Here is a 114,491-nt window from a genome sequence, read left to right as displayed (position 1 = left end):
GCCATGGCGCGGGTGATGGCCTGGCGGATCCACCAGGTGGCGTAGGTGGAGAACTTGTAGCCCTTGGTGTAGTCGAACTTCTCGACGGCGCGGATGAGGCCGAGGTTGCCTTCCTGGATGAGGTCGAGGAAGGCCATGCCACGGCCGGTGTACCGCTTGGCGATGCTCACCACGAGGCGCAGGTTCGCCTCCAGCAGGTGGTTCTTGGCGGCCCGACCCTGCCGCGCGACCACGTCCAGGTCGGCGTGCAGGTCGGCCGAGAGCGGAGTGCAGGTGGACAGCTTCTCCTCGGCGAACAACCCGGCTTCGATCCGCTTCGCCAGGTCCACCTCTTCGGCCGCCGTGAGCAGCTTGGTCCGGCCGATCCCGTTGAGGTACGCGCGAACCAGGTCGGTGGAGACGCCACGCTCGTCGGTGGCGTCCAGGTCGGTAAGGGTGTCGACGCCGTGCTCCGCCTCGGTGCCGGCGCGCATCCGGTGCTCCATCATCTGCAGGGCCATCTCTGTCTCTCCCCGTGTCCACGTCCGTGCCGTGTCGCCCCGGCCCATGTGGCAGCCGGTGACACACAGCTTGGCGGGTGAGGCGTAAAACGGGAGTGAGGCGATCGGAGAACCGACAGTGACCGTTCCGTTACCCCCTCCTTGCGGGCGGGTGTGCTGGTTCGGCAGATGCGACTTGGCGGTGCCGGTTACCGTGCCAGCGGTCGGCCGTCGGGCCGACGCAACCCCGCACCCCGGGTGCCCGGGGTCGGGCGACCAAGCGACGGAGGCAATGGTGGTCTTCAAGCGGCTCATGCAGGCGATGGGAGTCGGCGGCCCGTCCGTGGAGACGGTGCTGACGAACCCGAACTGCCGGCCGGGCGGCGAGCTCACGGGCAGCATCGCGGTGACCGGAGGCGAGCACGGGGTGGACATCTCGTACGTGGCTCTGGGGTTGATGACCCGGGTCGAGGTGGAGAGCGGCGACAACGAGTACAACACGAATCAGGAGTTCCACCGGCAGCAGGTGACCGGCCCGTTCCGTCTGGAGGCCGGGCAGCGCTACGACGTACCGTTCCGGTTCTCGGTACCCTGGGAGACCCCGGTCACCCAGCTCTACGGGCAGCACCTGCACGGGATGACGATGGGGCTGCGTACCGAGCTGGAGGTGGCCCGCGCGCTCGACAAGGGTGACCTGGACCCGGTGGCGGTGCACCCGCTGCCGGCGCAGGAGAAGCTGCTGGAGGCGTTGCTGCGGCTCGGTTTCCGGTTCGCCCGGGCCGACGTCGAGCGGGGGCACATCTACGGCGTGCACCAGACGCTGCCGTTCTACCAGGAGATCGAGTTCTACCCCGCGCCGCAGTACGCGGGTGCGATGAAGCAACTGGAGGTCACCTTCGTCGCCGATCCCCGGCAGATGCAGGTGGTGCTGGAGCTGGACAAGCGCGGTGGCCTGCTGACCGAGGGCCGGGACGTCTTCGGTCGGTTCACCGTCGACTACGCCACGATGGACCGTACGGACTGGGCGGCGCAGCTCGACGGCTGGCTGCGGCAGTCCCTGCAACGTCGGGGACTCTTCGGCTGACCGGTGACCACGAGGTGGGCGGGCGTCGTGATCCGGGCCCGCCCACCTCGTGAGGCGTCACAGGTCGAGGAGGATGGTGCGCGGCCCGACGTTGACGCTCTCCACCAGCATGTGCGCTCGGAAACGGCCGGTGGCGACCGTCGCGCCGCGTTGGCGCAGCGCCTCGACCACCGCGTCGACCAGCGGCTCGGCCACCTCGGCGGGAGCCGCCGCGGTCCAGCTCGGACGGCGTCCCTTGCGGGCGTCGCCGTAGAGCGTGAACTGGCTGACCACCAGGATCGGCGCGCCGACGTCGGCGGCGGACCGCTCGTCGTCCAGGATGCGCAGCTCGTACACCTTGCGGGCCATCGTCCGGGCGGTCTCGGTGGTGTCCGTGTGCGTCACCCCGACCAGCACCAGCAACCCGTCGTCGATCGCGCCGACCACCTCGCCGTCCACGGTGACGGCGGCCCGTCCGACGGTCTGCACCACCGCCCGCATCAGGACCGCACCGGCTCGATGAAGCCGCGCTCGACCAGGTGCGCCACGATCGGTCCGGCCGCCTCGGCGAGCTCGTCCGGTGTGACGTCGTGCGCGACGGCGAGCAGCGCGATCTGGTCGCGCAGCGGCAGGCGTCCGTCGGCGCCACCCACCAGCGCGAGTACCAGTGGATCGATCTCCTCGGTCCAGCGAAGCCCGTGCGGCATGGTGAGGACCTGTCGGTCGACGCCCCAGCCGTCCGCGCCCATGGTCGCCTCCTGCCGCAGCTGGAGCCCGTCGGCGGCCCGGTAGCGGGCGTCCAGCAGCCCGTCGTCGCCTTGCTGGCGCAGCCAGTCCTGCCGGTCGAACCAGGTCGCGACCCGGTCGCCCATCGGGGCCTGGACCCGTTGCCGCAGGTCCTCCACCCGCAGCACCGGGTCGTCGTGTCCGCCCCGGCGCAGCGAGACGACGCCGAAGCCGATCGCCTCCACCTTGTGGGCGTCGAACCAGTCCAGCCAGTCGGCCATCCGCTGCGGGTCGGCCGCCTCGCCGACGTCGGTGAGCCAGAGGTTGACGTACGCCATCGGGTCGGCGACCTCGCGCTGGATCACCCAGGCGTCCAGACCGGTCCCGGCGAACCAGCCGGCCACCCGCTCGCCCCAGTCCTCCCCGGCGACGTGCACCCAGTTCGCCAGGTACTGCATGGTGCCGCCCTCGGTGAGCAGGCCGTCGGCGGCGGCGGCCAGTTCGGCGCCGATCGCGTCACCGACCCGCCCGGAGTCGCGGTAGACGTGCGTGGTGGTGCCCGGCCCGACCACGAAGGGCGGGTTGCTGACCACCAGGTCGAAGCGCCGTCCGGCGACGGGCTGCACCATGTCGCCGCGCAGCAGCTCCCACTGCTGGCCGTTGAGCGCGGCCGTGGTGGCGGCGAACCGCAGCGCCCGCCGGGAGACGTCGGTGGCGGTCACCTGCCGGGCGTGCGTACTCAGGTGCAGGGCCTGCACGCCGGAGCCGGTGCCCAGGTCGAGCGCGCTCTGCACCGGCTGCCGGACGGCCGCGCCGATCATCGTCTGGGTCGCCCCGCCGATGCCCAGCACGTGCTCGGCGTGCAGGGGCCGACCGGGACGGGCGCTGGCCGGCACGTCGGCCAGCACCCACCAGTCGTCGCCGTACGGTTCGAGGTCCAGCCCCATCCGCAGCCCGTCGCCGTACCGTTCGACGAGTCCGGCGGCGAGCGCCTCGTCGATCGACAGCGGCGCGAGCGCGGCGGCGACGGCGGCCTCCGGCTCGGTCTGCTCGCAGATGAAGACCCGGATCAGGGTGGCGAGCGGGTCACCGTCGGCGGTGGCGCGCAGCGCGGCCCGGAAGTCGTTGCGGGCCACCCCGCCGGTGGCCTGCGGGCCGAGCCGGGTGGCGATGCCGTTGGCGGTGAAGGCGGCTCGCGTCAACGCGGTCCGCAGCGCCTCGACGCCGGCGGGGGAGAGCAGCATGTCGTGTCCGTCCACACCGCCATCCTGCCTGGTGACGACGGGGAGGGAAGCGGGTGCCCGTGACAATCTCAATCAATCGACGAACATCTCTGTCATATTCATCGATCTAACGCTAGCATCTCCTCCATTCGAGTCCATGGGATGCGCCGTCCGGCCATGACCCGGTCGGCCGTTCCGGTTAGGGAGGCAGACGATGTCCTCAGGGTCCATCGCGCGACGGCACGTCATCCGGGCGCTCGCCGTCGTCGCCACCGCGGCGGCCGTATCAGCGGCCAGCACCACCGCGGCGGTCGCCGCACCCACCGGCGAGATCCGCGGCGCCGGCGCCGCGAACGCCGTCAGCGGCAGCTACCTCGTCGTCCTGCGCTCCGACGCGGTCGGCGCCGCCGGTTCGTCGGCGGCTCGCACCGCAGTGCCGGACCGGGCCACCGCCCTGGTCCAGCGGTACGGGGGCAGCGTCTCCGACACCTACTCCGCCGCGCTGACCGGCTTCGCCGCCAAGATGACCGCGAAGCAGGCGGCCCGGCTCGCCGCCAACTCGGCCGTCGCGTACGTCGAGCAGGACCAGGCGTTCACCGTCCAGGCCACCCAGACCAACCCCACCTGGGGCCTGGACCGTATCGACCAGCGGAACCGCCCGCTGAGCGGCACCTACACCTACCCGAACACGGCCTCGAACGTCCGGGCCTACATCATCGACACCGGCATCCGCACCACGCACAACGAGTTCGGCGGCCGGGCCACCTGGGGCACCAACACGGTCGACAGCAACAACACCGACTGCAACGGCCACGGCACCCACGTCGCCGGGACCGTCGGCGGCGCGACGTACGGCGTGGCCAAGTCCGTCCGCCTGGTCGCGGTGAAGGTGCTCAACTGCTCCGGCGGCGGCACCACCGCCAGCGTGGTCAACGGCGTCAACTGGGTGACCGCCAACGCGGTGAAGCCGGCCGTGGCGAACATGAGCCTCGGCGGCGGGGCCAGCAGCACGATCGACAACGCGGTGGCCAACTCGATCGCCTCCGGCATCAGCTACGCGGTGGCGGCCGGTAACTCCAACGCCAACGCCTGCAACTACTCGCCGGCGCGTACCTCGACCGCCATCACCGTCGGCTCGACGACCAGCACCGACGCCCGGTCGTCCTTCTCGAACTACGGCTCCTGCGTGCACATCTTCGCGCCCGGGTCGAGCGTGCTGTCCGCGTACCACACCAGCAACACCGCGACCAACACGCTGAACGGCACCTCGATGGCCTCCCCGCACGTGGCCGGCGCCGCCGCGCTCGTGCTCTCGGCCAACCCGTCCTACACCCCGGCCCAGGTCAAGAACTACCTGACCAGCAACGCCACCACCGGCGTGGTGACCAGCCCGGGCAGCGGCTCGCCGAACCGCCTGCTGTTCGTGGTCAACTGACCCTGACGCACACCGGCCCGGCGGACGGCACCACCGTCCGCCGGGCCCCCGCATGAGCAGGCAAAGCCAGGCCGACCGTCGGCGGCGGACCGGGCCGACTCACCGCCGGCCGAGGTCAGGCGGCGAGGTCGACCGGCACCCGGCGGTCGGTGTCCACCGGGAAGACCCGCGCCGCGCCGTCCACCCGTACCCCGACCTCGCCGTCCATCGGTACGGCGGCGCCGTCGAGCACCCGGGCGGTGATCGCCGTACCGTCGCCCAGCCGCAGACCGACGAGCGCGTCGTGGCCGTGGAAGTCGTGCCGCAGCACGGTGCCGGTGACTCCGCCCGCTCCGGCGGCCAGCCGGATCTGCTCCGGCCGCAGCAGCACGGTGACCGGCCCGTCGGCCACCGCACCGGCGACCGGTAGCATCCCCAACGCGGTCCGGGCGGTCCCGCTCTCGACGATCGCCGGCAGCAGCACCGCGTCACCGACGAAACCGGCCACCCAGGGATCGGCCGGCTCCCGATAGACCGTGGTCGGCGCGGCGGCCTGCACCACCCGCCCGTCGCGCAGCACCACCACCTTGTCGGCCACCGACAGCGCCTCACCCTGATCGTGGGTGACCAGCACACCGGTCGCCCCGTCGGCACGCAGCGCCTCGCGTACGTCGTGCCGCAGCCCGGCGCGCAGCCCCGCGTCCAAGGCGCTGAACGGCTCGTCCAGCAGCACCACCGACGGCCGGGGCGCGAGCGCACGGGCCACCGCGACCCGCTGCTGCTGCCCGCCGGAGAGCTGGTGCGGCATCCGGTCGCCGTACCCGGCCAGCCCGACCAGCGCCAGCACCTCCTCGACCCGGTCGGTCCGTCGGGTGGCCCGGTCCAGCCCGTAGCCGACGTTCTCGGCGACCCGCAGATGCGGGAAGAGAGCACCCTCCTGGGGCACCACCGCGATGCGGCGGCGGTGCGCCGGCAGGTGCCGACCGCCGCCCGCGACCACCGCGCCGTCGATGCGGATCTCGCCGCCGTCGAGCCGCTCGAAGCCGGCCAGACAGCGCAGCAACGTGGTCTTGCCGCAGCCGGACGGCCCGAGCACCGCGGTCAACTGCCCGGACGGCACGCTGAGGTCGGCGCCGGCCAACGCGGTGACCCGCCCGTACCGCTTCACCACACCGTCGAGCACGACCTCACTCATGCCACCCCTCCACTTCGTTGCGTGGTGGCATGGGCTGCTGAGCTGCTGATTCGTTCGCTGCGCTCACTCATGCCACCCCTCCACTCTCGTTGCCTGCGTTCTTCGTTCATGTGCCGCTTTCCCGGTCGAGCAGGCCGCTGCGGGCGACCAGCAGCCAGGTGGGTACCGCCGAGATCAGCACCAGCAGCGCGGCGTAGGGGGCCGCCGCCGCGTAGGCGCCGACGGCCGTACTCGTCCACAGCTCGGTGGCGAGGGTGTCCGTGCCGGTGGGGCGCAGCAGCAGGGTGGCCGGGAGTTCCTTCATGCCGGTGAGGAAGACCAGCGCGGCCCCGGCGCCGATGCCCGGCAGGGTGAGCGGCAGGGTCACCGTGCGCAGCACGGTCCAGGGGCCACGGCCGAGCGACCGGGCCACCTCCTCCAGACCGGCGGGGGACTGGGCGGCCGCGCCGGCCACCGCGCCGACCGCCAGCGGCAGGAAGAGCGTCGCGTACGCCAGGGCGAGCAGCCACCGGGTCTGATAGAGCGGGTACGCCACGTTGATGCCGAAGAAGATCAGCGAGAGTCCGATCACCACGCCGGGCAGGGCGTGGGCCAGGTACGCCAGCCGGTCCAGCACGGTGGTCAGCGGACCCGGCGCCCGCGCGACGAGCAGCCCCAGCGGCAGCGCCAACAGCATGGTGAGCGCGGCGCCGGCCAGCGAGACGGTCAGCGAGTTCCCGGCGGCGGTGAGCACCTCGGGCAGGGCGCCCGGGCGGGACACCCCGGCGGCGAGCCGCCGCCCGAGGCTGACCGCCGGGACGCCGAGCGCCAGCGCGGCGACGCCGGTCAGCACGGCGATGGCCGGCCAGCGGGCCGACCCGAGCGCCAGCCGGGGTGCGGGACGGCGGGTGCCGCCGAGCCGCGCGTACCGGGCCCCCCGGCGACGGGTGGCGGTCTCGCCGGTCAGCAGCACCACCGTGAGCACCACCAGCACGCTGGAGAGCACCAGCGCGCCGGTCCGGTCGAAGCCGAGGTCGAAGGCGACGAAGATGGCCCGGGTGAAGGTGTCGGCGCGCAGGATGGAGACCGCGCCGAAGTCGGAGAGCACGTAGAGGGCGACCAGCAGCGCACCGGCGGCGGTGGCCGGGCGGATCTGCCGCAGCGTCACCGCGGTGAAGGTCTGCCACCCGCTGCGCCCGAGCGACCGGGACACCTCCTCCTGCGCCGGGTCCGCGCCGCGCAGCGCCGCCGCGACCGGCAGCAGCACGTACGGATAGGAGCAGAGGGTGAGCACCAGCGCCGCCGGCCAGAACCCCTCCAGCCGGGGCAGCGCGGAGACCCAGGCGAAGGCGGCGATGTAGGTGGGTACGGCCAGCGGCAACGCCGCCAGCACGGCGAAGGCCCGGCGGCCGGGCAGATCGGTCCGGGTGACCAGGAACGCGGTGCCCACGCCGAGCAGGACGCACGCCGTGGTGACCACGGCGGCCAGTGCGAGGCTGCGCAGGGCGAGCAGCGCGACCCGTTCGGTCCACAGCTCGGCGACGACCGCGTCCCAGCCCGCCTCGGCGGTGCGTACCCCGAGGTAGGCCAGCGGGATCAGGGCGACGGCCACCGCGGCGGTCGAGGCCGCGAGCAACGCCGGCCGTGGCGCGAGTCGCCGCATCCCGCCGGGTACGCCGGACAGGACCGACCCGGATCGGGACGGCCCTGCGACGGAGGGTGGTGCGGTCAGGGCACCAGGCCCGAGTTCTTGATCATGGTGACGGTGGCGTCGAGGGTGTCCAGGTCGTTCAGGTCGATCTGCGGCACCGCCAGCTCGGACAGGGCCGGCACGTACGCCGGGGACGGCACGCCGTCGATCACCGGGTACTCGTAGGTCTGCTCGGCGAAGAACGTCTGGGCCTCGGTGCCGAGCAGGAAGTCCACGAACTTCTGCACGTCGGCGTTCTCGGCGGCCCGCTTGAGCACGCCGACGCCCGCGACGTTCACCAGCGCACCGGTGTCACCGCCGGAGAAGAAGTGCAGCTTGACCTTGAGCGCGTCCGGCGTGGTGCCCTGCTCCTTGGCGATCTCACCGAGGTAGTAGTGGTTGACCAGGCCGGCCGGGATCGTGCCCGCGCCGACGTCTTCGAGGATCTTGCCGTTGCCGTCGCGGATCTGCGGGTCGTTGGCCTTGAGGCCGCTGAGGAACTGCTCGGCCTTGGCGTCGTCGTGCTGCACCCGGATGGCGGTGACGAACGCCTGGAACGAGGCGTTGGTCGGGGCGACGCCGACCTTGCCCTTCCAGGCCGGGCCGGTCAGGTCGAACACCGAGGCGGGCAGCTCCTCGGCCTTCACCAGGTCGGCGTTGTACGCCAACACCCGGGCGCGGGCGCTCACGCCGACCCACTGGCCGTTGCCGGCGCGGTAGGACGCCGGCACCTTCGCCGTGGTCTCCTCGGCGAGCGTGGTGAACATGCCCTGCTTGGCCACGGTGCCCAGCGCACCCGCGTCCTGCGCGAAGAACACGTCGGCGGGGGACCGGTCGCCCTCCTCGACGAGCTGGGCGGCGAGCTGCGCGGTGTTCGCGTACCGGGCGTTGACGGTGATGCCGGTCTGCTCGGTGAACTTGTCCAGCAGCGGCTTGACGAGCTGCTCGTTGCGTCCGCTGTAGACGGTGATCGACTTGTCGGTCGACTGGCCCGAGTCTGCCGCCGCGTCCTCCTCACCTGATCCGCAGGCGGCCAGCCCGACGGTGAGCAAGCTGGCGGCGAGCAACGCGCCGGTGGTACGGCGGGTGAGAAGCACGATGAACCCTTTCCTCTGCGGCCCGGGACGACCGAGCGCCGAAGTTAGCACAGCCTAACCTAATCCGGAATCAAGCTGAGTGTTGGATCACCTGCCGCCGACCGGGGCGGGCAAGATGAGGGGCATGACACTCGCACTGCCCATCGACCCGGAGGCGAACCGGCTGCTCACGCAGAGTCCGCTGGCGCTGCTGACGGGGATGGTTCTCGACCAACAGATCTCGATGGAGAAGGCGTTCTCCTCGCCGTACGTGCTGGCCCAGCGGCTCGGTCACGACCTGGACGCCCGGGAACTCGCCGAGTACGACCCGGAGGCGCTGGTGGCCCTCTTCGCCCAGCCGCCGGCACTGCACCGGTTCCCGAAGGCGATGGCGGCCCGTGTGCAGGAGGTCTGCCGGACGCTGGTCGACCGGTACGACGGCGACGCCGCCCGGCTCTGGGCCGACCCCGCCGACGGTGCGGAACTGCTCGCGCGGATCACCGCCCTGCCAGGGTTCGGCCGACAGAAGGGGCAGATCTTCCTCGCCCTGCTCGGCAAGCGGTTCGGCGTACGGCCGCCGGGCTGGCAGGAGGCGGCCGGCGGCTACGGCGAGCCGGAGGTCCACCGGTCGGTGGCCGACGTCACCGACGCCGAGTCGTTGCGCCTGGTCCGGGAGTACAAGCAGCAGCAGAAGGCGGCGGCGAAGGCGAAGGCCGCCGGGGGCTGAGCGGTCCGGCGAGGCGATGGCCCGAGGAACGTCGTCGTGGGCCCGGTCGAGGTGACAGGATGGGAGCGACCCCTCGAGGAGGTACACGGTGAAGCATCAGGCGTACCGGCCGATCCTCATCACCGACGCCTCGCGCAGCCAGGATGACCAGCTCACCAGCCGGCAGCGGCGGTACGTCGCGATGATGGGCGTCCGGGTGGCGTGCGTGATCGCCGGCGCGATCCTGGTCGGCACGCGGGCGCCCCTGCTCTGGCTCTGGCTGCCGCTGGTGGCGCTGGGCATGATCGTCGTCCCGTGGCTCGCGGTGCTGCTGGCCAACGACCGGCCGCCGAAGGAACAGCACCGGCTGATCGGCCGGTCGGCACGGCGGCAGCAGCAGGAGACCCCGCCGATGAGCCTCACCGCCGAGGAACGGCCGCACAAGGTCATCGACGCCGAGCCCTGACGCAGTCCCACCCGGGCAGCACGGGAGTGGCCCGGCCCGGGCAGGACTGGTCGTCGTGAGCGGTTCAGCCGACCGGCCGGGCACCCACCTGGGAGACCGCCGCCGCGCCGAGGTCGGTGGCCCGGTTCAGGGCGGCCTCCGGAGTCGCCCCGGTCAGCCAGGCGGCGAGCAGCCCGGCCGCGAAGGCGTCACCCGCTCCCGTCACGTCCACCACCGCCACCCGGCGGGCCGGTGAGGTGACGAGCGTGCCGGTCCGTTCCACCCAGGTGGCGCCCGCCCCACCGCGCTTGACCACCACCCGTCGGGCAGTGGCGGCCAGCGCCCGCCCCTGGGCCGCCGGATCCAGTCCGCCGGCCAGCACCGTCGCCTCGTCGGTGTTCACCAGCAGCAGGTCGACCCCGCGTACCCAGGACAGGAAGGCCGCCGCACCGACGGCCCGCAGCGGCGCCGCGGAGGCCGCGTCCACGCTTGTGGTGAGGCCGCGTTCGCGGGCGGCGGCCAGCGCGTGCCGACCCGCCGGTCGGGACTCCGGGTCCAGCAGCGTGTACCCGGACAGGTGCAGGTGGCTCGCCTCCGGCGCCTCGGCCAGCGCCGCGTCGACCTGCTCGGGGCGCAGCCCCACGTTCGCCCCGCGCTCGGTGACCATGGTGCGTTCGTCCCCACCGGCCAGCACGATCACCGTGCCGGTGCCCATCCCGGTCACCGTCCGCACCGCGCAGTCGACGCCCACGGCGGTCAGCTCCGCGATCCGGTCCCGACCGGCGGTGTCGTCGCCGACGGCGCCGACCAGCGTCACCGGCACGCTCTGCGTGGTCAGCCAGGCGGCGGTGTTCGCGGCCTGCCCGCCGCCGGTGAACCGGATCGACGCGGGCGTGTCCGTGCCCCGCGCCAGCGGGGCGGTCAGCACCGCCACCACGTCGGTGATCACGTCACCGACGACCAGCACCCGGCCGGCGGCGCTGCCGCGGCGCGCTCCGGTGCCGGTCCGTACGCCGGATCCGCTCACGCCGTGGCGCTGTCGCGCCGGGTGGCGGCGGCCACCGCGATCCGGGCGGCGAGATCGGCGTTACGCAGGATGATCCGGACGTTGACCGCCAGGCTGGCGCCTTCCGTGGCGGAGTGGAAGTGGGAGAGCAGGTACGGGGTGACCGCCTTGCCGCTCACCCCGTCGCGCTCCAGCCGGGCCAGTCCCTCGGCGAGGGTCCGGTCGTGCAGGTCCGGGTCGAGTTGCTCGTCGACCGGCAGCGGGTTGGCGACGACCAGACCACCGTGGTGCACGCCGTGCGCCTCGCGGGCGGCCAGTGCGTCCGCGATCAGCTCCGGCGAGTCGACCGACCAGTCCAGGTCGAAGCCGCTGTCGGTGATGAAGAAGCCCGGGAATCGGCGGGTGCGGTAGCCGACCACGGCCACCCCGAGGGTCTCCAGGCGCTCCAGCGTCGCCCCGACGTCGAGGATCGACTTGACCCCGGCACAGACCACCGCGATCGGCGTCCGGGCCAGGGTGACCAGGTCGGCGGACTCGTCGAAGGTCTGCGCGGCCTCCCGGTGCACCCCGCCCAGGCCGCCGGTGGCGAACACGCCGATGCCGGCCCGAGCCGCCACCGCGCTGGTCGCGGCCACGGTGGTGGCACCGTCCGCGCCGGTCGCGGCGGCCACCGCGAGATCGCGTACGGAGAGTTTGGTCACGTCCTCGGCGGTGGCCAGCCGGGTCAGCTCGGCGTCGTCGAGGCCCACCACGAGTTCGCCGGAGACCATCCCGATGGTGGCCGGGACCGCTCCCGCGTCCCGGACGGCCTGTTCGATCTCTCGGGCCACCCGAAGGTTGTCCGGCCGGGGCAGACCGTGCGAGACGATGGTGCTCTCCAGGGCGACCACAGGACGCCGCTCGCGCAGCGCCTGGGCCACCTCGGTGCCGTGGCGAAGGTGAAAGTCGGTCACAGTCGCCCACGGTACTGCCGCCGCCTCGGTCACCTCAGGTGGACCGGGGCCACAGTGACCTGCCAGACTTGTCGGTTGGAGGTGCAGACGTGAGCACTGAGGTCCTCGAGCGTCCGGAGCTGAAGGACGCCGACACCGGTCCGGAGATGTTCCACTACGTCCGGAAGGAAAAGATTGCCGAGAGTGCCGTCATGGGCACCTTCGTCGTGGCGCTGTGCGGAGAGACCTTCCCGGTGACGAAGACCCCCAAGAAGGGTTCGCCGGTCTGCCCCAAGTGCAAGGAGATCTACGACTCGTACCGCGAGTGACCCCGGGCCGACCGCCCGTACGCCCGCGTAACCTGCGGCGGTGACCACCTCCACCGCCCTGCTCCTGGCCGACCTGGCTGGGGTCGCGGTCTTCGCCGCCTCGGGAGCCTCTGCGGCGGTCGCCAAGCGACTCGACCTGTTCGGCGTGGTCTTCGTCGGTTTCGTCGCCGCCCTCGGCGGCGGGATCTTCCGTGACCTGGTCATCAACGAGGCACCGCCGCTGGCCTTCGGCGACTGGCGGTACGCGACCACGGCCGCGCTGACCGCCGGGGCGATCTTCTGGCTGCACCCGCAGTTCGCCCGGCTGCGTACCACCGTTCTGGTGCTGGACGCGGCCGGGCTCGGCCTGTTCACCGTCGTCGGCACCCTCAAGGCGCTCGAAGCCGGCGTGCCGGCCGTCGGCGCCTGCCTGATCGGGATGCTCACCGCGATCGGCGGCGGCCTGGTCCGCGACCTGCTCACCGGCGAGATTCCGGTGGTGCTGCGGCGGGAGATCTACGCGCTCGCGGCACTCGTCGGCGCGATCGTGGTCGCGGTCCTGTACGGCCTCGACCGCACCGGCCCGGCCCCGCTCACCGCCGCGGCGGGGCTGGCCTTCGGCATCCGTCTGGTGGCGCTGCGGCGACGGTGGTCGGCGCCGGTGGCGACACTGCGCCCGCCCCGCACCGGGGCGTCCGGGCCACCTCCGGAGTGACCGCCGCCCCTCCGGCCGCCCCGGGTGGCGGGGGGCGGCGTCGCGTCGCGGACGCGGTGCGGCAGCCGACGTGGCGTGCGACCTGCACGGTGGCCGTCGCGGCCGGGTAGTGGCGAAGGGCACCGGACGGCCGGTGTGGCGTCGCGTGGGGCCGGTCGCCGGTCCTGGTTATGCTGAGTCGGCCTTCGCGGCTTCTTCTGCGCGGAGGCGTTTTCGTGGGGCGACTACCGCGCCCCCGGCCCGGGTCCGCCGACCTACGGTCGGGACACTGCGGTCGGAGAGGAGCGAGCCGTGGCACCCCGGACGCCGGCGCTCGAGACGTTCCCGCCCCTACGGGCCTGGCAACGCAAGGCGATGGTGGAGTACCTGCGCCGTCGCAGCGAGGACTTCACCGCGGTCGCCACCCCCGGCGCCGGTAAGACCACCTTCGCCCTGCGGATCGCCGCCGAACTCCTCGCGGACGGCACCGTCGAGGCGGTGACCGTGGTGGCGCCGACCGAGCATCTGAAGACCCAGTGGGCGGACGCGGCGGCCCGGATCGGCATCCATCTCGACGCCGCGTTCCGTAACGCCGACCTGCACTCGTCGACGGACTTCCACGGTGCGGTGATCACCTACGCGCAGGTGGGTATGGCGCCGCACGTGCACCGGCGGCGCACCATGACCCGGCGCACCCTGGTCATCCTCGACGAGATCCACCACGCCGGCGACTCCCGCACCTGGGGCGACGGGGTGAAGGCCGCCTTCGAGCCCGCCGTACGCCGGCTGATGCTGACCGGTACGCCGTTCCGCTCCGACGACAATCCGATCCCGTTCGTCGAGTACGAGCGGGGCGGGGACGGGCTGCTGCGGTCCCGGGCCGACTCGGTGTACGGCTACAGCGACGCCCTGCGCGACGGTGTGGTGCGGCCGGTGCTGTTCCTGGCGTACTCCGGGGAGACCCGGTGGCGTACCAACGCCGGGGAGGAGCTGTCGGCCCGGCTGGGCGAGCCGATGACCCAGGATCTGATCGCCCAGGCCTGGCGTACCGCCCTGGACCCGGCCGGCGACTGGATGCCGCAGGTGCTGCGGGCCGCCGACGCCCGACTGACCGTGCTGCGCGAGGCGGGCATGCCCGACGCGGCGGGTCTGGTGATCGCCACCGACCAGCAGTCCGCCCGCTCGTACGCCAAGCTCATCGAGCAGGTCACCGGGGAGAAGGCGGCCGTCGTACTCTCCGACGACGTGGGCGCTTCGGCCCGGATCGCGACGTTCGCGGCGTCCGAGCAACGCTGGATGGTCGCGGTGCGGATGGTCTCCGAAGGGGTCGACATCCCCCGGCTGGCCGTCGGTGTCTACGCGACCAGTGCCAGCACCCCGCTGTACTTCGCGCAGGCGATCGGGCGGTTCGTCCGGGCCCGTCGCCCGGGGGAGACCGCCTCGGTGTTCCTGCCCAGCGTCCCGCACCTGCTCGGGCTGGCCAGCGAGATGGAGGCCGAGCGGGACCACGTGCTCGGCAAGCCGAAGGACCGCGAGGGCTTCGACGACGACCTGCTGGAGCGGGCCCAGCGCGACGACCAGGCCAGCGGCGAGCTGGAGAAGCGGTTCGCCGCGCTGTCCGCCACCGCCGAACTGGATCAGGTGATCTTCGACGGCGCCTCGTTCGGCACCGCCGCCCAGGCCGGCACCCCCGAGGAGGAGGAGTACCTGGGCCTGCCCGGGCTGCTCACCTCGGAGCAGGTGGCGGAGCTGCTGTCCAAGCGGCAGTCCGCGCAACTGGCGGCCCGCAAGCGCCGCGCCACCGAGCGACCGGCCGAACCGGCGGCACCGCCCGCGCCGGCACCGATGAACGCCGCACAGCGCCGAGTCGCGCTACGTCGTCAGCTCAACGCCCTGGTGGCCGCCCAGCACCACCGCACCGGCCAACCGCACGGAAAGATCCACGCCGAGCTCCGTCGCCTCTGCGGTGGCCCGCCCAGCGCCCAGGCCACCATCGAACAGCTCGAAGAGCGCATAGCCACCGTCCAGACCCTCTAACCCCACCCACCCCACCCCCGCCCACCCACCCCACCCTGACGCCCCGCCCACGCGGATGATCAAGAGGTTTGCGTCGGGGCGAGTCCGCGATCGTGGCCCAAACCTCTTGATCACCCGCGTCAGGGGGGCCTGGGTAGACGGAGCCGGCCGGAGGCCCTTGCGGGGCCTCCGGCCGGCGGTGTGTCTTGTGGGTTCTAGTTGGCCATCAGGTCGGCGCCGCGCCAAGTGAACTCCGGGTCCGTCGCGAACCGTACGGTGATCTTCACGAGATCTTCCGCGTACTTGTTGGCGTGGTGCCCACAGAACACCAGCTCACTGCCACCCGAGAGGGTGATCCGGAGCTTGCCGGCGGCATTGCAGCGGTCGCACCGTTCATCGGCGGCCGGGGGGCTCACCGTCTCGGGCGGCGGCGTGAGGGTCGGGGTCATCGCCTTCCTCCTCTGGTCGTCACCGATGAACACTCTCTTCGGTCTTGGTCACCTATCGTGCAACACCCTTGCAGGGCCTCGCCTTCCCTGTGTGCCCGCGGGGGACCGAGGTCACACCTGGCACGGACAGTGTGCCGTGCACCCAGGGTGCCACGTCAACGATCACATTCGTGCAACCACCTGATCACCATCCGGCGTTGACGCCTGGTGGTCAAAACGACACGATCAGTTGACGCGAGCTGATCAGTCGAGATAATCCCGGAGTACCTGGGAACGCGACGGGTGCCGCAGCTTGGACATCGTCTTGGACTCGATCTGCCGGATCCGTTCCCGGGTCACCCCGTAGACCTGCCCGATCTCGTCCAGCGTGCGCGGCTGGCCGTCGGTCAGGCCGAAGCGCAGGCGGACCACGCCCGCCTCCCGCTCGGACAGCGTCTGGAGCACCTGCTGGAGCTGGTCCTGCAGCAGCGAGAAGGACACCGCGTCGACCGCGACGACCGCCTCCGAGTCCTCGATGAAGTCACCGAGCTGGCTGTCGCCCTCGTCGCCGATGGTCTGGTCGAGCGAGATGGGCTCCCGGGCGTACTGCTGGATCTCCAGCACCTTCTCCGGTGTGATGTCCATCTCCTTGGCCAGTTCCTCCGGAGTGGGCTCACGACCCAGGTCCTGGAGCAGCTCGCGCTGTATCCGGCCCAGCTTGTTGATCACCTCGACCATGTGCACCGGGATGCGGATGGTGCGGGCCTGGTCGGCCATGGCGCGGGTGATGGCCTGGCGGATCCACCAGGTGGCGTAGGTGGAGAACTTGTAGCCCTTGGTGTAGTCGAACTTCTCGACGGCGCGGATGAGGCCGAGGTTGCCTTCCTGGATGAGGTCGAGGAAGGCCATGCCACGGCCCGTGTACCGCTTGGCGAGCGAGACGACCAGGCGGAGGTTGGCCTCCAGCAGGTGGTTCTTGGCGCGCTCGCCGTCGCGGGAGATCCAGAGCAGGTCGCGCTGCATCTCGCGGACGAGCTTCTCCTCGCCCTCGTCGGCCGCGCGCAGCCGCTCGGCGGCGTAGAGCCCGGCCTCGATCCGCTTGGCCAGCTCCACCTCCTGCTCGGCGTTGAGCAGCGGCACCTTGCCGATCTGCTTGAGGTACGCCCGGACGGAGTCGGCCGAGGCGGTCAGCTCGGCGTCGCGGCGCGCCTGCTTGAGCGCCTCGGACTCCTCGTCGTCCCACTCGAAGTCGTTGTCGGTGGCCGAGCTCGCCGCGTCGGCCTCGGCGGCCCGGGTCAGCTCGGCCGGCTCCTCGACCACCACGTCCTCGATCTCGGCGGCGAGCTCCTCGGGGTCGACCTCACCCTCGGCGCCCTCGCCCTTGCCGGCGGCCTTGGCCGGCTTGGCGCCGGTGGCGGCGGCCACCGTCGCCTTGGTGGCCCGGGTGGACTTCTTGGCGGGCACGACGGCCTTGGCCACGTCGGCGGTGGTGCCGGCGGCCTTGCGCGCGGTCGCCTTGCGGGGTGCCGGAGCCGGCGCCTCGTCGGACGAGGCCGCCTGCTTCGGGGCGGGCGGCGCCGCCTTCTTGGTGGTCTTGGCGGTGGTGGCCCGGGAGGCGGGAGTCGCGGAGCGGGCGGCGGCGACCCGGCGGCGGGTGCTGGCCGAACCGTCGACCACCACGGTCACCCCGGCCTCGGAGAGCGCCCGCAGGATCTTCTTGGCCTGGGCCGGAGTCACCTCGGCGGACTCGACGGTGCGCGCGAGCTGGGCCGACGTGAGCTGGCCGCCGGCGCTCTGCGCGTGGGCGATCAGGGTGTCGGTGAGCGAGCGAACGTCGGCGCCGGTCTGGCGGGGTTCTGTCACGAATGACCTTCCGGAGGCGAAGAGCGAGCACGGCCGGGATCGTCCGGCGCAGCGTGGGGCACCACGCCGGGCGATGTGGTTGAGGAACCCCCGTGTCCCCGGCCGACCGGTCGTCCGGTCGCCCGTGGCGGTGGGCAGGGGTGAATTGTAACGCCGTCTGCGGCGATCATCCTGCGCCGCACGGCTGACCGGCGGTCGAGACCGCCGATTCGGTGCACATCTGGACTTTGTAAGGATGATACCCGCGCAGGACTCGGAAACCCGGCCGTGCGGGAAGGGGACGGACGATGGACCGCTCGACGCCGCAGCCAGGGCAGTTGTTGGAGATCGCGATCGAGGTAGCGCGGGAGGCAGCGGCCACCGCGTACCGGATGAGGGTCGAGGGCGTCTCCGTGGCGGCCACCAAGAGCACCGCCACCGACGTGGTGACCGCGGCCGACCGGGCGGTGGAGCGCCAGATCGTCGACGCGCTGCGCCTGCGACGTCCGGACGACGCGGTGCTGGGCGAGGAGTACGGCGCGACGGAGCGCGGCACGGCCGCACCGGCGCGAGTGCGGTGGATCGTGGATCCGATCGACGGCACGGTCAACTACCTGTACGGACTGGCCCACTGCGCGGTGTCGATCGCCGCAGAGGTGGACGGCGAGGTCGTGGCGGGGGTGGTGCGCAACATCCACACCGGCGAGGAGTGGACCGCGACGGCCGGCGGCGGTGCCTGGCGGGACGGCCGGCGGCTGCGCGGCTCCACCGAGACCGACCTCGGGCAGACGCTCGTGATCACCGGCTTCGGCTACGACCCGGCCCGACGTGCCCACCAGGCCCGGGTGGTGACCGAGTTGATCGCGCACGTCCGGGACATCCGTCGACTCGGCGCCGCCGCCGTCGACCTCTGCCTGGTCGCCGAGGGGCGGGCCGACGCGTTCTACGAGAAGGGCCTGGCGGACTGGGACCGGGCGGCCGGCGGGCTGGTGGCCACCGAGGCCGGCCTGCGGATCGGCGGGATCGACGGGCAGGGCCCCGGGCCGGACATGGTCATCGCCGCGCCGCCGGAGCTGTTCGCGCCCCTGCACGACCGGCTGGCCGCGCTGGACGCCTCCGGCGGCCCGTGATCGTCCGGCCGGGTGAGCCGAAGTCGGGACGCTCGGCCGATCAGATTCGGCCCGCCCGGCTCGTCCGGTCCACCCGGTCGGACCGATCCGTCGGTCAGTCCTCTATCGGCATCGGGCAGGTGCCCGGCGGGGCCACCGGCGAACCGAGGTCGCCGAGGGACTGGTTGACCTCGGTGGTGGTCGCCAGTTGCCGGAAGCCGTTGCCGAGGATCACGTCCACCACGTCGTCCTCGCGCTTGGCGTCGTACTCGTACTCGGCGTTGTTCAGGAAGTACGCCCGCAGCAGGTGGGCGGAGCCGACGCCCTTCGGGCCGTACCGCAGCACCGCCACGTCGTCGACCTGCTTCTTCTGGTTGCCTTCCTTCTGGACCTGGAAGTCGCGGTTGCGGAACTCGTCGCCCACGCTGCTGGCCAACCCGGGGCGGTCGGTGGCGTTCAACACTTTGATCTTGACGTCCTTGCGCTCACGCAACGTCACGTCGGCGCGGGGCCAGTCCTCCGGGCAACCCTGGGCGGAGCCCGCGTTACCCTGGGTGTCCTTGACGAGGGCGACGACCACGAAGACCAGGGCGACCACCGCCAGCATGCCGACGACAACGAGTGCTCGCACTCGCGCAAAGCTCATCAGGGCGCTCCCGGGCGATGGATGGGTGGCAGCGGCCGTCGGCGTGGGGGCCGTCCCGCCGGCCGCCGGGTACGCCGCTGAGGTTAACGGTTGTCCGACCGTCGCGTGGAAACAGTCCGACATACCGGCGCGCCACCCTGGAACCGGGTACTACTACCCCTATCTTCGTGTCGCCTGAGTCACATTGGGAACAACTTCCCGTGCAGGGGCGTACATCTCAGCCACGAGGGCGGTATACATGCCTCGCCCAAGGGGGGGTAGGTTCCGCGCTCGTCGGGGAGATCCTCTGGCGGTCTGGCCCACGCAGTCGTCGGGTCGGGTGGCCGACACTTGCGGTGGCCGGCCAGCGGAACCGAAACAGCGTCGTCCGGCGTTACAACCGGAAGCGACAACATCGAAATGGGAGAGTGAAACCGATGGCCACCGACTACGACGCCCCGCGCCGCGACGAGGTCGACCTCGGCGAGGACAGCCTCGAAGAGCTCAAGGCCCGGCGCGTCGACTCACAGTCGGGTGCCGTGGACGTCGACGAGGCGGAGGTGGCGGAGAGCTTTGAGCTGCCCGGCGCCGACCTCGCCGACGAGGAGCTCACGGTCAAGGTGCTACCGATGCAGCAGGACGAGTTCCGCTGTGCCCGGTGTTTCCTGGTGCACCACCGCAGCCAGCTTGCGGTCGAGCGCAACGGCGAGTTGATCTGCCGTGAGTGTGTCTGACCGACGGCCCGACACCACCACCACAGCGGCGGCTCCGGCACGGAGCCGCCGCTACCCGGCTCGGCGAGCGGCGACGCCCGAGACCTGATTCACTCGTGAGGTGACGTGCCACGTGGTGGCCGTCAGCCGGGGGAGGTCAGGCATGGGCGCGCGGCGACGGTCGAGTCATCGGTCCCGTACCGCGGTGTCGCGTGGCGGCACGGAGGGCAGCGGAGTGGCGGCATGAGCGAGCCGAACGCGAACGGGCGGGACGTGAACGGGCGGGACGCGGACGAGCAGAGTACGGACCAGCGGGGCACGGACGAACTGGGCGCGACGGTGGTCGCGCTGACCGCCGACGACGTCGAGCCGGCGAAACGCCGCCAGTTGCTCGGGCGGCTGGTGGGGCAGGCCCGGGCCCGGGGCATCGGTGACCTGTTCAAGCCGAAGGCCGCCGTGCGCTGGATGGTCGACACCGTCGCCGAGATCGCCCCGCACGTACCGATCCGGGATCTGGCCACCCTGCGCCGACACTTCCCGGGCCTGGACGACGAGCAGTTGGCCGACCGGCTGGTGCGTAACGCGTCCCGGGCGACGGCGGGGATCGGCGCGGCCGGCGGCGGCGCCTCCGCGGTGCAGTGGACGGTCACCCCGAGCCTGCTGTCCGCGCCGGTGCTGCTGGCCGCCGAGACGGTCACCGTGGTGGCGATCGAGCTGAAGCTGACCGGCGAGCTGCACGAGATCTACGGCGTGCCGCTGCCCAGCGGCGGCACCGAACGCACCGTCGCCCTGGTGCAGGCGTGGGCCAACCGGCGCGGGGTCAACCCGATGATGCCGGGCGTGGGGGTGGGCGCCGTGCTCGGCACCGCCGCCCGCCACGAGCTGCGGGACACCCTGCTCAAGCGGTTCGGTCGCAACCTGACCACGCTCGGGCCCTTCCTGACCGGCGCGGCGGTGGCGAGTTTCCTGAACCGGCGGGCCACCCGGGCGCTCGCCGACGAGCTCCGCACCGACCTGCGCCGCCAGCGGCGGACGCTGCCCGATGGGCCGCCCGCGCCCGGTGGCCCGCCCGCGTTGCCCGCTTCCTGACCGACCGCCCCGCGCGACGGCTGAGCCCCGGAACAGCGTCGGCAGCGGCCCTGAAAGCGTCGAGGAGGCCCGAGCGCGCCCGGGGTGGGGTGGGAGTCAGCGTGCCGCGTCGCGGGCGGCCAGGAGCGCCTCGGCGAGTTCGACCGGGCGTCGGGAACTGACCACCCAGAACGGGGTGGGATCGTCCGGGTCGTCGAGGACCACTTGGACCGCGCCGGAGATCCACGGCCGCTGCACCACGAAGGCCAGCGGGTCGGCGGCGACACCGAGCACCTCACGCCGCCCGTCGGCGTCCAACGCGACGGCGTCGGCGACGAAGCGCACCGGCAGTCGGGCGTCGTCGACCTGAAGCTCCCCGCCGGTCACCGCGACCCGGATCCGGCCCAGCCACGCCATGGTCGCCAGCGCGAGCGGGACGAGCACCGCGAACGGCAGCCAGGCGCGTACGCCGGCCGCGCCCATCCAGACCTCCACCGAGAGCAGCGCGGCGACCGCGATCCCGGCCGGCCACAGCCACCAGGGCAGACGGAGCCGTTCGGCGTACGTCGGGATCGCCGTGGTGCGGGAGGGGGACGGTGACGTGCTCACTCGTGCCAGGGTACGGCGCGCGGCGGGCCGGGTACCGGGCAGGATGGCAGGGTCACCCCCAGCGGAACGGACGAAAGAGGTAGACCGTGACCGACCTGGTGCCCGTGCCGGTACGGCAACTCGACCCCGAGCTGCCGCTGCCGGCGTACTCGCATCCCGGTGACGCCGGTGCCGACCTGGTGGCCGCCGCCGACGTCGAGTTGCCGCCCGGCGGCCGGGCGTTGGTGCCGACCGGCGTGGCGATCGCGTTGCCCGAGGGGTACGTGGGCCTGGTCCACCCCCGATCGGGGCTCGCGGCCAGACTCGGCGTGACGGTGCTCAACGCGCCCGGTACGGTCGACGCCGGCTACCGGGGTGAGATCCTGGTCAACCTGATCAACCATGATCGGGCCGCACCGGTGAAGATCTCGCGGGGCGACCGGATCGCGCAACTCGTTGTGCAGCGGGTGGAACGGGCGGCCTTCCGGCCGGTGGCCGAGCTGCCCGCGTCCGGACGCGGGACCGGCGGGCACGGCTCCACCGGCGGACACGTCGGGCTGGTGCCGCCGCCGGCCACGGACGGCGTGGACGGAAGAGATGGCACGGTGAGTGCGAACAGCGGAGGGTGGACGCAGTGATCTTCTCCCGAAAGCGGGCCGCGGGACGGCACGCCCGTGACGAGCGAGCCACGGACGCGCTCCAGACGGTCGACGGCGCCGAGTCGGCGCCGGCGGCACCGGCGCGCGGGCCGTACGACGTCTCCGAGGCGCCGGACGGGGTGCAGCGACTCGACCTGGGCAGCCTGCAGATCCCAGCGATCCCCGAGGTCGAGGTGCGGGTACAGGCCGACCCGCAGGGGGTGATCCAGCAGGTGGTGCTGGTGCACGGGCCGAGCGCCCTGCAACTCGGCGTCTTCGCCGCGCCGCGCTCGGAGGGGATCTGGGAGGAAGTGCGCGAGGAGATCCGCAAGTCGTTGTTCAACGACGGCGCGGCCGCCCAGGAGGTCGTCGGCGAGTACGGCACCGAGCTGCACGCCCGGGTGCGTACCGAGGACGGGCTGACCGACCTGCGGTTCGTCGGTGTCGACGGGCCGCGGTGGATGGTCCGGGCGGTGTACCAGGGCGCGGCGGCCACCGACCCGGACGCCGCCGGTCCGCTGGCCGACTGCCTCAACGGCCTGGTCGTCGACCGGGGACAGGAGGCCAAGCCGGTGCGGGAACCGCTGCCGCTGCGCCTGCCCCGCGAGGCGGCCGATCAGGTCGAGGCCGGTGCCGAGACGGCGCCGGCACCCGGTACGCGCTGAGCCAGGCTCCGGCGAACGCGCCGCAACGGCCCGGACCGGCGTACGCTGGCGTGAACCGTTCCGGCGCCGCCGGGAGCACGGCGGGTGCCGGAGACGTCCCGGCCGGCGTGGATGGGGTGACGCGGAGGTCATGGGCACCGGCGAGGGTCGGGGTTCGCTGCGGCGGATGCTGCGACGGCTCACCGCCAGCGAGGCCGAGATCGAGGCCCAGCAGTTGCAGCGGGACAGCGCCCGGTGCGGCGGTGTCCCGGCGGCGCAGTGTGCCCGGGGCCAGGTGGCGTCGGTCACCGGCCGCCTGCGTACGGTGGTCTACACGCCGCGCACCAACCAGCCGGCGCTGGAGGCCGACCTCTACGACGGCAGTGACGTCGTGACGCTGGTCTGGCTGGGGCAGCGACGCATCACCGGCATCGAACCCGGGCGACACCTGACCGCGAAGGGGCGGATCGCGGTGCGGGACGACCGCAAGGTGATCTACAACCCGTACTACGAGTTGGAGCCGTCGACGTGACTGCGCGGGCGCGGCGGATGAAAGGCGGGCGATGACCACCGGACAGCACCCGGCCACCCAGCCGGAGACCGAGCCGACCGACGAGGAGCGGCTGCCGACCGTCGCCGAGCAGATGGCCGACCAACTCGGCGGATGGCGGGGGCTGGTCGAGTCCAGCATCCCGGTGGTCGTCTTCGTGGTGGTCAACATCCTCGGCGAACTGCGTCCCGCGGTGATCGCGTCGGTGGGTGTGGCGGTCCTGATCGGCGTGCTGCGGCTGGCCCAGCGCCGGCCGGTGCGCCACGCGGTCAACGGGCTGTTCGGCATCGGCATCGGTGCCGCCATCGCCTGGCGGACCGGCGAGGCCCGCGACTTCTATCTGCCCGGCATCCTCTACGGCATCGGCTACGGAGTGGCGCTGCTGGTCTCGGCGGTGATCCGGCAACCCCTGGTCGGCTGGCTGTGGTCGGTGCTGGTGGCCAAGGGCAGCTCCGAGTGGCGCGACGACCCGAAGCTGGTGCGTACCTTCACCGGCCTGACCGTGCTGTGGGGCGTGGTCTGGCTGGCCAAGGTCGGCGTGCAGGCCGGGCTCTACCTGGCGCAGCAGGACACCGCGCTGGGCGTGGCCCGGCTCGCGTTGGGCTACCCGCCGTACGTGCTGCTGTTGCTGATCACGGTCTGGACCGTCCGGCGGGTCATGCGGGAGTCGGAGCCGGAGCCGACGCCGCTGCCGAGCTGACCCGGGCGGCGGCTCAGCGCGACTCCCGGGTGCGCTCGACGCTGTCCGGGCCGAGGATCACCGCGCGTACCGCGTCCTCCATCTCGGCGGTGCACACGAAGATCAGCTCGTCGCCGGCCTCGACCGGGTCGTCGGGGCTGGGCACCAGGACCCGCTTGCCGCGCAGGATGGCCACCAGCGCGGCGTCCCGGGGCAGCGGCACCGCCCGCAGCGGCTGCCCGACGTAGGGCGCGGTCGGCGGCAGCGTGATCTCGACGAGGTTGGCCTCACCCTGCCGGAAGGTCATCAGGCGGACCAGGTCACCGACGGTCACCGCCTCCTCGACCAGGGCGGCCATCACGCGCGGCTTGCTGACCGCCACGTCCACGCCCCACTGCTCGGTGAAGAGCCACTCGTTCTCGGCCCGGTTGACGCGGGCGACCACCCGGGGCACCGCGAACTCGGTCTTGGCCAGCAGTGAGACCACGAGGTTGGCCTTGTCGTCGCCGGTGGCGGCGACCACCACGTCACAACCGGCGAGGTCGGCCTGCTCCAGGCTGGTCAGCTCGCAGGCGTCGGCCAGTACCCACTGCGCGTCCGGGACCCGCTCCGGCCGCAGCTTCCGCCGCTGCCGCTCGATGAGCATCACCTGGTGGCCGTTCTCGATCAGCTCCTGGGCGATCGAGCGGCCCACGTTGCCGGCACCGGCGATGGCGACCCGCATGTCACTGTCCCCCTTCCGGCGCCGCCGCCGTGGCGGTGACCGTGGCCACCATGTCGTCGGTGACCAGCATGAAGACCTGATCGCCCTCCTGCACCACGCTGGAACCGGTGGACAGCGTGCCGATGCCGAAGCGGATCAGGTACGCCACCCGGGCCCCGGTGGCCTCCTCCAGCGCCCGGACCGGCCGACCGATCCAATCCTCGTGCACCGGCACCTCGATGATCGAGACCGTGCTGGTCGGGTCGCGGAAGATCTCCACGTTGCCCTCCGGCAGCAGGTGCCGCAGCATCCGGTCGGCGGTCCAGCGGACGGTGGCCACGGTGGGGATGCCGAGGCGCTCGAAGACCTGGGCGCGACGCTGGTCGTAGATGCGGGCCGCCACCCGGGACACGCCGAACGTCTCGCGGGCCAGCCGGGCCGAGATGATGTTGGAGTTGTCGCCGCTGGAGACGGCGGCGAAGGCGTCGGCCCGTTCGATGCCGGCCTCGCGCAGCACGTCGCCGTCGAAACCGGCCCCGGTGACCGTGATCCCGGCGAAGTCCGGCCCCAGTCGGCGGAACGCCTCGGCGTCGTGGTCGATCACCGCCACCGAGTGCCCCCGGGCTTCGAGGCTGTGCGCCAGGGTCGACCCGACCCGGCCACACCCCATGATCACGATATGCACGCTTCCTCCCACGGTGCGTACCGCCGCGCCTCGTCGCCTGCGAGCCTGCCACGTCGGCGTCGCGGACGGGGACCGACGGTACTCCGGCCTCGGGAGCGGCTGCGGGCGACCACCGCGCGTCCCGGGCGACAGCGGTCGTACGCTTGGCGGTTGTGGCCCGATCCACCTCCCTGTTGAAGCGGCTGCTCGTCGGTCGACCGTTCCGGTCCGACCGCCTCAAGCACACCCTCCTACCGAAGCGCATCGCCCTGCCCGTCTTCGCCTCGGACGCGCTGTCCAGCGTGGCGTACGCGCCGGACGAGATCCTTCTGATGCTCTCCATCGCGGGGGCCTCGGCCTTCGTGTTCTCGCCGTGGGTGGCCCTCGGCGTCGTCGTGGTGATGCTGACCGTGGTGGCCAGCTACCGGCAGAACGTGCACGCCTACCCCTCGGGCGGCGGCGACTACGAGGTGGCCACGGTCAACCTCGGCCGACGGGCCGGGGTCGGGGTGGCCAGCGCCCTGCTGGTCGACTACGTGCTGACGGTCGCCGTGTCGGTCTCCTCCGGGGTGGCCAACCTCGGCTCGGTGATTCCCTTCGTGGCGACCCACAAGGTGCTGATCGCGGTCTGCGCGGTGGTCCTGCTCACCGCGGTCAACCTGCGGGGGCTCAAGGAGGCGGGCAGCGCGTTCGCCATCCCCACCTACGGCTTCATGATCGTCATCATCGGCATGATCCTCACCGGGCTGGTCCGCATCGTGGTGCTCGGTGAGGACCTGCGCGCACCCAGCGCCGACCTGGTCATCGCCGCCGAGTGGCACGACACCACCGGCTGGGCGATGGCCTTCCTGCTGCTGCGCAGCTTCTCGTCCGGGTGCGCCGCGCTCACCGGCGTCGAGGCGATCTCCAACGGGGTGCCGGCGTTCAAGGCGCCCAAGAGCCGCAACGCCGCCACCACGCTGCTGATGCTCGGCCTGGTCGCGGTGACCATGCTGGTCGGCATCGTCTGGTTGGCCCGGCTCACCGGGTTGCAGTTCGTCGAGGACCCGGGCCACCAGATCGTCGGGGGTCCGGACGGGTACGTGCAGAAGACCGTCACCGCGCAGCTCGCCGAGACCATCTTCGGATCCGGTTCGATCCTGCTGTTCCTGGTGGTCGGGGTGACCGCCACGATCCTGTTCGTGGCCGCGAACACCGCCTTCACCGGCTTCCCGGTGCTCGGCTCGATCCTGGCCCAGGACCGCTACCTGCCCCGGCAACTGCACACCCGGGGCGACCGGCTGGCCTTCTCCAACGGCATCCTGTTCCTGGCCGCCTTCGCGATCGTGCTGATCGTCGGCTTCCAGGCCGAGGTGACCAAGCTCATCCAGCTCTACATCGTCGGGGTCTTCGTCTCGTTCACGCTCTCCCAGGCCGGCATGATCCGGCACTGGAACCGGCTGCTGCGCACCGAACGCGATCCCCGGGTGCGGTCCCGGATGGTCCGTTCCCGGGCGATCAACACCTTCGGCATGGCGATGACCGGAACGGTGCTGGTCATCGTGCTGATCACCAAGTTCCTGCTGGGCGCCTGGATCGCGATCGTCGCGATGGGCGTGATCTATCTGCTGATGCTGGCCATCCGCCGGCACTACGACCGGGTCGCGGTGGAACTGACCCCGGACGACGGTCGCCCGGTGCTGCCCGCCCGTAACCACGCGATCGTGCTGGTCAGCAAACTGCACCAGCCGACGCTGCGGGCGGTCGCGTACGCGCAGGCCACCCGGCCGGACACGCTGACCGCGGTGACCGTCAACGTGGACGACACCGACACCCGGCAGTTGCAGGCGGACTGGGAGCGGAGGGAGGTGCCGATCACGCTGACCGTGATCGACTCGCCGTACCGGGAGATCACCCGGCCGATCCTGAACTACGTGGCGGGGGTCCGCCGCGAGTCACCGCGCGACGTGGTCACGGTCTTCATCCCCGAGTACGTGGTCGGCCGCTGGTGGGAGAACCTGTTGCACAACCAGAGCGCGCTGCGGCTCAAGGGCCGCCTGCTCTTCGAACCGGGAGTGATGGTGACCAGTGTGCCGTGGCAGCTCGCCTCGACCGCCGGCAAGGACCTGGACCGGATGGACGCCACGCTGAGCCGGGGACCGGCCCGGGGGCCTCGGGTGACGCCGCGCAGCACGCTGCCGCCGCACGTCCCGCCGGCCGGCTCGGTGGCGTCCCGCGACGGCGAGACGCCGGGCGGTGAGTCGCGATGAGCGGTCCGGTCGGCGGCGGGCTGGAGGAGGCCCAGCGGGTCGAGCTGACCGTCGCGGCGGTCGCCCCCGGTGGCCACTGCGTGGCCCGGGTCGACGGGCAGGTGGTCTTCGTCCGGCACGCGCTGCCCGGCGAACGGGTGGTGGCCGAGGTCACCGAGGTGCACCGGGGATTCGTCCGGGCCGACGCGGTGACCGTGCTGGAGCCCGCCGCGCAGCGGGTCACCCCGCCCTGCCCGTACGCCCGGCCGGGCCAGTGCGGCGGGTGCGACCTGCAACACGTCGCCCCGCAGGCCCAACTCGGCTGGAAGACCACGGTCGTCCGCGAGCAACTCGTCCGGATCGGCGGCCTCGACGAGGCCGCCTGCGACGCGCTGGGCGTCCGGGTCGAGGCGCTACCCGGCGGGCCGCTGGGCTGGCGCTCCCGGGTCCGCTACGCGGTCGACGCGGCGGGCCGGGCCGGGCTGCTCAAACACCGCTCGCACGAGGTGGTGCCGATCGACCGCTGCCTGATCGCCCACCCGGCCGTGCAGGACCTGCCGGTGCTCACCTCCGCCGGTACGCGGTGGCCGGACGACGAGGCGGTGGAGACGGTCGCGTCCACCGGCGGGGACGTGACGGTGACCGCCGTCGCGGCCGGGCGTACCCGGATCGTCAGCGGCCCGGAGCAGGTGCGCGAGCGGGCCGCGGGCCGGGAGTGGGCGCTGCCCGCCTCGTCCTTCTGGCAGGTGCACCCGGCGGCGGCGGACACGCTTGTCGACGCGGTGCTGGAGCTGACCGACCCGCAGCCGGGCGAGACCGCCTGGGACCTCTACGGCGGGGCCGGACTCTTCGCCGCCGCGCTGGCCGAACGGGTCGGCGAGTCGGGCCGGGTCACGCTGGTCGAGGCGGCCGGCGACGGTGCCACGGCGGCCCGGGAGAACCTGCGCGACCTGCCCCGGGTGGAGGTGGTGGCGGCCCGGGTGGAGACCGCGCTGGCCCGCCGCCGGATCACCGGCCCGGTCGACGTGGTGGTGCTCGATCCGCCTCGGTCGGGCGCCGGTGCCCGGGTGGTGCGCGACGTGGTCGCCGCCGGGCCGCGTGCCGTCGCCTACGTGGCCTGCGACCCGGCCGCGTTCGCCCGGGACCTGCGGGTCTTCACCGGGCTGGGCTGGCGGTTGGCGGCGCTGCGCGGCTACGACCTCTTCCCGATGACCCAGCACGTGGAGCTGGTCGGGCTGCTGGTCCCCGACCTCGCCGGGCAGACCGCCTAGCCTGGGCCGGTGAAGATCGTCGGGCTGATGTCGGGGACCTCCTACGACGGGGTGGACGTGGCGGTGGCCGAGTTCACCGTCGAGGGCGACACGCTGTGGCTGCGGCCGCTCGGACACCGGGGACTGGCCTACGACGACGCGCTGCGCGCCGCGATCGGGGCGGTGCTGCCGCCGGGCACGACCACGATCGCCGACGTGTGCCGGCTGGACAACCGGTTGGGCGAGGTGTTCGCCGAGGCGGCGGCCGTCGGCCTGGAGCTGGCCGGGGGCGGCGTCGACGTGGTGGTCTCGGCCGGATCGCCGGTGCTCGGGTACGACGTGGGTCCGGCCAACGCGTTGCTCGACGCCACCGCCGAGCGGTTGTTGGGGGTGCCCTGCGACCGGGACGGTGCCCGGGCGGCGGCCGGTCGGGTGCACGCCGGACTGCTCGCCGAGCTGCTGACCGAGCCGTACTACGCCGCTCCGGCGCCCAAGTCGACCGGCCGGGAGCTGTTCCACGCCGGGTACCTCGACCGGCGGCTGGCCGCTCTGGCGGGGCCGGTGGCCGTCGACGACGTGTTCGCCACGCTGACCGAGCTGACCGCACGGACGGTGACCGACGCCTGCGACCGGCACCGGGTGACCGAGGTTATCGCCGCCGGTGGCGGGGTTCGCAACCACACGCTGTGGCGTCGGCTGCGTACCACCGACGAGCTGGGCGTCCCGGCGCAGGCCAAGGAGGCGTACGCCTTCGCGCTGCTGGGGTGGCTGTCCTGGCACGGACTGCCGGGAGCGCTGCCCTCGGTGACCGGGGCGGACCGGGCCACCGTGCTCGGCTCCTGGACACCGGCCGGTCCGCCGGCCCGGTCCGCCACCGCGCCGGCCGGGGTGCTGCCGCCACGCCGACTACGGGTGCGGGCCTGACCTGGCGGTCAGGGTGGGGGCGCGGTGACCCGGGCTGCGAGGTGTGCGGAGGCCGATAGACTCTGCGGTCATGAGTGTTGAAGAGGACACGGCCAACCAGGGCCGGCTGCTGGCCACGGTGCACGGTCCCCAGGACGTCAAGCGGATGTCCGCCAGCGAACTGGACATTCTCAGCGCCGAGATCCGTGACTTCCTGGTCGCCAAGGTGTCCCGCACCGGGGGTCACATCGGCCCCAACCTGGGCGTGGTGGAGCTCACCCTCGCCATGCACCGGGTCTTCGACTCTCCCCGGGACCGGCTGCTGTTCGACACCGGTCACCAGGCGTACGTTCACAAGATCATTACCGGCCGCCAGGAGGGCTTCGACCAGCTGCGTCAGCGCGGCGGGCTCTCCGGCTACCCGAGCCGGGCCGAGAGCGACCACGACATCATCGAGAACTCGCACGCCTCCACCGCCCTGTCGTACGCCGACGGCCTGGCCAAGGCGTACGCGCTGCGGGGCGAGGCGCGCAGCGTGGTCGCCGTGGTCGGCGACGGGGCGCTGACCGGCGGCATGTGCTGGGAGGCGCTGAACAACATCGCCTCCGCCGGCAACCCGCTGGTGATCGTGGTCAACGACAACGGGCGCTCGTACGCGCCGACCATCGGCGGCCTCGCCGACCACCTCTCCACGCTGCGGCTGAACCCGGGCTACGAGAAGGTCCTCGACACGGTCAAGGACGCCCTCGGCTCGACGCCGCTGGTCGGCAAGCCGATGTACGAGGTGCTGCACGCGGTCAAGAAGGGCATCAAGGACGCCGTCGCGCCGCAGGCGATGTTCGAGGACCTCGGCATCAAGTACGTCGGCCCGGTCGACGGGCACGACGTGGCCGCCGTCGAGACCGCGCTGCGCGCCGCGAAGAACTTCGGTGGCCCGGTGATCGTGCACGCGGTCACCCGCAAGGGCTACGGCTACCGCCCCGCCGAGGAGGACGAGGCGGACTGCCTGCACGGCCCGGGCGGCGCGTTCGACGTGGAGACCGGCCAGCTGGTGGCCGCACCGTCGGTGAAGTGGACCCACGTCTTCGCTGACGAGCTGGTCGCGATCGCCGACGAGCGGCCCGACGTGGTGGGCATCACCGCCGCGATGGCCGAGCCCACCGGCATCGCGAAGCTGGCCCGCAAGTACCCCGAGCGCACCTACGACGTGGGCATCGCCGAGCAGCACGCCGCCACCTCGGCGGCCGGCCTGGCGCTCGGCGGGCTGCACCCGGTCGTGGCGGTCTACGCGACCTTCCTCAACCGGGCCTTCGACCAGGTCCTGCTGGACGTGGCGATGCACAAGCTGCCGGTCACCTTCGTGCTGGACCGGGCCGGCATCACCGGCCCGGACGGGCCGAGCCACTACGGCATCTGGGACATGTCGGTCTTCGGGGTGGTGCCGGGCCTGCGGATGGCGGCTCCCCGGGACGCCGCCACGCTGCGTGAGGAGCTGCGCGAGGCGGTCGCCGTCGACGACGGCCCGACCGTGCTGCGCTACCCGTCCGGTGCGGTCGCCGCCGACCTGCCCGCGATCCGCCGGATCGGCACGGTCGACGTACTGGCCGAGTCGGCGCGTACCGACGTGCTGCTCGTCGCGGTGGGCGCCTTCGGCCAGCTCGGCATGGAGGTCGCCGCCCGGGTCGCCGAGCAGGGCTACGGCGTCACCGTGGTCGACCCGCGCTGGGTGCGTCCGGTCCCGGCCGAGCTGGTCGAGCTGGCTGCCGGGCACCGCCTGGTGGTCACCGTCGAGGACGGCGTCCGGCTGGGCGGCGTCGGGGACGCGCTCGCCCAGGCCATGCGGGACGAGGGCGTCCAGGTGCCGCTGCGCGACCTGGGCGTACCGGCCGACTGGCACCCGCACGGCACCCGCGCGCAGATCCTGGCCGACCTCGGCCTGACCGCGCAGGACGTGGCACGCGACGTCACCGGCTGGATCTCCCGCCTGGAGACCACCCCGGTCGACCCGGCCCGCCTGACCTCCGAGAGCACCCCCACCCCCTCCGCCAACTGACCCGTCTGCGCCTCTCGCGCTCGGCCCTCAGGGCGGCCCGTGGGCGACACCACCCGCACACTGCCGTTACCGCCGTGCGGGTGGTGCCGCACGCCGTCGATCATGGAGTTCGGGCAGTGTTTTTGGCCCACTTCACCCCTTTTGTGAGGGCCACAACTCCATGATCGCGTGAGCGCTCGCCGCGTGGGGCTCCGAGGCAGGGTGTTCCGAGGTGGGGGCTGCGGGCAGTGGGGCGCGTGGGGTCAGCGGCGGTGGCCGGCGGAGCGGTAGTGCGTCTTGTCGTCGGCGGCGAGGCTGAAGGTCTCGCTGCGCTCCGGCAGCGGCGCCACCACCAGGCCGGGACGGTCGAGCAGGCGGGTCGTGTCCGGCGGCACCGACAGCGTGGTGTCCTTGGTGGCACGCCAGCTCAGCACGACCAGCGGCTGACCGGGCACCGGCAGCTCGTAGACCTGCAACGGGGTGGTGCGGTCGGCGGGAGAGAGCACCGTCGGGCCGCCGCCCGCCGGTCGATAGACCAGCGCGGTCATCGTGCCGTCGGCGGTGTCCCAGCTGAGCTGCTCCAGCTCCGCCGGTTCACCGCCGTTGAGCGCCAACTCGCCGAGGGTCCGCACGGCGACCTTCGACTTCGGCCAGGACGCCGGCACCGAATCCGGGGTGTCCCGGTCGCCGACCCGCCGGGTGACGCTGCCGAACGGGCCGTCCTCGTCGGCCAGTGCGCAGGTGTCCAGGTCGGCCAGGGCCCGTCGGCCCGCGCCGCTGTCGTCGCGGACCAGCGGATACCGGGGGTTCGCGGTGCCGGTGCCGAGATCCAGCAGCCGGTCGGCGGCGCGTCCCCGGGGCAGCGACTCGGTGGAGCGCAGCGTGGCGGTCACCGGCACGGCCTCGCACTGCGGCACGTCGACCGGGTCGGTCAGGCCGTCGGTGGCCGGAATGGCACGGCCGTTCGGGCCGACCAGCCGCCGGACCCGCTCCGAGGTGAGGTAGCGCCGCCCCTCGGCGGTCTGCACCGGCAGCACGTCGGAGTAGACGAGATAGCCCGGGTCGGTGTACTCGGTGGCCTGGCTGACCTCGTACCCGCCGTCACCGCCGCCGAGCTGGAGCAACCAGGACGCGGCCTGGCCGGGCACGGACGCGGCCACCAGGGCCAGCGGGGCACCGTCGACCTCGCCGGAGAAGAGGATGCCGGAGGAGGGTACGTGCACCCGGTCGTCGATCGGTGAACGCCACTCTCGGACCGCCTCGGTCACCGCGGCGGTGGCCGCCGCGTCCTCGACCAGCGAGCCGCGAGGCGGCCACACCGTCAGCGACCCGTCCATGCTGTCGTAGCCGACCCGGAGGTCCTGCGGCCGACGCTCGGCGACCGGTCCGCAGGCGGTGACGGCGAGCAGCAGACTGGACAGGCCGGTGGCGGTCAAGCCGCGCCAGCGGGCTGGAGCCACCTGTCACGCCCCCGATCACATCGGCCGTCGTTTCGCTGGGCAATAGTACGAGACGCCGGGTCGTCGGCTCGCGCCGCCTCACGCTGCGTCGCCCGGGCGGTACACCGGCCACAGGGGACGCCGCGTCGACTTGGGAGCTATTTCCCCACTCGGGTAGACTCCGCCGACTGTGACGCCTGCTGAGACCCGCGCCGCATCGCCGCCGAAACCCGACGTCGTCGCAGGCTCGCCTTCCGAACCCGTCACGCTGGGTGAGGGTGCGCGCGACTCCGCGCCGACGGTCGACACCACGGACACTTCCATGGGCAACGGAACCTCCACCGCCGACGCGGCACCTCCCGATCCGGCTGCGCCTGCCGACCCCGTGGCACCCGATGTCAGCTCCACTGTGGGGGCCGGCACGACTGCACCGGTGATCGACGACACACCGGTCGTCGACTCCCCGACCGAGTCCGGGACCACGCCGGCGGTCGACGCACCGGCCGACTCCGAGACCACGTCGGAGCCCGACGCGTCGACCGAGGAGGCGGACCCGCCGACGGGTGCCGCAGCGGCGGGCTCGGCGCCGTCGCGGTGGCGGCGCTTCCGCTGGACCCGCCGCCGACAGGACCTCGCCGTCTTCGGTGGATTCCTGCTCACCGCGATCTGGGTGACCAGCCAGATCTGGATGGACCCGGCCGGTCGGGTGGCCTCGCTCTACAGCAGCGACCCGGCACAGGTGCAGTTCTTCCTCGCCCACTCGGTGCGAGTGGTGCTGCACGGGGAGTTCCCGTTCTTTACCGAGCAGTTCAACTACCCGGACGGCGTCAACCTGATGGCCAACACGGCCATCCTGGCGCTGGGCATTCCGATGGTGCCGGTGACCCTGCTGTTCGGGCCCGCCGTGACCTTCGTGGTGCTGGTCACGCTCGCTCTCGCCGGCACCGCCTCGGCCTGGTACTACGTGCTGTCCCGGCACGTGGTCAGCTACCCGCTGGCCGCGATCGTCGGCGGTTGGCTCTGCGGGTTCTCCCCGGCGATGCTGTCGCACGCCAGTTGGCATCCGAACATCATCAGCCAGTTCCTGCTGCCGTTCATCGTGTGGCGGGTCATGGTCATCACCCGATCCACCCGCCCGTACCGGGACGGTGCGCTGCTGGCCCTGCTGGTCACCGTGCAGGCGTTCATCAACGAGGAGATCCTGCTGTTCACCGCGATGGGCTGCGGCATCTTCCTGATCGCGATGGTCGTCCAGCGTCCCGGACTCTGGTCGGCGGCCTGGCGTCCGCTGGGCAAGGCGGTGGCCACCTGCACGGTGATCGCCGGCGCGCTGCTGGCGTACCCGCTCTACATCCAGTTCGCCGGGCCGATGGCGTACCACGGGCTCAGCGACGCGGTCCGCGACTACGGCAACGACATCGCCGCGTACTTCGCCCCGGGCTCCCCGACCATCGGCGGCAACCAGCGGGCCAACGTGAACCTGGCCCCGAACTACTCGGAGGAGAACGCTTTCTTCGGGTGGAGCCTGGCCCTGATCGCGGTCGGGATCGTGCTCTGGCTGCGGCGGGAACTGCTGGTCCGGGCGCTGGCCGCGACCGCCGGGTTCTATGTGATCCTCTCCCTCGGTGAGCGCATCACCTGGTGGGACCGGGAGCTGATGGTCGGCCCGTGGGAGTGGCTGGTCCGGCTGCCGTTGCTCGACGCGGTGGTGCCGACCCGGTTCGGCATGATCGTCAGCGTGGTGGTGGCGATCCTGCTGGCGCTGGCCATCGAGCGCAGCCGCACCCTGGACCTGGACCGGCGGGTGGTGCGTACGCTGACCGTGGCCGGTTTGGTGCTCGCCCTGCTGCCGATCGCCCCGATGCCGCTGCCGATGACCTCCCGGCCGCCGGTGCCCGACTTCATCACCTCGGACCGCTGGCGCGCCTACGTCGGGCCGGACCAGACGCTGGTCCCCATCCCGGTGCCGAGCATGGGCAACACCCACGGGATGCGCTGGGCCGCCTCCACCAACCTCGACTTCAAGATGCCCGGCGGCTACTTCCTGGCCCCGCGCAACGCCACCACCGGTGACCCGGGCCGCTTCAACGGGCGACCCAGCGGCGTCGGGAAGATGCTGGAGGAGGTCGCCACGACCGGCCGTACGCCGGAACTGGACGACCGCCAGCGGCGGCGCTCGCTGGACGAACTGCGGCACTGGAAGGCGGCCGTGCTGGTGCTGCCGCTGCGCCAGCCGCACTCGGAGCCGCTGCGGCAGACCGTCGAGCAGTTGGTCGGCCCGGCCCGGCAGGAGTTGGACGTCTGGGTGTGGGACGTACGGCCGTTGACCGCTCCGCCGGGCTGATGGCCGTCGGCGTGGCCGACCGTACCGCCGAGGTGGCGTCGCGCCGTCGCCGGTGGCTGCCCGCGCGTACCCCGGACGTGGCGGTGCCGGTCGGCTACCTCGCGCTGGCGGCGTGGCTGACCCACCGCCAGTGGGGTCGCCCGGACCGGCTGTTCCACCAGGCCGGTGACCAGATCCTCTTCGAGTGGATGCTGGCCCGCGCGGCCCGTGCCGTGGCCGCGCTGGAGAACCCGCTGTGGAGCGACGCGTTGAACGCGCCCGGCGGGGTGAACCTGATGGCGAACACCTCGGTGCTCGGCCTCGGTGTCCCCCTGGCCCCGGTCACGCTGCTGTTCGGGTCGCAGGCCGCCTTCGGCGTCGCGGTGGTGCTCTGCCTCGCCGGCACCGCCACCGCCTGGTACGCCCTGCTGCGCCGCCGGCTGGTCGACTCCTGGCCGGCCGCCGCCGTCGGTGGGCTGATCTGCGGCTTCGCGCCCGGCATGGTCGCCCAGGCCGGTACGCACCTGCACATGGCCGCCCAGTTCCTGGTGCCGCTGATCCTGGCGCTGGTGTTCCGCCCCGAGCCGGGCGGCCGGGTGTGGCGGCACGGGGTGCTGCTCGGGCTGGTCGTGACCTACCAGGTCTTCCTCGGCGAGGAGGTGCTGCTCTTCGTGGCGCTGGCCGCCGGCGTGCTCGCCGGTGCGTACGCGATCGCCGACCCGTCGGCCGCCCGTCGGCTCGCCCCGTCGACGGCCGGGCGGATCGGGGTCGGCGCGCTGGTGGCGGGAGTGCTGCTGGCGTACCCGCTGTGGTTCCAGTTCTTCGGCCCGGGCCACTATCGGGGGATGCCGTTCCACGCGTTCAGTTACCAGTTGGACGCGGCGTCGTTCACCGGGTTCGCCCGGCAGACGCTGTTCGGCGAGGACCGGCCGCCCGGCCTGCTCGCGCCGAACCCGACCGAGGAGAACTCGTTCTTCGGCGTCGGGCTGCTGGTGCTGGCCGTGGTGGTCACGGTCTGGCTCCGGCGTCGGCCGCTGGTCCGCGCGCTGGCCGCCTGCGGCCTGGTGTTCGCCCTGCTCTCCCTCGGTCCCCGGGTACGCCTCGACGGGCGGGCCACCGACCTGCCCGGCCCGTACCGGCTGATCGCCGAGCTGCCGTTGCTCGACCACGTGGTGCCGGCCCGGTTCGCTCTGGTCTGCGCCCCGGTGCTGGGCGTCCTGGTCGCGCTCGCGGTGAACCTGTGGAACCGGCGCACGGCCGTCGACACCGCGCCCGCCCGAGGCCGGTGGCACCGGCCGCTCCGCCTTGTCGGGCCCGCCGCGTTGGCCGTCGCCCTGCTGCCGCTGATGCCGACCCCGATCCGTACCGTGTCGAGTCGGCCGGTGCCGGCGTTCGTCGCCGACGGCGCCTGGCGGGCGTACGTGCCGGCGGGCCGGACGCTGGTGCCGGTGCCGCCGGTGACCAACGCCGGTCGTAGCCCGGGCATGCTCTGGTCGGCCCGGACGGGCCTGGCCTTCACCGCGCCGGGCGGCTTCTTCATCGGCCCGCACGCCCCGGACGACCCGACGGCCCGGTGGGGTGCCCCGGACCGGCCCACCTCGTTGCTGTTGCGGCGGGTGGCGGACACCGGCGTGGTGCCACCGATCACCGAGACGGAGCGCCGGCAGGCGGTGGTGGACCTGCGGCACTGGCGGGCGGCCGTGGTCGTGCAGGGCGGGCTGCACCACGGCGACCCGGTGCGGCACACCCTGGAGGCCCTGCTCGGCCCGCCTCGGGAGATCGACGGCGCGCTGGTCTGGGATGTCCGTCCGCTGGTCGGTTGAGTCTGCACCGTCGGTGCGACGTCGGGGTTCCGGCTTGGGTGAAAGGTGAAAGGTGGAAGGTGGAAGGTGAAAGGAAGGGTCCCCTGCTAACGCCTCCGGTATAGCAGGGGACCCTTCTTCACACGTCGGCAGCGGCGAGGAACGCCTTCGCGTCGCGTGCGCTGCGCCATGCCGAGACGCCGGCCGCCGTCAGGGTCCCGACGAAGATCGCGGCGAGCAGGACGAAGCCCGGCGCCCACTGGAAGAACGCCTGACCGACCTGCATCAAGGCCAGGCCGGACAGGGGCAGGAGGAATCCCAGGCCGTCGATCATCTGTTCGGCGACCTGCGGCAGCAGCGGTCGGTCCTCGTCACGTGGCAGGGTGTTGCCCCGCACCTGGCGCACCAGGTTACGGCGGCGCGACCAGCTCTCCGCCCAGAGCCGGGAGCCGGCGTTGCGGCGGTAGTACCCGTTGCGGGTCAACCACCAGAAGCCGGCGACTGCGACGGCCACCCCGCCGAGGCTGAGGACGGCACCGACGACCGTTGCCCAGCCGGGCGCCTCGCCACCCCAGAACGTCGCACTGCCGTCGAAGAAGCCGGTGGCGGCGATGCCGCCGCCCACCAGAGCGCCGAGAACTATCACCGCCACCATCACCAGCAGGAAACGACGGCGACCCCGCCGCGCCTGCGATTCGATGATCCTGTCGTCCTGCGTCACCGTGTGCCCCGTCCACTCAGGACGGTCCCTACCCGTATGCCGTCGGCGCACAAACCCGCGGCGTCGTCGGGGCGCTGATGTTAGGAGGGGTCCCCTGCTATGCACGAGGCGTTAGCAGGGGACCCCTCCTTACACACATCCTCAGACTCGGTCGCGGACGTCCCAGAGCCAGACGTCGTCCACCCGCTGCGGCTCACCCAGCAGGCCGGTCAGCAGGTCGCGCAGCACGGCCTCCCGGGGGTGGGCGCCGAGCACCACCACCGAGGCCCGCCAGAAGCGCAGGTCCTCGACCGCCTGCTGGCGGTTCTCGTCGGTCAGCTCTGGCACCTCACCGGCGTCCATGGTGCGGTAGACGAGAGTGCTGGTGGGCCGGTTCGGCGCACCGAAGACGCCCTCGCCGTCCAGGTTGGGGCCGATGAAGTAGCCCGCCGGGATCGGGAACTCGTGCTGGGTCAGGGCGCTCCAGCGCAACGTGGACAGTCCGTGCACATTGCTCGGGAGGGGTACCGGCACCAGCGTCCGGCCCTCCGGCACGTACGGCCGCCAGCCGCCGGAGGTGATGAAGGTCGGCGGCGGGGCGACCTCCTCGGCCGGCAGCGGGGTGGGGATCAACGGCAGCACGGCCAGCGAGATGGCCGCGTACCCGACGCCGCGCTGCCACCGTGGCCGGGAGCGGCTGGTGGCGGGCGTGGGTTCGCCGGAGCGGGGTGCCGGCACCGGCGAGCGGCGGTTGCCGGCCACCGCGTCCCAGGCCAGGGCGAGCAGGACACCGAGCGCGGCGGTGGTGACCAGGGTCAGCCGGGTCGGCATCATCATCTCGACCAGCGGCACGTCCTCCGAGATGTACGACCACGGGCCGGCGATGCCGGTCAGTTCGCCGTTGAACCGGATCTCCGGGCCGAGCGAGGCCACCGAGAAGAGCACCACCAGCACGGCGAGGATGCGGGCCACCAGCGACCGGCGTACCAGCAGTGCCAGCGCCACCACCGTGAACAGCACCATCGGCCAGCCGAACCAACTGTTCTGCTCGGTCATCCCGATGGTCGCCTCCACCGCCTCGTTGCCGGCGATGGTGTCGCGGGGGAAGGTGACGAAGGCGACGACGTCCTCGCCCCAACTGTGGAACACCCCGCCCTGCAGGCCCCGGTAGGACTGCGGGCCGTTGAACTGGAACCAGATCGGGTAGGCGGTGAGCAGCAGGGCGACGCCGCCGCCGAGGCCCAGCCCGGCGCCGAAGGTACCGGCGCGCTCCCGCGCCTGGCGCGGCCGCATGATCGCGTACGCGATCACGATGACCAGGCAGGCCAGCGCGGTGAGCAGCAGCATCTCCTCGTTGATGAAGATCTGGTACGCCACCAGCAGGCCCAGCACCAGCCCGTTGCGCCGCCACCGGCCGGGCTCGCTGAGCCGGAACACCCGCACCACGATCAGCGGCAGCAGGAAGTTGGAGACGAAGTTCGGCTGGCCGTTGGCGTGGTGCACGATGCCGGGGGCGAAGCCGAGGAACGCGCCGCCGACGAAGGCGGCGGCCCGGGAGCGCACCAGGTGCCGGGACAGCATCCAGTACGAGGTGGCGGCGGTGGCTGCCAGCGCACCGCCCAGGTAGAGCGCGTACACCACCTGCGGACCGAGCAGCCAGGTGAGCGGGGCCAGCGGCAGGGTCACCCCGAGTAGCGAGGTGTTGGCCATCATGTTCACCCCGCCCGGGGCGTTCTGCCGCGTACTGAACAGCGGGTTCTCCAGGTGCATCACCGAGTACGCACCGTGCGAGAACAGCCACTCGAACCAACTGTGGTCGGTGGGCAGATGTGACGAGACGCGGTTCTGCACGTCCACCCAGTAGTAGAGGCAGACGACGACGCCGAGCAGGACGTAGGCTCCGATGGCCAACACGTCGGTGCGCGTCGGCCCGCGTCGGCGACGTCTTGTCGCTGACTCCGCCTCGACGGTCTCGGGGACGGGGTTCAACGAGGAATCAATCACCGGCACAGCCACGACGGGCCATCGTACAGGCGGTCGCCGGGGCAGCCGACGGCCGTGAGGGCCGCGTCGGCGCGCCGTAGGAGGGACGACCGTGACGTTGATCGACCTCGGTGACCTCACCGAGCCGACCGACCACCCGCCGCGACGCCGCCGGATCGTCGCCGGCTCGCGCCGCTTCGGGGCCGCGCTGCTCGCGGTGGTCGTGCTGGTGTCGATGGCCGGCGCCGCGCCGCCGACCCGCCGGGTGTACGCGACGGTGCCGGTGCCACTCGGCGCCAACCTGCTCCTCACGGCGGACCAGATCTTCGCCGTCATCCCGGGCACCGAGGTCACCGACGGCCACCCCGAACTGCTCGCCTTCCCCTATCCCGAGAAGGCCACCGGTACGCCGCCGACGCTCACGCCGTCCTGGCGGACCCGACTGTCGCTCGGCCATCGGGTCTTCCGGGTGCAGCCCGTCGCCGACGACGGGGTGCTGGTCTCGATGTCCGCCGAGGAGACCGAGACCAGCCAGAGCGTGCTGCTCGACGCCCGTACCGGTCAGGAACGCTGGCGCCAGCCGGGCGTGGCGATGTTCGACGACCCCCGCCGCGCACTGCTGCGGACCCATCGCGAGAGCACGCCGAACACGTTGCGGATGATCGAGCTGCCGAGCGCCCGCGAGCTGTGGTCCATTCCGCTCTCGGCGTCCAGCGTCGACTACCGGCTGCGCGACGGTGTGGTCGACGCGATCGTGGTGTCCACACTCGACGGCGGCGTGGAGGTGCGCGACCCGGAGACCGGGAAGGTCCGGCACCGCCTGACGCCGCCCGCCGACGACCCGGCCGGTTACCAGTCGGCGTGGGTGGTCGGCGACATGGTGGCGGTGGTCCGGAACTCGAACACCGTCGCCGCCTACACCGTCGACGGGCTGACCCCGCTCTGGCAGACCACCGTGCCGACGGTCTATCACGTCACCGCCTGCGCCGCACTGCTCTGCGCCTTTCCGGCCAGCGGTGGGGTGCAGGTCCTCGACCCGGCCACCGGCGCGTCCCGGTGGGACAACCGGGACATCGCCGATCTCCTGCTGGTGGGGGACCGGCGCGCGCTGGTCCTGTCCGGGTGGGCCGAGGGGACGATGGAGCTGGCCACCTTCGACATGACGACCGGGGCGGTGCTCGTCGACCACGGGTCGTGGGAGCAGGTCCACCGTTACGAGTACGCGCCGCACCTGCTCGCCGTGCGACCGGCGCGCGACGTCGGCCTGGTGCTGGCCCGACTCCAGCCGGACGAGGACCGGGCCCGGCCGATCGACGTCCTGGCCGGGGCGCGTGGCGAATGCCAGGCCCGCTACGACCTCGTGGTCTGCCGTCGGCAGGACGGCGACTTCGGCGCCTGGCGACTGCCGGAGTGACACCCGGCCGGTGGCGGCACGCGGACTTGGCGACCGGCGCTAGGTTGTCGGGTGGTCACCGGCGGAAAAGGGGCGTGACATGCGGGTACTGGTGGTCGAGGACGAGCGCAACCTCGCGGACGCGATCGCGCGCGGCCTGCGCAAACGCGGCATGGCGGTGGATGTCGCGTACGACGGTGACAGCGGGCACGAGATGGCCTTCGTCACCCGGTACGACGTGGTGGTGCTCGACCGTGACCTGCCCGGCATGCACGGTGACCAGATCTGCGCCGAGTTGGCCGGGTCCGGCGCGCTGACCCGGGTGCTGATGCTCACCGCCAGCGGCACGGTCGCCGACCGGGTCGAGGGCCTGCAACTCGGCGCCGACGACTACCTGCCCAAGCCGTTCGCCTTCGACGAGTTGGTGGCCCGGGTGCAGGCGCTCGGCCGGCGGGCCACCCCGGCGGCGCCACCGGTGCTGGAACTGGCCGATCTGGTCGTCGACCCGGCCCGGCGGGTGGCCACCCGGGCCGGGCAGCCGGTGGAGCTGACCAACAAGGAGTTCGGGGTGCTCTGCGAGCTGCTCAAGGCGCGCGGGGCGGTGGTGTCCAGCGAGGAACTGCTGGAGCGGGTGTGGGACGCCAACACCGACCCGTTCACCACCATCGTCCGGGTCACCGTGATGACACTGCGCCGCAAGCTCGGCGATCCGCCGCTGATCGAGACCGTGGTGGGGGCCGGTTACCGCACCGCCGAGGTGCCGGCGTGACGCCCGCCCTGGGGCTCGGGCCGGTCACGCGGCTGCGACCGCGGCCCACCCTGCGGCTGCGGCTCACCCTGCTCAACGGCGTCCTGCTGATCGGCGCCGGGGCGATCCTGCTGTTGCTGGCCTGGCTGCTGGTCCGCGACGCGCTGCGTCCCACCGACGAGCTGCTGCCCGGCACCACCGTGGTGCTGGCCGACGGCAGCACGCTGGAGGCCGGGGCGTGGCAGCAGCAACTGGTCAGCTCGGCCTCCGGCGAACTGCTGGCGAAGGGGCTGGCCGCGCTGCTGGCGGTCGGCGCGGCCGGCGTGGTCGGGGCGTACGCGGTCGCCGGGCGGGCACTGCGGCCGCTGCACCAGGTCACCGCCACCGCACGACGACTCGGCGAGACCACCCTGCACCAGCGGATCGGCTACTCCGGCGCGGACGACGAGGTGGCCGAGCTGGCCGACACCTTCGACGCGATGCTGGACCGGATCGGGGCCGCCTTCGAGTCGCAGAAGCGGTTCGTCGCCAACGCCTCACACGAGTTACGCACGCCGCTGGCGGTGATGCGGACCGAGATTGACGTGACGCTCAGTGACGACGACGCGGACGCGGCCGAGTACCGCCGGATGGCGACCGTGGTCCGCGACGCCTCCGAACGGGCCAACGGACTGGTCGACGCCCTGCTGGTGCTGGCCCGCAGCGAGGCGCAGACGGGTCGGCGGCTCGCCCGGCGTACCGAGTGCGACCTGGCCGCCGGCACACTCAACGCGCTGTCGGCCGTGCGCCGCGAGGTGGAACGGATCAAGCTGGACGTGCGGACCTCGCTCCAGCCGGCGCCGGTGGTCGGCGATCCCGGGCTGCTGGACCGGTTGGCCGGCAACCTGATCGAGAACGCGGTCCGCTACAACCACCTGCACGGGCGGCTCTGGGTGCGGACCGGCTCCGACGGCCAACGGTCGTGGCTGGTGGTGGGGAACACCGGCTTCGAGGTCGACCCGGCCGACGTACCCGGGCTGTTCGAGCCGTTCCGGCGCGGCGGCCGGGAGCGGACCGGCGCCCGTGGGTCCGGCCTCGGCCTCTCCATCGTGCGGGCGGTCTGCGACGCGCACGGCGGCACGGTGACGGCGGTGGCGCAGCCCGGAGGCGGCCTGGAGGTGACGGTCAACCTGCCGGCGGCCGACTCCGCGCCGACCGTGGAGCAGGGCACGCGCTGACCCGGAGCACAGGTCTGGCCGTGCCGGGGTGTGTGTGAGCAGGGGTCCCCTGCTAACGCCTCGTGCATAGCAGGGGACCCCTGCTTACACCGTCGATAATCGCTTGATCCCGGTGAGAGGTTGGGGTCATGACTTCCCGAGTGCGTTGGATCGACGTCGACTGTGCCGACCCGTACACCATGGCGACCTTCTGGGCGGCGGTCACCGGGCTGCGGCCCGACCCGGACGACCGGCCGGGGGACGAGGAGTGCGCGTTGCTGTCCGGCCCGGACATGGCTGGCGGCGGGATGCTCTTCCAGCGGGTGTCCGAGGGCAAGACCGTGAAGAACCGCATCCACCTGGACCTCCAACCGACCGACCGGACCCGGGACGAGGAGGTGGAACGCCTGCTCGGCCTGGGTGCCACGCCGGTCGACGACCGCCGTCGGCCGGACGGCACGGGATGGGTGGTGCTGGCCGACCCGGAGGGCAACGAGTTCTGCGTGGAACGCAGCGTGGCGGAACACTCCCTGACGGACGGGTGACCGCTCACCGCCGCGCCGTCGGGTGCACGTCGTCGTCCGGCGGGGCGCTCGCAGCGGCGTACCGCCGGGCCAGGGACGCGAACGCGGCGCGGAGCTCGGGCGGGCCGACCACCTCGATGTCGACGTCGAACCTGCCGATCGTGGCGGCGAGTCCCGGCCACGACCACGAGCCGAGGGTGAGCCGGCAGCGGTCCGGCCCGAGTTCCTCGACGACCCCGTCGGGCACGAACGGTGCCACGTCGGCGGCGGCCCGGTGCAGGACCACCTCGCCCCGACACGGCCAGTCGCCGGTGCCGTCGGCGCCGCGGAACCGGCCGGCCAGGAACGCGGCCAGGTCGCCGCCGGGCAGCGCCCGTGGTCGGAAGCGCGGACCGGTGGGGGTACGCGGCGTGACCCGGTCGGCGCGGAAGATGCGCCAGTCGTCGCGGTCGAGATCCCAGGCGACGAGATACCACCGTCCACCCCGGGTGGCGAGATGGTGCGGCTCCACCCGGCGGGGCGGTCCGGAGTCGGTCGACTCGGACGGGTAGTCGAAGCGCAGCACCACCTGGCCGTGTACGGCCGCACCGAGCGCGATCAGCACACCGCTGTCGACCGTCGCCGACCGCCCGACAGCGGTGACGGGAAGCGTGTCGACGTGGTGGCGCAGCCGCGTGGGCATGACCTGCCGGACGGTGTGCAGCGCCCGGGCCGCGCCCTCCTCGATCCCGGCACCGGCGGTGGTGGCGATCCGCAGCGCGACGGCGAGGGCGACGGCCTGTTCGTCGTCGAAGAGCAACGGCGGCATGCGCGTCCCGGCGTCGAGCCGGTAACCGCCGTCCGGCCCCTTCACGGCCGCGATCGGGTAGCCGAGTTCGCGCAGGCGGTCGACGTCCCGGCGGACCGTCCGCGCGCTGACCTCCAGCCGCTGGGCCAGCAGGGCCCCGGGCCACTCCCGGCGCGCCTGGAGCAGGGACAGCAACGACAGCAGTCGCGCTGAGGTTCTCGGCATGGTCCTCATCATGCCCCCAGGAAGAGGACAGTTCCTGTCCTCTTCTGCTGGCACCGTGTCTCCGGTCCGACCTACCGAGACAGGAGACGAGCATGTCCGTCACGACCACGACCCACCTCAACTTCCGGGGGGACGCCCGCGCGGCCCTGGAGTTCTACCAGCGCGTCTTCGGCGGCGACCTGACCGTCCTCAGCTACTCCGACGCCGGTGCCGTCTCGGACGAGGCAGCCGCCGACCAGGTGATGTGGGGCCAGGTGCGGGCCGCCGTCGGCTTCCACGTGATGGCCTACGACGTGCCCGCGAACCTCCCCTACGACCGGGGCGAGAACGCCTTCTTCGTCTCGGTGCGCGGCGAGACCGCCGACGAGATCACCGGTTACTGGGACGAACTCGTCGACGGCGCGACCGTCGTGGTGCCACTCGGGCCGGCGGCCTGGGCACCTCGGTACGGGATGCTGCGGGACCGTTTCGGCGTCGTCTGGGTCCTTGACGCCGCCGCCGAGCCCCAGGGGTGACGCGATGGCCGGGCGGGGGATGCACCCCGCCCGGCCACCGGCGCGTACGTCAGGACCGTTGCTCGACCTGGCCCCGGATGGTGAGGAACTCGGACGCGGCGTCGTTGCGGGAGGACCAGAACATGACGATCATGCCGACGCTGCCCCGGTCGGCCCAGACGCAGATGCCCAGCGCCACGTCGGCCCGGCCGTCGCCGCAGCGGGCCTCGCCGCCGAGCGGGCCCGGCTCGACCGGCGTCATGTTGCTGACCGTCAACTCGGTCGAGATGGCCTGGACCGCCTCGTCGAGCTCCTTCTTGGGGTCGGCCATCAACCCGGAGACGGCCACGATCATCACGAGGTTCTCCTGCGACGGGTCACCGTAGAAGGCACCGACCGCGCTGGTCTCGTTGTCGATGGAGGCCTTCAACTCCCGGACCATCGAGTCGGAGAGCTGCTGCAACTCCGGTTCGGTGACCTTCGGGCGGCCGGCCAGGGTCTCCGGTGCCACCACCCGGGTCCGGGTGGCGTCGACCGCCTCGCCGACGGTGTCCCGGACCACGAACCAGACGACCGCGCCACCGCCCACGCAGAGCACCATGAGGACCGCGAGGACGATCAGCACGATCTTGCCGGCGTTGGACTTCTTCGGCGGCGGCGGGGAGAATGCGCCGTACTGCTGACCGGGCGCGGGGTATCCGCCGGCCTGCGGCGGCGGGGGATAGCCGGCACCCGGCGGCGGTGGGTAGCCACCGGCCTGCGGGTACGACCCGGCCTGCGGGTGACCGCTGCTCGGCGGTGGGTAACCGCCGCCCTGCGGGTACGGGCCGCCGGGCGGATTGTGGTGCTGGTCCGGGTGGGACATGCGGTCAGCTCCTGGTGAAGGGTGGAACCGGGATGGTAGCCAGCCACCGCACGCGCCGCTGCCCCCGACCGCCGGTCACGGTGGTCACCCCGGGTCGGGGCGACCACCGTGACCTGGGACGGCTCAGCCGGTCAGGCTGGCCACTCCCGGCGGCAGGAAACGCTGACCGGTGACCTGCTCACTGGTGCCGGTCCGGTCCAGGTACGGCGTGACGCCGCCCAGGTGGAACGGCCACCCGGCACCGAGGATCATGCACAGGTCGATGTCCTGCGCCTCGGCGACGACCCCCTCGTCCAGCATCAGCCGGATCTCCTGGGCCAGCGCGTCGAGCGCCTGCTGGCGTACCTGCTCCTCGGTGAGCGGCTGGTCGCCGACCACCAGCAGCTTTGCCACCTCTGCGTTGATCTCGTCGTCCACCACGATCGGCTGACCGGAGTCCGCGATCCGCTTCAGGTTCTCGCTGACCGTGAACCGGTCCGGGAAGGCCGCGTGCAGGGTGCCGCCCACGTGGTGGGCGACGGCCGGGCCGACGAGCTGGAGCAGTGCCAGCGGTCGCATCGGCAGGCCCAGCGGGTCCAGCGCGCGGTTCGCCACCTCCAGCGGGGTGCCCGCGTCCACGGCGGCGAAGACGGTGCCGAGGAAGCGGGTGAGCAGCCGGTTGACCACGAACGCCGGGGCGTCCTTCACCAGCACCGACGACTTCTTGAGCTGCTTGCCGACCGCGAAGGCGGTGGCCAGCGTGGCGTCGTCGGTCCGCTCGCCACGGACGATCTCCAACAGCGGCAGCACCGCGACCGGGTTGAAGAAGTGGAAGCCGACCACCCGCTCCGGGTGCTCCAGGTCCTCGGCCATCGCGGTGATCGACAGCGAGGAGGTGTTCGTCGCCAGCACCGCCTCTGCCGGGACGATCTTCTCCAGCTCCGCCCAGACCTGCTTCTTGACGGCCAGGTCCTCGAAGACGGCCTCGATGACGAAGTCGGCGTCCGCGAACGCGCTCTTGTCGACCGTGCCGCTGACCAGGCCGTACAGCTTGGCGGCGGTGCCCTTGTCCATCCGGCCCTTGCTGACGGCCTTCTCGATCTGGGTGTGCACGTAGCCGACGCCCTTGTCCACCCGAGCCTGGTCGAGGTCGGTGAGCACCACCGGCACCTGGAGGCGGCGGGCGAACAGCAGCGCCAACTGACCGGCCATCAGGCCCGCGCCGACGATGCCGACCTTGGTCACCGGACGGGCCAGCCCCTTGTCCGGCGCGCCGGCCGGTCGCTTGGCCCGCCGCTGCACCAGGTCGAAGGCGTACAGGCCGCTGCGCAACTCCTCGGAGAAGACCAGGTCGGCCAGGGCCTCGTCCTCGGCGGCGGTGCCGGTGGCGAAGTCGGCGTCCTTCGCCGTCTCCAGCAGGTCCAACGCCCGGTACGCGGACGGGACCGCGCCGTGCAGCCGCTGGTCCAGCGTCTGCCGGGCGAAGTAGAGCACGCCCGCCCACATGTCCTTGTCGACCTCGGGCCGGGTGACGGTCACCTCGCCGCGCACCACCCCGGCGGCCCACTCCAGCGACCGCTCCAGGAAGTCGGCCGGCTCCAGCAGCACGTCCGCGATGCCCAGCTCGGCGGCCTGCTTCGGCTTGAGCATCTTGTTCTGCATCAACGGGTTCTGGATGATCACCTGGGTGGCAGCCGGGATGCCGATCAGGTTCGGCAGGAGCTGGGTGCCGCCCCAACCCGGGATCAGTCCGAGGGACACCTCGGGCAGGGCCAGCGCCGCCGCGCCGCCGGAGAGCGTCCGGTAGTGGCAGTGCAGGGCCAGCTCCAGGCCGCCGCCCATCGCCGCCCCGTTGACGAAGGCGAAGGTCGGGACCGGGCTGTCCTTGAGCCGGGCGAAGACCCGGTGCCCGAGCCGGCCGATCTCCAGCGCCTGCGCCCGGTCCGCCAGCAGCGGCAGGCTGGTGATGTCCGCGCCGACGCAGAAGATGTACGGCTTGCCGGTCACCGCGATGAACGCCGGATCGGCCGCCAGCGCAGCGCTGATCGCCTCGTCCAGGCTGGTCAGGCCGCCCGGGCCGAAGGTGTTCGGCTTGGTGTGGTCGAATCCGTTGTCGAGGGTGATCAGGGCGGCCGGACGGTCCAGCCCCGGCACGTTCACCTGACGCAGCAGCGCCCTGGTGACCACCTCGTTCGGTGCCGCGAGGCTCATTTGTCGCCACCCTCCCAGTGCGGGTTCTCCCAGATCACGGTGCCGCCCATGCCGATGCCGATGCACATCGCGGTGAGGCCGTAGCGGACCTCCGGGTGCTCGGCGAACTGCCGGGCGAGCTGGGTCATCAGCCGTACGCCGGAGGAGGCGAGCGGGTGCCCGATGGCGATCGCGCCGCCCCACTGGTTGACCCGGGGGTCGTCGTCGGCGATGCCGAAGTGGTCGAGGAAGGCGAGCACCTGCACGGCGAACGCCTCGTTCAGCTCGAACAGGCCGATGTCGTCGATGCTCAGGCCGGCGATGCGCAGCGCCTTCTCGGTCGACGGGATCGGGCCGACGCCCATCACCTCGGGCTCGACGCCGACGAAGCCGTACGACACCAGCCGCATGGCGATCGGCAGGCCCAGCTCACGGGCGACGTCCTCGGCGACCAGCAGGCTGGCGGTCGCGCCGTCGTTCAGCCCGGCCGCGTTGCCGGCGGTCACCTTGCCGTGCGGGCGGAACGGGGTCTTCAGCGTGGCCAGCTTCTCCAGCGAGGTGTCCCGGGGCGCCTCGTCCACGGTCGCCAGGCCCCAGCCGGTCTCCGGGTCGCGGACCGCCACCGGGACCAGGTCGTCCTGGAGCTTGCCGTTGGCGTACGCCTTCGCGGTCTTCTGCTGCGAGGCGAGGGCGAACGCGTCGGTGCGCTCCTTGGTGATGTGCGGGACCCGGTCGTGCAGGTTCTCCGCCGTGGAGCCCATCACCAGCGCGGACGGGTCGACCAGCTTCTCCGCGACGATGCGCGGGTTCGGGTCGACGCCCTCGCCCATCGGGTGGCGGCCCATGTGCTCGACGCCACCGGCGATCGCGACGTCGTACGCGCCCACGGCGATGCCGCTGGCGACGGTGGTCACCGCGGTCATCGCTCCGGCGCACATCCGGTCGATCGCGAAGCCGGGCACCGTCTTGGGCAAGCCGGCCAGCAGCGCGGCGGTACGGCCGATGGTCAGGCCCTGGTCACCGATCTGGGTGGTGGCGGCGATGGCCACCTCCTCGACCCGTTCCGGGGGGAGCTGCGGGTTGCGACGCAGCAGTTCGCGGATGCATCGGATCACCAGGTCGTCGGCGCGGGTGTCGGCGTACATCCCACCCGCCTTGCCGAACGGGGTGCGGACGCCGTCCACGAAGACGACATCCCGAACTTCACGGGGCACTTGAGCCTCCTAGCCAGCACTGGCGTTTCCCTCGAATGCTACTCGCCAGTAATAACCAGTGCCCGCGACCCCGCTGTGGCCCATCCCACATCCACGCCCACTGCTCGCGCCCACAGCTCGCGCCCACTGCTCGCGCCCACAGCTCGCGCCCACTGCTCGCGCCCACTGCTCGCGTTGATCAAGAGGTTTGCGTCGGCGAACGGCCGCCCGCCGGACGCAAACCTCTTGATCAACGGCGGGTCAGGCGGGTGGGGCGGGGGGTGGGGGTGGGGGTGGGGGTGGGGGTGGGGCGGTGAGGGCTTCGGCCAGGTCGGGGAGGAGAAGGTTGATCTGCCACTCCCGGGCCTGGTGGCTGCGGAGCGCCTCGGCGACCGTGTGTTCGGTGATCTCCTCCGGGGGCTGCCAGGCGACGCGGCGGATGGTGTCGGGGGAGATCAGGTTCTCCGGCGGCAGATGGTGCCCACCGGCCACCCGCAGCACCACCTCACGGGAGCGGGCCAGCCGGGCGGCGGCAGCCGGGTCCCGTTCCGCCCACCGGTGCGGTGGGGGCGGACCCTCCACCGTCGGCGTCACCGGCAACTCGTCGTCCGGCAACTGCCGGGCGTCGTCCAGCGCCGTCAGCCAGGTCCGGGCCAGCCGGCGTACCGACCGACCGCCGAAGCCGGGCAGGGTGAGCAGCGTCTTCTCGTCCTTCGGGTCCAGCTCGGCGGCGGCCACGATGGCCGAGTCGGGCAGCACCCGCCCCGGTGCGGCGTCCCGGCGGGCGGCGATCTGGTCACGCGCGTACCAGAGGGAGCGGACCCGGGCCTGCGCCCGCGCCCCGCGTACCCGGTGGATGCCGGAGGTGCGTCGCCACGGATCGGCCCGGACACGTGGTGGACGGTCCCCGCTGTTCACCAGCGAGGCGAACTCCTCGGCCGCCCACGCGGACTTGCCCTGCCGGGACAGCTCCGCGTCGAGCGCGTCCCGCAGGTCGGTCAGCAGCTCCACGTCCAACGCGGCGTAGGTGAGCCAGGACTCCGGCAACGGCCGGCTGGACCAGTCCGCCGCCGAGTGGTGCTTCTCCAGGCTGAACCCGAGCAACTGCTCGGTGAGCGCGGCCAGGCCGACCCGCTCGAACCCGGCCAGCCGGGCGGCCAGCTCGGTGTCGAACAGTCGGCGTGGTCGCAACCCCAGCTCGGCGAGGCAGGGCAGATCCTGGTTGGCCGCGTGCAGCACCCACTCGGTGTCCGCGATCGCCGCGTCCAGGGTGCTGAGGTCGGGCAGCGGCAACGGGTCGATCAGCACGGTGCCGGCACCCTGGCGGCGTAACTGCACCAGGTACGCCCGCTGGCTGTACCGGTAGCCGGAGGCGCGCTCGGCATCCAGGGCCACCGGGCCGGTGCCGGCCGCGAAACGGGCCACCACCTCGGCGAGCTGGTCCGGTGTCGCCACCGGTTCGGGGGTGCCCTCACGAGGGGCGGTCAACGGCACGGACTCGCCGCCGGTGGGTTCGGTCCCCGCGTCCGACGGCTCCGGCCGCGCCGACGGCTCGTGGTGCGTGTCGTTTCCCGAACGGCTTGCGGCGGTCCGACGGCGCAGGGGTGGTTCGTCGGTCACCTGGCAACCCTAGTGCGCCAACGGATCGTGCGGCGCGCACCCGCCCCGCCGCGTGTCGGCGGTTCGTCGCCTGGGGGCCGAACCGGCCCCGTCAACCGGCGGCCGCGGCGCGACGCTCGGGCAACGCGGTGACGCCGGGCGGCGGCAGCCCCGCCGTGGAGGCGAGCAACGTGCACCAGGCGTACAGGTGCGGGGTGAGCTCGATGTCGGTCGGGGTCCACGACGCGCGGATCTCGATGTCGCAGGCGGCCGGCGGACCCGCCAGGTCGCCGAACCGGGTCGACGCCGTCTGGGTGATCGTGCCGCCGATCGCGCGGTGCCCGGCGTCGTGCGTCTCCAGCGCGTCGGTGAGCCAGGTCCAGGCCACCCCGGGCAGCAGCGGATCGGTGGCCAGGTCGACCTCCAGCTCGGCGGTCACGTAGGTGACCAGCCGCAGGGTGCCCTGCCACCCCTCGTGCCCCGCCGGGTCGTGCAGCAGGATCAGCCGGGCGGTGGCCACCTCGTCACCGTCGCGCAGCACCGCCGCGGAGAGTGCGAACGAGTACGGCGCCAGCCGCTGCGGCGCGCCGACCTCCTCCAGCACGATCTCCGGTCGAGGCGCCGCCACCCGGAGCCCGGTGACCGCGCGGGCGAAGGTGTCCGGAAGCGCGATCGGGGCGGCCATGTTCGCAGCCTAAGCCGCCGCCCGGTTCCCGGCTCGGATGGCGCGCCGACGATCTCCCCACACGCCGCGCTCCCCTCGCCTTCGTGTTAGCAGGGGTCCCCTGCTCTACCGCAGGCGTTAGTAGGGGGCCCTTCCTTTCACGTCACAATGCCGGCGGTGGGCGCGGAGTGGGGATCGGGCGCGTGGCACGATTGCCGCGATGGCCACCGACACCACGGGCGACGCTGCCCGAGACGACGTAACCCGCCCCGACGGGCCGGCCGACTCGCCCTTCGTGCGGGCGTGCCGCCGCCAGTCCGTCCCGCACACTCCGGTCTGGTTCATGCGCCAGGCCGGTCGCTCGCTGCCCGAGTATCGGGAGATCCGGGCCAACGTGGCGATGCTGGAGTCCTGCCGCCGCCCCGAACTGGTCACCGAGATCACCCTCCAGCCGGTACGCCGGCACAACGTGGACGCGGCGATCCTGTTCAGCGACATCGTGGTGCCGGTCGCCGCCGCCGGGGTCGACCTGGACATCGTGCCCGGGACCGGCCCGGTGGTGGCCGAACCGGTACGCACCGCCGCCGATGTCGAGCGGATCCGCCTGATCGACCGCAGCGATGTCGGGTACGTCGACGAGGCGGTCCGGATGCTGGTCAAGGAGCTGGGCGACACCCCGCTGATCGGCTTCGCCGGCGCCCCGTTCACGCTCGCCAGCTATCTGGTCGAGGGCGGACCGTCGCGGACCCACGCCAAGACGAAGGCACTGATGTACGGCGAGCCCGACCTGTGGCACGCGCTGGCCGGCCGGCTGGCCGAGGTGACGTCGGCGTTCCTGCGCGTGCAGATCGAGGCCGGCGTCTCCGCCGTGCAGCTCTTCGACTCCTGGGCCGGCGCGCTCTCCGAGGCCGACTACCGCCGCTTCGTGCTGCCCCACTCGACGGCCGTGCTCAGCGGGCTGGCCGACGCCGGCGTGCCGCGCATCCACTTCGGGGTGGGCACCGCCGAGCTGCTCGGCGCGATGGGCGAGGCCGGGGCCGACGTCGTCGGCGTGGACTGGCGTACGCCGCTGAACGTCGCGACCGGCCGGATCGGGCCTGACAAGGCCGTGCAGGGCAACCTCGACCCGTGCCTGCTGTTCGCCCCGTGGCCGGTGATCGAGGCCGAGGTGCGCCGGATCCTCGACGAGGGCCGGGCCACCCCCGGGCACGTGTTCAACCTCGGCCACGGCGTCCTGCCGGAGACCGACCCGGAGGTGCTGACCCGGGTGGTCGCGCTGGTCCACGAGCTTTCCGCCCGGTCCGCCGACCGGGACTGACGAGCCATGGCGACGCGGTGGCGGGTGGCGGTGGTCGGCGGCGGCATCACCGGGCTGGCCGCCGCGCTGCGGATGCGCGACCGCGCCCCCGAGGGCACCGAGATCACCGTGTACGAGCAGTCCGGCGCGCTCGGTGGCAAGCTGCGCACCGGCGAGCTGGCCGGCGGGCCGGTGGAGTTCGGCGCCGAGTCGTTCCTGATGCGTGACCCGGCCGGCGGCGAGTCGGCCGCGGTGACCCTGGTCCGCCGGCTCGGGCTGGCCGACCGGATCGTGCACCCGACCGTCGGGCAGGCCGCCCTCGCCGTCGACGGCGGGCTGCGCCCGATCCCGGGCGGGACGCTGGTGGGCGTACCCGGTGATCTGGCGAAGGTGGCGGCGGTGGCCCGGCCGACGCCGGAGGCCGACCGGGACGGCGGTCGACCGCTGCTCGGCCCGGACGAGGACGTCGCCGTCGGCGCGCTGGTCCGGACCCGCTTCGGCGACGACGTGGTGGACCGGCTGGTCGACCCGATGCTCGGCGGTGTGTACGCCGGGCGTGCCGACGACCTGTCGCTGGCCACCACCATGCCGGCGCTGGCCCGGGCCGCCCGGGTGGAACACACGCTGCTCGGCGCGGTACGCGCGGCGCAGGCCGCCACCCCGCGTGCCCCCGGCGAGCCGGTCTTCGGCACCCTCGCCGGCGGACTGAGCACCCTGGTCGACGCCGCCGCGACGGCCGCCGGGGCGACCGTCCGGCGCAACGCGGCGGTCCGCGAACTGACCCCGGTCGGCCCGGGCTGGCGGCTCACCGTCGGACCCACCCGTGACCCGGAGCACGTCGACGTCGACGCGGTGGTGCTGGCCGTGCCGGCCCGCCCGGCGGCCCGGCTGCTCGCCGAACCGGTCGCCGAGGTGGCGACGCGCATCGGCGAGTTGGACTACGCCAGCGTCGCCCTGGTCACCCTGGCCCTGCCGGAGCCGGCGCTGCCGGCGCTCTCCGGCTTCCTGGTGCCGAGCACCGAGGGCCTGCTGATCAAGGCGTCCACCTTCTTCACCACCAAGTGGGGACACCTGCGCCGGTCCGACGGGCTGGCCCTGGTCCGTGCCTCGGTGGGCCGCTACCGCGACGAGGCCCAACTCCAGCGCCCCGACCAGGACCTCGCCGCCACCGTGCACCGGGAACTGGCGGGTGTGCTCGACACGCCACTGCCCGCCCCGGTCGACGGGCACGTGCAGCGCTGGGGCGGCGCGTTGCCGCAGTACACCCCCGGTCATCTCGACCGGGTGGCCGCCGCGCGGGCCGCGCTGCGGGCGACACATCCGACGCTGGCGCTGGCCGGCGCGGGCTACGACGGGGTCGGCATTCCGGTCTGCGTCCGCTCCGGCGAGACGGCGGCCGAAGAGATCATCACAGCACTGGAGGGATCGGGCAGATGACCGAGCAGAGCAACGCGGCCCGGCTGCGGGAACTCAACGACACCATCCGCTACACGATGTGGTCGGTGTTCCGGGCCAGCGCGCCGCTGCCGTCGCTGCGCGACAACGTGACCGGCGAGGTCGAGTCGCTGATCGAGGAGTTGGCCGGCAAGGACGTGGTGGTGCGCGGCACGTACGACGTGTCCGGTCTGCGCGCCGACGCCGACCTGATGATCTGGTGGCACTCCTCGTCCAGCGACGACCTCCAGGACGCGTACCTGCGGCTGCGGCGGACCACGCTGGGTCGGGCGCTGACCCCGGTCTGGTCGCAGATGGCCCTGCACCGGCCGGCCGAGTTCAACAAGAGCCACATCCCGGCGTTCCTGGCCGGCGAGGAGGCCCGCGCCTACCTGTGCGTCTACCCGTTCGTCCGCTCGTACGACTGGTACCTGCTGCCCGACGCCGAGCGGCGCGAGCTGCTCGCCGAACACGGCAAGATGGCCCGTGGCTACCCGGACGTCCGCGCCAACACGGTCGCCTCGTTCGCGCTGGGCGACTACGAGTGGATGCTGGCCTTCGAGGCCGACGAGCTGCACCGGATCGTCGACCTGATGCGTGACCTGCGCGGCTCGCGGGCGCGCCTGCACGTCCGCGAGGAGGTGCCGTTCTATACCGGCCGCCGTCGCCCGATCGCCGACATCGTTTCCGCGCTCGCCTGAGGCGCTCGGCTTGAGGCGCTCGGCTGAGGTGTAAGGAGGGGTCCCCTGCTAACGCCTCGTGCATAGCAGGGGTCCCCTGCTAACAACCGCGCCGACGCGCGGCGGCACCGTTCGACGTGCGGCGGCACCGTTCGACGTGCGGCGGCACTGTTCGACGCGACGAGCCGGGCGGGGCCGCGCCCGAGGGAGGTAGACGCGGCCCCGCTCGGGGTCAGGTGGTCGCCGTGCAGGTCAGCGTCGGCGCGCTGGACCCGCTTCCGGAGGCCAGGAAGCCGAAGGTGGTGCTGGCCCCGGCTCCGAGACCGCCGTTGTAGCTGACGTTCTGGGCGGTCACCGTCGAACCGCTGGAACTGAGGGTGGCGTTCCACGCCTGGCTGACCTGCTGGCCGCTGGCGTACGTCCAGGTCACCCGCCAGCTCCGGATGGCCGCGCTGCCCGCGGTCACCTGCACCTCACCCTGGAAACCACCGGACCAGGTCGAGGTGACCCGGTACGTCGCCGCGCAGGCACCCGCCACCGGCGGTGCGGTGGTCGGCGGGGGCGTGGTGGGCGGGTCGAAGGTCGGCGTCGGCGTCGGCGAGGCCGGCGGCGTGGTCGGGGGCGGCGTGGTGGGCGGCGGCGTGGTGCCGCCACCGAACTGCACGTCGCTGCAGATGTAGTACGACTGGTCCGTGTGGCTGGCCTGCCAGACGGTGAACAGCACGTGCCGTCCGCTGCGTCCCGGCGCGTTCACCGGGATCTCGGTGGACACCCCGCCGGTCTCCGGCTGCCACTGCGAGGCCGGGGTGTTGCCGATCTGGCCGACCAGCTCCAGGTCCGACCAGGCCAGGGGCTTGGTCAACGCGTCGTAGCCCTGCCGGGTCGCGTACACCCGGATGTAGTCGGCACCGTGGCTGGCCTGGTCGAAGAACTTGAGCCGGAAGCTGTTGGCCACGGAGGTGGTCCGCCAGGCGCCGACCGCGTCCAACGCGTTGTAGCGGCCGCTCTCGGTACGGCCACCGGAGCAGAGCTGGCCGTTCGGGATGGCGCCCTGGTGGTTGCCGGCCACCCCCTCACGGAACAGGCCGTTCCAGTTCCACATGGCGTTCGGGTTGGCCTGCCAGGCCTGCCAGCACATCGGGTCCTCGGTGGCCATCCGCGGGTTCTGGAAGTCACCGCCCCAGCGCTGCCAGCAGCCGTAGTTGCGGGAGACCGGGTTGGCCACGGAACCGTGTGCGGACACCGGGGCGACCAGCGCGGTGGAGAGCAGCAGCATGGCACCGGCCGCCACACCCAACAGCGACAGTGCCCGTGATTTTCGGATTAGCTTGGACATGGAGCCCCCAGGGGGAGTCGTCGGATCGCGACATCGCCCGGATCGCTCGGGAGTTGCCTCTCCCGGCCTGATCACGTTGCCCTGGCTTCGCCCGAAGAATGGCACACACCATCGCCACTGGTCAATGCGGAAGTGGTGTACGTGGTGCTCGTGGGTGGAGTCGGTAGTGAAGCGGTTCAGCTCGTGCGGCGCATCGGGGTGTGCGAGATGCCGTCCTCGACGTACTCCGGCCCGCTGACCGTGAAGCCGTACCGGGCGTAGAGCGCCACCAGGTGCGACTGGGCGTCCAGCACGCAGGGCCGGTCACCGATCCGGGTCAGCGCCTCCGTCATCAGCCGCCCGGCGTGCCCGCCGCCGCGCGCCGCCGGGGCCACCACCACCCGTCCGATCCTGGCGACGCCGTCCGGGTCGGCCAGAATCCGCAGGTACGCGACGGGGGTACCGTCGAGGGCCAGCCAGAGGTGCCAGGTACCCGGTTCGACGTCCCGCCCGTCGAGTTCCGGGTACGGGCACTGCTGCTCGACCACGAACACGTCGGCGCGCAGGCGTACCAGGTCGTGAAAGGTCCGGGCGTCCAGGTCGGCGAAGCGCGCGACCCGCAGTTCGGTGCTCGACACCCGGCCAGGTTAGGCCGTGCCCGGACGCGTGTAAGGAGGGGTCCCCTGCTAACGCCTCGTGCATAGCAGGGGACCCCTGCTAACACGCGGGGCTGCGCGCACCTCGCGGGACGCCAGGCGGGGAAGGCGATCAGGCGGGGCGGGCGCCGACGGCGTCGCGGATCTCGGCGCCCTGCTCGGTCTCCACGGCTCGCGCGCAGTGCCCGCAGCAGAAGAAGCGGCCGGAGACCTCCACACCGTGCCCGAGGATCTTGACGCCGCAGTGCTCGCAGATCGGGGCCAGCTTGTGGCTGGCGCACTCGAAGCTGTCGAACGTGTGCACGTCGCCGCTGACCGTACGCACCTCGAACGCCAGCCAGTAGTCGTTACCGCAGACCTCACAGGTGGCCACGACGGATCCCTCCAGTTAGAAACCTTTTGTGCAATTTGACCTCATATCGCACTGGCGCGACGAGAAATCGCGGCGACTCGTCCGGTCGGTTCGGCGTGTCGGCTGCGCGCGTCGCCCGTTGTGCGAGGTGACCTGGCCGAGCGTGGGCGATCCGGTGGAGCCGGCGGGTGGCGCTGGCGTCCCGGTGATCGTGGACCGGAGGAAACATGATCAAGCGCAGTCGACTCTTCGGCAGTCAGACCCGTGTGACGTTCAGACCGCGCGTTTTATCGATAGTGGTCTTTACTGTTAACAAGGTTTAAATTATGTTGGTGGCACCTCACCAGGCAACATGCCGAAAGGGAGTGCCGCCATGCGTCGAAGAATCACCCTCCCGCTCGTCGCCGCCGGGGCCATGGTCTCCACCCTGGCCGTCGCCACCCCGGCCCAGGCCCACGGCTACGTCTCGTCGCCGCCGAGCCGCCAGGCGCTCTGCGCCCAGAACCGCGTCCCGGACTGCGGCCAGATTCGCTGGGAGCCGCAGAGCGTCGAAGGCCCCAAGGGACTGCGCAACTGCCACGCCAACATCTCCCACTTCGCCGTCCTCAACGACGACAACCGGGGCTGGCCCGCCACCTCGGTCGGCACCACGGTGACCTTCACCTGGGTCAACACCGCGCAGCACGCCACCCGCGACTGGGAGTACTTCATCGGCAACAGCCGGGTCGCGGTGTTCAGCGGCGGCGGTCGCCAGCCGGGTGCCACCGTCTCGCACACGGTCAACCTGTCCGGCTACTCGGGCCGCCAGAAGCTCCTCGCCGTGTGGAACATCTCGGACACCGCCAACGCCTTCTACTCCTGCGTCGACCTGCAGATCGGCGGCGGCAGCGGCAACCCCACGCCGAGCCCGAGCCCGACCACCCCGCCGGCACCATCGCCGACCCCGACGACCGGCCCGACCACCAACCCGCCGGTCGGGGGCACCTGGACCGCCGGCCGCGCGTACGCCGTCGGCGACCAGGTCACCTACGGCGGGCGCACGTACCGCTGCCGGCAGGCGCACACCGCCATCGCCGGATGGGAGCCGCCGAACGTACCGGCGCTGTGGACCCAGGTCTGACCAGCGTGAGGTGCGGTCGGGCCCGGCCCGCACCGCACCTCACGCCGGCTCCCCACCCGGCGGTACGCGCCGCCGCGTCCCGTCTGCGACACCACCGGCGTGCCGTGCGGTCCGCCGCGTCGCGTCGCGGGCGTACCGCACTGCCCGCGCTGCTCGTCGTGCTGCTCGCCGTCGGATGCGGCGGGGTGTCCGTGCCGGCTGCGGACCACGCGCCGAGCGGTACGCCGTCAGCGGTCGCCGCCTCGGAAACGCCGTCCGCCGCGACCGAGATGACCGGCATCGACCTGCTGTTCCTGTCGATGATGGCCGGGCACACCGAGCAGACCCTGGAGATCGTCCGGCTGGTCCGGGACCGGCTGGTCGACGGTGAGCTACGGACCCTGGTGGCCGCCGTCGAGGTGACCGAGACCGACGAGCTGGCCGACGCCCGTGCCTGGTTGGCGCAGGCCGGACGTACCGCGCGGGCCGACGACCACGCCGGGCACGGCACCGGCCCCGACCAGTTGGCCCGGTTGCGCGACGCCGCACCCGGCCAGGTCGACGCGGTACTCATCGAGGTGCTCGGCGCGCACCAACAGGCCGCCGCCGACCTGGCCCGGGCACATCTCGCCGCCGGCACCGACGAGCGGGTACGCGACCTCGCCCGGCGAGTCGCCGAGTCGCGTACCGCCCAGGTGGCGATGCTGACGGAGCGCCCGGCAGCCGACGGCTGACCCGGACCCGACGTCTGCCCGGCACGACCCGGCGTCTGTCCGGGACCGGGCTTGGTTCGGCGGCTGGTCGGCACCCCGGCCAGGGCTGACTCGGCTCGGTCGACGTCTGATTGCACCCGGCTTGGCGCTGGGGCTGGTCGAGACCCGGCTTGCGCTGTGGCCTGACCGGGACCCGGCCTGGGATGAGGTCTGCCGGAGACCGGGCTTCGGCCGACGGCTGGTCAGCACACGGGCCTGGTCGACGTCTGACCGCCAGGCGGGCTGGGCCGACGGGGGCCGCACGCGGCGTGGCCCGGCGGTGGCACCGCCGGGCCGGGGAGCGCTCGGTGGTCAGGCGGTGCTGGGGTCCAGGCGGACGGAGAGCGAGTTGACGCAGTGCCGGGTGTTCTTCGGGGTGAAGCCCTCGCCCCGGAAGACGTGCCCCAGGTGGCTGTCGCAGCGGGCGCAGCGGATCTCGGTCCGCCGCATGCCGTGGCTGTCGTCCTCGATCTCGGTGATCGCGCCCGGGATGGCGTCGTCGAAGCTCGGCCATCCGCAGTGCGAGTCGAACTTGGTGTCGCTCGGGTACAGCTGGGCGCCGCAGGCACGGCAGCGGTACATCCCCGGCGTCTTGGTGTCGACGTACTCTCCGGTCCATGCCGGTTCGGTGCCGGCCTCGCGCAGCACCCGGAACTCCTCGGGGCTGAGCCGGACCCGCCACTCGTCCTCGGTGCGGGGCAGTTCGCTGTCGGGAAGACTCACCGGACAACCGTACGTCGAAGGTCGGACCCATCGCATATGGTCGCGCCATGGCAGGTGCGAAGGCTGCGGCCGAGGAGATCGAGGTCGCCGGGCACACGGTCCGGCTGTCCAGCCCGGATCGGGTGATCTTCCCCGAGCGCGGCTTCACGAAAGCCGACGTCTTCCACTACTACCGCAGTGTCGGCGACGGCATCATGCGGGCGCTGGGCGACCGCCCGACGACCCTGCAACGCTTCCCGGACGGCGTCGAGGGCGAGATGTTCTTCCAGAAGCGGGTGCCGACGCGAGGCGTGCCGCCCTGGGTGCGTACCGCCGAGATCAGCTTCCCCAGCGGACGCAAGGCCGCGGAGCTGTGCCCGGCGGACCTCGCCCACGTGGCGTGGGCCGCGCAGATGGGCACCGTGGTGTTCCACCCCTGGCCGGTACGCGCCGCCGACGTGGACCGCCCCGACGAGTTGCGCGTCGACCTCGACCCGCAGCCCGGCACCGACTTCGCCCATGCTGCCACCGCCGCCGCCGAGCTGCGCGCGATCCTCGACGAGCTGGAGGTGCCCGGCTGGCCGAAGACGTCCGGCGGCCGGGGCGTGCACGTCTACCTGCGCATCCAGCCGCGCTGGAGCTTCGTCGAGGTACGCCGGGCCACCATCGCCCTGGCCCGGGAACTCGCTCGCCGTCGCCCCGAGCTGGTCACCACCGCCTGGTGGAAGGAGGAACGCGGCGAGCGCGTCTTCGTCGACTACAACCAGATGGCCCGGGACCGCACCATCGCGTGCGCGTACTCGTTGCGGGCCAACGCCCGGGCCACCGTCTCCACCCCGGTCACCTGGGACGAACTGCCCGACGTCGACCCGGACGACTTCGACCTGCGGACGGTGCCGCAGCGGTTGGCCGAGCGCGGCGACCCGCACGCCGGCATCGACGACGCCGGGTGGGACATCACCCCGCTGCTGGAGTGGGCCGAGCGGGACGCGGCAGCCGGCGAGGGCGACCTGCCGTACCCGCCGGACCACCCGAAGATGCCCGGCGAACCCAAGCGGGTCCAACCCTCCAAGGACCGCGACCGCCCCCGTTGACCGCGACCGCCCCCGTTGACCGCGACCGCCCCCGTTGACCGCGAGCCGTCGCGTCGTCGGATGCGGCGCGTTCGGCAAGATCACGCTCGATCCCGGGATCGAGTGGGCTCACAGCGCGAGAACAGCCACTCGATCCTGGATCGAGCGTGATCTTCGTTGGGTGGCAGCCCGATACTCGGCAGGCCGGGACATGCGGGGCTGACTCAGGTTGCAGATCACGTGCAGGTGACCGACCGGCCTGCGTCAGGGGTGTCCGAGGGAACACCCGGGGCCTGATCCACGGATCGGGGTCTGGGCGTCCGCAGTATCTGCTGTCGTTCCCGGCGGGCCACTCGATCGGGGTGTCGTCGACGCTCGCGGGTTGCTGGGCGGCGGTTCTCGCCTGTGACGTGGACGGTTCAGGCCGGCGGGATCCTCGGTCGAGGCGAGGGTCAGAGACTGAGCTTCATGCCCTCGTGGGTCGGGACGAAGCCGAGGCCGAGATAGAACCGGTGTGCGTCGTGGCGGCTCTTGTCGCTGGTGAGCTGCACCAGCCCGCAGCCGCGCTGCCGAGCCCGGTCGATCGCCCAGGTCATCATCAGGCGGCCCACGCCCCGCCCGCGCTGGTCCGAGCGGATCCGTACCGCCTCGATCAACAGTCGCTCCGTGCCGTGCCGGCCGAGCCCCGGGATGAAGGTGAGCTGCATGCATCCCAGCACCTCACCCTCGGCCTCGGCGACGACGAGGTGGTTACGCGGGTCGGCGCTGATGTCGGCGAACGCCTTCTCGTACGTGGCGTCGACCTCCCCGACGTCCCGGGTACGCCCCAACACGTCGTCGGCGAGCAGATCGAGGACGGCGGGCAGGTCGGCCCGGACCGCCTCCCGGAAGAACACGTCGCTCATCCCGCGAGCGTCCCACAGCGGCGCGAACCGATGTGCGGCGGAGCGGTGTCAGCCGTCGTTGTGACGGGTGACGTCCTGCAACACCGAGATCGGGGCGCCGGCGGGTCCGCACTCGGCCGGCATGGGTGGCAGGTGGCCCGGCGGCTCGTCCTCGGTACGCGGTGCCTCGAAGTGTCCGCCGCTGCCCTCGACCCGATCGCCCACGACGATCGCCCCGACCTCCGGCACGTACACGCCGACCCGGCCGCCATCGAGGGTCGCGGTTCCCGGTGGCCAGACCACGACCGCTCCGGGATCTGTCTCGTCCCGCAGGATCAGACAACCGCCCTCGCCCACCGCCACCCGACCGTGCACCGCCGCGAGGAAGTCGTACGTGGCACCGGCGACCAGGGTCCGGTAACCGTCACCGTCCAGCACCCGGCCTCTCTCGACCGTCGGGGAGGGGGTCGTCGGGGACTGGGCTGACGAGGCGTCGGTGGGTGTCGGAGGGGCATCGGAGGAGCAGCCGGCCAGCGTCAGCAGTAGCCCCACAACGAGGACATCGATCCGTAGCACCAGCCCATTAGATCCGCTATGCCCACTCTTGTCCTTGGGGACATGCCGGTCGACCGGGCGGAGCGGTCAATCGCCGTGAGCGTCGTGCCGGAGCTTGATTGCGCTGCTTGAGGTGAGGACGAATGGCTAGCTTGCCGGACCGCCGCCTGGACCTCGCCGCGACACCGCCAACGTTCCTGGACACCGCACTAGCGGGCTGGGCAGCGCAGGCCTTCGGCGGGCAGCGTCAGATCGATCAGGTACGCGTCGACGGCCTCGGTGATGCAGGGGGTCTGCGGGTACGCGGTGTGCCCCTCGCCCTCCCAGGTCAGCACGCGTCCGACGCCGAGCATCTCGGCCAGGGCCGGGGTCTGCTCGTAGGGCGTGGCCGGGTCGCCGGTGGTGCCGATGACCAGAATCGGTGGGGCGCCTTCGGCGCGGCCGGTGGGGTAGGGGTCGGTGCCGCCGGGCCATTCGGTGCAGGAGATCAGGCCGGTGGCGAGCGCCGGACCGAACAGCGGGTACTGCGTACGCCACTGGGACTGCAACTGGCGGATGCGCTCCAGGCTGGGGCGTTCCTCGTCGTCGGCGCAGTTGATCGCGGTGTTGGCGTCGAAGAGGTTGGTGTAGCGCCCGTTCTCGTCGCGGTCGGCGTAGTTGTCGGCGAGCTGGAACACCGCGTCGGGGTTGCCCTTGTCCAACTGGTCGATGGCGCGGGCGAGTTGCCGCCAGCCGGTCTCGTTGTACAGCGACGAGATGACCGCGTAGAAGATCCAACCGGCGGTGGCCTCGCGGCCGTCGGCGGAGCGGACGGGGGAGGACGTGGCCTTGTCGATGGCGGAGACGACCGCGGCCCGGGCGTCGGGGGCGATCGGGCAGTTGCCGGCGTTGGCCGCGCACCACCGGCCGAAGTTGTCGAAGGCGCGCTCGAAGCCTCTGGCCTGGCTCTCCGAGCCGGCGATCAGATTCTGTCGGGGGTCGACCGCGCCGTCGAGCACCAGCGCCCGCACCCGCTGCGGGAAGAGTTGGGCGTACGTGGCGCCGAGCAGCGTGCCGTAGGAGTACCCGAGGTAGGTCATCTTGTCGTCGCCGACCGCCGCGCGGATCGCGTCCATGTCCCGGGCGGTCTGCTCGGTGGAGTAGAGCTTGAGCTGGTCGCCGTACTTGTCGCCGCAGCCCTGGCCGATCCGCTTGGCCATGGTGACGAAGACGTCGAACTTCTCCTGGCTCTCCGGGTCGGGGTCGTAGCCGAAGACGCCGTCCAGGTCGGCGTCGGAGATGCACTCGACCGGGCTGGACCGGGCCACGCCGCGCGGGTCGAAGCCGATGATGTCGAACCGTTGCAGGATGCTGTCGGGCAGGCCGCCGAACTGCTCGCCGAAGGAGAGGTAGACGGCGGTGTCCACGCCCGAGCCGCCCGGGCCGCCCGGGTTGATCAGCAGTGAGCCGATGCGGTCGCGCTGGTTGTCGGAGCGGACCCGCAACAGGGCGATCTCGAAGGTCTCGTCGGCGCCGGGACCGGTGGTGGCGCCGGTGCCGCCGGCCCAGTCGCGCGGCACCTGGATGCGGGCGCATTCGTACCGGACGCCGGGGGCGCGGCGTCCGACCAGGTCGTCGGGCACCTCGGGGCAGGCCCGCCAGTCGGGTGCCGTGCCGGGTGGGGCGGCCGACCCTTGCGCGTCGACCTCGGCGCGCGGTGCGAAGGCCGGCACTGTGCAGCCGGCGGTGACGAGCACGGCGGCGGTCAGGCCGGCCAGGGTGAGCCGCAGGCGGCGGATCCGGTCGGAAGTACGGGTCACGAGTCGGGCCTCCGTGATCGGGTCGACGGCCGCGGGTCGGTCGGGCGCGGGTCAGTCGGGCGCGGATCCCGCCGGCACCGCCGGGTCGCCCCGCAGGACCTGGTCGACGTCGAACCGCACCGGCCGGTCGAGTTGATCGTATCGGCAGGAGCGCGGGTCGCGGTCGGGCCGCCAGCGGACGAACCGCGCGGTGTGCCGGAACCGGTCACCCTCCATCGCGTCGTACGCCACCTCGACCACCAGCTCCGGACGGACCGGCTCCCATTCCAGGTTCTTGGTGCCGGTCCACCGGCTGACCCCGCCCGGGATGCGCTGGCCCCGCTCGTGGTCGCCGTGCACCCACGGGTGCTCGGCGCCGACGTCGCGATAGGGCGCCAACTCCTCCAGCAGCTCGGCACGGCGGGCCATGGTGAACGAGGCGCTCACCCCGACGTGGTGCAGCACACCCGCGTCGTCGTAGAGCCCGAGCAGCAGCGAACCGACCACCGGGCCGGACTTGTGCCAGCGGAACCCGGCCACCACCGCGTCGGCGGTACGCGCGTGCTTGACCTTGAACATCAGCCGCTTGCCCGGCTCGTAGGGCAGGTCGGCCGGCTTGGCGATCAGCCCGTCCAGCCCAGCGCCCTCGAACACGTCGAACCAGCGGCGGGCGGTGTCCGCGTCGGTGGTGACCTGGGTGACGTGCACCGGTGGCCGTACCTCGGCCAACGCCTGCTCCAGCCGGGCGCGGCGGGTCGGGTAGGGCGCGTCGAGCAGGCTCTCGCCGTCCAGCGCCAGCAGGTCGAAGGCGACGAAGTCGGCCGAGGTCGTCTCGGCCAGCAGTTTCACCCGCGACGCCGCCGGGTGGATGCGCTGGGCCAGCAGCTCGAAGTCCAGCCGAGGCTGCCCGTCCGGCCCGTCCCGGCGGATCACGATCAGCTCGCCGTCGACCGCGCAGCGCTCCGGCAACTGCCGACGGGCCTGCTCCACCACCTCGGGGAAGTAGCGGGTCATCGTCTTGCCGCCCCGGCTGGCCAGCTCCACCTCGTCGCCGTCGCGGAAGACGATGCAGCGGAAGCCGTCCCACTTGGGCTCGTAGGTCATTCCCCGCGCGGTCGGGATCGACGCGACGCTGCGCGCCAGCATCGGCTCCACCGGCGGGTTGATCGGCAGGTCCACGGCGTCAGTCAACCAGACGGCACCGACAGCGGTGAGGCAGATCACGGGCGCGCCGTGGGCGCGGTGTCCGCCGGTACGCCCTGCCGTGCCACCCGGGCGAATCAGGAAACCGCAGGTCAGAGCTACTTTCGCGGAGTGCCGGAGTGGGTGTGCGGGTGCTGCGGGCGGTGGCGGGTCAGCGTCGAGCTGATCCGGCAGCGGTACGTGTACCGGCTGGTGCACCACTATCCGCCGGATTTCGGCGGGGGCAAGAACGTCCTCGGCGAGGTGGGCTCGGTGCCCGAGCTGGCGGAGCTGCTGCTGAGGCGTACCCCGGTCAGCCTGGCCGACCTGCGCGAAGCCGCCTGATCCGCTCAGAAGCGGGCGAAGGAGCGGATCGGCGCGCGGGGACCGAACTTCGGCGCCTGGACGCCGGCGACCTCCAGCAGCCGGCAGACCCGACCCCGGTGTCCCCGGAACGGTTCGAGTAGCTCCAGCAGCCGGGCGTCGTCCCCGCGCGGCTCACCGGCCAGCGCCCAGGCCACCGTGTTCGGCACGTGGAAGTCGCCGACGCTGACCGCGTCCGCGTCGCCGTACGCCACGCGTACCACTTCGGCGGCGGTCCAGACGCCGATGCCGGCGACGGCGGTCAACCGGCGGGTGGCCTCGGCGGCGTCCGCGCAGCGTTCCAGCCGGTCGGCGACGGCCGCGGCCCGGCGCAGGGTCTCGGCCCGGCGCTGTTCGACGCCGAACGGGTGGAACACCCAGTACGGGGTGGCCGCGACGGCGGCCGGCTCGGGCGGCAGCAGCAGCGACACCGGCCCCGGCGCCGGTTCGGCGAAGTGGCGGACGGTGGCGGCGTACGCCCGGTACGCCTCCTTGCCGGTCACCTTCTGCTCGAAGACGGCCCGGAGCACCCGGGGGAAGACCAGGCCGGTGGCGGGCATCCGCACCCCGGCGTGTCGGGCGGCGAGTCGCGCCACCACGGGGTGCGACCGGGCCAGGTCGGCGAAGCCGGTGAGGTCGTCGCGCAGACCGGCGATGGCGTCGCCGTGCGCGACCACCCAGTCGCCACCCGGCCCGTACCCGTCGGCCCGCAGCTCGCCCCCGATCTCGTGCAGGGCCAGGGTGGCGGGTCCGACCGGCGTACGGGTCGCCCACCAGAGGGTGCCGTCGACGATCCGGGCGCAGGGGTCGTAGGGGCTGAAGGTGAGCGGCCGGATCGAGGCGGCCAGCCGGTAGCCGGGTGGCGGGCGCAGCGTCCGGCTCGCGGTCGGCGCGGTCCCGGTCACCACCCCACTCTGCCACCCGCCCGGCGAGCCGGTGCAGCGCGGGCCGGGTGGTCCTCGTTTGCGATGCCGAAACCAATCAATAACCGTCCGTTCTGCAACCGTCCACCTGAACGGCCAGGATTCTTCGGTCAAATCCCCCTAGATGCTGATGTAACCAGCGCGATCATGAGGGTTCGGTGACGCCACCACGAATTCATCGCTGTCGTGCCCCTGTGCCCCGCTGCTATGGTCCGTTTCGCGTGGCACCCGTCCCGTCCACACCGGATGTGAGTGCACAGTCGGGGGAGGCCGAATGGTCAGTTTCCGGTCACCGAGTCGCGCATCAACGGGGAGCTTTTCCGAAAGGCACAAGAGATGTCTGCTGGAGCGGTGATTCAGCCGGGGTGGCTCGGAGCCGCCGTCTCGTCACATGCTTCTTTCCACTGACGTGGACGCCCACACCATGACCCGCCGAACTCGACGGCGGGTCCGATGATCGCTCTGCGCGTTTACCGGCTGCTGCCACCCGCCGCCCGGCGTCGCCTGCTGCGGCTGCTGCCCGAGCATCGGCGCATCGGTGTCGTCCGCACCCTGACCCGACCTCGCGGTGGCGAGACCGTGCATCCGGTCGGAGCCAGGGTGGCGGTCACCGAGGACGGGATCCGCACACAGGCCGAGGTGGTCGCGGCGGCCACGCCGTTGCAGATGTGGCACCGCAACCTGACCGCCGTCACCTCCATGTTGGAGTCCGCCGGCATCGACTACCACTGCGTCCGCAACGACGACCACCTGCGCAGCACGGTGGCGATCCTGGACGACAAACGGGACGTGGTACGCGAGCTGGTCGGCTCCGCGCCGGAACTGTCGGGAGCCCACGTCCGTGTCGTCGAGGTCCGACCCGAACGTCACCAGCCGGACCTGGCACCGACCGAGGTGATCCAGGTGTGGTTCCCGGTGACGGACGTCCGGGCCGGTGTGGTGCTGGGTGTGGAGTTCGCCTGCGAGATCGAGCTGTGGACCTGCGTCGGCGACGTGGTCCGGGCACCCCGGCACAACGCGGTGATCGACGAGGCTCCGGCGGCCGCCGAACCGGTCCGGGTCGCGGCGGCACTGCTGAGCCACTTCGTACCCGAGGCCGACGACCACACCTACGGCACCCGCCAAGACCTCGTCGTACGCGCCCCGGACCGGGTCGGTTTCCCGATCGACGCGGTCTTCACCTGGGTGGACGGCTCGGACCCGGAGTGGTTGGCGCGCAAGCAGGCGGCGCTGGGCACGCCCGGCGACGAGGTGCACGCCATCGCCGCGAACACCTCGCGCTACCACAACCGGGACGAGTTGCGGTACGCGATGCGGGCGTTGTACACCTTCGCCCCCTGGCTGCGGAAGATCTTCGTGGTCACCGACAGTCAACTGCCGAGCTGGCTCGACCCGACCCACCCGATGATCACCGTGGTCCCGCACGCCGATCTCTTCGCCGACCTCGGTGGCCTGTCGTCGTTCAACTCGCACGCCATCGAATCCCGGCTGCACCGGATCGACGGCCTGGCCGAACACTTCCTCTATTTCAACGACGACGTATTCCTGGGGCGTCCGCTGCTGCCCACGCATTTCTTCCACGCCAACGGCATCGCGAAGTTCTTTTTGTCCCCGGCGCAGTTCGGTCTCGGCGAGGCGAAACCCACCGACGGGCCGGTGAACGCCGCCGGGAAGAACAATCGCCGGCACATTCAGCGGCAGTTCGGGGTGACCATCACGCAGAAGATGAAGCACACTCCGTTCGCCCTGCGGCGCAGCATCCTCTATCAGATCGAGGAGATGCTCCCCGCGGACGTCACCGCCACCGCGCAGCACCGGTTCCGTCACCACGAGGACCTGTCGATCCCGTCGTCGCTGCATCAGTACTGGGCATACCTGACCGGGCAGGCCGTGCCCGGCGACATCGAGTACGAGTACGCCGACCTCGGCCACGCGTCCACCCCCGCCCGCCTCGCCGAGCTGCTGACCCGTCGCCACCGCGACGTGTTCTGCCTCAACGACACCGACTCGGACCCTCGGACGTTCGCCGAGCAGGAGCGGATGCTGGCCGACTTCCTGCCGCGCTACCTGCCCTTCCCCGCGCCGTTCGAACTGCCCGACGACGAGGTGGTGGAGCGGCGGAAGCGCAGTGCCAGCGCCCTGTGGCGCAACCGGGCCAGTGACCGGGCCGATGGACAGGTGGACGCGGCGACGACGCCGTCGCTGCGGATCAGCAGGCAGGTGGACGCCACCACCGTGCCCACACTCCCGGTCGGGCCCCGACCGGACGCGCCCACTCTGCCGTCGAGCCGAGCCGCCGGGCGCGTCGACCGTAGGTCCGTCGGTCTGCCGGCGGGGCCGGAGTCCGCTTCGCCGTCGTCGATCGGCCCCAGCAGCAGCACAGAGGAGCGCGGCTCGTGACCGAGTCCAGGCGGGTCCCGTCCGAAGAGATCCCCAAGGCGGTGGCCGAGCCGTCGGGTTTCGTGGAGGTATATCGGCGGGTGCTGAGCAAGCAGACCCGTCGCGCCATCGCGAAGAAGGTCAGTCCGCGTACCCGGCACCAGCTCAAGCAGTGGGTGGCGCGTGCCACCGGGGACAGCCGTACCGCCGGTCGGCGGGGGGAACGGTTGGCGCGTCGGCAGCCGGAGCTGCTGGCCGGCGCGGATCGGGCGGTGGTCGTCGCCGACCAGGCGCCCCGGATCGCCCAGGTGTCGGCGACCGTCACCCCGGCGGAGGTGCGGCGTCAGAACCTGGCGGCGGTGACGGCCGCGCTCGACGAGGCCGGTGTCGCGTACTTCCGGGTCCGTGGCGCCTCCCACCGGGCGTCGGTGGTGGCGGTCGACGCGGTGGACCGGGAACGGGCGTACGCCGCTCTGGCCGTCGCCTGCGAGCGGATGCCCGGCTACGTCACCGTGCTGTCCGGCGGGAGGCCGGGTCTGCTCGCCCCCGGGTTCGAGGCGAAGACCTGGCGGCGTGTCGCGGACGCCTCGGTGCTGCGGCTGACCTGGTACTGGACCGATCCCCGGCACCGGTTGGTGCTGGGTCAGGCGTACGGGTGCGAGGTGGAGTTCTGGACCCGGCAGGGTGCCGTGCTCGTCGCGCCCCGCCCGAACCGGGTGACGGCCGAGGTGGACGCCGAGGAGCCCCCGGTCGTGGTGTCCGAGGCGCTGTTCAGCGGGCTGGAGCCGGCGAGCACCACGGCGACCGCCCGGACCCGGTCCCCGTTCGCCGGTCCACGCCCCTTCGACGTCACGTTCCCGGTCGACGTGGTCTACACCTGGGTGGACGGCACCGACCCCGACTGGCTGCGGCGCCGCGCCGAGGTGACCGGAGTGCCGTACCACAGCGAGGCGGCGAACCCGGCGCGCTTCCTCAGCCGGGACGAACTGCGGTACTCACTGCGCTCGCTGCACCTGTACGCGCCCTGGGTACGCAACGTCTATCTGGTGACCGACGATCAGGTGCCGCCGTGGTTGGCGCGGTCCGCGCCGGGGATCCGGGTGGTCAGCCACCGGGCCGTCTTCTCCGACCCGTCGGTGCTGCCGACCTACAACTCGCACGCCATCGAGAGCCAACTGCACCACATCGACGGGCTCTCCGAGCACTTCCTCTACTTCAACGACGACGTGTTCCTCGGTACCGAGGTGCTGCCCTCGGACTTCTTCCTGGCCAACGGCATCTCCCGATTCTTCCCGTCACCGGCGCTGGTGCCGCCCGGAGCGGCGACCGCGCAGGACATCCCGTCCTCGGCGGCGGGGAAGAACAACCGTGCCCTGATCACCGAGCGTTTCGGGACGGTGCTGACGCAGAAGATGAAGCACATGCCGCACGCACTGCGGCGCAGCGTGTTGTACGAGATCGAGGAGAACTTCGCCGTACCGCACGGCCGGACCGCCGGCAGTCGCTTCCGCAGCATGACGGACATCTCGATCGCCTCGTCGCTGCACCACTACTACGCGTTCCACACCGGTCGGGCGGTGCCGGGGGATCTGCGGTACGCCATCGCGGAACTGTCCCACCCGGACACTCCCGCCCGGCTCGCGCACCTGCTGGCCCGCCGGGACCGGCAGGTGTTCTGCCTGAACGACGCCTTCTCCACCGAGGAGGACCTGGCCGACCAGCTCAAGGTCGTCACCCCGTTCCTGGACACCTACTTCCCGGTGCCCAGCCCGTGGGAGAAAGGCTGAGAGACGACCGTGGCCGGCCGCGCCCGTACGGGCTGCGACCGGCCACCGGTGACGGATCGGATCAGTAGTCCGAGCCGCTGTCCGACTTGGTCTTCGACGGCGGGGCGACCGCCTTCGGGGTGCCCTTGGGCAGGCACTCCAGGTTCTTGCTGCCGTCCGGATTCACCACGAACCAGGTGCCACCGACGCCCTGGCCCTTCCACTGACCGGGCTTCTTGTCACCGATGTAGGTGTAGAGCGGCCAGCCGTCGAGGGTGATCTGACGGGTGCCGTCGGGGCGGGTGATGGTGCCCACCGCGTCGTCCGAGACGCCCTTGAGCTTCGGGTTGCCGTCGGTCAGCGCGGCCGGCCACACCTCGATGCACTGGCCCTCGCAGTTGCTGGCCGGCGGGTCGTTGGTGTCGTTGTCGAAGCGGTACAGGAGGAACCCGTCCTGGTTGACGACCGCGCTCCCCATCCGGGGGAACTTCTTGCCGGTGAGGCTCTCGGTCAGTTCGAGGCCGTCGGGCAGGGGAACGTCGTTGTCGTCTCCCGCGCCGGGTGATGCCGAGGCGCCCGGCGTGGCGCTCGCCTCCGGGTTCGCGCTGGCCTCCGGGTCGGCGGTCACGGTGGGCTCGGCCGCGGCAACGGCGACCGGCTCGGCCGGACCGGCGTTCGTCCCGTCGTAGCCGGCGGGAGCGCAGGCCGTGAGTGCGACCATGGCGCCCACGGCGCTCACAGCGATGACGGTCCGCTTGATCTGTGCCACGTGCCCTCCTCATGCTTGACAGTCACCGGGATATACGGGGACGGCAGTGTCAAGGTTGAATGCGAAACGGTGGCTCATTTCACAGTGGAGCCGTTGAACCGGAACCCCTGAACCTGCGTAGGAGTGCGTATCCGCAGACCAGAGCCACGAAGGCCCGCCTCCGAACGGAGACGGGCCTTCGTCGATGCGGTACGGATCAGGGGGCGGGCACGGTCAGCAGCGTCCGGGCGGCGTCCCTGCCGTTCACCTCCTGCACCTCGACGTGCTTGATCTCCTCCAACTGCGCCGACGTGGTCGCGGAGAGCGTGGCCCGGACCGGGTTGCTGTTGGTGCCGTACCCGGACGGCGGCACCGTCCAGGTGGAGACGACCTCGGTGCTGTTGTCCTTCTTCACCACGACTAGGCGGCAGGTGCGCGGCCCGGGCAGCCGACCCAGGCTGAAGTCCAGCTTGGTGCCGAAGTCCTTGCCGATGAAGAAGTAGGTGCCCTCGACACCGGTGCTCGGGTCGGTGACGTCGACCTGCTCACCCTCCTGCTCGTTGCCGCCGAAGCCGGGGCCCGGGTTGCCGGAGCCGCCGCCCGACGGGTCGACCGGGGCGCTGCTCGGCCCGGCGAGGGGCCGTGCGCCACTGTCGCCGGACAGGTTGCTGAACACCACGCCGGTCAGGCCGCCGAACACCACCACGGCCGCCGCGGTCGCCAGGATCTGCCGGAACCGGGCCTTGCGCCGGTGGCTGCGCAACGCCACGAGAGTACGGTCCAGCAGGACCGGATCGGAGTGGGTCTGCTCCAGCGCCGTCACCGACTCCTCGTCGATGTCGGAGAGCAGCCCGACCACCGGCACCATCGACTCCAGTTCGGCGGCGCAGGCCCAGCAGGTCGCGAGGTGTTCCTCGAACCGCTCCATGTCCTGTTCGTCCAGTACGCCGAGCGCGTACGCGGCGACGTCCATGTGGTCTACCCGGCTCATTCCGTCACCCCCCGTTCCTGCAGAGCTGTGCGCAGCGCGCGCAGCGCGTAGTAGACCCGCGACTTCGCGGTGCCCAACGGCAGACCGAGCTCCTCGGCCGCCTCCGGCACCGTCCGGCCCCGGAAGTACGTCGCCACCAGGATCTCCCGGTGCGATTGACTCAACGTACGCAACGCGTCCGCCACCGTCATCGAGCGCAGCACCCGGTCGGTGCTGTCCGACTCGGCGAAGGCGGTCAGGTCCCGGTCGTACGTCTCGGCCGGGCGGGCCTGCTCGCTGCGATGCTCGTCGATGGCGATCCGGCGAGCCACCGTCACCAGCCACGGCCGCAGCGACCCCTGCCCCTGCGTACCCAGCCGGTGCGCGTTTCGCCAGGCCCGCAGCAACGTCTCCTGGACGATGTCCTCCGCCCGCTGCCGATCCCCACCGGTCAGCCGCATCACGAACATCAGCAGCGGGCCGGCGTGTTCGGCGTACAGCGTGCGGATCAACTGGTCGGAGTGGGCGGCCTCGGTCGTCGTGGCCTGGTGTCGGCCAGGGGCAGGTCGCGGCGTCACCGGGCTATTCTGGCGAGACGTCGCCCGGGAGTCGACCCCACGGTCGGACGTGGTCGGCCGCGACTGGGATCGAGCGGACATCCAGTCCACCCGCACCCGGTCGCCTTGCCAACCGACCGCCAGTGCATGCATGCAGACCTCCGGATGTCCATGGACAGAAAGCCGTCCCCCCACGGGCATGGCTGCCGGGTAGTACGGAGGGCCTCGCCGAACGGATCAACGGCGGACGGAAAAAATCCCCGGTGGGGGCGGTGTGGAGTCGCTGGCGTCGCTGTCGCGCACCACCGGGGAGCCTCCGGCGAACCGGTCGAGCTCCGCGCCGGCCAGCACCCGGCCGGGAAACCAGTCACCGGCGGCCCGCCGGGTCAACGCCGCCACCGGCGGCTCCTGCCGACCGGCGACCAGCACCAGGTTGCCGTAGCGCCGCCCGCGCAGCACCGCGGCGTCGGCCACCAGGCAGGCCCGGGGCAGCAACTCGCGGACGGTCGCCACCTGCCCACGGGCGTACCGCAACGGCGGCCCGTCGGCCAGGTTCGCCAGGTACCAGCCGCCCGGCCGCAGCACCCGGGCCACCTCGGCGGCGTACTCGATCGAGGTCAGCCGGGCCGGTGTCCGGGAGCCGGCGAAGACGTCCGCCACGATCACGTCGTAGCCGCCGTCCCGCCCGCCGGCCAGCACCGCCCGCGCGTCGTCCACCCGGACCTTGAGTCGTGGATCGGGCCGCCAGGGCAGCTCCCGACGGACCAGGTCGACCAACGCACCGTCCACCTCGACCACCCGCTGCACCGAACCCGGCCGGGTGGCGGCGACGTACCGGGGCAGGGTGAGCGCCCCGCCACCCAGGTGCAGCACCCGCAACGGCGTACCGGCGGGCGCGACCAGGTCGATCGCGGCGGCCAGCCGGCGGACGTACTCGAACTCCAGGTGGGTCGGGTCGTTCAGGTCCACATGCGACTGCGGGGCGCCGTCCAGCAGCAGCGTCCACGACCCGGGCCGGTCCGGGTCGGGCGCCAGCTCGGCCTGCCCGGTGTCGACCTGCGCGGTGATCCGGTCGGCGTCGCGCCGCCGACCCATCAGCGACCTCGCCGCGCGGCGGCGGTCAGCGCGCGGTGCAGCAGCCGGGAGTCACCCAGCCGGGAGCGCAGCAACCGTTCCAGCCCGGCGATCGGGACCAGGTTCTGCGGGGCGCGGGGGTCCTTGTAGGGAGTGGAGGCGAACCGGGGCAGGGTGACCAGCGACAGGTCGGCCAGCCGCACCACCTCGGTGATCTCCAGGTCCGCCGAGCACTCCAGGCGGACGATCCCGGCCCAGGGCGCACCGGCGGCCACCGGCAGCCGCAGATACCACGACCAGCCGCCCCACGCCGTGCCCAGGCGGAACACCGGCGAGCGGTGACCGGCGGCGAGCCCGGTGACCACCGCGGTGAGCCGGCCGTCGAGATACTGGCTGTGCTGGGTCTTGATGTAGCCCAGGGTGCGCGGCAACTGCCGCCGGTTGCGCAGCGGTCCGTCCACCACCAGCAGGTCGTCATCGGTACGCGCGGCGGACGATACCTCCACCTCCAGCGCGGTCAGCGGGCCCTGCACGGCGGCCGGCAGCTTGGCCAGCTCCCCGGTGCCGCTGACCCGGTGTACCGGATAACGGACGGTGCCGGCGACCACGTCGGTGGCGGACGGACTGGCCGTGAAGAGGCCCCGGCCCACCGTGGCGCCGGCCAACCGGGCCGCGCCCCGCTCCAGGTCGCACCGGACCACCCCGGCGGCGTACGAGGCGGCCAGGCCGGGGAACGACGTGCCGTCCTCCTCCGCCGTCCAGACGCTGGCGTCGATCCGGCGTACCCCGTCGACCAGCAACACCACGTCCGGTGCGCGGACCCCGGGCCGGGGACCGATCGCCCGCCAGTCCACCACCGGCAGCTCGTGCTCCGCCTCCACCTGGGCGCTGCTCGGCGCGGCCGGCCCGGCCGCCGACGCCTCGAACGAGGCCCCGTAGGCGGGATCCCACGCGTCGACGAAGAACCGCCCGGCGCTCACGGGTCACGCCTTTCGCTCGCGCTCACCGGCCGGTCCGTTCGATGCGGGCCGAGCGGGCGTCCTTACGGACCTCGAAGCGGACCGGGATGCGTTCCGCCAGGGCCGGTACGTGGGTGACCACGCCGACCATCCGGTCACCCCGGGCGGCCAGGTTCTCCAGGGTGGCGGCGACCGTGTCGAGGGTGGCCGCGTCGAGGGTGCCGAAGCCCTCGTCCAGCACGATCGACTCCAGGCTGGCCGCCGTGGTGGACATCCCGGCCAACTGCTCGGAGAGCGCCAGCGCCAGCGCCAGGGACGCCTGGAACGTCTCGCCGCCGGAGAGGGTGCGTACGCCTCGACGCAGCCCGGCGTCGTAGTGGTCGACGACGAAGAACTCGCCCTTGTCGTGGACCAGGTCGTACTGCCCGCCGGAGAGTTCCCGCAGGATCCCCGAGGCGCCGTCGACGAGCAGGTCCAGTGCCTCGGCCAGCAGCCACCGCTCGAAGTTGTTGGCCCGCAGGTGCCCGGCCAGCGCCCGGGCCACCTGGGACCGGCGTTCGTGTTCGGCCCGCTGGGCGCGCAGCTCCTCGGCCTGGGCACGGCGTTCGGTCAGCCGGCGCAGGTCGGCCTCGGCGCGCTCCACGGCGACCGTGGCGGCGCGTACCGGATCGTCGGGAGCGGGCAGACCGGCGGTGGTGAAGATGCCCGCGATCCGGGCCGCGACCTCGGTGGCCACCGCCTCGGCCGCGGCGACCGACTCCGCCGAGGCGGCCCGCAGCGTCTGGCGTTGCCGCGCCTGCTCCCGGGCCCACTCCGACAGCGCGGTCCACGCGGCGGCGACGTCGTCCCGGTCGGCCGCCGGCGGCCCGAACCGGGCCACCCCGTCGCGTACCCCGTCGAACCGCCGCCACGCCGACCTCAGTCGCTCCTGCGCCGTGTCCAGCGCACCCCGGGCCCGCCGGGCGGTGTCCCGACCGGCTCGGACCGCCGCTGCCGCCTCGTCGAGTGCCTGCCGCAGCCGCGCGTGTTCGGCCAGCGTGGCCCGCAGCGCCTCGGCGGTGGCCGCGCCGTCCAGCCGTTGGTCCACCTCGGCCAGTCGGCTGCGCAGCCCGTCCTGCTCGGCGCGGGCCCGCAGCAGCACCCGTTCCAGGTCACGGGCGGCCGAGTCGCGCTCGGCCAGCAGCCGCTTGGCCGCCTCGCTGGCCGCCCGGGCCGCCTTGCCGGCCGCCACCGCCTGCGCCACCGCCGAACCGGCGGGCATCGCCGGCACCCGGGCGACGGTCTGTTCGCAGACCGGACAGGAGTCCCCGTCGCTCAGGTGCGCCCGCAACGCCGCCGCCTGGTCGGTCGCCTTGGCGTCCTCGTGGGCCTGGAACGCCGCCGCCAGCTCCGCCTCGGCACGGTCGGCCGCCGTCCGCGCCTCGGCCAGCGCACCGGCCGCCGCCTCGTGCTCGGCACCGGCGGTCTGCACCACGGCGCGTACCTGCTCCGCCTCGGCGTCGAGCCGGTCCCGGTCGGCGTACGCGCGCAGCAGCATCCGCAGCGCGCTCTCGTCACCGGCGGCGGCCAACTCCCCCCGCAGCTTCTCCTCACGCTCCTCGGCCAGCGACACCGCGCCCGCCGCCGCCTCGGCCTCGGCCCGCGCGGCGTCCACCGCCCGGGCCACCTCGGCCACCCCGTCCGGTGCCCGGACCTCACCCAGCACGGTCAACTCGGCGTCCAGCGCCGCCAGCGCCGACCCGGCCTCGCGCACCGTCGCCCGCGCCGCGTCCAGCTCCGGCACGGCCTCCGCCACCGCCTCCGCCAGCTCCCGCATCCGGTCCACCTGGTCGGTGAGCTGTGTCAACGTGGCGTCGTCGGCGTCGGCGAGCCCGGCCAGCAGTTGGTCGACCGCCTCCAGCTTGGCCTCGGCCTGCCCGGCGCGGGTGGTGGCCCGCTGCTGCACCTGTTCGTAGACGCCGAGTCCGAGCAGGTTGACCAGGATCTGCTGGCGGGTCGCGGGACGGGCGTGCAGGAAGTCGGCGAACTGCCCCTGCGGCAGCACCACGCAACTGGTGAACTGCTCGTACGGCAGGCCCACCGCCTCCAGCACGGCGGTCTCCATCTCGGCCGGTGTGCCGGCGACCACCTCGCCCAGGTCCTCCGGGCTGAGCCCGGTGTCCAGCTTGGTGACGTCGAACCCGTCGGGCATCAGTTGCAGACCGGCGTTCGCGGTCTTCGCGTTGCCCCGGCTGTCCCGGCGCACCACCCGGGTGGCCACGTAGCGGGCCCCGCCGGACTCGAAGACCAGCCGCACCCGCGCCTCGGTCGACGACGGGGCCAGCGCGTTGCCGAGCCCCCGCGCGCCACCCCAGCGCGGCACCGTGCCATAGAGCGCGAAACAGATCGCGTCGAGCACCGTCGACTTGCCCGAACCGGTCGGCCCCACCAGGGCGAAGAAGTCGGCGTCGGTGAAGTCGACGGTGGTCTCGTCCCGGAAGACGGTGAAGCCCGCCATGTCCAGCCGCATCGGCCGCATCAGTGATCGACCTCCTCGATCAGCTCGTCGAAGAGTTCCCGGACCCCGTCGTCGGCGTGCCCCCGGCTGTCCAGGTAGTCGGCGAAGAGTTGGCGGGGCGACCGGCCGGCCCGCTGGGCGACCCGGGTGCCGCTGCCCGGCGCGGGCACCAGCTCCGGATCGATGCGGATCTCCAACGCGCGGGGGAGCAGCTCCTGCACCTCCTCCCGCAGCCCGGCCCGGGGCTGCTCGCGGACGTACACCCGCAGCCAGCCCTCCGGCGGGGTGATCCCGGCGAGCTGGGCCAGCGTGCCGCGTACCGTGCGCAGCGCCGTAGCCTCCGCCACCGGCACCTCCCGGACCCGTGCCGCAGTCGTCGCGGTCACCTCGACCAGGGTCACCGACGGCACGTTCTCCTGCTCGCCGAAGTCCACCGCCAACGGGGCGCCGCTGTAGCGGATCGGGCACGGCCCCTGCACCCGCTGGGCGCGGTGCAGGTGGCCCAGGGCCACGTAGTGGGCGGTGCCGGGGAAGACCGTGGCGGGCACGGCGTACCCCAGCACGGTGTGCGCGTCCCGTTCGCCGCCACCGGTGGTCGCGCCCACCACGGTCAGGTGCGCGGTGACCAGGTGCACCCGGTCCGGCTCGTCGAAGCCCTCGGTCAACCGGGCGAGGATGCGGCCCAGGTGGTCGGCGTACGTCTGGTTGGTCTCGGCGGCGGTCAGCTCGTACATCTCCACCGCGCGGATCGCGTACCGCTGGGACAGGAACGGCAGCGCGGCCAGCCGCCAGCGTTCCCCGTCGGCGGTGGTGCCGTCCACGACGTGCTCGGCCGGATCCTCGCGGACCGCGCCGCGCAGCGTGATGCCGGCGGCCTCGGCCCACGGCCGCAGCGCGTCCAGCGCCGCGCCGTTGTCGTGGTTGCCACCGATCGCCACCACGTCCGCGCCGGTGCGGCGCAACGCGGTCAGCGCCCGGGTGACCAGGCGGGTCGCCTCCGCCGTCGGCGCGGCGGTGTCGTAGAGGTCGCCGGCGATGACGACCAGGTCGGGCCGTTCCTGGCGGGCGATGTCGATGACCCCGGCCAGCACCTGCTTGTGCTCCTCGGCCCGGGACTGCCCCTTGAGGACCTTGCCCACGTGCCAGTCCGAGGTGTGCAGGATCTTCACGGGTAGCCCTCTCCTCGTGGCGCAGAAGTCGTCTAGAAGGGGATGTCGTCGTCGGCGCTGCCGCCACCGGAACCCACCACGGCGAACGGGTCGGCGGACTGGGTGATCGAGCGCAGCGTCTGCGACGGGGTGGCACCGGCCTCGGAGACCCGGGTCGCCCAGGCCGGGAACGGGAACTCCAGGCAGAGCGGCACCGGGATGTCCGGCTGGTTGACGAACATCGTGCCGGGTTTGGCCAGCAGCGCCCGCTGCCGTTGCGCCGGGGGCAGGAAACCGTATTCGGGGCGGGACGCCTCGGCCGGGTCGAGCCGGCCGACCACCCGGATCGCGGAGTTGGTGACGATGCGCCGCTCCACCTCGCTGGCGGTCTGCTGCGCGCCGATCAGGATGACCCCGAGCGAGCGGCCCCGCTCGGCGATGTCCAGCAGCACCTCCTTGATGGGGGAGGAGCCCTCGCGGGGGGCGTACTTGTTCAACTCGTCGAGGACCACGAACAGCAGCGGCTTGGCGCCCTGCTTCTCCTTGTTGTCGAACTCGGTCTTGAGGGTCACGCCGACCACGAAGCGCTGCGCGCGATCCGGCAGGTTGTGCAGGTCGACGACGGTGACCTGGGCCGACTCGGCGGTGTTGATGGAGTGCGGGCGGCGGGTCGCCAGGTCGCCCCGGATCAGCCGGGACAGGTCCTTCTTGCTGCCGATGAGTCGTCGGGCGAAGGCGTTCACCGTGCCCAGTCCGACCGCGCTGCCCGCCCAGTCGCTGCGCGTCTCGTCGTCGCTGAGCTGCTCGACGATGTGGTCGACCAGGTCGGCGTAGGTGCCCAGCCGCACCCCGTCGACGCTGACCCCGCCGTCGGCGGGCTGGGCGTAGCGGGCCAGGTGGGCGGCGACCGAGTGGACCACCATCGTGTACTGCTGCCGTTCGTCGTCGGCGTCCGCGAAGACGTACGGCAGCAGGCGCTTCTCGCAGAACTCGGTCAGCGTCCAGTAGAAGCTGTCCACTCCGGTCAGTCGGTTGTGCACGTCCGGCGTGCCGGAGGAGTCGCCGATCCTCGGCGGGGCGTACACCCGCACGTCCGGGAAGGCGTCGGCGACCAGACCGAGCCGGGCGTACGCGGCCCGGGTGGGGTCGTCCAGCCGGGCGTTCGGGTGGTCGAGGAAGAGCAGGTCCTCGCCCTTGACGTTGAAGATCAACGCCTTGGCGTTGACCGCGTCCCCGCCGAGCTGGCCGGAGCGGAACACCGAGTAGAGCAGGAAGGTGGCGAAGCTGGTCTTGGTGGCCACCCCGGAGATGCCGGAGATCGACACGTGGGCGCCACGGGTGCCGTCGAGGAAGTCGGCGTTGAGGTAGACCGGCACCCCGTCGCGCCCGGTGCCCATCGGCACGCGTCGCTCCATCCGGTCGAAGTGCAGCGCCCGGGCGCGCGCGTCCCCCTCGGCCCGGTGCACCACCGCGCCCGGGTGCGGCGGCACGTAGAACTCCGGGTCCACCCGGGTGGTGGTGATCTCCGCTGCCTCCTGCACCTGCGCCGGCAGCGTGCCGTCGGCGATGGCGAACACGTCGGAGTCGAACTGCGCGCCCTCGTGCCGTGCACGGACCTGGGTGACCACCCCGGCGATGGTCACCGGCTCGCGGTCCGGCAGCTCCCGCCGGGTCACCACCACGTCGTCGAGCTGGAGGTAGCTGCCGGGGGCGACCGCCGTCCAGAACTGCAGCGGCGTGGCGTCGGCGGTGCCGAGCACCCGACCGACCCCCTCACCCGGGCCGTCGAGCCCGCCCGGGTCGAACCCGTCGCGCGGGCCGTCGAGCTCGCCCGGGCGGTGGATCCCCTGGTCAGTCATCAGACGGCTCCGGTCGGCTGGTCGTCGCGGTCGGCACACACGCCCTGCATCCTGCCGGAGGAGTACGACAGGCCGCCACGCGACGCGGCGGAGACCACGCCCCGGCCACCCGCCGGGCGCGTACGGCGACCGACCGTGGACCCTGCGTGCCGGTGACCGCCTACCGGTGTCGTCGTGGCGGCTGCCCGGTCGGGTCGAGCCGCCCGGCCAACTCGTGCACGGCGGCCTCGTACCCCCGGTCGGTGTGATACGGCCAGTGCTGGTCGATCGGCGGCGGGACGGTGTCGTCCGGGTCGACGACGACCGCGCGGGGATCGCGGAGCCGACGGTCGACCGTACCGGCCGGCCCCGACACGCGTGGGCGCTCGCCGGGGTGGTGCGCGGAGAAGATCGGCCCGCCCACCGGGTCGGTGTCGCGCCACAGGTTCACCCACCGCCAGCCGATCCGTTCGCCCAGCTCGTGCAGGGTCGCGTCACCGAGGAAGGCGGGGAAGAGCCGGGCGTAGAGCCGGTGCAGCGGGCTGCCGTGGGTCAGCAACGCCACTCGCCGTCGCACCGGTTCCGGCAACTGGAGCAGCGTGGCGGCGGCGAGGACGGAGCCGTGACTGTGCCCGGAGAGCACCACGTCCCCCCGGGCGGTCAGCGCGGTGACCCGCTTGGCCAGCTCCGGCACGGCCCGCTCGGCGTAACAGGGCGGCGCGAACGGATGCACCGTACGCGGCCAGAAGGTGCCCAGGTCCCAGATCACCGCCACCGTGCGCCGGGTCTCCTCGGACCGGTACGAGAGCACCCCGAGCACTAGGATGCCGAGGGCGATCAGCCCGATCACGTACATCCCGACGTCGGTGGCGATGGCCAGGTTCGTGGTCGCCTCGCCGTCGGTGTCGATCAGTCGCCGACTCAGCTCGGACGGTCCGATGCCGATCAGGTCGAGTCCCACCACGGCCACGCCGATCAGCGAGAGCACCAGGAACACGATGAAGGCCGGGGTGAGCTGTTCGGCGATCGCGGCCCGGGCGACCACCTCGCGGACGGTCCGACGTCGGTTGGCCGCCTCCGGCGGCACGTCGGGGAAGTCCCGCCGCACGACCTCCTCGGCCATCCGACGTCGTCGGCGCCGGCTGCTCAGCACCCGCCACATCGTCGTGGCGGCCACCACCACGATCGCCACCAGGCCGGCGAGCGCGGCCCACCGGTAGGAGACGGGTGGTTCCAGCGGTGGCGCGCCGGGCAGGTTCGGCCGGGCCGGGTTCGGGATCTCGCCCCGGTCCAGGAAGTCGGCGACCCGGTAGACCAGGGCGGCGGAGAACCCGTACGCGGCGGCGATCGCCGCTGCGGCGAACACCGGCGCGGCCAGGCCGCTCAACCAGGACGTGCCCTTCCCCGCGCCGTGTCGTCGCTGGTGCAGTGTGGTGGCGGTGAGCACGGCCAGCAGGGCGGCCTGGACCGCGATCAACGCGGCCACCGCCCCCTCGTACCCGGGAAGCTGTTCCCGGGGTGGAGCCGGCTCCAGCGGGATCACGGTGTAGACCAGCGCCAGCACGGTGAGCCCGGTGGCCGCCAGCCGCACCGGGCGGATGCCCCGGAAGTCCACCGGTCCCCGACCCGGCCCGTCGCCGACCCGGCGAGCCGGCATCACGAGCAGCATCACGCAGGCGGCGAGCAGCAACCAGGTCGCCACGAACAGCACGTACGCGACCGGGGTGGGCCGGATGTTGATCTGTGCGCCGAGCAGGATGGCGTCCAGGGTGCCCAGCCCGACCGCCCGGTGGACGGCGCGCAGCCGCTGCACCACGAGCGCGTCGTTCCAGAAGCCCGGACTGTCGATCCGGTCCTCCCCGCCGCCGCCCCGGTCGTGACCACGCGCGGCCGGGAACGCCTCGAACACCCGTGCGGAGCGCTCGCCGAGCCACCAGAGCAGCCGCAGCGCACCGATCGGGACCAGCGCGAGCAACGCCAGGCGCGGCCCCAGCGGCAGGTCCGACAGCCAGGACAGGTACGGACGGTTCCGGATGCAGGGTTCGTAGGGCGTGCACTGCCAGCCGACGATGTCCACCGTCACGCCGACGATGGACAGCACGAACGCGGCGGTCAGGGTGGCGGCGAGCAGCCGGCAGACCGGACCGATGGGGCTGCCGCTGCCGCCGGTCGGCGGCCGGGCCCACACCGCCAGGTTGACCAGCATGAAGGGCAGCAGGAAGAGCAGCGACAGGGTACGCACCGCACCACCCGCGGTGAGCGCACCCCAGCGGTACGCCTCCACGTGCATCCCGCCCGGCCGGTCGCTGATCCCGAAGCCGGGGCGGGGGCGGTAGAACCCGGCGTTCGTGTCTCCGGCGACCCGGATCACCACGGGATGGTCGAGCAGCGACTCGGCGGAGGTGCCGGAGACACCGTGCACCCGTAGCTCGACCACCTCGTGTGCCAACGCCCCGCCTCCCGGCAGTTGCCGATCCGGGTTCACGGTAGTGAGCCGACCTGCGGCTACGTGGCGGATTACGGCAACTCGCCCCGGTGGCGTCAGCCTCGGGCGTAGCGCAGCAGCAGGGTGCCGTCGGCGGCGTGCAGCACGTGCCGCAGCGGCAGGTGTCGGGCGGGACTCGGGTCACCGGCGGTGATCCGACCCGCGCCCGCGCCGACGAGCAGTGGAGCGACCGACAGGCAGACCTCGTCGACCAGGTCGTCGGCGGTGAGCGCGCCGAACAGGTGCGGGCCGCCCTCACAGAGCACCTGGTCGAGCCCGCGTCGGCGCAGCTCGGCGAGGCCGGCGACGAGGTCGACCCGGTCGTCGCCGCAGGGCACCACGTCGGCCACGGTGGACAGCCCGGGCGGCGGGACGGTGCCGGACCGGGTGAGCACCACGGGGCGTACCGGGGCGTCGGCGAAGGCGGCCTGGGCCGGGTCGAGCCGCCCGCTGCCGGAGACCACCACCAGGGTCGGGTACTCGGTCAGCCCGTGCCTCCGCCGCCAGGCACGACGCCGCTCGTCGAGCCGGATCGCCCGGTAGCCCTCGTGGCGCAGCGTGCCGGCGGCCACCAGCAGCGCGTCGCAGAGCATCCGCAGCAGCCCGAACACCCGCTTGTCGGGCTCGCCGGAGAGCCCGGCGGAGTAGTCGTCGAGGCTGACCGCGCCGTCGACACTGGTCACGAAGTTCATCCGCAGGTGTGGTCGGTCGGCACGCCGGTAGAGGGCGGTCAGCGCGTCGTCGTCGACCGGCCCGGGTGACGGCGCGGGCCAGAGCGCGCGGATCGGAAGTCCGACGGTCATTCGCCGGCCGGACCGGTGACCGGAGGGGTGGGGCGAGGGGTACGGTGCTGGCAGTCGCACCAGTTACGGCCCGGACACTCGTCGTGCCGCCGTGTCCGGCACGCTCGGCAGATCATGCTGGCAGCCTATGCCGGGGGAGGATGACGCAGCATGTCACGTCAGATCTTCACGCTGCGGATGTCGCTGTCCGGGCTGCGTCCCACGATCTGGCGGCGGGTCCTGGTTCCCGGTGGTTACACCCTCGACCGGGTTCACCGGGTGGTACAGCACGCGATGGGGTGGCGCGACTGCCACCTGCACTCGTTCGAGATCGACGGGGTGCAGTACGGCGAACCCGACCCCGACGGCGAGTTGGCCGTACACGACGAGTTGGACGTACGGCTGGACGCGGTGGTGGGCAAGGGCGCTCGGTTCCACTACACGTACGACTTCGGTGACTGGTGGGAGCACGACCTGGTGGTGGAGGACGTCTTCGCCGCCGATCCGGACGAGCGCTATCCGATCTGCCTGGACGGCGAGCGCGCCGGACCACCGGAGGACGTCGGCGGTCCACAGGGTCACCTGTTGCTGCTCGCCGCGCTCGGCGACGCCGGCCACCCGGAGCACCGGACGATGTGGGAATGGGTGGGTCCCGGATTCGACCCGGAGGCGTTCGACGCAGGTAGGGTCAGCACGCTGCTGCGCCGACTCTGCTGATTCGTTACTCAGCGATCACGTTGAGCAGCCCCGCGCGTCGCCATGAGCGCGGGGTAAACATTTTCGCGGTAACGATCTGGGAACGCTCCCAGCGGGCTATTGACACTCCGGATACCTCCCGGCAATCTCATGGGAGCGTTCCCAAGATGGCGTGGATCACAGTCCCGCCCCGAGCGCCCGAACCCGACTGACCAGGTCGGGACCGGATGGCGCTGCGGCACCCCCCACCACACATAAACCAGCCTCACCACTGAAAGAGGGGTCAGGATGAGCCTCACCACGCGGCGTACCCGCCTGGCGGCAGGCGCGCTGGCGGCGGTCACCGCTGTCGGCGGTCTCGCAGCCTGCGGTAGCGACGACAGCAACACCGGCGAGGGCGGCAAGCCCGCCAAGCTGGTCGTCGACACCTTCGGCGAGATGGGCTACGACGAGCTCGTCAAGCAGTACGAGCAGCAGAGCGGCATCAAGATCGAGCTGCGGAAGACCGCGCAGCTCGGCGAGTACCGGCCGAAGCTGGTCCGGTACCTGGCCACCGGCAAGGGCGCGGCGGACGTCACCGCGCTGGAGGAGGGCATCCTCAACGAGTTCAAGGCCAACCCGCGCAACTGGGTCGACCTCACCCCGCTCGTCGACGACCACTCCACGGAGTATCTGCCGTGGAAGTGGGAGCTGGGCAAGGCTCCCGACGGGCGCCTGATCGGCCTGCCGACCGACGTCGGCAGCCTCGCGGTCTGCTACCGCAAGGACCTGTTCCAGGCGGCCGGCCTGCCCACCGAGCGTGACCAGGTCTCGGCGCTCTGGCCGGACTGGAACGGCTTCCACCAGGCCGGTAAGAAGTACAAGGACGCGACCGGCAAGGCGTTCATCGACTCGATCACCGCGGTCTCGAACGGTGTGCTGTTCCAGCAGGGCAGCGACCTGTTCTACGACAAGGAGAACAACATCATCGCGGACAAGAGCCCCGCGGTGAAGGCCGCGTGGGACACCGCGACCTCGATGTCGGACATCTCCGCCAAGGCGGCGACCTGGTCGCCGGAGTGGTCGGGCGGCTTCAAGCAGGGCACCTTCGCGGCGACCTTCTGCCCGTCCTGGATGCTCGGCATCGTCCAGGAGAACTCAGGTGAGGCCAACAAGGGCAAGTGGGACGTGGCGGCCGTGCCGGGCGGCGGCGGCAACTGGGGCGGCTCGTGGCTGGCCGTGCCGGAGCAGAGCGCGCACCAGAAGGAGGCGGCGAAGCTCGCCGAGTTCCTGACCAACGCCACTAGCCAGGTCGAGGCGTTCAAGGCCAAGGGCCCGCTGCCGACCAACCTGGAGGCGCTGAAGAACGAGGCCTTCCTCAGCTACACCAACGAGTACTTCAGCGGCGCGCCGACCGGCAAGATCTTCGGTGAGAGCGTCGCCAAGATCGAGCCGGTCCACCTCGGCCCGAAGCACCAGGCGGTCAAGGAGAACGCGCTCGAGCCGGCCCTGCGGTCGTTCGAGAACGGGCAGGCCAACAAGGACAAGGCCTGGGAGCAGTTCGTGAAGGACTCCGCCATCCAGGGCGCCTTCTGACAGTGATTTCCCACCGGTGGCGTCCGGGGACTACCCCGGGCGCCACCGGTCGGTCCCCGTCTGGGTTGCACCCTGCGCGTGGGCCCCCTCGGAAGGGCTCCCGCCGGGAAAGGAAAATCATGAGCCTCTCGGCCACGACGGCCCCCCCGTCGAACGTCACACCATCGGGCTTCGAGCCCCCGCGTCGTCGCGGGCATCTGCTCAATCGCCTGGATCTGAAGTACTCCCCGTACCTCTACATCGCACCGTTCTTCCTGATCTTCGGCATCTTCGGGTTGTACCCGATGCTGCGTACCGCCTGGATGTCCCTGCACGACTGGGACATGATCGGCGACCAGACGTTCATCGGGCTCGACAACTACGCCGCCCTGATCAAGGACGACTACTTCTGGAACGCGCTCTACAACACGTTCGGCATCTTCGCGCTCTCGACCATCCCGCAGTTGCTGCTCGCTCTCTTCCTGGCGAACCTGCTCAACAGCACCCTGCTGCGCGCCAAGACCTTCTTCCGGTTGGCGATCTTCATCCCGAACGTGGTCTCGGTGGCCGCCGTCGCGATCGTCTTCGGCATGCTGTTCCAGCGGGAGTTCGGCCTCATCAACTGGCTGCTCAGCTTCGTCGGCGTCGACAACATCGACTGGGACGGCCAGCGGTGGAGCTCGTGGACCGCGATCGCGACCATGGTCAACTGGCGCTGGGTCGGTTACAACACGCTGATCCTGCTCGCCGGGATGCAGGCCATCCCGAAGGACCTCTACGAGGCGGCCTCGATCGACGGCGCCGGCCCGTGGCGGCAGTTCTGGCAGATCACCGTGCCCATGGTCCGTCCCACCCTGATCTTCGTGATCATCCTCTCCACGATCGGCGGGATGCAGCTCTTCACCGAGCCGCTGCTCTTCGCCAACGGCAGCATCCTCGGCGGTAACCAGCGGGAGTTCCAGACCCTGGCGATGTACATGTACGAGAAGGGCATCGAGAACCTCAACACCGCTGGCTACGGCGCCGCCGTCGCCTGGGCGATCTTCCTGATCATCGCGTTGATGTCGCTGCTCAACTTCCTACTCGTCCGCCGTTCGGCCAAGTGAGGAGAGAGCTGTGACCTCCGCTTCCCGGCGCCTGTGGCGCACCAGTCCGCTGACCTACATGGCGCTCGTCCTGGCGGCGTTGCTGTCGATCTACCCGTTCTACTACATGATCGTGATCGGTACCCGCAGCCTGGACTCGATCAACGACGTACCGCCGCCGCTCACCCCGGGCGGGGCCTTCGGTGACAACTTCGGGCGTGTGCTCGACAACGACGCGGCCAACTTCCTCACCGGTCTGATGAACTCGATCATCGTCTCCTCGGTGGTCACCCTGTCGGTAGTGATCACCGGTTCGCTGGCCGGCTTCGCCTTCGCGAAGCTGCGCTTCCGAGGTCACAACATCCTGCTGCTGATGATCGTCATCACCATGATGATCCCGACCCAGCTCGGCATCATCCCGCTCTGGGGCATGATGCAGGAGTTGAGGTGGTCCGACACCCTCTACGCCGTCACCGTGCCGTTCCTGGTCAGTGCGTTCGGCGTGTTCATGATGCGGCAGTACGCCAGCCAGGCGATCTCCGACGAGCTGATCGAGGCCGGACGGGTCGACGGTGCCAGCACGTTCCGGATCTACTGGAACATCGTGCTGCCCGCGCTGCGCCCGGCGGCGGCCGTCCTCGGTCTGCTGACCTTCATGGAGACATGGAACTCCTTCCTCTGGCCGTACGCGATCCTCAGCCCGGAGAACCCGACCCTCCAGGTCTCGCTCTCCTTCCTCTCGTACGCCTACTACACCGACTACTCCCAGGTCTTCGCCGCCACGGCGGTCGGCACCCTGCCACTGGTCCTGGTCTTCATCCTGTTCGGCCGCCAGATCATCGGCGGCATCATGGAAGGTGCTGTCAAGTCGTGAGCAACCCCGCCATCCCACCCGCGGTGGGTGTCCTCGACGAACGCGCGCCGTTGATCTTCCCGTCCGACTTCCTCTGGGGCGCGGCCACCGCCGCCTACCAGATCGAGGGCGCGGCGAGCGAGGGTGGCCGTACCCCGTCGATCTGGGACACCTTCAGCCGCACCGAGGGCCGGACGGTCGCCGGGCACACCGGCGACGTCGCCTGCGACCACTACCACCGGCTCGGCGACGACGTTCGCCTGATGGCCGAGCTGGGGTTGAAGTCGTACCGGTTCTCGGTGTCGTGGCCGCGGGTGCAGCCGGGCGGCACGGGCCCGGCGAACGCCGAGGGGTTGGACTTCTATCAGCGGCTGGTCGACGAGCTGCTGGCCAACGGCATCGAGCCGTGGCTCACCCTCTATCACTGGGACCTGCCCCAGGAGCTGGAGGACGCCGGTGGCTGGCCGGCCCGCGACACGGCCGCCCGGTTCGCCGACTACGCGCAGCTCATGGCGGGTGCGTTGGGCGACCGGGTGAAGTACTGGACGACGCTCAACGAGCCGTGGTGCTCGGCGTTCCTCGGCTACGGCTCGGGCGTGCACGCGCCCGGCCGCCAGAACGGTGCGGACGCGGTCCGCGCCGGGCACCACCTGATGCTCGGCCACGGGCTCGCCGTCCAGGCGCTGCGCGCGGCCATCCCGAGCGCCGAGCTCGGCGTGACCGTCAACCTGTACCCGGTGACCCCGGCCAGCAACACGCCCGGGGACCTGGACGCGGCCCGGCGCATCGACGGGTTGGCCAACCGGTTCTTCCTGGACCCGATCCTGCGTGGGTCGTACCCGGAGGACCTGGTCGCGGACCTGGCGAAGGTGACCGACTTCGGGCACGTCCACGACGGTGACCTGGAGATCATCTCCAGCCCGCTGGACGTGGTCGGCATCAACTACTACAGCCGGCACGTGGTGGCCGCGCCGGTGCCCGGGGAGGACCCGGAGGAGTACTGGCGGGCCCCGTCGACCTGGCCGGGCAGCGAGAACGTCCGGTTCGTCACCCGGGGTTACCCGGTGACCGACATGAACTGGGAGATCGATGCTCCCGGCCTGGTCGAGACCCTGCGCCGGGTGCACGAGGAGTACACCGACCTGCCGCTCTACGTCACCGAGAACGGCTCGGCGTTCGTCGACGCGGTGATCGACGGCCAGGTCGACGACGCCGACCGGCTGGCGTACTTCGACGCCCACCTGCGCGCCTCGCACGAGGCGATCAGCGCCGGCGTGCCCCTACGGGGATACTTCGCCTGGTCGCTGTTGGATAATTTCGAATGGGCCTGGGGTTATACCAAGCGGTTCGGGATGATCTACGTCGACTACGACAGCCAGACCCGCATCCCCAAGTCCAGCGCCAGGTGGTACGCGGAGGTGATCCGACGCAACGGTCTGGCCGCACAATAAGGCGACGGCCAGCCAGTAACGGGTGGCCCGGCACCGGCGCTGAACCAGGTGCCGGGTCCGCCCACGTCGGAGGAGCAGACGATGACAACGCAGCGCACCCGGTCGCTCGGGCGCCCGACCCTCGACGCGGTCGCCGCCCGCGCCGGAGTCGGCCGCGGGACGGTCTCCCGCGTGGTCAACGGCTCCCCCCAGGTGAGTCCCGAGGCCCGCGCCGCCGTGCAGCAGGCAATCGCCGAGCTGGGGTACGTGCCGAACCGGGCGGCCCGGGCCCTGGTGACCCAACGCACCGACTCGGTGGCCCTGGTGGTCAGCGAGTCCGGTGAGCGCATCTTCGCCGAGCCGTTCTTCGCCGGCATCGTGCGCGGGATCAGCTCGGTCCTGCTGGAGACGCCGTTGCAGCTCTGGCTGGCGATGGCCCAGTCGCCGCTGGAGCGGGAACGGGTCGAGCACCACCTCACCAACCAGCACGTCGACGGGGTGCTGCTGCTGTCGCTGCATGACTCCGACCCGCTGCCCACCCTCCTGGAGGAACGGGGCCTGCCCACCGTGCTGGGCGGACGCCCGGCTCGGATGCTGCACCCCGAGGCCCAGCCCGCCTCCTTCGTCGACGTGGACAACGCCGGTGGCGCGCGGCAGGCCGTGGAGTACCTCGCCGCCCGGGGACGTCGCCGCATCGCCACCATCGCCGGCCCCCAGGACATGGGCGCCGGCCTGGCCCGGCTCGCCGGCTACCGGGACGCCGTCCGCACCGCCGGCTTCGGCGTCAACCCCGACCTGATCGGGTACGGCGACTTCAGCGAGGAGAGCGGGGCGACCGCGATGCGGCAGCTGCTGGAGCGCTGCCCCGACCTGGACGCCGTCTTCGTCGCCGCCGACCTGATGGCCTTCGGCGCGATGCGGACGCTGCGCGAGACCGGCCGCCGCGTACCGGAGGACGTGGCCGTGATCGGCTTCGACGACGCGCCCATCGCCCGTCAGGCCAACCCGCCGCTCACCTCGGTGTTCCAGCCGGTCGACGAGATGGGCCGGCAGATGGCCCGCCTGCTGGTGGCCCGGATTCGCGGCGACCAGATCCCCGATCCGCACATCGTCCTGGACACCCAACTCGTCGAGCGCGCCACCGCCTGACCCTGAGTATCGCTATTGCAGATCAGTCGGCCGCTGCGGCCGGTCGACAGCCTCACCTACTCTGACAGGCCCGGACAGAGTGTGCGCTGGAGGCTTCCAACGTGGCGACGCTTCATTCGATGCCGACCGACACCCCATCTCCTGCAGCGGTAGCCGATGCCTTGACGGAGGCATTCACACACCACAACGTACGCCCTATCCAGGACTTGCTGTCGCGGACGGGGCACGCGCATGCCCTGGCTGATCTCGATGCCCTGTTCACTGGCCGGGCCCCCGATTCGGAGATCGTGCGGGCCGTCCTCCGCGCTCAGGTCGGACACGTTGCCGGTCGACCTGATCTCCTTTTGTTGCTCGTCTCGTACCTCTACGCCCGAATCAACGAGATGTGGGATCTCTATGCCGATCAGGGTGGAGTGCTGCGGACGATCACCGAGGTGTTGCGCACGGGTTTTCCGGAATCTCCGGAACAGAGTCGAGGTGCCGGATCCGGTCCACCTTCCACAGCGATCACCGAACATACCTCGATCATGCTGGAGAACATCCGGCTCGTGTCGCAGGGGATGGCAGTCAGCAGGGCTGTCAATTCCTCCTGCATGGACGAGGTGGAGAAGCAGGCGGGTCGCATTGTGGCAGCGATGGACGATCAGATCTGCCGGATCCGGTCGATTCGGGACGGCGGTGAGTTGACCGACTGGTTGTCCGCGCACGCCAACGAGACGCGTGATTACTATCAAACCCTCGTCTCTTGTGCCCGGGCAACGCGTCAGTTCCTTCTGGCCGGGAAGAGAGCCGGCGATCAGGGCGTCCACGAGCCCCGGGAGGTTCTGGCCGAGGAGTTGGCCGGCTTCCTCGAAAAGGTAGAGCAGACCAGGCGTCGGCACCCGGCGAGGGCCTGGCTCTCCGGCGACCTTGCCGCACTCGCGGCCAACCTGCGGATCATGCGCGAGTGGGTGAACCGTGACTTCCTCTTCGTCGAGGACGCCACGGTCGTCTACATCTATCCGTTCGCGATTCCCAGCGCTGTGCTGGACCGGGTGCGGCTCACGCCCGGTCGGGACGGATCGAGCGCGTCGACCGGGTACGGTGCCGATCCGATCAGCGCGATCAGGAGTCGTTGTGAAGAGCGAGCGCTGCGTGTGCACGGACGACCGATCAGTGCGGTGGTGGATCACGCGGTCGGCGACGACTGGGGGGCGGAGTCCGACTATCGGGTGCTGGACGTGTCGCTGCCTCCGGTGTTGATCACGATGACAGACGCCGCGAGGACACAGACGACCCTCATCGCCACGTTGAGGATCAGCAGCCTCGGGAATCACAGCCTCCGAATCGAGGGCGCTCTGGTTGATGCGGACGTGCACCTCGTCAACCAGGCGCTTCGTCGTCCATCGGTCGTGATGGGAGCCAGCGAGAAGGTGCGCCTGGCGACCTCGGACCGCACGGAGGCGTGGAGCAGACTCTCTGAGTATGCCCAAGAGGTGATCACGGAATTCCTCAACGGGCTGAACGACGACCCATCGGCGGACCAGTCCTTCGACGATGTCGCCCAGCGCGCTGCGGCCACGGCGGTGGCACTGAGCCACTCGTTGTTGGTGGTTCATTCTCTCCAAGTCATTCAGGCCGACGGAACAGCCCGACATGCATGCGGATCCGAGATCCGTGATGCCGCCATCGTGGGCAGCAGCCTATTCGTCAGCCCCGTTGGCCGGGATGCCGTGACACTGGAGGAGTGGGTGCGTTATCGCCCGTCGCCGCATGTCACCGACATCCTCGGCGACTACGGATACGACGGTGACATCGTCTTGCGTACGGCGAACACCACGGTGGTGTCGGCACCAGAGACGCCGGACTGGATGGCCCTCAGCTACAGCGCTCAAGCCGAGTTCATCGCCACGCTTCCTGGCGTACTGCTCGGCTGGACTGCTGAGATCACCGAATACATCCGGCAGGCGCGGGACCAGCTCGACACGGCCCGACGGCTTCTTCAGGAGGCGCCGATGTCGACGGTCCAGGAGAGAAGCGCACTGCAGTACACCATCTTGTCACTCGAACAGCGGTATGCCGACCTCAGACTGGTCACGAGTGACGTCCGGGCCAAGCTCAACGGAATCAATTCCCCTACCCTCTTGCGTGACCTGATCAGGCGTTCCTATTTCGACCGCCTGTACGAGGCGGCTGGTCTTGCCGCGTACGAACGTTCCTTGTTGAGTCGGATTCAGGAGGCTGAGGATCTGTACCAGGTCGCCTCGGGGCTGTTCCGCGCCTTCGACGATCGGCTGGCCGCTGCCGAATCCCACCGGCGTCGGCGCCTGAACACCATCCTGACCACGTCGGCGACTCTTCTCGCCATCGCCTCCACCGCCGAACTCTATGGACTGCTCAACGACCTCATCGAACCTCGGCCGTGGGTGCTCGCGGTCGAGGTCACCTCGATCGGCGTATTCGCCCTGATCATGGTGGTAGTTCTCGTTCTGGTCGGACGGCAGCCCCGAGGCAGGGACGCCCGCCGTCCGTGGCGGGCGTGGTCAGGCGGGGTGGGTCCAGCGGCGTAGCTCGCGCTTGGCGAGGCTGGCGCGGTGCACCTCGTCGGGGCCGTCGGCGAGGCGGAGCGTACGGGCGTGGGTCCAGAGCGCGGCCAGGGGAGTGTCCTGGCTGACGCCGGCTGCGCCGTACGACTGGATCGCCTTGTCGATCACCCACTCGGCCATCGCCGGGGTGGCGATCTTGATCGCCTGGATCTCGGTGTGCGCGCCCTTGTTGCCGACGGTGTCCATCAGCCAGGCGGTCTTGAGCACCAGCAGGCGGGCCTGCTCGATGCGGACCCGGGACTCGGCGATCCACTCCCGCACCACGCCCTGCTCGGCCAGGGGGCGGCCGAAGGCCACCCGGTCGACGGCCCGGCGGCAGAGCAGCTCCAGGGCCCGTTCGGCCATGCCGATCAGGCGCATGCAGTGGTGGATGCGGCCGGGGCCGAGCCGCGCCTGGGCGATGGCGAACCCGGTGCCCTCGGCGCCGACGAGGTTCTCCGCAGGCACCCGTACGCCGTCGAAGTCGATCTCGGCGTGGCCGCCGTGCGGGGCGTCGCTGAAGCCGAAGACGGTCATCCCCCGGCGGACCGTGACCCCGGGGGTGTCCCGGGGGACCAGGATCATGCTCTGCTGCCGGTGCCGGTCGGCGTCCGGGTCGGTCTTGCCCATCACGATGAGGATCTCGCAGGCCGGGTCCATCGCCCCGGACGACCACCACTTGCGGCCGTCGATCACGTAGTGGTCGCCGTCGCGGCGGATGGCGGTGGCGATGTTCGTCGCGTCGGAGGAGGCGACGTCGGGTTCGGTCATGCAGAACGCCGAGCGGATCTCGCCGGCCAGCAGCGGGCCGAGCCAGCGTTCCTGTTGGGCCGGGGAGCCGAACTCGGCCAGCAGTTCCATGTTGCCGGTGTCCGGCGCGGCGCAGTTGAGTGCCTCCGGGGCCAGGTGCGGGCTGCGGCCGGTCAACTCGGCCAGCGGTGCGTACTGGAGGTTGGTCAGCCCGGCACCGTGGCGCGGATCGGGGAGGAAGAGGTTCCACAGGCCGCGTCGACGGGCCTCGTCGGTCAACCGCGCCAGCACCGGCGGTCGGGCCCACGGGTCACCGGCGGCGGCCACCTCGGCGGCGTACACGGCCTCGGCAGGGTGGACGTGGTCGGCCAGGAACTCGGTCAGCTCTGCGCGCAACTGTTCGGTGCGGTCGTCGTACCCGAAGTGCATCATGCCTCCCTGAGCGTGGCCAGTCCGTGGGCGACCAGCGGCGCTACCATGCCGCCGATGGTGTCGAAACCCTCGCCGAGCGTCTGCCCGAGGGTGTGCCGGTAGTGGATGCCCTCGCAGATCACCGCGAGTTTGAAGCAGCCCAGTGCCACGTGCCAGTCGAGCGGGCCGACGTCGACGTCGCTGCGGGCGGCGTACCTGTCGATCAGCTCCGCGCCGGTCGGGAACCCGGCGCGCGGGCCGAGCCCGTCGGCGACCGGATTGTCGACGGCGGCGACGCCGCCGCCCAGGACGTCCCAGTACGTCAGCAGCAGCCCGAGATCGGCCAGCGGGTCGCCGAGCGTGGCCATCTCCCAGTCCAGCACGGCGGTGACGCTCATCGACCCGGTCGCCGGGTCGACTGCGGCGAGCAGGTTGTCCAGCCGGTAGTCGCCGTGCACGATCCCGGCCGTACCGGTGCTGTCCGGGACCGTGGCGGCGAGCCGGTCGCGCAGCTCGTCGATGTCGGGCAGCGGTCGGCTGCGGGACCGGTCGAGCTGCCCGGCCCAGCGGCGTACCTGCCGGGCCAGGTAGCCGTCGGGGCGGCCGAAGTCGGCCAGGCCGACCGCCGCCGGGTCGACGGTGTGCAGCGTGGCGAGGGTGTCCATCATCGCCATCGCCAGGTCGTGCCGCTGCCCCGCGCCGAGTCGGTCGGTCTGTTCGCGACTCCGGTACACCTCGCCGGGAACGTGCTCCATCAGATAGAAGGGCGCGCCGAGCACGTCCGGGTCGGCGCAGAGCAGCAGGGCGCGGGGGACCGGCACGTCGGTGGCGGCCAGCGCCGAGATCACCCGGAACTCGCGGGTCATGTCGTGCGCGGTGGCCAGCACGTGCCCGAGCGGTGGCCGCCGGAGCACCAGGTCACGACCGCCGGCCCGGACCAGGTAGGTGAGGTTCGACCGCCCACCGGCGATCAGGTCGGCGCGCAGCGGCGCCCCGGTCGACTCGGGTCGATGCGTCGCGAGGTACGCACCGAGGCGGTCCAGGTCCAGACCGGCGGGGGAACGGGCAGCCGGATCGGTCATTCGGACAGTTGATGGCAGCCCCGACGGGTTGTCAAGGTCAGGTTTTGCCCAGGGGACATGCCGCAGCAACAGGGACGAAATGGTCAACTGCCAGGCTCGGGGTCAGCCTGCCGGCATTGTGCCGGCCCGCCGAGCGGAGGGTTCAGATGTTGCTGCGCGTACGGGTCACCCTGCCGGACCGTCCGGGCACGCTCGGCCAGGTGGCCCGCACCCTCGGTGTCTCGGGCGCGGACATCGTCCAGGTGGTCGTCCTGGAACGGCTCGGCGGACGGGCGGTCGACGACTTCACCGTGGTCTGGCCGGGCGCCGCCCGGGTGGAACGGTTGCTGGCCGGTCTGGCCGCGATCCCGGGCGTACGCGTCGACGGGGTGTGGCGGGCGATCGGCGCGCCCACCACCACCGGGCAGGACGCCGAACTGCTGGCCCAGGTCGCCGCCAACCCGGCCGACGGGCTGGCCACCCTGGTCGACGCGGTACCCGGACTGCTCGCCGCCGAGTGGTCCGTGGCTGCGGTCGTACCTGTCGACTGGGCCTCCCGCACCGGAGGCGGCGGGGCGACGGTCGGGCACGCGAGCTGGCGTACACCCGTGCCGCCCCGGCTGCCGGAGGTGACCCCGCTGCGGGCCCGGTCGATGACCATGCCCGACGGCAGCCACTTCGCGGTCGCGCCGTTCGGTCGCGCCGGGCTGGTCCTGGTGGTCTCCCGCGAACACAACGAGACGTTGACCCCGGCCGCCTTCCACAGCACCGAGGTCGACCGGCTCGCCCAACTGGTCCGGGCCAGCGCGGTCATCCTCGGCGACCGGCTCGACCTGGTCGGCTCCCCGGCCGTCACCGCCAACCCCTGACCGGCCCGCGACCTGGTGTGACGCAGACCGCAGAGCCCGTGGCAGCCGGACACGGTCGGGCAACCGGCCCGCAACAGCCGCAGGCCAGGGTGACAGGTGAAAGGAGGCGACCATGACGCTGTGGCGGATCCGGGCCACCGTGGACGACCGGCCGGGCTACCTGTCGGTGCTCACGGCGAGCCTCGCGCTGCGTGGAGTCAACATCCTCACCGTGCAGGTGCACACCACCGAACGTGGCGCCGTCGACGACTTCCTCGTGGACGCGCCGGACACCCTCGACGAGGCGGGTCTGATCGCCGCCGTGGAACGGGGCAGGGGGCGGGACTGCTGGGTGGCGCGCAGCGAGGCGCGTGGCCTGGCGGACCAGCCGACCCGCGTACTCGGGTTGGCCACCCGGCTGGTCCACGACCCGGACGCGACCGGTGAGGTGCTCCGCGCCCTGCTCGGCGCGGACGAGGTGACCTGGCGTCCGGCACTCGCCGTGACGCGCGCCGGGGTCGACGAGGCGACGATGCTGCTGGCCGACCCGAACGGCGGCTCCTACCTGCTGCGCCGGGTCGCGCCGAGCTTCACCCCCGCCGAGTACGCCCGCGCCCAGGCCCTGCTGGAGTTGGGCGCCACCGCGGCCCGCCGCACCGCCGAGCAGGTCACCGTGGTCCTGCCGGACGGCGCCGAGCTGACCGTACGTCCCGCCGTCGCCGACGACCTGGCGGCCGTGACCGAACTACACGAGGCGTGCTCGGCGGACACCCGCCAACGCCGCTACCTGGGCGGGGCCTGCCTGCCCACCCCGGCCCGCCTGCGTCAGCTCCTGGAGCCGGCGCGCGGACAGACCCTGATCGCCGTGACGACCGGCTCCGACGGGGCGGCGGAGTCGGTCGTCGCGATGGCGAACCTGCTCGCCGAGGGCGACGAGGCCGAACTGGCCCTGCTGGTCCGGGACGACTGGCAGCGGCGCGGCCTCGGCTCGACCCTGCTGCGTCGTTTGACCCGGCAGGCCGAGTCCGCCGGGTACGCGGCAATGGTGCTGCACATCCAGGCGGACAACACGCCCATGCTGCGTACCCTGCGTCGGCTGGCTCGACCCACGATCGCCGAACGCGACGGCTCCCTGCTCACCATGACGGTGCCCCTCGGGGCCGAGGTGTCGGCGGCGACGGAACGCGCCGGCTGACAGCACAGACGACCGACCTCCGGTGCGGAGGACGGTGAGGTGGGCGGGACTCCCGATGCGGGAGCCCCGCCCACCGCCCTTTCCCGCCCCTCGCCGTCACCCCACGCGCTATTCCGTGTCGCGCGCTCTGCCGTGTGGCGCGCTCCACTGCGTCGATCATGGAGTTGTGGTGCGCGTTGTCTGATGAAACGCCCCTGTTTGTCGATGCCACAACTCCATGATCGGCGGGGACTGTGGCTGACGGGGCTGTGTCGGCGCGGCTGCTGGGGACGGTGAGAGCGCCCGGCCCCGGTGGGGCGAGCGCTCTCCGGTGTCCGGGGTGGTCGGTCAGGCTTGCTTGGCGAGTTGGGAAACGAACGCCTGCCAAGCGGTGGGATCGAAGGCCAGAGCCGGACCGCCCGGGTCCTTGGAGTCCCGGACGCCGACGATGCCGGGCACGTTGTCGGCGACTTCCACGCAGTTCCCGCCGTTGGAACTGCTACGAGTGCTTGTGCGCCAGTGGGCGCCGGTCAGGTCAGCCATGCCCGCGCTCTCAGAAACTCGATGGACTGGTCGCGCGGAAGCGCCACCGACCTCACGGTATCCCAGACGGCCCAGAGTGGAGCAACGTCATTGGTGATCCGTCCCTGGGCCTGATCGTCCAGGTAGCCGACGTCGTCTCCGTCCGCGGTCGTGGCGATCACGAACGGCCCGGCCTGGCCCGGATGTAGACCGGCCGTCAGTGGAACGATGTGCACCATGACGTTCGGCCGCTGCGCCATGCTGATTAGGTGGTCGAGTTGAGGTCCCATGACCTCCGGTGCGCCCCGGCGTAACGCGGCTTCGTCGATCACGAATACCGCGAGCGGTGGTCGAGGCCGGTCGAACACCGCTGCCTGCCGCTCCATCCTGAGTGCGACGAGGCTTTCGGTGTCGGCCATCAGAGGCCCGGAAGCGAGCACGGCACGCGCGTATTCCTCGGTTTGAAGAAGCCCCGGAATCACCGACGACTCGTAACAGCGGAGTCCGGTCGCTTCCCGCTCGACCTGCGTCCACGGCAGGAACCACGCGGGCTCCTTACGTCGTAGTGCGTCCGGCCAAAGGTCCTCCATGTCCCGTCGCAGGATCTCTGCCACGAGGGCACGATGACGCATCTGCGGAACGCGTCCCTGGCTGACTCACCGCGCAGCGGTTTTCGGATCTACTCCGACCTGAGCTGCGAGGCTGTCGGCAGTCTCCCCAGCCGCCGCCATTGCAAGCTGAACGGCCCGATTCATCCCCTGCTCCAAACACATCGTCCGGAATGTCTCCGGTACACCCTCCTACGCGGTGTAACTGCTCCGCAACCCTTGGCAAGGTCTTGTTCAGATGGCGCGTTCGGTGGAGGTCAATCCCCCTGACCCGGCGGGCGCGTTCGTCCCGGGGGTCGCCGCCGGGCGAGCATCCGCGGCGACCCCCGGTCCACCGAGACGACGAGGGAGGCTTTCGTGTCCACACCGAGACCGACGAACAATGTCCCGCCGTCGCGCTGGTCGACGCCCACCGATGGATGTTCAGCTGTGCCGTCGTTTGCCGTCGTTTGCCGTCGTTTGCCGTCGTTTGCCGTCGTGCTCGGCGGGGAGGCACTCAGCACCGTGGCGGTGGGGGACGTGATCCGGGTGCCGGAGGGGGCGTACCTGCCCGGGGTGGGAGAGCTGCTGCTCTATGTGGCTGAGGTGATCGGCCGGACGCAGCAGGCGGACGGCCACGTGTGGGCCGAGGTGAGCGGGCATGCGGTGCAGGGTGACGGGACGCTGCAGGTCCGTCGCCGGTACGCCCGGGTGCGGGTGGACCAGGCCGTGGTCGTGCCGCGTCGTGCTTGGTGAGCGGCGGCGGCCGGACGGGACGCCGGTGGTCGAGCCCGGTGTGTACCTGCTGACCCGCGACGCGAGCCCGCAGTTTCGCACGCCGATCGCGGTGCGGGTCGTCCGCGAGCAGGCCGACTGGCATCCGCCGTACGGCTGGACCTGGATCTGGTGTTACCAGCTCGACCGGTACGGGGACGCGGTCGAGACGCGGCATCTGTTCGTGATGCCCGACGGGCTGCGGCGACTCGTGCTCATCCCATCCCCGCACACCCGATCACACCGCCGCGATCGTGCGGTGCGGCTGTCTATCTTGGACAGTTTCCGTTAGCTCCTAACGGAAACTGTCCAAGATTGCCGCCGCCGCCGCAGCACGGGCCGCCGCCAGCCCTGCGACGCCGCAGCCGCCGCAAGCCCTGCGCTGCGCCCGGCCCCGCGCCGCAGCCGCGTCCGCAGTGCCGCGTCCGCAGTGCCGCATCGGGGGGAGCGCCGCAGCCGCGCCCGCAGATGGAACAAGCCGCGAAGTCAGCGGGGTACGTCGGCGGTGGCGCGGGTAGCGGCGAAGCGGGTGGCCTGGGGGTGGAACCCCTGGTAGTTGACGTGTGCGGCAAAGCTGAATCCGCCCTGGCAGAAGCGGTCGTTGGCGTTGCAGTACGACTGGATGCGCTCGGCGAAGCCGTTCAGTCGCCCCGCGCCTCGGGGGAAGATGCCGGAGCGTCGACCGTCGGTGACGTTGAAGGGTTCACCGGCGGTGAAGGAGGGGTCGCCGAAGAGGAGTATGGAGGAGACGCGCGCGGCGAGGTCGGCGGAGAGACCGGCACGACCGCCGGTGCCGGCCAGCGCGTCGCCCATCACGTCGGCGCCCTGGGAGTAGCCCATCAGGACGAAGCGGGTATTGGGGCACTGCGCGGCGGTCGCGGTCATCACCCGCTGCACCTCGGCGACTCCCTGTCGCACGCTGGCGACGTAGTTGCCGGAGGCGGGGTAGTCCAGCGGGGTGGTGCGGACGGTCTGCGGCAGGTCCCGGGTGACCTGCCGGGCCAGCGGCGTCAGCACGATGCCGAGGCCGGGGCGTTCGGTGGTGCCGCGTGCGCCGATGACCTCCAGGTCGGGGCAGGTGTTGCGGGGTGCCTCGGCGGCGAAGGTCATCGGGGCGATCGCCAGCCCGGCGAGGGCCACCACCCCGACCGCCACCAGGGCCAGCAGGCGTGTCCGGCGTGTCCGACGGTGTCGTCCGCTCATTGTTCAGCTCCTCTTCCCAGGTCGACAGGGGTGCCGATGGGTACGGGAGCGGGCGGCGTGCGGGTGGATCTTATGGATGTTCACACAATCTGCACTGATGGTGAACCGACCGGGGCGATTCCGCGTGACGGAGGGGCGGTGCGGCCAGAGCGAGGTGCCCGGCCGCACCGCCCCTTCGGATCAGGCGACGGTGCAGGTGGCCCCGTTGACCGTGAAGCTGGTCGGTCGGGGGTTGCTGCCGGTGTGCGTACCGTTGAAACCGATGCTCGTGGACGCGCCCGGCGCGAGAGTGCCGTTGTAGGACAGGCTGGTCGCGGTCACCGACGCGCCGGTCTGCTGGAAGGTCGCCCCCCAACCCTGACCGACCCGCTGGCCGCTGTTCGGGAAGGTGAACGCCAGGGTCCAGCCGTTGATGGTCGAGGTGCCGGTGTTCGCGATGGTGATGTTCGCGGTGAAGCCGGTGCCCCAGTCGTTGGTGCCGTAGGTGACCCGGCAGGGCATCGTCGGCAGCGGCGCCGAGGTGGTCACCGAGACCTTCGCGGTGGGCGGCGAGACGTTGCCGCCCGCGTCCACGGCCACCACGTGGAAGCGGTACGTGGTCTGCGCGGTCAGCCCGGTCGCCACGTACGTGGTGCCGGTGACGGTGGTGACCAGCACGTCGTCCCGGTAGATCCGGTACCCGGTGACGCCCACGTTGTCGGTGGCGGCACCCCAGGTCAGCGTGGCTCCGGTCGCGGTGATCCCGGAGACGGTCACCGCGCCGGGAGCGGTCGGCGCGACGGTGTCGTCCGGGTCCGGCGGCGGCGGGTCGGTGTCGCCGGTGGGCTCGACGCCCCACACCCGGACCCCGCCCGCGTACAACGGCACATTGCGGTTCGGCCCGGCGGTGGCCTGGAACGACGGGTCGTTGCCGGTGTTCCAGGTGCCGCCCTCCGGCACCCCGACCTTGAACTGCACCTCCATCCGGTGCTGCGACTGACCGGCCGGCGCGATGGTCTGTCCGGTGCAGTCGACCTCCACGTACCAGAGGTCACCACTGGCCTGCTTCGCCGTGCTCGGTGCCGGGCAGCCCTGGGTGTAACCGGGGGTGACCTGCACCGCGCCGGTGCCGTCGGGGCGGAAGTAGTAGCGGAACTTCGCGTCGGTCAACGCCCGCGCCGGGAACGCCGACCTGTTGTAGATCATCACCTTGAGGCCGGTGGCCCGGGTCTCGTTCTGCATCACCGTGGTCTCCACGGTCAGCTCGTCGATGTCGGGCCGCTCGACACCCGGGAAACCGGCCAGCGGCGTACCCCCGTACTCCTGGGAGAGCCGGGCCAGCGCGGAGGTGAAACCGGCGTTGTAGTCGGTGGCGACCTCGTTCATCACGTAGTCCGACCGGTTGTCGGTGTACGCGTCGTTCGGTGACGACGGCCCGCCGACCAGCGCGCCGAAGAGGGTGTGCCGGGTCTCCGTGGGTACGGTCATGCTGTCCCACCAGGAGCCGTGCGCGGTGCGGTGGTGCGGGTTCTTCGGCGGGTTGGTGCCGAAGCCGATCACGTAACTGGAGTTGCGCGGGTTGTCGCCGAGCGCGTAGTTGATCTGCCGGACGGCGAAGTCGTGGTAGCGGGCCTTGCGGGTCGCGTCGGTGGTCTTGTCGCTGTAGACCAGCGCGGCGAACGCGGTGTTGGCCGCGTACCGCAACGCTCCCCAGGAGTCGAGCACCGCCATCCCGCCGGGGGAGTAGCGCACCCGTTCCCCGTTCACGCCGACGGTCCAGAAGTCCAACCACCGGTTGGCGTCGTCGACGTAGCGCTGCTTCCCGGTCAGGTTGGCCAGCAGCACGTACGCGCCGAACTGCTTGTTGTCCCAGGCCACCGTCCACTTGTAGGAGCGGGTGGTGGTCTGCGGCTCGGTGCCGAGCTTGTCGTACTCGCTCTCCGCCTTGGCCAGGTAGGTGGCGTCGCCGGTGGCCCGGTACAGCCAGATCGCACCCCACACCAGCTCGTCCTGGTAGCCGCTCCACGAGCGGTAGAAGCTGGTCGCGTCGGTGATGCACTCGTGGTAGCTCTTACGCACCGTGTCGGCGAACGTGTAGAGCTGCCGCGCGTGGGTGAGCAGCTTGTCGGCGTACGCGGCGTCGGTCGGCCGGAACACCATGGAGGAGGCGGCCATCGCCGCCGCCGTCTCACCCGCCAGGTCCGCGCCGCCACAGCTCGCATCGATCTTGTACGCGGGCCGCGCCATCGGCATCACCTCGGCCGGACCCCACCACTTGTGGTCGTCGTCGCCCTTGCCGACCTGCCCGTACAGCACGTTCGGCGAGGGGTGCGCCTTGACGAAGTAGTCGTTGACGAACCGCAGATTGTTCAACAGGTGGGTGAGCTGGCCCGACGCCACGTACCCGGCCCGGTACTCGACCGCGCCCCACGCCAGCATCGTCGTGCTGAACGCCATCGGGAAGCCGAACTTCACGTGGTCACCGGCGTCGTACCAGCCACCGGTGAGGTCGAGCCCCACGTCCGCGCCGTCCCGCAACGCCGAGTCGTCACGCCAGGAGACCCGGTTCCAGTCCGGCAGCTTCCCGGACTGCTGCGCCTCGTAGAACAGCAGCGACTTCTGCAACGCCTCCGCGTAGTTGAACGCCGGCGCGGCGGCTGCACTGCTCGACGTGGCGTTGCTGGTTGCGGCGTTGCCCGTCATGGCGTTGCTGGTTGCGGCGTTGCCCGTCATGGCGTTGCTGGTCTCGGCGTTGCTGGTTGCGGTGCTGTTTCGTGCGGCGTTGGCTGGGGTGGCGTTGGTCGGGGCGGCGACGCCGGCCGCTGGTACGCCGATCGCCAGCGTCAGTCCGGCGGCGAGGACCGTACCGGCGCTGCGGAGACGACGCGACCAGTGGCCGCGTCGGCCGGGATCGTCGCCGCGAGCGCGGCCCGGCCGTCTGATGTGGTGCATGCGGCTGCTCCTGTCGTACGGGGCAGGCAGCGTCGACGCGGACACGTCGGGGTGGACGGCTGCCGGCGGTGGTGGCAGAGTGGCTCCAGCAGGCCCGGGAGCGCTCCCATGGATGAGTAGCAATGTAATCTGGCGCTCACCGGTTTGGGAAGGCCGAGCGCGGCCCGACAGGAGCGCGCGTTCAGGAACGGGCCGATCCGGAATGGCGCGAGCGTCGGGTCCGGGTGCCGGCGGCAGGGGCCGGGGTGCAGGCGAACCGGGCAGGTGGGGCAGCGTCGGCGGGCCGAAACGCGTTACGCCGACACGCCGTGCGGGGACCCTGATTCCACCCCCACGTCCGGACACGAGACCCGCCCGTCCGCCCAGGTCGGACCGTTCGCCTGAGATCGGTGGGCCCCATCCGCAGGCAAGCTTGTGCCGTCTCCTCCGGCTGGTCGGGGCGAGACCCGATGACCAACCACCCGAGAACGGCCGCCGGTGTCCCTCCGGCGGCCGTTCTCGCCGTCACGACCGTTCGGGCCTGGCGTTCTCGCCGTCACGGCCGTTCGGGCCTGGGGCGTCCTCGCCGTCGGCAGGATGCGGCATCGCGGCGCTCACCGCATGGAGCGACTGTCAATCTTGGAGAGTTGCCGTCAGCGTCGACCGGTAACTCTCCAAGAATCACGACTCCGGTCGCCAGCCGGCGGCGACGAGGGCGCGGCGGACCGTGTCGGCGACCTGGTCGGGGTGGGCGCGTACCAGCCAGGCGGGAAAGCGCAGGATGCGATCACCCGTCGTCCACACGTCGTTCTGCCGCTGCATGTCCGCCGCCCACTGGCGTACGTCCATGTGGTGTGCACCGTCGATCTCGACGTGGATCCGCCACTCGCGCCAGTACGCGTCGAGCCAGCGCGTACGCCCGGTGGTGTCGGTTCGTCGCTCTTGCAGGTCCGGTGCGGGCAGCCCGGCGCGGCGGCAGAGTCGCACGAAGTCGATCTCGCTGAGCGCCTGGGCACCTCCGGCGATGTCGTCGACGGTCTGCCGGATGAGACTGCGTCGAGGTGCCCGGGGCAGGACGTCGAGCACGGCGGCCACCTCCTCGGGCAGTACCCTCCGCTGCTGGCACCCGGCTGCCAGGATCTCCTGCGCCGCCCGGGTCGAAGGTGCCCAGCTCGCCGCGTCCACCAGGGCACGCGCCGTGCTGGTCCGGGGCGGCCGGCCGACCTGAAGGTGGTCGGCGGGCAGCAGCGACGTCCGGTGCAGCACCACGGCGGCCATGTCGAGCGGCAGCCGGCGCAGGGTGGTACGCCCGACTCGGCGGGTCGACGGTACGAGGACGTGCAACGGCTCGGGTCGCAGGCCGCGTACTCCGGCCTCGGTAGCTGCGGTGGGACCGGCGAGGACCGCGCCGCGTCCGCAGGCCAGGACGGCCACCCAGAGTTGTTGGGTCCGGGTGAGTCGGCCGTTGCCGGAGAGCAGCAGGCCACGGCCGACGGAGCGCCATCGGCGGGAACGGACGAGCCCCCGTAGCGTGCCCTCGGTCAGCACGGTCAGCGCCTGGGCGGTGGTGAGGACTCCGGCCTGCGCGAAGGCCAGCCACTCCAGCGGGTCGGCACGATCATCGGGTACGAGGGGCGGCATCGTCCGACTCTGGACACTCCAGCGGCGGGGCGCCACCGGATTTCCGGCGCTGCGACGGCTGGGATGTTAGGAAGGGTCCCCTGCTATACACGAGGCGTTAGCAGGGGACCCTTCCTTACATCAGACCCGCCGCGCCCACCGGGAGCGCGCGAGTGTCGCGGTCCGGGGAAGGTCAGCGGAGTTCGTCGGCGAGCAGGTCCATCAGGAGGCCGTCGTGCCAGCGGCCGTCGGCGCCGCGTTCGTAGCGACGCAGGATGCCGACGGTGCGGAAGCCGACCTTCGCGTACGCGCGGATCGCTGCGGTGTTGGCCGCCGCCGGGTCGATGGTGAAGCGGTGGTGGCCGTGGGCGTCGATCAGGTGCCGGACCAGGGTGCGGATGGCGTCCCCGGCGAGGCCCTGGCCGCGTACCGACGGGTCGAGGAAGATGTCCAGCCCGGCGTGGCGGTAGTCGGGGTCGTTCTCGGCGTACCACTGGATCGCGCCGACCACCCGGTCGTCGTGCTCGACGACGTACACCTCCAGGTCGTCGTCGGCGAGGTCGGCCTCGACGGTGGCGGTCAGGTCGTCGTCACCGCGCCACCAGCGACGCACCTCGGGCTCGGGGCGGATGGCGGCGAGCGTGGGCACGTCGGCGGCGCTCGCCGGCCGCAGGGTCACCGCCTGTCCGCGCAAGGTCATGCCTCAGCCTCGCTGTGCGCCGTGCTCGACGCAGGTGGCGGACCAGCCGACCGGCAGCACCTGCACCTTCATCCGGCGTCGGCATCCGGCGCAGTATCGGGGCGGCTCCAGGGCGCGGGCCGCCGCACAGCCCTGGTGGTCGCCGACCGCCACGGCCTCGCCGCAGCGGTCGCACCACGTCCCGACCAGCTCGCCCATCGGCATCACAGCGTCGCCGACAGCGCCTTGACCGGCATCTTGAGGTCGTCGAGCATCTTGAGGTCGTCGGTGGCCGGTCGACCGAGGGTGGTCAGGTAGTTGCCGACGATCACCGCGTTGATGCCGCCGAGCAGACCGTCGCGGGTGCCCAGGTCACCGAGGGTGATCTCCCGGCCGCCCGCGTACCGCAGGATGGTGCGCGGCATGGCCAGCCGGAACGCGGCGATGGCGCGCAGAGCGTCCTTGCCCTCGACCACCGGGCGGTCACCGAGCGGGGTGCCCGGTCGGGGGTTGAGGAAGTTCAGCGGCACCTCGTGCGGGTTCAGTTCGGCGAGCTGGGCGGCGAACTCGGCGCGCTGCTCGACGGTCTCGCCGAGCCCGAGGATGCCCCCGCAGCAGACCTCCATGCCGGATTCGCGCACCATCCGCAGCGTCTCCCAGCGCTCCTCCCAGGAGTGCGTGGTGACCACGTTCGGGAAGTACGACCGGCAGGTCTCCAGGTTGTGGTTGTACCGGTGCACACCCATGTCGACCAGTTCGTCGACCTGCTCCTGGCTGAGCATGCCGAGCGAGGCGGCGACCTGGATGTCGACCTCGGCCTTGATCGCGGCGACGCCCTCGCGCATCTGCTTCATCAGTCGGGCGTCCGGTCCGCGGACGGCGGCCACGATGCAGAACTCGGTGGCCCCGGTCGCGGCGGTCTGCTTGGCAGCCTCGACCAGCGACGGAATGTCCAGCCAGACCGACCGCACCGGCGAGGTGAACAGGCCGGACTGCGAGCAGAAGTGGCAGTCCTCGGGGCAGCCGCCGGTCTTCAGCGAGACGATGCCCTCGACCTCGACCTCCGGGCCGCACCAGCGCATCCGCACGTCGTGGGCGAGCTGGAGCGTGGCGGTCAGGTGCTCGTCGGGCAGGTTGAGCACCGCGAGGACACCGGCCTGGTCCAGGCCGACGCCACCCTCCAGCACCTGGGTACGGGCCTGGTCGAGGATCTCTGGCATGGCACGTACCCTACAAGGCCGTCCGACGGGCGGAAACGCGCGCGGCCCCGCCCCGGTGACCTCCGGCGAGCCGTACCGCGCCACGCCGGGGCGGCCCGCACGGGTGGTAACTTCGCCCGGCGGAAGCGCCCGGGGCGACGACGTGCGACCGGGCGACGACGCCTGACGGTGGAAACCGGCGGGGGAGGGGCGTGGTGGTGGCGGACTGGCTGGCGGCCCTGGCGCGCCGCGCCGACCTGCGGGCGAAGGCGGGGTTGACCCGTCGGCTGCGTCCGCGTACCGCCGACGACGCCGTGGTGGACCTGGCCGGCAACGACTACCTGGGCCTGTCCGCGCACCCCGAGGTGGTCGCCGCGGCGGCGAAGGCGCTCTCCGAGTACGGGCTCGGCGCGACCGGGTCACGACTGGTCCGCGGCTCCACCGACGCCCACCACGCGCTGGAGGACGCCCTCGCCGACTGGATCGGCACCGAGCGGGCGCTGGTCTTCTCCTCCGGATACCTCGCGAACCTCGGCGCGGTCCGGGCGCTGGTGCGCCCCCGCACGCTGCTGGTCTCCGACGCGCACAACCACGCCAGCCTGATCGACGGGTGCCGGATCTCCGGCGCGGAGACCGTGGTGACCCCGCACGCCGACGTCGACGCGGTCGCGGCGGCCCTGGCCGCAGCTCCCGACCGGCCGGCGGTGGTGGTCACCGAGTCGGTCTTCTCCGTCGACGGTGACCTGGCGCCACTGGCCCGGCTGCACGCGGCCGCCCGTGCGCACGGGGCGCTGCTGCTGGTCGACGACGCGCACGCGCTCGGGGTCGTCGGCCCGGCCGGGGCCGGTGGGGTGGCCGCCGCCGGGCTGACCGGCGAGCCGGACGTGGTAGTCACCGCCACCCTGTCCAAGGCGCTCGGCGGTGCCGGCGGGGTGGTGGCCGGTCCGGCCGAGTTCGTCCGGCACCTGGTGGAGACTGCGCGGACCTTCATCTACGACACCGCCCTGCCGCCGGCCGTGGCCGCCGGGGTGCACGCCGCCGTCGGGCTGGCCCGCGACGGCGACGCCCTCCGCGCCGACCTGGCCGCCCGCGCCACGCTCGCGGTGGACCGCCTGCGCGCCGCCGGCCTGGAGGTCTCCGCCCCGGACGCGGCCGTCGTCTCGGTCACCGCGCCCGGCCCGGAGGCGGCGAGCGACTGGGCCGCCGCCTGCCGGGACCGGGGGGTGGCGGTGGGCTGCTTCCGGCCGCCCTCCACCCCGGACAGCCGATCCCGGCTGCGGCTCACCATCGGTGCCGGGCCGTCCCGGGCGGACTTCGAGCGGGCCCTGGAGGTCATCGTGGAATGTGCGCCATGACGGATCAGTGGCGCGGACCGGTGCTGGTCACCGGGACCGACACCGAGGTCGGCAAGACGGTGGTGACCGCGGCGATCACGGCCGCCGCGCAGGCGGCCGGGCTGCGGGTGGCGGTGGTCAAACCCGGTCAGACGGGTACGGCCACCGGTGAGCCCGGTGACGTCGAGGCGGTCACCCGGCTCTCCGCCCCGATGACCGCCCGCACCCTGGCCGCCTACCCCGATCCGCTCGCCCCGCTGGCCGCCGCCCGGGTGGCGGACCTGCCGCCGCTGGAGTTGTACAACGCGGTCGACGCGATCCGCGAGGAGGCGGAGAAGCACGACCTGGTGCTGATCGAGGGCGCCGGTGGGCTGCTCGTCCCGATGGGGCTGCGGCCCTCGGGCGAGGCGTGGACGGTGGCCGACTTGGCGGTGTCGTTGGGTGCCCCGGCGGTGGTGGTGGCCCGCGCCGGTCTGGGCACGCTCAACCACACCGCGCTCACCCTGGAGGCGCTGGACCGGCGTGCGGTGCCGGCGGGTGTGGTGATCGGCGCCTGGCCGGCCGACCCGGAGCTGGTGCACTGGGCCAACGTCAGCGACCTGCTGCCGAACCTGCTCGGTGCGTTGCCGGCCGGGGCCGGGGCGATGGACCCGGGCGTGTTCCGGCGGTCCGCGCCGGGCTGGCTGACCCCGGCGTTGTACGGCGTGCTCGACGACTGGCGGGCCTGGGCCGACGAGATCAACTGAGGTCGACGGGATCACCCGAGCGGGGCGCGCGTCACGACCAGGGCGTCCGGCATCCGGAAGGTGAGGTTGTCCGGGTAACGGGGTGCGCGCAGCACGCGGACCCGGGCCAGCAGCGGGAACGCCTCCGTCACCACGGTCGCGGCCTCCATCCGGGCGAGCTGGTCGCCGACGCAGCGGTGCACGCCCGCGCCGAAGGCCAGGTGTCGGCGTGACCCGCGTTGCCCCGGCCGGAACCCGTCCGGCGACTCCACCACCGCCGGATCGCGTCCGGCGCGGCCCAGCCAGAGCACGATGCTGGTGCCCGCCGCCACCGCCGTCGGGCCCAGCGTGGTGTCCACGGCGGCGACCCGCCGCCAGGTGACGATCGGCGGCTCCAGCCGCAGGCCCTCCTCGACCACGTCGGCGACCGCCACCGAGCCGTCGCGCAGCCCGGCGAGCACGGTCGGTTCCCCGATCAGCCGGTGCATCAGCAGGGTGAGGAACTGCGAGGTGGTCTCCTGACCGGCGACCAGCAGGAAGAACAGTGCGCCGACCACCACGTCGGGCGGGTGCCCGGCGGCCCGCAGCGACCCGGCGAGCCCGCCGCCGGTGGCCGCGAACTCGCGCAGCACCCGATGGAAGCGACCCACCTCGACGGCGAGGGCCTGCTGCCGGTCGGCGTCCAGCGGTGCCCAGAACAGCTCCAGCGCGGCGCGGGCGAACTCCTTCACCGCCGCCACCGGCGCGTCGGGCAACTCGACCAGCCGGGCCAGCACCAGCAGCGGCAGGTCGGCGGCGAGCCCGGCGTGCAGGTCAACGGGTACGCCGTCGTCCAGCGCCGCGTCCAGGCCGGTCACCCGTCGACGGACCAGCGCGGCCAACCAGTCCCGCTGGTCGGCCACCCGTTTCGGGTGCAGCGCCTCGGCGACCAGCGCACGGATCCCCGGGTGGTCGGCGCCGCCGTTGTTGGCCAGCGTCGGCGGCAACCGGAACCGGTGCGCGGCGAGGACGCGCAGCGCGGCCACCGGGATCGGGGTCACCGCGTCCAGGGCGTTGTCCGGGCGGTACGTCACCGGGTCGGTCAGCACCTGCCGCACCAGCGCGTGCCGGGTCACCAGCAGGTGTTCACCGCCCACGTGGTCCACGACCCGGGCCACGTCGACACCGGCTCCGTCGGCCCCGGCCCCGGCCATCGCGACGTCGGCCCCGGCGCTTCCGGTCGCCTCCGGGGCCTGCTCCCAGGCGCGGAACAGCACCGCGTCACGCTAGCGGGCCGCCGACGGCCGTCCCGCGCGCAGCCGCCACACCGTGGTGCGCTTCACCCGTACGCTCTCCAGCGCCTCGCTGACCGGCACGTCGTAGGCGGCCACCTCGTCGAAGCGGTCCCTGGGCAGGAAGGCGCGTCCGGGATCGCCGACCAGCACGGTGGCCCCGGAGCGGGCGGCGCGCAGCAGGAACCGCAGGACCCGGTTGGCCATCGCCTCGCTGTAGAACACGTCTCCGGCGAGCACCACCTCGGCGTCCCCGGAGTCCTGATCGAGGACGTCGCCGAGTTCGGCGTCGACGCGTACCCCGTTGGCCTCGGCATTGAGCGCGACCGCGGCGACGGCCAGCTCGTCGACCTCCACCGCGCGTACGGCGGCGGCACCGGCCCGGGCGGCGGCGATCGCCACCAGGCCGGAGCCGGAGGCCAGGTCGAGGACCCGCCGGCCGGCGACGAGGTCCGGGTGGTCGGTGACGTACCGGGCGAGGCCCTGGCCGCCCGCCCAGGCGAAGGCCCAGAACGGCGGCGGCCGGTCGCTGCGGAACTCACCCTCGGTCAGCTCCCACAGGCCGATCGGCTCGTCCGCCTGGTGCAGCCGCACCTCGGGTACGAAGGCGACGGGGCCGAGCCGGGCGTGCAACTGGACGAAAGCGGCGGAGAGAGCGGACACCCGGTGATTGTCCATCGTGACCCTGCTCGGCGTGTCGCGGGTGTCGCGTGACCGGTTCAATACCGTACGTGAAAAGGGGCATCTTGCTTCACACCACGTGCGAACACGCCCGTCTACCGGCTGGCGCCCGGCCCTCATAGCGTGGCCGATGGAGGCGACCAACAGGAGGACAGATCGTGAGAAGGCTGTGGCGGAACACGCTACGGATCGGGGTGGTACTGGCCTGTGTCACCGGTGTGCACCTGGCCATGTCCGCGCCGGCACAGGCGGCGTTCGCCACCGAACTCAGCGGCCTGCCGGACCGGTTCACCGCCGGAGGGCGGGTGGAGACGGTCTCCGCCGTGGTGTCCCGCTCCGATCAGGGCGGCTGCATCAAGGTGCGTTGGTCGATGGTGGTCGGTGTGCAGGGCGTGCGGCTGGACCAGGTGCGGATCGACCGGATCGAGGAGAACGGTTCGTTCCCGGTGCAGGTGCGGACCGAGGGCAACGCGGCCCGGTTGACCGACCGGCAGCTCGACCCGGGCACGCTCTGCCCGGGGCGTACGGTGACCGCCCAGTACCGGGTCGCGTTCGCCCGTGACGCCGACCCGGGGCAGGTCCAACTCACCGTCGAGGCGTACGACCAGAACCTGCAGTTGCTGTCCCGCCAGACGGCGAACCGCGACGTGGTCGGCCGAGGGGCGGCCCGCCCCTCGGTGGCACCCACCCCGACCGAGGTGACCCCGAGCGAGTCGCCCCGGGAACTGGAGCCGCAGCCGACGGAGGACCCGCCGGAGGAGGGGCCGGGGGAGAGGGTCGATGCCGGTGCCGCCGGTGGCGGTGCCGCCGCGCCGGACGCCGGAGCCGCCGGCAACGTCTCGCAGACCGGGGCCGGGCTCGGCCTGACCGAGGTCGCCTTCCTGCTCGGTGGGCTGCTGTTGTTCCTCGGCGTCGGCCTGCTGATGCGGCTGCGGCAGTTGACCAAGGATCCGGAGCCGGCACCCGCCGACGGCGTCTCGGTGAGCGCTGCGGACCGCTGGGAGCGGCAACCCGGGCCACGCCAGCGGTGGCGGACGGTACCCCGTGACGGTGGTCGGCTGGGCTGACCGCTCGCGTACTTCACACACCGGGGGTGGGGGGGGGGGGGGGGGGGGCCCCCCCCGCCCCCCCCCCCGCCGGGGGGGGGGGGGGGGGGGGGGCCCCCCCCCCCCCCCCCCCCCGCCGTACGTGCCGGCCGTGGTGTGTCGGCGGCTGAACGGGTCGTTACGGGGCCCAGCCGGGATCGCGGCCGAACGCGGCGATCAGCCGGTCCTGCTCGTCGGCCTGCGGCGGAACGTCGACCCGGTCGTGCACCAGCCCGTTGCTCCGGTAGCCGCCGACGGCGCGACTGAACCAGCGGGCACACTCGGCGACCGCGTCGGCGTCCATCCTCGGGTCGGCACCGATCGCCACGGCCAGGTCCCACCCGTGCACGAGATGCTCGGCGAGCAGTTGGTGCAGGTACTCCTCGGCGGGCGTGTCGCCGGCCGAGAGGTGCACGGTGCGGTCCAGCGCGCCGGGGGAGGCGGCGGCCAACTCCGCCTGTGCCGCCGCGTCGCGCGCCGCCACGACCGGGTCGTCACCGAGCTGGTCGCCGTCGTAGCGGTCGCCGACCTCTGCGATTGTCCGGCCGGCGAGCAGCGCGACGCTCCAGCGCTGTTCCCCGACGACGTGGTTGACCAGGGTGTGGACGTCCCACCCCGGGCACGGGGTCACCGCCGACCACTGCCCGCCGCCGACCTGTTCCACCCGGTCGGTGAACTCCACCAGGCTGCGCCGGTACACCTCGAGCAGGTCCATGGCGTCATTGTCGTCGTCGTCGGCCGGCTCCGGTGGCGGTTCGCCAGGTGCCGGCGTGCTCGCCGTGGTGTCGAGTGTCGGCGCGGTGGGCTCAGTCGAGCTGCGCGGGGTCGAGGCCCAGTTCCCGGGCGGTCACCAGGCGGACCCACTCGGCGAACTGCCGCCGGGAGATCACCCGGTCGTGCACCGCGAGCTGGACCGCCAGGCCGTCCATGACCGCGCTGATCCGCCAGGCCGCACCGGCCGGGTCGGTGCACTCGAAGACGCCCTCGTGGACCCCGTCGGAGATCACCGTGGCGAGGTCCTGCCGCCAGCGCAGGTCCAGCTTGCGGGAGACCTTCTCCAACTCCGGGGTACGCAGCGACTCCGACCACCCGTCGATCCACATGGACCAGGAGGTGGGCCGACCGGCGGGGGTGTAGAGCCGGAGGATGCGGCGGAGCTTGGTCAGCGGTGGTGCACTCGACCGGGTCACCGTGTCCAGCCGGGCCAGATCCTGCTCGACCGCGTACGCGAAGGCCTGCGCGAGCAGCCGTTCCTTGGTGGCGAAGTGGTAGAAGACCAGGGCCTGGCTGACCCCGGCGGCCTGCGCCACGTCCGCCGTTCGGGTGTTCGCGAGCCCGCGCTGCACGATCACGTCACAAGCGGTGCGCAGCAGGGCATCCAGGCGGATCTCGGCCGCACGTCTCGTCACGCCCGTCACCGTAGCCCATCGAGGCGGACACGGCGTGTCACCAAACCCCTGGTGATCCGGCTTGCGACAGTCGGAACCCGGACACTCGCGACTTCCGTCCGGGCCGCCTCCCGAGCTGCGGTCCTGCCCTTCGGTGGCCCGCCATCGTCGGCCGCGATCAGGAGCATCCAGCGCAGGTTCCTAGGAAGCCTACGGGTCGGGGTCTGCCACACGCGCCGGAACCGGACGCGCCGGGTGGGGCCCGATTTGGCAACCGTTCCACCGCTCGGCTAAAGTTCTCATCCGTCACCGGAAAACCGGAGACGTGCGGACGTAGCGCAGCTGGTAGCGCATCACCTTGCCAAGGTGAGGGTCGCGGGTTCGAATCCCGTCGTCCGCTCGGAGCTGCCGCCACGCGTGACGGGGGCAACCTCGGTGGGGTGGCCGAGAGGCGAGGCAACGGCCTGCAAAGCCGTGTACGCGGGTTCAAATCCCGTCCCCACCTCGGTGTAACAACAGCACGGGCGATTGGCGCAGTGGGAGCGCGCTTCCTTGACACGGAAGAGGTCACTGGTTCAAACCCAGTATCGCCCACCATCGATAGTCGCAGAGTGAGCGGCCCGCTATCAGATCTTGATAGCGGGCCGATTTCTCGTCGGATGGCCGGTGCGCGTGCTTCTCCCGTACCGACCCCCAGGGCTGCTGACGGTCCTCGTCGCCAGGACCTCCCCTCCATCGCCATCCGCCGACTGGGCGTCATCCGGCCGGCTCGGCATGACCCGGCGTGTCCCGCCCGGTCTGCGCGCGATGCCGAGCCCGGACATCCGCGCTGCCCGGTCTGCCCCGGACTCGGGTCCCGGCGACACAACTTCATGGAAGTAGTTCCATCCTGTTTGGGCTGGTCGGGGGGTCTTGACTGTGGGGTTGGTGGTGGTGGGTGGGCTGGTTGTGGGGTGGGTGATCTTCGAGT

The 114,491-nt window shown here is 72.1% G+C and carries 103 protein-coding genes, 3 tRNA genes and 1 pseudogene (1 of these 107 running past the window's edge); 51 read left to right on the top strand and 56 right to left on the bottom strand.

Going from position 1 to position 114,491, the window contains the following annotated elements; genetic code table 11:
- Positions 1–500, bottom strand: partial view of an RNA polymerase sigma factor SigB gene (sigB, locus tag ACIBO1_RS13165; protein ID WP_396745083.1) — the start only. It extends 511 nt beyond the left edge of the window; only the first 500 of its 1,011 coding nucleotides appear in the window; its start codon is at positions 498–500; its stop codon lies beyond the left edge, outside the window.
- 274 nt (positions 501–774) lie between these two features.
- Here sigB and ACIBO1_RS13160 point away from each other — a divergent pair, with 274 nt between their 5' ends.
- Complete coding sequence (locus ACIBO1_RS13160; protein ID WP_396745439.1) at positions 775–1,563, top strand: sporulation protein; 789 nt, start codon at positions 775–777, stop codon at positions 1,561–1,563.
- 57 nt (positions 1,564–1,620) lie between these two features.
- On the opposite strand, the gene dtd is transcribed toward ACIBO1_RS13160, so the two are convergent.
- Both dtd and ACIBO1_RS13150 read right to left on the bottom strand, forming a co-directional pair.
- Positions 1,621–2,043: a D-aminoacyl-tRNA deacylase gene (gene dtd, locus ACIBO1_RS13155; protein WP_396745080.1), complete on the bottom strand. Its 423-nt coding sequence runs from the start codon at positions 2,041–2,043 to the stop codon at positions 1,621–1,623.
- Positions 2,043–3,527, bottom strand: a complete 1,485-nt coding sequence (locus ACIBO1_RS13150; RefSeq protein WP_396745077.1) for a methyltransferase — start codon at positions 3,525–3,527, stop codon at positions 2,043–2,045. The genes dtd and ACIBO1_RS13150 overlap by 1 nt, the downstream gene beginning before the upstream one ends.
- 178 nt (positions 3,528–3,705) lie before the next feature.
- On the opposite strand from ACIBO1_RS13150, the gene ACIBO1_RS13145 reads away from it, so the two are divergent.
- A complete protein-coding gene (locus tag ACIBO1_RS13145) occupies positions 3,706–4,926 on the top strand; it encodes a S8 family serine peptidase (RefSeq protein ID WP_396745074.1) in 1,221 nt (406 codons plus the stop codon).
- 115 nt (positions 4,927–5,041) lie between these two features.
- On the opposite strand, the gene ACIBO1_RS13140 is transcribed toward ACIBO1_RS13145, so the two are convergent.
- From ACIBO1_RS13140 to ACIBO1_RS13130, 3 genes are all read right to left on the bottom strand, one after another.
- The gene (locus ACIBO1_RS13140; RefSeq protein ID WP_396745071.1) at positions 5,042–6,100 is read right to left on the bottom strand and encodes an ABC transporter ATP-binding protein; all 1,059 of its coding nucleotides are present in this window, start codon (positions 6,098–6,100) and stop codon (positions 5,042–5,044) included.
- Between the two features lie 106 nt (positions 6,101–6,206).
- Positions 6,207–7,742, bottom strand: a complete 1,536-nt coding sequence (locus ACIBO1_RS13135) for an ABC transporter permease (protein WP_396745068.1) — start codon at positions 7,740–7,742, stop codon at positions 6,207–6,209.
- A 65-nt stretch (positions 7,743–7,807) separates the two neighbouring features.
- Entirely contained in the window at positions 7,808–8,869 is a 1,062-nt protein-coding gene (locus tag ACIBO1_RS13130; protein WP_396745436.1) for an iron ABC transporter substrate-binding protein, read from the bottom strand.
- A gap of 121 nt (positions 8,870–8,990) precedes the next feature.
- On the opposite strand from ACIBO1_RS13130, the gene ACIBO1_RS13125 reads away from it, so the two are divergent.
- Positions 8,991–9,572 (top strand): HhH-GPD-type base excision DNA repair protein, encoded by a 582-nt coding sequence (locus tag ACIBO1_RS13125; RefSeq protein ID WP_396745065.1) that lies wholly within the window; start codon positions 8,991–8,993, stop codon positions 9,570–9,572.
- Positions 9,573–9,660: 88 nt separating this feature from the next.
- Positions 9,661–10,017, top strand: coding sequence for a DUF3099 domain-containing protein (locus ACIBO1_RS13120; RefSeq protein WP_396745062.1), 357 nt, complete (start codon positions 9,661–9,663; stop codon positions 10,015–10,017).
- A gap of 64 nt (positions 10,018–10,081) precedes the next feature.
- Here the strand turns inward: ACIBO1_RS13120 and ACIBO1_RS13115 are convergent, their stop codons facing one another.
- Both ACIBO1_RS13115 and ACIBO1_RS13110 read right to left on the bottom strand, forming a co-directional pair.
- Positions 10,082–11,023: a carbohydrate kinase family protein gene (locus tag ACIBO1_RS13115; RefSeq protein ID WP_396745059.1), complete on the bottom strand. Its 942-nt coding sequence runs from the start codon at positions 11,021–11,023 to the stop codon at positions 10,082–10,084.
- Positions 11,020–11,955: a pseudouridine-5'-phosphate glycosidase gene (locus ACIBO1_RS13110; RefSeq protein WP_396745056.1), complete on the bottom strand. Its 936-nt coding sequence runs from the start codon at positions 11,953–11,955 to the stop codon at positions 11,020–11,022. The genes ACIBO1_RS13115 and ACIBO1_RS13110 overlap by 4 nt, the downstream gene beginning before the upstream one ends.
- Positions 11,956–12,044: 89 nt before the next feature.
- Here ACIBO1_RS13110 and ACIBO1_RS13105 point away from each other — a divergent pair, with 89 nt between their 5' ends.
- The 3 genes from ACIBO1_RS13105 (at position 12,045) to ACIBO1_RS13095 (ending at position 14,973) form a co-directional block, all read left to right on the top strand.
- Positions 12,045–12,263 carry a DUF3039 domain-containing protein gene (locus ACIBO1_RS13105; protein WP_131057695.1) on the top strand — a complete coding sequence of 73 codons (219 nt, stop codon included), beginning with the start codon at positions 12,045–12,047 and terminating at the stop codon, positions 12,261–12,263.
- Between the two features lie 40 nt (positions 12,264–12,303).
- Positions 12,304–12,957 (top strand): trimeric intracellular cation channel family protein, encoded by a 654-nt coding sequence (locus ACIBO1_RS13100; RefSeq protein WP_396745053.1) that lies wholly within the window; start codon positions 12,304–12,306, stop codon positions 12,955–12,957.
- A gap of 291 nt (positions 12,958–13,248) precedes the next feature.
- Positions 13,249–14,973 carry a DEAD/DEAH box helicase gene (locus ACIBO1_RS13095; RefSeq protein ID WP_396745050.1) on the top strand — a complete coding sequence of 575 codons (1,725 nt, stop codon included), beginning with the start codon at positions 13,249–13,251 and terminating at the stop codon, positions 14,971–14,973.
- Positions 14,974–15,167: 194 nt separating this feature from the next.
- Here ACIBO1_RS13095 and ACIBO1_RS13090 read toward each other — a convergent pair whose 3' ends face one another.
- Both ACIBO1_RS13090 and ACIBO1_RS13085 read right to left on the bottom strand, forming a co-directional pair.
- Positions 15,168–15,401 (bottom strand): hypothetical protein, encoded by a 234-nt coding sequence (locus tag ACIBO1_RS13090; protein WP_117226588.1) that lies wholly within the window; start codon positions 15,399–15,401, stop codon positions 15,168–15,170.
- 243 nt (positions 15,402–15,644) lie between these two features.
- Positions 15,645–17,243: an RNA polymerase sigma factor gene (locus ACIBO1_RS13085; RefSeq protein ID WP_396745047.1), complete on the bottom strand. Its 1,599-nt coding sequence runs from the start codon at positions 17,241–17,243 to the stop codon at positions 15,645–15,647.
- 287 nt (positions 17,244–17,530) lie between these two features.
- Between ACIBO1_RS13085 and ACIBO1_RS13080 the strand changes: the two genes are divergently transcribed.
- Positions 17,531–18,352: an inositol monophosphatase family protein gene (locus tag ACIBO1_RS13080; protein ID WP_396745044.1), complete on the top strand. Its 822-nt coding sequence runs from the start codon at positions 17,531–17,533 to the stop codon at positions 18,350–18,352.
- 94 nt (positions 18,353–18,446) lie between these two features.
- Here ACIBO1_RS13080 and ACIBO1_RS13075 read toward each other — a convergent pair whose 3' ends face one another.
- Positions 18,447–18,962, bottom strand: coding sequence for a LytR C-terminal domain-containing protein (locus tag ACIBO1_RS13075; protein WP_396745041.1), 516 nt, complete (start codon positions 18,960–18,962; stop codon positions 18,447–18,449).
- 431 nt (positions 18,963–19,393) lie between these two features.
- Between ACIBO1_RS13075 and ACIBO1_RS13070 the strand changes: the two genes are divergently transcribed.
- The gene (locus tag ACIBO1_RS13070; RefSeq protein ID WP_007075406.1) at positions 19,394–19,690 is read left to right on the top strand and encodes a DUF4193 domain-containing protein; all 297 of its coding nucleotides are present in this window, start codon (positions 19,394–19,396) and stop codon (positions 19,688–19,690) included.
- A 222-nt stretch (positions 19,691–19,912) separates the two neighbouring features.
- Positions 19,913–20,758, top strand: coding sequence for a hypothetical protein (locus tag ACIBO1_RS13065; protein WP_396745038.1), 846 nt, complete (start codon positions 19,913–19,915; stop codon positions 20,756–20,758).
- 96 nt (positions 20,759–20,854) lie between these two features.
- Here the strand turns inward: ACIBO1_RS13065 and ACIBO1_RS13060 are convergent, their stop codons facing one another.
- Positions 20,855–21,355 carry a DUF3093 domain-containing protein gene (locus ACIBO1_RS13060; protein WP_396745433.1) on the bottom strand — a complete coding sequence of 167 codons (501 nt, stop codon included), beginning with the start codon at positions 21,353–21,355 and terminating at the stop codon, positions 20,855–20,857.
- A 77-nt stretch (positions 21,356–21,432) separates the two neighbouring features.
- Here ACIBO1_RS13060 and dut point away from each other — a divergent pair, with 77 nt between their 5' ends.
- From dut to ACIBO1_RS13040, 4 genes are all read left to right on the top strand, one after another.
- A complete protein-coding gene (dut, locus tag ACIBO1_RS13055; RefSeq protein WP_350693932.1) occupies positions 21,433–21,963 on the top strand; it encodes a dUTP diphosphatase in 531 nt (176 codons plus the stop codon).
- Complete coding sequence (locus tag ACIBO1_RS13050; protein ID WP_396745035.1) at positions 21,960–22,628, top strand: DUF3710 domain-containing protein; 669 nt, start codon at positions 21,960–21,962, stop codon at positions 22,626–22,628. The genes dut and ACIBO1_RS13050 overlap by 4 nt, the downstream gene beginning before the upstream one ends.
- Before the next feature lie 130 nt (positions 22,629–22,758).
- Positions 22,759–23,139 carry an OB-fold nucleic acid binding domain-containing protein gene (locus ACIBO1_RS13045; RefSeq protein ID WP_396745032.1) on the top strand — a complete coding sequence of 127 codons (381 nt, stop codon included), beginning with the start codon at positions 22,759–22,761 and terminating at the stop codon, positions 23,137–23,139.
- A gap of 31 nt (positions 23,140–23,170) precedes the next feature.
- Positions 23,171–23,857, top strand: coding sequence for a DUF3159 domain-containing protein (locus ACIBO1_RS13040; RefSeq protein WP_396745029.1), 687 nt, complete (start codon positions 23,171–23,173; stop codon positions 23,855–23,857).
- A gap of 13 nt (positions 23,858–23,870) precedes the next feature.
- Here the strand turns inward: ACIBO1_RS13040 and ACIBO1_RS13035 are convergent, their stop codons facing one another.
- Positions 23,871–24,560, bottom strand: a complete 690-nt coding sequence (locus ACIBO1_RS13035) for a TrkA family potassium uptake protein (protein WP_131056112.1) — start codon at positions 24,558–24,560, stop codon at positions 23,871–23,873.
- 1 nt (position 24,561) lies between these two features.
- Entirely contained in the window at positions 24,562–25,224 is a 663-nt protein-coding gene (locus tag ACIBO1_RS13030; RefSeq protein WP_396745026.1) for a potassium channel family protein, read from the bottom strand.
- Between the two features lie 152 nt (positions 25,225–25,376).
- On the opposite strand from ACIBO1_RS13030, the gene ACIBO1_RS13025 reads away from it, so the two are divergent.
- The 4 genes from ACIBO1_RS13025 (at position 25,377) to dxs (ending at position 31,637) form a co-directional block, all read left to right on the top strand.
- On the top strand, positions 25,377–27,452 hold the full coding sequence (locus ACIBO1_RS13025) for an APC family permease (protein WP_396745023.1): 2,076 nt from the start codon (positions 25,377–25,379) through the stop codon (positions 27,450–27,452).
- A complete protein-coding gene (locus ACIBO1_RS13020) occupies positions 27,449–28,702 on the top strand; it encodes a class I SAM-dependent RNA methyltransferase (protein WP_396745020.1) in 1,254 nt (417 codons plus the stop codon). Before ACIBO1_RS13025 ends, ACIBO1_RS13020 begins: the two co-directional genes overlap by 4 nt.
- Before the next feature lie 9 nt (positions 28,703–28,711).
- Positions 28,712–29,605, top strand: a complete 894-nt coding sequence (locus ACIBO1_RS13015) for an anhydro-N-acetylmuramic acid kinase (RefSeq protein ID WP_396745017.1) — start codon at positions 28,712–28,714, stop codon at positions 29,603–29,605.
- A 70-nt stretch (positions 29,606–29,675) separates the two neighbouring features.
- Positions 29,676–31,637, top strand: coding sequence for a 1-deoxy-D-xylulose-5-phosphate synthase (gene dxs, locus ACIBO1_RS13010; protein ID WP_396745014.1), 1,962 nt, complete (start codon positions 29,676–29,678; stop codon positions 31,635–31,637).
- A gap of 242 nt (positions 31,638–31,879) precedes the next feature.
- On the opposite strand, the gene ACIBO1_RS13005 is transcribed toward dxs, so the two are convergent.
- The gene (locus ACIBO1_RS13005; RefSeq protein WP_396745011.1) at positions 31,880–33,076 is read right to left on the bottom strand and encodes a hypothetical protein; all 1,197 of its coding nucleotides are present in this window, start codon (positions 33,074–33,076) and stop codon (positions 31,880–31,882) included.
- Between the two features lie 412 nt (positions 33,077–33,488).
- Between ACIBO1_RS13005 and ACIBO1_RS13000 the strand changes: the two genes are divergently transcribed.
- Positions 33,489–35,399 carry a hypothetical protein gene (locus tag ACIBO1_RS13000; RefSeq protein ID WP_396745008.1) on the top strand — a complete coding sequence of 637 codons (1,911 nt, stop codon included), beginning with the start codon at positions 33,489–33,491 and terminating at the stop codon, positions 35,397–35,399.
- Complete coding sequence (locus ACIBO1_RS12995; protein WP_396745430.1) at positions 35,357–37,201, top strand: hypothetical protein; 1,845 nt, start codon at positions 35,357–35,359, stop codon at positions 37,199–37,201. Before ACIBO1_RS13000 ends, ACIBO1_RS12995 begins: the two co-directional genes overlap by 43 nt.
- Positions 37,202–37,319: 118 nt before the next feature.
- On the opposite strand, the gene ACIBO1_RS12990 is transcribed toward ACIBO1_RS12995, so the two are convergent.
- Both ACIBO1_RS12990 and ACIBO1_RS12985 read right to left on the bottom strand, forming a co-directional pair.
- Positions 37,320–37,901: a hypothetical protein gene (locus ACIBO1_RS12990; protein WP_396745006.1), complete on the bottom strand. Its 582-nt coding sequence runs from the start codon at positions 37,899–37,901 to the stop codon at positions 37,320–37,322.
- A gap of 141 nt (positions 37,902–38,042) precedes the next feature.
- Complete coding sequence (locus ACIBO1_RS12985; protein ID WP_396745003.1) at positions 38,043–39,896, bottom strand: hypothetical protein; 1,854 nt, start codon at positions 39,894–39,896, stop codon at positions 38,043–38,045.
- Between the two features lie 79 nt (positions 39,897–39,975).
- Between ACIBO1_RS12985 and ACIBO1_RS12980 the strand changes: the two genes are divergently transcribed.
- From ACIBO1_RS12980 to ACIBO1_RS12965, 4 genes are all read left to right on the top strand, one after another.
- Positions 39,976–41,277, top strand: a complete 1,302-nt coding sequence (locus ACIBO1_RS12980; protein WP_396745000.1) for a PQQ-binding-like beta-propeller repeat protein — start codon at positions 39,976–39,978, stop codon at positions 41,275–41,277.
- Positions 41,278–41,356: 79 nt separating this feature from the next.
- Positions 41,357–42,025 carry a response regulator transcription factor gene (locus tag ACIBO1_RS12975; RefSeq protein WP_396744997.1) on the top strand — a complete coding sequence of 223 codons (669 nt, stop codon included), beginning with the start codon at positions 41,357–41,359 and terminating at the stop codon, positions 42,023–42,025.
- Entirely contained in the window at positions 42,022–43,221 is a 1,200-nt protein-coding gene (locus ACIBO1_RS12970) for a sensor histidine kinase (RefSeq protein ID WP_396744994.1), read from the top strand. Before ACIBO1_RS12975 ends, ACIBO1_RS12970 begins: the two co-directional genes overlap by 4 nt.
- A gap of 128 nt (positions 43,222–43,349) precedes the next feature.
- Complete coding sequence (locus ACIBO1_RS12965) at positions 43,350–43,745, top strand: VOC family protein (RefSeq protein WP_396744991.1); 396 nt, start codon at positions 43,350–43,352, stop codon at positions 43,743–43,745.
- Between the two features lie 4 nt (positions 43,746–43,749).
- Here the strand turns inward: ACIBO1_RS12965 and ACIBO1_RS12960 are convergent, their stop codons facing one another.
- On the bottom strand, positions 43,750–44,736 hold the full coding sequence (locus ACIBO1_RS12960) for a helix-turn-helix transcriptional regulator (protein WP_396744988.1): 987 nt from the start codon (positions 44,734–44,736) through the stop codon (positions 43,750–43,752).
- Between the two features lie 92 nt (positions 44,737–44,828).
- On the opposite strand from ACIBO1_RS12960, the gene ACIBO1_RS12955 reads away from it, so the two are divergent.
- Entirely contained in the window at positions 44,829–45,251 is a 423-nt protein-coding gene (locus ACIBO1_RS12955) for a VOC family protein (protein ID WP_396744985.1), read from the top strand.
- Between the two features lie 49 nt (positions 45,252–45,300).
- On the opposite strand, the gene ACIBO1_RS12950 is transcribed toward ACIBO1_RS12955, so the two are convergent.
- The 5 genes from ACIBO1_RS12950 to ACIBO1_RS12930 form a co-directional block, all read right to left on the bottom strand.
- Entirely contained in the window at positions 45,301–46,095 is a 795-nt protein-coding gene (locus ACIBO1_RS12950) for a hypothetical protein (protein ID WP_396744982.1), read from the bottom strand.
- A 123-nt stretch (positions 46,096–46,218) separates the two neighbouring features.
- Entirely contained in the window at positions 46,219–48,285 is a 2,067-nt protein-coding gene (locus ACIBO1_RS12945; protein ID WP_396744979.1) for a 3-hydroxyacyl-CoA dehydrogenase NAD-binding domain-containing protein, read from the bottom strand.
- Positions 48,282–49,478: a thiolase family protein gene (locus tag ACIBO1_RS12940; RefSeq protein WP_396744976.1), complete on the bottom strand. Its 1,197-nt coding sequence runs from the start codon at positions 49,476–49,478 to the stop codon at positions 48,282–48,284. The genes ACIBO1_RS12945 and ACIBO1_RS12940 overlap by 4 nt, the downstream gene beginning before the upstream one ends.
- A 240-nt stretch (positions 49,479–49,718) precedes the next feature.
- On the bottom strand, positions 49,719–51,077 hold the full coding sequence (locus ACIBO1_RS12935; protein ID WP_396744973.1) for a ribonuclease D: 1,359 nt from the start codon (positions 51,075–51,077) through the stop codon (positions 49,719–49,721).
- A gap of 91 nt (positions 51,078–51,168) precedes the next feature.
- Positions 51,169–51,741: a DUF3000 domain-containing protein gene (locus ACIBO1_RS12930; protein ID WP_350693969.1), complete on the bottom strand. Its 573-nt coding sequence runs from the start codon at positions 51,739–51,741 to the stop codon at positions 51,169–51,171.
- Positions 51,742–51,940: 199 nt separating this feature from the next.
- Between ACIBO1_RS12930 and hemE the strand changes: the two genes are divergently transcribed.
- From hemE to hemQ, 3 genes are read left to right on the top strand one after another with little or no spacing between them, the layout of a single operon-like run.
- The gene (gene hemE / locus ACIBO1_RS12925; protein WP_396744970.1) at positions 51,941–53,038 is read left to right on the top strand and encodes a uroporphyrinogen decarboxylase; all 1,098 of its coding nucleotides are present in this window, start codon (positions 51,941–51,943) and stop codon (positions 53,036–53,038) included.
- 6 nt (positions 53,039–53,044) lie between these two features.
- Positions 53,045–54,454: a protoporphyrinogen oxidase gene (hemG, locus tag ACIBO1_RS12920; RefSeq protein WP_396744967.1), complete on the top strand. Its 1,410-nt coding sequence runs from the start codon at positions 53,045–53,047 to the stop codon at positions 54,452–54,454.
- The gene (hemQ, locus tag ACIBO1_RS12915) at positions 54,451–55,152 is read left to right on the top strand and encodes a hydrogen peroxide-dependent heme synthase (protein WP_176093084.1); all 702 of its coding nucleotides are present in this window, start codon (positions 54,451–54,453) and stop codon (positions 55,150–55,152) included. The genes hemG and hemQ overlap by 4 nt, the downstream gene beginning before the upstream one ends.
- Before the next feature lie 211 nt (positions 55,153–55,363).
- Here the strand turns inward: hemQ and ACIBO1_RS12910 are convergent, their stop codons facing one another.
- The 3 genes from ACIBO1_RS12910 to ACIBO1_RS12900 form a co-directional block, all read right to left on the bottom strand.
- Positions 55,364–56,467, bottom strand: coding sequence for a lytic polysaccharide monooxygenase (locus ACIBO1_RS12910; protein WP_396744963.1), 1,104 nt, complete (start codon positions 56,465–56,467; stop codon positions 55,364–55,366).
- A gap of 176 nt (positions 56,468–56,643) precedes the next feature.
- Entirely contained in the window at positions 56,644–57,084 is a 441-nt protein-coding gene (locus ACIBO1_RS12905; RefSeq protein ID WP_396744960.1) for a GNAT family N-acetyltransferase, read from the bottom strand.
- A 130-nt stretch (positions 57,085–57,214) separates the two neighbouring features.
- Positions 57,215–57,475: a Prokaryotic metallothionein gene (locus tag ACIBO1_RS12900; protein ID WP_131057241.1), complete on the bottom strand. Its 261-nt coding sequence runs from the start codon at positions 57,473–57,475 to the stop codon at positions 57,215–57,217.
- 352 nt (positions 57,476–57,827) lie between these two features.
- Between ACIBO1_RS12900 and ACIBO1_RS12895 the strand changes: the two genes are divergently transcribed.
- Positions 57,828–58,574, top strand: a complete 747-nt coding sequence (locus ACIBO1_RS12895) for a lytic polysaccharide monooxygenase (protein WP_396744956.1) — start codon at positions 57,828–57,830, stop codon at positions 58,572–58,574.
- 104 nt (positions 58,575–58,678) lie between these two features.
- Entirely contained in the window at positions 58,679–59,287 is a 609-nt protein-coding gene (locus ACIBO1_RS12890; RefSeq protein WP_396744953.1) for a DUF305 domain-containing protein, read from the top strand.
- Positions 59,288–59,617: 330 nt separating this feature from the next.
- On the opposite strand, the gene msrB is transcribed toward ACIBO1_RS12890, so the two are convergent.
- Complete coding sequence (gene msrB / locus ACIBO1_RS12885; RefSeq protein ID WP_396744950.1) at positions 59,618–60,028, bottom strand: peptide-methionine (R)-S-oxide reductase MsrB; 411 nt, start codon at positions 60,026–60,028, stop codon at positions 59,618–59,620.
- 47 nt (positions 60,029–60,075) lie between these two features.
- Between msrB and ligD the strand changes: the two genes are divergently transcribed.
- Positions 60,076–61,101 (top strand): non-homologous end-joining DNA ligase, encoded by a 1,026-nt coding sequence (ligD, locus tag ACIBO1_RS12880; RefSeq protein ID WP_396744947.1) that lies wholly within the window; start codon positions 60,076–60,078, stop codon positions 61,099–61,101.
- A gap of 431 nt (positions 61,102–61,532) precedes the next feature.
- Here the strand turns inward: ligD and ACIBO1_RS12875 are convergent, their stop codons facing one another.
- The 4 genes from ACIBO1_RS12875 to ACIBO1_RS12860 all read right to left on the bottom strand — a co-directional run bounded on the left by ACIBO1_RS12875 (position 61,533) and on the right by ACIBO1_RS12860 (position 65,476).
- The gene (locus tag ACIBO1_RS12875; protein ID WP_396744944.1) at positions 61,533–61,985 is read right to left on the bottom strand and encodes a GNAT family N-acetyltransferase; all 453 of its coding nucleotides are present in this window, start codon (positions 61,983–61,985) and stop codon (positions 61,533–61,535) included.
- A 48-nt stretch (positions 61,986–62,033) separates the two neighbouring features.
- Positions 62,034–62,402 carry a hypothetical protein gene (locus ACIBO1_RS12870; protein WP_396744941.1) on the bottom strand — a complete coding sequence of 123 codons (369 nt, stop codon included), beginning with the start codon at positions 62,400–62,402 and terminating at the stop codon, positions 62,034–62,036.
- Between the two features lie 326 nt (positions 62,403–62,728).
- The gene (locus ACIBO1_RS12865; protein WP_396745427.1) at positions 62,729–64,297 is read right to left on the bottom strand and encodes an alpha/beta hydrolase; all 1,569 of its coding nucleotides are present in this window, start codon (positions 64,295–64,297) and stop codon (positions 62,729–62,731) included.
- 72 nt (positions 64,298–64,369) lie between these two features.
- Positions 64,370–65,476 (bottom strand): ATP-dependent DNA ligase, encoded by a 1,107-nt coding sequence (locus tag ACIBO1_RS12860; protein WP_396745424.1) that lies wholly within the window; start codon positions 65,474–65,476, stop codon positions 64,370–64,372.
- 135 nt (positions 65,477–65,611) lie between these two features.
- Here ACIBO1_RS12860 and ACIBO1_RS12855 point away from each other — a divergent pair, with 135 nt between their 5' ends.
- Positions 65,612–65,824, top strand: coding sequence for a hypothetical protein (locus ACIBO1_RS12855; protein ID WP_396744938.1), 213 nt, complete (start codon positions 65,612–65,614; stop codon positions 65,822–65,824).
- Between the two features lie 5 nt (positions 65,825–65,829).
- On the opposite strand, the gene ACIBO1_RS12850 is transcribed toward ACIBO1_RS12855, so the two are convergent.
- Entirely contained in the window at positions 65,830–66,747 is a 918-nt protein-coding gene (locus ACIBO1_RS12850; protein ID WP_396744935.1) for a DNA-3-methyladenine glycosylase family protein, read from the bottom strand.
- Between the two features lie 471 nt (positions 66,748–67,218).
- Here ACIBO1_RS12850 and ACIBO1_RS12845 point away from each other — a divergent pair, with 471 nt between their 5' ends.
- Together ACIBO1_RS12845 and ACIBO1_RS12840 are read left to right on the top strand one after the other, a co-directional pair.
- Entirely contained in the window at positions 67,219–69,165 is a 1,947-nt protein-coding gene (locus ACIBO1_RS12845) for a stealth family protein (RefSeq protein ID WP_396744932.1), read from the top strand.
- A complete protein-coding gene (locus tag ACIBO1_RS12840) occupies positions 69,162–70,931 on the top strand; it encodes a stealth conserved region 3 domain-containing protein (RefSeq protein ID WP_396744929.1) in 1,770 nt (589 codons plus the stop codon). Before ACIBO1_RS12845 ends, ACIBO1_RS12840 begins: the two co-directional genes overlap by 4 nt.
- A gap of 61 nt (positions 70,932–70,992) precedes the next feature.
- Here ACIBO1_RS12840 and ACIBO1_RS12835 read toward each other — a convergent pair whose 3' ends face one another.
- The 10 genes from ACIBO1_RS12835 to ACIBO1_RS12790 all read right to left on the bottom strand — a co-directional run bounded on the left by ACIBO1_RS12835 (position 70,993) and on the right by ACIBO1_RS12790 (position 83,989).
- On the bottom strand, positions 70,993–71,679 hold the full coding sequence (locus tag ACIBO1_RS12835) for a hypothetical protein (protein WP_350693996.1): 687 nt from the start codon (positions 71,677–71,679) through the stop codon (positions 70,993–70,995).
- Positions 71,680–71,875: 196 nt separating this feature from the next.
- Entirely contained in the window at positions 71,876–72,649 is a 774-nt protein-coding gene (locus ACIBO1_RS12830) for an anti-sigma factor family protein (protein WP_396744926.1), read from the bottom strand.
- Positions 72,646–73,338, bottom strand: coding sequence for a sigma-70 family RNA polymerase sigma factor (locus ACIBO1_RS12825; RefSeq protein WP_119579049.1), 693 nt, complete (start codon positions 73,336–73,338; stop codon positions 72,646–72,648). Before ACIBO1_RS12825 ends, ACIBO1_RS12830 begins: the two co-directional genes overlap by 4 nt.
- 84 nt (positions 73,339–73,422) lie before the next feature.
- Positions 73,423–74,280 carry a spermidine synthase gene (locus ACIBO1_RS12820; RefSeq protein ID WP_396744923.1) on the bottom strand — a complete coding sequence of 286 codons (858 nt, stop codon included), beginning with the start codon at positions 74,278–74,280 and terminating at the stop codon, positions 73,423–73,425.
- Positions 74,280–75,239 carry a hypothetical protein gene (locus tag ACIBO1_RS12815; RefSeq protein ID WP_396744920.1) on the bottom strand — a complete coding sequence of 320 codons (960 nt, stop codon included), beginning with the start codon at positions 75,237–75,239 and terminating at the stop codon, positions 74,280–74,282. The genes ACIBO1_RS12820 and ACIBO1_RS12815 overlap by 1 nt, the downstream gene beginning before the upstream one ends.
- A gap of 22 nt (positions 75,240–75,261) precedes the next feature.
- Positions 75,262–77,736: an AAA family ATPase gene (locus ACIBO1_RS12810; protein ID WP_396744917.1), complete on the bottom strand. Its 2,475-nt coding sequence runs from the start codon at positions 77,734–77,736 to the stop codon at positions 75,262–75,264.
- A complete protein-coding gene (locus ACIBO1_RS12805; RefSeq protein ID WP_350694005.1) occupies positions 77,736–78,884 on the bottom strand; it encodes an exonuclease SbcCD subunit D in 1,149 nt (382 codons plus the stop codon). Before ACIBO1_RS12805 ends, ACIBO1_RS12810 begins: the two co-directional genes overlap by 1 nt.
- A gap of 32 nt (positions 78,885–78,916) precedes the next feature.
- Positions 78,917–80,722, bottom strand: a complete 1,806-nt coding sequence (locus ACIBO1_RS12800; RefSeq protein ID WP_396744913.1) for an ATP-binding protein — start codon at positions 80,720–80,722, stop codon at positions 78,917–78,919.
- Between the two features lie 160 nt (positions 80,723–80,882).
- A complete protein-coding gene (locus ACIBO1_RS12795) occupies positions 80,883–83,186 on the bottom strand; it encodes a hypothetical protein (protein ID WP_396744910.1) in 2,304 nt (767 codons plus the stop codon).
- 56 nt (positions 83,187–83,242) lie between these two features.
- Complete coding sequence (locus ACIBO1_RS12790) at positions 83,243–83,989, bottom strand: pyrimidine reductase family protein (RefSeq protein WP_396744907.1); 747 nt, start codon at positions 83,987–83,989, stop codon at positions 83,243–83,245.
- Positions 83,990–84,139: 150 nt separating this feature from the next.
- On the opposite strand from ACIBO1_RS12790, the gene ACIBO1_RS12785 reads away from it, so the two are divergent.
- The 7 genes from ACIBO1_RS12785 to ACIBO1_RS12755 all read left to right on the top strand — a co-directional run bounded on the left by ACIBO1_RS12785 (position 84,140) and on the right by ACIBO1_RS12755 (position 93,284).
- Positions 84,140–84,685, top strand: a complete 546-nt coding sequence (locus tag ACIBO1_RS12785) for a plasmid pRiA4b ORF-3 family protein (protein WP_396744904.1) — start codon at positions 84,140–84,142, stop codon at positions 84,683–84,685.
- 267 nt (positions 84,686–84,952) lie between these two features.
- The gene (locus ACIBO1_RS12780; RefSeq protein WP_396744901.1) at positions 84,953–86,239 is read left to right on the top strand and encodes an ABC transporter substrate-binding protein; all 1,287 of its coding nucleotides are present in this window, start codon (positions 84,953–84,955) and stop codon (positions 86,237–86,239) included.
- Between the two features lie 119 nt (positions 86,240–86,358).
- Positions 86,359–87,324, top strand: a complete 966-nt coding sequence (locus tag ACIBO1_RS12775) for a carbohydrate ABC transporter permease (RefSeq protein ID WP_396744898.1) — start codon at positions 86,359–86,361, stop codon at positions 87,322–87,324.
- Between the two features lie 10 nt (positions 87,325–87,334).
- A complete protein-coding gene (locus ACIBO1_RS12770; protein ID WP_396744895.1) occupies positions 87,335–88,177 on the top strand; it encodes a carbohydrate ABC transporter permease in 843 nt (280 codons plus the stop codon).
- Complete coding sequence (locus ACIBO1_RS12765; RefSeq protein WP_396744892.1) at positions 88,174–89,607, top strand: GH1 family beta-glucosidase; 1,434 nt, start codon at positions 88,174–88,176, stop codon at positions 89,605–89,607. Before ACIBO1_RS12770 ends, ACIBO1_RS12765 begins: the two co-directional genes overlap by 4 nt.
- Before the next feature lie 81 nt (positions 89,608–89,688).
- Positions 89,689–90,735: a LacI family DNA-binding transcriptional regulator gene (locus tag ACIBO1_RS12760; protein ID WP_131051772.1), complete on the top strand. Its 1,047-nt coding sequence runs from the start codon at positions 89,689–89,691 to the stop codon at positions 90,733–90,735.
- A 119-nt stretch (positions 90,736–90,854) separates the two neighbouring features.
- Positions 90,855–93,284, top strand: coding sequence for a hypothetical protein (locus tag ACIBO1_RS12755; protein WP_396744888.1), 2,430 nt, complete (start codon positions 90,855–90,857; stop codon positions 93,282–93,284).
- Here the strand turns inward: ACIBO1_RS12755 and ACIBO1_RS12750 are convergent.
- Positions 93,258–94,478: an acyl-CoA dehydrogenase family protein gene (locus ACIBO1_RS12750; RefSeq protein WP_396745421.1), complete on the bottom strand. Its 1,221-nt coding sequence runs from the start codon at positions 94,476–94,478 to the stop codon at positions 93,258–93,260. The genes ACIBO1_RS12755 and ACIBO1_RS12750 overlap by 27 nt on opposite strands.
- Positions 94,478–95,542: a phosphotransferase family protein gene (locus ACIBO1_RS12745; RefSeq protein WP_396744885.1), complete on the bottom strand. Its 1,065-nt coding sequence runs from the start codon at positions 95,540–95,542 to the stop codon at positions 94,478–94,480. The genes ACIBO1_RS12750 and ACIBO1_RS12745 overlap by 1 nt, the downstream gene beginning before the upstream one ends.
- A 146-nt stretch (positions 95,543–95,688) precedes the next feature.
- Between ACIBO1_RS12745 and ACIBO1_RS12740 the strand changes: the two genes are divergently transcribed.
- Both ACIBO1_RS12740 and ACIBO1_RS12735 read left to right on the top strand, forming a co-directional pair.
- Complete coding sequence (locus tag ACIBO1_RS12740) at positions 95,689–96,390, top strand: amino acid-binding protein (RefSeq protein ID WP_396744882.1); 702 nt, start codon at positions 95,689–95,691, stop codon at positions 96,388–96,390.
- A 112-nt stretch (positions 96,391–96,502) separates the two neighbouring features.
- Positions 96,503–97,564 (top strand): GNAT family N-acetyltransferase, encoded by a 1,062-nt coding sequence (locus tag ACIBO1_RS12735; RefSeq protein WP_396744880.1) that lies wholly within the window; start codon positions 96,503–96,505, stop codon positions 97,562–97,564.
- Between the two features lie 327 nt (positions 97,565–97,891).
- Here ACIBO1_RS12735 and ACIBO1_RS12730 read toward each other — a convergent pair whose 3' ends face one another.
- Together ACIBO1_RS12730 and ACIBO1_RS12725 are read right to left on the bottom strand one after the other, a co-directional pair.
- The gene (locus tag ACIBO1_RS12730; protein ID WP_396744877.1) at positions 97,892–98,086 is read right to left on the bottom strand and encodes a DUF397 domain-containing protein; all 195 of its coding nucleotides are present in this window, start codon (positions 98,084–98,086) and stop codon (positions 97,892–97,894) included.
- Positions 98,074–98,820, bottom strand: a pseudogene (locus ACIBO1_RS12725) (DUF5753 domain-containing protein). The gene ACIBO1_RS12730 and the pseudogene ACIBO1_RS12725 overlap by 13 nt, the downstream one beginning before the upstream one ends.
- Positions 98,821–99,150: 330 nt before the next feature.
- Between ACIBO1_RS12725 and ACIBO1_RS12720 the strand changes: the two are divergent.
- Together ACIBO1_RS12720 and ACIBO1_RS12715 are read left to right on the top strand one after the other, a co-directional pair.
- A complete protein-coding gene (locus tag ACIBO1_RS12720) occupies positions 99,151–99,408 on the top strand; it encodes a hypothetical protein (RefSeq protein ID WP_396744874.1) in 258 nt (85 codons plus the stop codon).
- Positions 99,398–99,718, top strand: coding sequence for a hypothetical protein (locus tag ACIBO1_RS12715; RefSeq protein WP_396744871.1), 321 nt, complete (start codon positions 99,398–99,400; stop codon positions 99,716–99,718). The genes ACIBO1_RS12720 and ACIBO1_RS12715 overlap by 11 nt, the downstream gene beginning before the upstream one ends.
- 194 nt (positions 99,719–99,912) lie before the next feature.
- On the opposite strand, the gene ACIBO1_RS12710 is transcribed toward ACIBO1_RS12715, so the two are convergent.
- From ACIBO1_RS12710 to bioB, 6 genes are all read right to left on the bottom strand, one after another.
- Positions 99,913–100,629, bottom strand: a complete 717-nt coding sequence (locus ACIBO1_RS12710) for a cutinase family protein (protein WP_396744869.1) — start codon at positions 100,627–100,629, stop codon at positions 99,913–99,915.
- 180 nt (positions 100,630–100,809) lie between these two features.
- Entirely contained in the window at positions 100,810–103,560 is a 2,751-nt protein-coding gene (locus ACIBO1_RS12705; protein WP_396744866.1) for a glycoside hydrolase family 9 protein, read from the bottom strand.
- 660 nt (positions 103,561–104,220) lie between these two features.
- The gene (locus ACIBO1_RS12700) at positions 104,221–105,180 is read right to left on the bottom strand and encodes a hypothetical protein (RefSeq protein ID WP_396744863.1); all 960 of its coding nucleotides are present in this window, start codon (positions 105,178–105,180) and stop codon (positions 104,221–104,223) included.
- A gap of 172 nt (positions 105,181–105,352) precedes the next feature.
- On the bottom strand, positions 105,353–105,859 hold the full coding sequence (locus ACIBO1_RS12695) for a GNAT family N-acetyltransferase (protein ID WP_396744860.1): 507 nt from the start codon (positions 105,857–105,859) through the stop codon (positions 105,353–105,355).
- A 3-nt stretch (positions 105,860–105,862) separates the two neighbouring features.
- Positions 105,863–106,063 carry a hypothetical protein gene (locus ACIBO1_RS12690; RefSeq protein ID WP_396744857.1) on the bottom strand — a complete coding sequence of 67 codons (201 nt, stop codon included), beginning with the start codon at positions 106,061–106,063 and terminating at the stop codon, positions 105,863–105,865.
- Entirely contained in the window at positions 106,063–107,058 is a 996-nt protein-coding gene (gene bioB, locus ACIBO1_RS12685) for a biotin synthase BioB (protein WP_396744854.1), read from the bottom strand. Before bioB ends, ACIBO1_RS12690 begins: the two co-directional genes overlap by 1 nt.
- A 197-nt stretch (positions 107,059–107,255) precedes the next feature.
- On the opposite strand from bioB, the gene ACIBO1_RS12680 reads away from it, so the two are divergent.
- A complete protein-coding gene (locus ACIBO1_RS12680) occupies positions 107,256–108,392 on the top strand; it encodes an 8-amino-7-oxononanoate synthase (protein WP_396745418.1) in 1,137 nt (378 codons plus the stop codon).
- Positions 108,380–109,117 (top strand): dethiobiotin synthase, encoded by a 738-nt coding sequence (bioD, locus tag ACIBO1_RS12675; protein ID WP_350695557.1) that lies wholly within the window; start codon positions 108,380–108,382, stop codon positions 109,115–109,117. The genes ACIBO1_RS12680 and bioD overlap by 13 nt, the downstream gene beginning before the upstream one ends.
- An 11-nt stretch (positions 109,118–109,128) precedes the next feature.
- Here bioD and ACIBO1_RS12670 read toward each other — a convergent pair whose 3' ends face one another.
- On the bottom strand, positions 109,129–110,289 hold the full coding sequence (locus ACIBO1_RS12670) for a cytochrome P450 (protein ID WP_396745415.1): 1,161 nt from the start codon (positions 110,287–110,289) through the stop codon (positions 109,129–109,131).
- 72 nt (positions 110,290–110,361) lie between these two features.
- Entirely contained in the window at positions 110,362–111,030 is a 669-nt protein-coding gene (locus ACIBO1_RS12665) for a class I SAM-dependent methyltransferase (RefSeq protein ID WP_396744851.1), read from the bottom strand.
- A gap of 176 nt (positions 111,031–111,206) precedes the next feature.
- Between ACIBO1_RS12665 and ACIBO1_RS12660 the strand changes: the two genes are divergently transcribed.
- Positions 111,207–112,115, top strand: a complete 909-nt coding sequence (locus tag ACIBO1_RS12660) for a hypothetical protein (protein WP_396744848.1) — start codon at positions 111,207–111,209, stop codon at positions 112,113–112,115.
- 157 nt (positions 112,116–112,272) lie between these two features.
- On the opposite strand, the gene ACIBO1_RS12655 is transcribed toward ACIBO1_RS12660, so the two are convergent.
- Both ACIBO1_RS12655 and ACIBO1_RS12650 read right to left on the bottom strand, forming a co-directional pair.
- A complete protein-coding gene (locus ACIBO1_RS12655) occupies positions 112,273–112,848 on the bottom strand; it encodes a TIGR03086 family metal-binding protein (protein ID WP_396744845.1) in 576 nt (191 codons plus the stop codon).
- Between the two features lie 91 nt (positions 112,849–112,939).
- Positions 112,940–113,542, bottom strand: coding sequence for a TetR/AcrR family transcriptional regulator (locus ACIBO1_RS12650; RefSeq protein WP_396744842.1), 603 nt, complete (start codon positions 113,540–113,542; stop codon positions 112,940–112,942).
- Between the two features lie 306 nt (positions 113,543–113,848).
- Here ACIBO1_RS12650 and ACIBO1_RS12645 point away from each other — a divergent pair.
- From ACIBO1_RS12645 to ACIBO1_RS12635, 3 genes are all read left to right on the top strand, one after another.
- A tRNA-Gly gene (locus ACIBO1_RS12645) sits at positions 113,849–113,921 on the top strand.
- A 34-nt stretch (positions 113,922–113,955) separates the two neighbouring features.
- Positions 113,956–114,026, top strand: a tRNA-Cys gene (locus ACIBO1_RS12640).
- Between the two features lie 17 nt (positions 114,027–114,043).
- Positions 114,044–114,118, top strand: a tRNA-Val gene (locus ACIBO1_RS12635).
- The last annotated feature ends 373 nt before the right edge of the window (positions 114,119–114,491 follow it).

The sequence above is a fragment of the Micromonospora sp. NPDC049903 genome (assembly GCF_044460945.1).
In the GTDB taxonomy this organism is placed as follows: Bacteria; Actinomycetota; Actinomycetes; order Mycobacteriales; family Micromonosporaceae; genus Micromonospora.
The sequence above is the reverse complement of the archived record's forward strand: the minus strand, read 5'-3'. Positions and strand labels throughout refer to the sequence as shown.

Coding starts and splice junctions, on each gene's coding strand:
- dtd (WP_396745080.1), bottom strand. CDS start 2,043: ATGCGGGCGGTGGTGCAGACCGTCGGACGGGCCGCCGTCACCGTGGAC.
- ACIBO1_RS13145 (WP_396745074.1), top strand. CDS start 3,706: ATGTCCTCAGGGTCCATCGCGCGACGGCACGTCATCCGGGCGCTCGCC.
- ACIBO1_RS13140 (WP_396745071.1), bottom strand. CDS start 6,100: ATGAGTGAGGTCGTGCTCGACGGTGTGGTGAAGCGGTACGGGCGGGTC.
- ACIBO1_RS13135 (WP_396745068.1), bottom strand. CDS start 7,742: ATGCGGCGACTCGCGCCACGGCCGGCGTTGCTCGCGGCCTCGACCGCC.
- ACIBO1_RS13125 (WP_396745065.1), top strand. CDS start 8,991: ATGACACTCGCACTGCCCATCGACCCGGAGGCGAACCGGCTGCTCACG.
- ACIBO1_RS13090 (WP_117226588.1), bottom strand. CDS start 15,401: ATGACCCCGACCCTCACGCCGCCGCCCGAGACGGTGAGCCCCCCGGCC.
- ACIBO1_RS13080 (WP_396745044.1), top strand. CDS start 17,531: ATGGACCGCTCGACGCCGCAGCCAGGGCAGTTGTTGGAGATCGCGATC.
- ACIBO1_RS13070 (WP_007075406.1), top strand. CDS start 19,394: ATGGCCACCGACTACGACGCCCCGCGCCGCGACGAGGTCGACCTCGGC.
- ACIBO1_RS13065 (WP_396745038.1), top strand. CDS start 19,913: ATGAGCGAGCCGAACGCGAACGGGCGGGACGTGAACGGGCGGGACGCG.
- ACIBO1_RS13045 (WP_396745032.1), top strand. CDS start 22,759: ATGGGCACCGGCGAGGGTCGGGGTTCGCTGCGGCGGATGCTGCGACGG.
- ACIBO1_RS13040 (WP_396745029.1), top strand. CDS start 23,171: ATGACCACCGGACAGCACCCGGCCACCCAGCCGGAGACCGAGCCGACC.
- ACIBO1_RS13035 (WP_131056112.1), bottom strand. CDS start 24,560: ATGCGGGTCGCCATCGCCGGTGCCGGCAACGTGGGCCGCTCGATCGCC.
- ACIBO1_RS13020 (WP_396745020.1), top strand. CDS start 27,449: ATGAGCGGTCCGGTCGGCGGCGGGCTGGAGGAGGCCCAGCGGGTCGAG.
- dxs (WP_396745014.1), top strand. CDS start 29,676: ATGAGTGTTGAAGAGGACACGGCCAACCAGGGCCGGCTGCTGGCCACG.
- ACIBO1_RS12975 (WP_396744997.1), top strand. CDS start 41,357: ATGCGGGTACTGGTGGTCGAGGACGAGCGCAACCTCGCGGACGCGATC.
- ACIBO1_RS12965 (WP_396744991.1), top strand. CDS start 43,350: ATGACTTCCCGAGTGCGTTGGATCGACGTCGACTGTGCCGACCCGTAC.
- ACIBO1_RS12960 (WP_396744988.1), bottom strand. CDS start 44,736: ATGCCGAGAACCTCAGCGCGACTGCTGTCGTTGCTGTCCCTGCTCCAG.
- ACIBO1_RS12955 (WP_396744985.1), top strand. CDS start 44,829: ATGTCCGTCACGACCACGACCCACCTCAACTTCCGGGGGGACGCCCGC.
- ACIBO1_RS12950 (WP_396744982.1), bottom strand. CDS start 46,095: ATGTCCCACCCGGACCAGCACCACAATCCGCCCGGCGGCCCGTACCCG.
- ACIBO1_RS12945 (WP_396744979.1), bottom strand. CDS start 48,285: ATGAGCCTCGCGGCACCGAACGAGGTGGTCACCAGGGCGCTGCTGCGT.
- ACIBO1_RS12930 (WP_350693969.1), bottom strand. CDS start 51,741: ATGGCCGCCCCGATCGCGCTTCCGGACACCTTCGCCCGCGCGGTCACC.
- hemE (WP_396744970.1), top strand. CDS start 51,941: ATGGCCACCGACACCACGGGCGACGCTGCCCGAGACGACGTAACCCGC.
- hemG (WP_396744967.1), top strand. CDS start 53,045: ATGGCGACGCGGTGGCGGGTGGCGGTGGTCGGCGGCGGCATCACCGGG.
- hemQ (WP_176093084.1), top strand. CDS start 54,451: ATGACCGAGCAGAGCAACGCGGCCCGGCTGCGGGAACTCAACGACACC.
- ACIBO1_RS12910 (WP_396744963.1), bottom strand. CDS start 56,467: ATGTCCAAGCTAATCCGAAAATCACGGGCACTGTCGCTGTTGGGTGTG.
- ACIBO1_RS12895 (WP_396744956.1), top strand. CDS start 57,828: ATGCGTCGAAGAATCACCCTCCCGCTCGTCGCCGCCGGGGCCATGGTC.
- ligD (WP_396744947.1), top strand. CDS start 60,076: ATGGCAGGTGCGAAGGCTGCGGCCGAGGAGATCGAGGTCGCCGGGCAC.
- ACIBO1_RS12875 (WP_396744944.1), bottom strand. CDS start 61,985: ATGAGCGACGTGTTCTTCCGGGAGGCGGTCCGGGCCGACCTGCCCGCC.
- ACIBO1_RS12845 (WP_396744932.1), top strand. CDS start 67,219: ATGATCGCTCTGCGCGTTTACCGGCTGCTGCCACCCGCCGCCCGGCGT.
- ACIBO1_RS12830 (WP_396744926.1), bottom strand. CDS start 72,649: ATGAGCCGGGTAGACCACATGGACGTCGCCGCGTACGCGCTCGGCGTA.
- ACIBO1_RS12825 (WP_119579049.1), bottom strand. CDS start 73,338: ATGCATGCACTGGCGGTCGGTTGGCAAGGCGACCGGGTGCGGGTGGAC.
- ACIBO1_RS12820 (WP_396744923.1), bottom strand. CDS start 74,280: ATGGGTCGGCGGCGCGACGCCGACCGGATCACCGCGCAGGTCGACACC.
- ACIBO1_RS12810 (WP_396744917.1), bottom strand. CDS start 77,736: ATGCGGCCGATGCGGCTGGACATGGCGGGCTTCACCGTCTTCCGGGAC.
- ACIBO1_RS12800 (WP_396744913.1), bottom strand. CDS start 80,722: ATGACTGACCAGGGGATCCACCGCCCGGGCGAGCTCGACGGCCCGCGC.
- ACIBO1_RS12790 (WP_396744907.1), bottom strand. CDS start 83,989: ATGACCGTCGGACTTCCGATCCGCGCGCTCTGGCCCGCGCCGTCACCC.
- ACIBO1_RS12785 (WP_396744904.1), top strand. CDS start 84,140: ATGTCACGTCAGATCTTCACGCTGCGGATGTCGCTGTCCGGGCTGCGT.
- ACIBO1_RS12780 (WP_396744901.1), top strand. CDS start 84,953: ATGAGCCTCACCACGCGGCGTACCCGCCTGGCGGCAGGCGCGCTGGCG.
- ACIBO1_RS12775 (WP_396744898.1), top strand. CDS start 86,359: ATGAGCCTCTCGGCCACGACGGCCCCCCCGTCGAACGTCACACCATCG.
- ACIBO1_RS12760 (WP_131051772.1), top strand. CDS start 89,689: ATGACAACGCAGCGCACCCGGTCGCTCGGGCGCCCGACCCTCGACGCG.
- ACIBO1_RS12755 (WP_396744888.1), top strand. CDS start 90,855: ATGCCGACCGACACCCCATCTCCTGCAGCGGTAGCCGATGCCTTGACG.
- ACIBO1_RS12750 (WP_396745421.1), bottom strand. CDS start 94,478: ATGCACTTCGGGTACGACGACCGCACCGAACAGTTGCGCGCAGAGCTG.
- ACIBO1_RS12745 (WP_396744885.1), bottom strand. CDS start 95,542: ATGACCGATCCGGCTGCCCGTTCCCCCGCCGGTCTGGACCTGGACCGC.
- ACIBO1_RS12740 (WP_396744882.1), top strand. CDS start 95,689: ATGTTGCTGCGCGTACGGGTCACCCTGCCGGACCGTCCGGGCACGCTC.
- ACIBO1_RS12735 (WP_396744880.1), top strand. CDS start 96,503: ATGACGCTGTGGCGGATCCGGGCCACCGTGGACGACCGGCCGGGCTAC.
- ACIBO1_RS12730 (WP_396744877.1), bottom strand. CDS start 98,086: ATGGCTGACCTGACCGGCGCCCACTGGCGCACAAGCACTCGTAGCAGT.
- ACIBO1_RS12710 (WP_396744869.1), bottom strand. CDS start 100,629: ATGAGCGGACGACACCGTCGGACACGCCGGACACGCCTGCTGGCCCTG.
- ACIBO1_RS12705 (WP_396744866.1), bottom strand. CDS start 103,560: ATGCACCACATCAGACGGCCGGGCCGCGCTCGCGGCGACGATCCCGGC.
- ACIBO1_RS12700 (WP_396744863.1), bottom strand. CDS start 105,180: ATGCCGCCCCTCGTACCCGATGATCGTGCCGACCCGCTGGAGTGGCTG.
- ACIBO1_RS12695 (WP_396744860.1), bottom strand. CDS start 105,859: ATGACCTTGCGCGGACAGGCGGTGACCCTGCGGCCGGCGAGCGCCGCC.
- ACIBO1_RS12690 (WP_396744857.1), bottom strand. CDS start 106,063: ATGCCGATGGGCGAGCTGGTCGGGACGTGGTGCGACCGCTGCGGCGAG.
- bioB (WP_396744854.1), bottom strand. CDS start 107,058: ATGCCAGAGATCCTCGACCAGGCCCGTACCCAGGTGCTGGAGGGTGGC.
- bioD (WP_350695557.1), top strand. CDS start 108,380: ATGTGCGCCATGACGGATCAGTGGCGCGGACCGGTGCTGGTCACCGGG.
- ACIBO1_RS12670 (WP_396745415.1), bottom strand. CDS start 110,289: ATGGCCGGGGCCGGGGCCGACGGAGCCGGTGTCGACGTGGCCCGGGTC.
- ACIBO1_RS12655 (WP_396744845.1), bottom strand. CDS start 112,848: ATGGACCTGCTCGAGGTGTACCGGCGCAGCCTGGTGGAGTTCACCGAC.